Origin of the sequence: Empedobacter falsenii, assembly GCF_013488205.1 — a bacterium.
GTDB classification, from domain to species: Bacteria; Bacteroidota; Bacteroidia; order Flavobacteriales; family Weeksellaceae; genus Empedobacter; species Empedobacter falsenii_C.
In genome coordinates this window covers 2708358-2823700 of record NZ_CP040908.1, presented here as the reverse complement: position 1 = coordinate 2823700, position 115343 = coordinate 2708358, and the positions used below count along the sequence as shown (strand labels likewise).

Sequence of the window (115343 nt, the reverse complement as noted above, 5' to 3'; positions counted from 1 at the left end):
GTATTTCCTGGGTCTTTTGATCCAATTACTTTAGGACATTTAGATATTATAGAGCGTGCAGTTCCTTTATTTGACAAGATTATTGTTGCCATTGGAACAAATTCATCGAAGAATTATATGTTTTCTTTGGAGCAACGAATTAAGTTTATTGAAGATTCTGTTGCGAAATTCGAAAATGTAGAAGTAATGGCTTACAAAGGTCTGACTGTCGATTTTTGTGATGAGGTAAATGCACAATTTATTTTACGTGGACTTCGTAATCCAGCCGATTTCGAATTTGAGAAAGCGATTGCGCACACAAACCGAGCAATTACAAATCATAATATCGAAACAATCTTTTTATTGACATCTTCTGGGAAAGCTTACATCAGTTCAAGTATTGTTCGTGATGTCATGCGAAACGGGGGAAAATATGAGATATTAGTTCCAGATGTTGTGAGGATTTAAGAAGATTTTTTCTATTAAATATTGAGAGAGTAGATAATTTATCTACTCTTTTTTTGTGCTATAAAATTTGAAAAGCAATATATTTACAACAATTAACACAAAATAAATATGAAGAAATTAATTTTACTATTAATTGCGTTCGTATTTAGTACGCTTACTTTTGGTCAAGAAAGGCCGATTGCTAAAAAAGTAGAGCAAGCTAAATTAACGAGTCGTAGTTTCAAATCGTATGATGTATTCAGCGATGTAATTCAACAAAAAGGGAATCAATTTGCAGACTTTGCAAAAGGAGTTTCTGTTTTTAATTTAGAAAAAGCAGAATTAACTAAATTATATCAATCAAAACCAACTTCTTTAACATTAGATGTTCCGTTTGAAGGGCGTCAAATTAGTTTAGAATTAGTAAAGAATGATGCATTGTTTACGGATAATTTTAAAGCAGTCGATCAAAATAATAAATTAATTAATTACAAACCAGGATTGTATTATCAAGGAATTATCCAAGGAGATAAAACGTCTGTTGTTGCAATTTCTATTTTTGAAGATCAAGTGATTGGTGTTGCTTCATCTACTGCTCTAGGAGATGTGGTTATTGGTAAATTACAAAATTCTGAAGAATATGTAACGTATTCTTCATATAATGTAGAAGCAAAAAGTAACGTAAAGTGTGCTGTAGATCAATTAGAAGAAAATAAAAATTATAAACCTAATTATGATCCAAAAATCTTAAAAAAGACAACGAATGAAATGACTGAAAAATGTGTTCGTGTTTATTATGAGATTGCATATGCTCCATATAAGCAAAATGGTTTAGATGAAACAAAAACACTGAATTGGTTAACAGCTATTCATAATAATATTGCGACACTTTATACAAATGATTACATCAGAACTTCTTTATCTAAAGTGATGATTTGGAAAGAGCAAGATCCATATACGGGTAATTATAGTGCTCAGTTAAACAAATTTAGAACAACGAGAACAGAATTTGATGGAGATTTAGCGCATTTGGTTAATTATCCATCTACAACTTCTGTTGCTTATCTAAATTCAATGTGTAATAATGAATATCATTTTGCTTATTCAGGAATTAACATGACTTATAATAATGTGCCTGTTTATTCTTGGACAATTATGGCGATGACACATGAAATGGGGCACGCATTAGGTTCACCTCATACACATGCATGTTCATGGAATGGAGATAATACTGCAATAGATGGTTGTGCTCCAACTTATGATCCTAGTTTAGCAGAAGGAACTTGTCCTACAGGACCAATACCTTACGCTGATAAAGGTACAATTATGAGTTATTGTCATTTAGTAGGTGGAGTAGGTATTAACTTTTCTAATGGTTTCGGAGAACAACCAGGGAATTTAATTCGTGCTACTGTTGATGGTAAAATTTGTTTAAGTACAGATTGTAGTATGACTTGTCCACAAACGATAAAATCTGTAACAGGTTCTCTTGAAGGACAAAATATTACATATACGTTAAATGATGATGTAGGAACTGTTTGGATTTATAAGTTTCAGAAAATTGGTGATACAGAAGCTCAATGGAAAGAAACGACATCAAAAATATTAAAGTTTGAAAATTTAGATCGAAATGCATACTACAGAATTGAAGTAGCAAATAAATGTACAGCAACATCTAATTCTTCTTCTGTAACATCAATTATTGAAATTCCTGGAGATTATTGTAATGGAGATATTTATTATGATTCTGGTGGAGCAAATGGAAACTACTCGCCTAATGAGAATTTTATAAAAGTATTTAAACCTCTTGTTGCGGGCGAAAAAGTGTCAATCACTTTTACAGAGTTTGATGTAGAACCTGCTGATGAAAATGGAGTTTATGATTATATGAATGTATATAATGGAACATCTAGTAATGCTTCAAAATTATTTGAAAATGGAAAAGAATTAAACGGAAATAAAATTCCTGGACCATTCGTTTCTACAGATGACTCTGGAGCAATTACTATTCGTTTTAGATCAGATGGTGGATTAGAGTTAAAAGGATGGGCAGCACAAATTAATTGTAATTCTTTAGGATTAGAAGATTTAAATAAAGTTGAGTTTAATATTTACCCTAATCCTACTGCTGATTTTGTTACACTGTCAAGCAAAGAAAAAATTGTTAGCTATCAAGTTTTTGATATGTCAGGTAGATTGTTAGTAGAAACAAATAAGATAGATAAAAAAGAATCAAAAATAGATTTATCTAAATATCCAAAAGGAGTATATTTATTAAATATAAAAACAGATAAAAAATCTTATTCGCAAAAAGTGACTAAGAAATAAGCTGTACTAATTTTTTTAAGTTTTAAGAGGTTGTTAATTTATTAACAACCTCTTTTTATAAATCTAGACTTAATTGATCTGGTAATAATTTAAATGTCATTCTGTGATAAGGAGTAGCTCCAAATTCTTTTATTGCTAAACGATGAGCTTTTGTTGGATAACCTTTGTTTTTTTTCCAATCGTACATGGGGAATTCTTCGTGTATTCTTTCCATATATTCATCACGATACGTTTTTGCTAAAATAGATGCTGCCGCAATATTCATATATTTTGAATCACCTTTTATAATACATTCGTGTGGGACATCATGGTATTTATTAAAACGATTTCCATCAACAACAATCAAATCTTTCGGACAATCTAATTGATCAATAGCTCGATGCATAGCCAAAAAACTAGCGTTTAAGATATTTATTTCGTCAATTTCATTTGGCCAAACAATTCCAATTGCCCAATATTTAGCATTTTCTTCTATAAATGTTCTCAACGAATTTCTTTTCTTTTCAGATAATTGTTTTGAATCATTAATAATATCATTTTCAAAATCTCTTCCTAAAATAACTGCTGCTGCTACAACAGGACCGCTCAAACAACCCCTTCCTGCTTCATCACAACCTATTTCATATTCGTGATTTGATAAAACTTTATACAATTTTTTATTTTTTTAACAAAGTTATCAAAATTTAGCATAAAAAAGTTTTGTAAATGTTAGAGAAATCTTAAGTTTATGAAAGTTTTAAAAATGTTTTAACAGATGAGGAGAAATTTAAAAAACTTGTTTGTATTAGGAGGACTTCTTTTAGGAGCTTCTTTATATGCGCAAGAAAAGACAGTTACAGGAACTGTAACAGACTCTGATGGACTTCCAGTAGCTGATGCTGTTGTAAAAACAACATCAGGAAAAGAAGCTTACACTGACGAAAATGGGGTGTTTAGTATTGAAGCTAAACAAGGAGATTTAGTAACAGTAGAAGCAATGGGATTACCAACTCAAACTTTTTCAGTTGGTGCAGGTTCAGAATATAAAGTAACTCTTAAGCCTTCTGAAACGGTAGAGTTAGAAGGGGCTGTAGTAACAGCATTAGGAATTACTCGTGATAAAAGATCATTAGGATATGCATCTCAAGAGGTAAAAGGAGATGTTATTCAAGCAGGTAGAGGAAGTAATGCATTACAATCTTTATCAGGGAACGTAGCTGGAGCTCAGATTACAGCACCTTCTTCTTTAGGAGGATCTACTCGTATTACTTTAAGAGGTATTGGATCTATTACAGGAGAAAACAGGCCATTAATAGTTATTGATGGTATTCCATTAGCTAATAATAATGTTAATGATACAAATACTCAGCGTGGTGGCGGAGGTCGTGATTATGGTGATGGAGCTTTTGATATTAATCCAGATGATGTAGAGTCTATCAACGTTTTAAAAGGAGGACCTGCATCTGCTTTATACGGTTCTCGTGCTGTGAATGGAGTAATCATGATCAAGACAAAAACTGGAAAAAAAGGTAGAGAAGATATCGTTGTTAATACTGGTGTTGCTTTTGAATCAATTAATCAAATTCCAAGTCTTCAAAATTTATATGGGGGTGGAGCTTCTGATACCTTTGAAACTGTAAATATTGGAGGTAAAGATTATCAAATTGTAGATTATGCTACAGATGAATCTTGGGGACCAAGATTTAACAATCAAGAAGTTTTACAATGGTATGCTTTTGATCCTGAGTTTGCTAGCGATTACATGAAAACAACGCCTTGGAGAGCTTCAAAAAATGACGCTAAATCATTCTTTAATACAGGTGTTGCTTATACTAATAGTGTATCCTTTGCAAAATCATATGAATCAACTAATTTTAGAGTTTCATTATCTAATGTCAATCAAACAGGTATTGTACCTAATTCTACATTAAAGAAAACAACAGCAGGTATTAACTTATCTAATAAATTTAGTGATGTATTTACTGTAACGACTAATTTAACTTATACAAGAACGGATGGTTTTAATAGACCAGAAGTAGGATACGGGGATAACTCAGTTGCTCAAAAAATGTTCCAATGGGGACAAAGACAGTTAGATTATAACAAGTTAAGAGATTATAAATTAGCTAATGGGAATCAGCGTTCTTGGAATAGAACATCTTGGGATGAAGGAACTCCTGCATATTCTGATAATCCATATTGGGTAGTGTATGAAAATACATCAAAAGATAAAAGAGATCGTTTTTATGGAAATGTAGAGTTTAAATATGACATCGCACCAGGACTTTATGCTGTTGCAAATGTAATGGGAGATACTTATGATATGCAAGTGTCTGAACGTGTTGCTGTAGGATCTCAAGCAATGTCAAAGTATTCTGAAGCGTACTATAAGTTTACTGAGATGAACTATGAAGGACGTATACATTTTGATAAAAAATGGGGAGACTTCTCCTTAAATGCTTTTGCAGGGGTGAACAGAAGACACAAAACACAAAGTAGATTATCATCTTCTACAAATGGTGGATTAGTTGTTCCTAATTATTATTTTATTGGAAATAGTTTAGATAATCCAACAACATCGAGTTTTAGAGAAACTTCAGAAGTGAACTCTATATATGGTATGATCTCTTTGGGATATAAGAATATGTTATTCTTAGAGGCAACGGGCCGTAATGACTGGTTTTCTTCATTACCTATAATAAATAATAGTTATTTTTATCCATCTGTCACAGGGAGTTTTGTATTCTCTGAAGTATTTAAACCAAGTTGGTTAAATTTTGGTAAATTAAGAGCAGGTGTTTCGCAAGTTTCATCTGATTTAACTCCATATCAAACAGGGGATGTATTAGGTTCAAGTATAAACTTTAATGGAACGCCTACATTTATTCAGTCAAATACTAAGATGAATCCGTTATTAAAACCTGAGATTAAAGATACATGGGAAGTTGGTTTAGAAGCATCTATGTTTAATAATCGTTTCGGTTTTGATGTGACTTATTATAATGAGAAACGTACAGATTTATTAGTGCCAGTTCAGCACTCTTGGTCTACAGGAAATGGATATAAGTGGTTGAATGCAGGAGAGATGAGTAACGAAGGTGTTGAAGCATTAGTAAATATTGTTCCATTAAGAAATCAAGATTTTGAATGGAAAGTAACGTGGAATTTTGCTAAAAACAACAATAAAGTAGGTAAAGTTTCTGATGAAATGGATTCATACAATTTATCAACTGCACCATTTAGTGTTCAATTATGGGCTATATCAGGTCAGAAATATGGACAGCTTATGGGTAGAGATTTTGTTTATGATGATAATGGAAATAAAGTTGTTGATGCAAATGGATTTTATGAAAAATCAGCAGTAACAAACTTAGGATCAATTATTCCAGATTATAACATGGGTATCCGAAATACATTTACATACAAAGGGGTTTCTTTATCTGCATTAATTGATATTCAAAAAGGAGGTAAATTCTTCTCTACTTCACATATGTGGGGAATGTACTCTGGAATGTTAGAAGAAACAGCAGCTAATGGAGTTCGTGAGAATGGAGTTGTTGCAGATGGTGTAATGTGGGATGAAGGAACAAAATCATATGTTAAAAACACAACTGAAGTTTCTGCTTACGATTATTATAAAGCATATTATAATGGTGTAGATAGCCGAAATGTTTTTGATGCAGACTACATCAAATTACGTGAAGTAACTTTATCGTATACTTTCCCTAAAAAATGGGCAGGGCCTTTTGCTAACGTTACTGTATCTGCATTTGGTAGAAACTTAGCTACATGGGGATTAGATAAAAAAGGATTTGATCCTGAAATGGCTTCTTATGGTTCTGGAAATATACAAGGAATTGAAGGAGGGTCTTTACCATCTACAAGAACTTATGGTATGAATCTTAAGTTACAATTCTAAAAATTAAATTATTATGAAAATCAATAAAACAATTATATTATCAGCATTACTAGGAAGTGCTTTATTATCTTCTTGCGATAATGGATTTGAAGAAATGAATATTAGTCCTAATGCACCCGAAAATGCGCCTACATATACAATCTTTCCAATTGCAACTAAAATATTTGTTGATGAAATGAGAGATGGATGGGTGTCTGGACGTATGTTATTGCCTTGGGTACAATATTCAGCACAGAGAAACTATACAGAAGAGGATAAATACGCTTATCGTACGACAACAGGAGATCAAGCATGGAACGCAAGTTATCGATCTTTATCTAACTTAAAAAAGGTAATAAGTATTTGTACAGACCCTGTTTTAGGACCACAACAAGCTGCTTACGGAGATGTAGATACTCAAATTGCTGTAGCGAGAATTATGATGGCTTACGAATTCTTGGATTTGACAAATTATTTCGGTGATGTTCCATATTGGTCATTAAGTGGTGCAAAGAATCCAGATTTTCAAGCTTTACAAATTGATACATATGCTCAACCTAAATATGTTAAGCAAGAAGTTATCTTTAAAAATTTGTTACAAGAGCTAAAAGAAGCTGAAGCGCAATTGGATATTACTGAAAAGAATGTATTTACAAGTCCTGAAAATAAAATTGGTGACCAAATTTACTTTGGAGAAGCATCTAAATGGAAAAAATTTGCCAACTCTTTACGTTTAAGAATTGCTAACCAAATTAAAGATGTATATCCTGAAGCGAAAGCTGAAATGCAAGATGCTATTGCAAAAGGTGTTTTTACCTCAAATGAAGACAATGCTTTGCAACATTATGGAACATCTGCTGTAGAAGGTTCTCCATTTTGGAGCGAATTTTTTGTAGGAAATAGAAATGACTTCTATGTGAATAATCAGTTAATTAGATTATTAAAAGGACAATCTGGTAATTATGGAGTTGATCCACGTTTACAAAAATATGCTGCACCTTTAGGAACATCAAAAGCTAACGCTGGTTCAGGTAACTATGTAGAAACGGATGATATTACAAAATATCAAGGAATTCCTTATGGATTACCTTCTGATCGTTTATCATCAAATAATCAGGTATCTAAAGTATCTCCATTTTCAAAAACTATTTTCTCTGCAGATTATGCTGAGGTTTTAATGGAATACTCAGAAGTAGAATTCTTGTTATCAGAAGCTAATGGTTGGAACCAAACTAATTATGTGAATGGTGTGATAGCATCTATGCAAAAATGGGGAGTAGATCAAGCTAAAATTGATGCTTATGTAGCTGCATTACCAGCTGCAAATAAAGAAAATGTAATTACTCAAAAGTATATTGCTTTGTATATGCAGCCTCAAACTGCTTGGGTAGAATATAGACGTACAGGATATCCTAATGGTAATATTTTATTATTACCTGGTCAAACTGGATATGAAATAGATGGTACTCCATACGTATTCACTCCATTAGTAGCAGGTATGACTGATATTCCGTATAGAATTTCATATCCATTAGGTGAACAAACTCTTAATACTACAAATTGGAATGAAGCAGTTTCAGCTTATGGTGGAAAGGATCCAATTAATGGAAAATTATGGTGGATGACTAAATAATATAATATCCATTTTCTTTATAAAAGCAGCAAAATTATTTTTGCTGCTTTTTTTATTTTATTGATTTTTAATGAAATAAATTGTATATTGGATAGTAAATATTATGAGTATGTTAAAAATTAAAATATTTTGTTTTTTTGCTTCTTTTTGTTTAGGTGTCAATGCACAACAAAATTTATTAACAGATGGAGTTGATAGAGCTTTAAATGAAAGAATATCCCATCAAATAAGTAATATTCAAAATGAAATTGCTTTAAGAAATAAAGGTGAAGTGATAACTCAATATGAAGGTAGCCAGTATTATAATCCAAATTTTGAGGATATAGAAATAAAAGGTTTTAATTTAGACTTTTCTAAACTTAGATACAATGCTTATTCAGATGAAATGGAATTTGAAAAAGATGGACAGATTTTTAATTTAACAAAAGTTCCTGAATTGATGATTTATTTTCCTTTAACTCAATATCAATTTCTTAAATATCCAACTAAAAATGGAAAAATTGAAGGGTATTTAGAAGTTTTAGTTTATGATAAAGAAAAATATTCTTTATATAAAAGGAATAAAAAGATTATTACTCACGGAGAATTTAAAAATAATGCAAATAAAGCAAATACAAAATTCTCATTGGTGAATGACAGTGACTTATATTTAATTAGACATAAAGAAGATAAGTTTTATGTTTTTCCTACAAATGAAAAACAACTAAATAAGATTTTTAATAATCCAAATTTAGTAGAATTTGTAATTAAAAATAATTTAAATTTAAGTTTTGAAAAAGATAAGATAAAACTTGTAGATTACTTGAACAAGCTTTAAGATTTATATCAAAAACAAAATAGCAAGCCAATTGGCTTGCTATTTTGTTTAATATATTGATAATTCTTAATTCGAATAATTAGGAGCCTCTTTTGTAATGACAACATCATGTGGGTGAGATTCGTGTAAACCAGCACCTGTGATACGTACAAATTTTCCGTTTTCAATTAAATCTTGAATTGTTGGAGTTCCGCAATATCCCATTCCAGCACGTAATCCACCACATAATTGGTAAACAACTTCTGCAATAGAACCTTTGTGAGGAACACGACCTTCGATTCCTTCTGGAACTAATTTTTTCGCATCAGCTTGGAAATAACGATCTTTAGAACCGCGTTTCATTGCAGCTAAAGAACCCATTCCTTGATATGCTTTGAATTTACGACCTTGGAAAATAATTTCTTCTCCTGGCGCTTCATCTGTTCCAGCAAATAAACTTCCTAACATCACCAAGTTTGCACCAGCAGCAACTGCTTTTACAATATCACCTGATAATTTGATTCCACCATCTCCAATAATCGAAACGTTTCTTGTTTTAGCATAAGAATGTACATCATGAATAGCAGAAAGCTGAGGTACACCAACACCAGCTACAACACGAGTTGTACAGATAGACCCTGGTCCAACACCAACTTTTAAAGCATTTGCTCCAGCATCAATCAAAGCTTTTGCAGCTTCTGCAGTTACAATATTTCCTCCAACAATATCTAATTCTGGGAAAGCATTTCTAACTTCAGCAACTTTACTAATAACTCCAGCTGAATGTCCGTGAGCAGAATCTAACGCTACGATATCAACACCTTTGTTTACTAAAGCTTGAACACGTTCTAATGTATCAGCACCAACTCCTACACCTGCTCCAACACGTAAGCGACCTTTTGTGTCTTTACATGCGTTAGGGAATTCTGTTAAGTTGTCAATATCTTTAATCGTGATTAATCCAATTAATTTATTGTTTTCGTCAACGATTGGTAATTTTTCGATACGGTAACGAGAAAGAATTTCTTTTGCTTTCTTAAGGTCAGTATCAATATCAGAAGTGATGATATTTTCTTTTGTCATCACATCTTCTACCAATTGATCGAAGTTTTCTTGGTAACGAATATCACGATTTGTAATAATTCCAACCAATGTTCTATCCTCTTCAACAACAGGTAAACCAGAGATTTTATATTTCTCCATTAAGTTTACTGCGTCTTGTAACTTGTGATGACGAGATAAAGTAATTGGATCAGAAATCATTCCGTTTTCCGAACGTTTTACCATATCAATTTCATTCGCTTGTTCTTCGATCGACATATTTTTGTGAACGAAAGATAAACCTCCTTCACGCGCTAATGCAATAGCTAATCTTGCTTCGGATACAGTATCCATTGCTGCAGAAACTATCGGAATGTTAAGGGTGATATTGTCTGTGAATCTTGTTTGTAGAGATACTTGGTTCGGTAATATCTCTGAGTAGGCAGGCACTAATAACACATCGTCAAAAGTGAAGCCCGTTTGTAGAATTTTGTCTGTTAAAGGCATTGCTTTTTGCATTGCAAATTTAGATGAAAAAAGTTTAGAATCAAAACTATTTGAGAAAATGTATCTTAATTTTGAAGGATTTGATGTTTTGTTAATATGTAAATGAATCGATTAGAAAATTTAAAATTAATTTTAAAATATTCGATAAATCTATATTGTTTAGATGAGATTCTAATCAGAATTTAATCATTTCAATCCTAAGCTATATCAATTTTTTATCTTATTTTCGCAAGATAGTTTATTAAAACAAAATGGATATAAATTTCAAAAAGTGGAACAACATCTTGGGTGTTGCGATGTTCTTGATAGCGACAATATTGTATTTGGCGTCGATGGAGCGTTACCTGAGTTTGTGGGATTGTGGTGAGTACATTGTATCATCAGCAAAATTGGGAATTACGCATGCACCAGGGGCAGCTTTGTTCCAAATAATGGGAGCAGTTTGGTCTGGTTTAGCTTTTGGTGACGGAAGCAAATACGCCATATTAATCAACAGTACATCTGCCTTGTATAGTGCAGGAACAATTATGTTTTTGTTTTGGACAATTACATATTTTGCTCGAAAAATGTTTGCAAAAACGCAAGATCCAATGAATGTTGATGCGATTGAACTAAATGCTTCTCAAAAAATTATAACATTAGGAAGTGGATTAGTTGGAGCTGCAATTTTTATGTTTAGCGACACATTCTGGTTTTCTGCGGTAGAAGGAGAAGTTTACGCAATGGCATCTTTCTTTACTGCGCTATTATTTTGGCTGATTACAAGATGGGATCAAGTAGCAGATACACCTAGAGGAAACAAATGGTTAGTAATTATTTCGTTGGTGATTGGTTTATCGATTGGTGTTCACTTAATGGCAATGCTAGCAATTCCAGCAGTTTGTTTTGTATATTATGCTCGAAAATATAGATTTACAATCAAAAGTTTCTTAATCGCAAATGTAATTACGTTGATTATTTTAGCTTTTGTATTCAAAATAATTTTCCCAGTTGTGATGACATTCTTTGGAAGAACAGAGATTTATGTAGTAAATAATTTGGGAATGCCTTTTAATTCAGGAACAATTATCGCCGCTATCATTTTAATTGCAGTTTTCTATTTTGCGATTAAATTAACTCAGAAATATGGTTCAGCATTATTGAATACAATTTCGTGGTGTGTGATTTTTATGTTGATTGGTTTCTCATGTTGGTTAGTTATTCCGATTCGTGCAAACGCAAATCCTCATATGAATTTGAATGATCCTGATACAGCTTTGGGTGTTTTAGATTATTTTAATCGCGAACAATATGGTTCTTGGCCTGTGATGTACGGACCAGTTTTTACGGCTCATATTGCAAGTGATGGAATCAAACGTGATACTAACGGAGCGCCAGAAAGTACAGTTCGTAGTTCTGAATATATCAAGGATCAACGTACAGGAAAATATTTGAAAGTTTCGGATCGTTTAGATTATACATACGAAGATAAATATGTAAAGTTTTTCCCTAAAATGTTTAGTCCAGATCCAGGTGTAATGGAGAATTATGCGGCAGTTTATGCTTTTCCAAAATTCTCTTTGAATGCACAATATGCTGGTGATAAAGAAGCGCAACAAATGTACGCTCAATTGGTAGAAAAGCGTCAAAATAGACAATTAAAAGTTGCAGAACTTAAGAAATATGGTGAGATTTTAGATATCGAACCACCTACATTTGGTGAACAATTTAATTACTTTATTGATTACCAAATCAACTATATGTTTATTCGTTACTTTATGTGGAATTTCTCTGGTCGTCAAAATGATTTAGAAGGTAATTTTGAGATTACAAAAGGTAATTGGATTTCAGGAATTCCATTTATTGATAATCCACGTTTAGGAGATCAATCAAAATTACCAGATGAATATAGAAATGATGGAACAAATGTATATTTCATGTTACCATTATTCTTAGGTTTAATCGGGTTATTTACACAATTAAACAGAAATTTTGTTAACTGGTGGTCATTGTTGTCATTGTTTATTTTAACAAGTGTCGGAATCATCTTTTACACATCTGTAAAACCTTTCGAGCCTCGTGAACGTGATTATGCATTGGTAAGTTGTTTCTATGCATTTGCGATTTGGGCAGGATTGGGTGTACAAGGAGTTTATTTATTACTTCAGAAATTGATGAAGCAAGAATTGAAACCATCTTTAGCAATTGGAACGACAGTTATTTTAGCTGGTATTCCAATTTTAATGGGAGCTCAAAACTGGGATGATCACGATCGTTCAGAGCGTTCTGTAGCTTATTCTTTAGCTTACAATTATCTGAATCCGCTCGATAAAAACGCTATTCTTTTTGTCTATGGAGACAATGATACTTATCCACTTTGGGGATTACAAGAAACCGAAAATTTCCGTGATGATGTAAAAATTGCGAATTTAACGTTGGCTGCTTCTCCATGGAATTTAGAACAATTGTTACGTAGAACGTACAATGCAGCGCCTCTTCCAAGTGATTTGAAACCGAAAGATTATCAATCTGGAACTAACGATCAAATTTTTGTTGTTGGAGGTTCTATTAAAAATATTTTTGATCAATTGAATAGTTTCATCAAACCAGGATCTAATCAAACATTAGAAACGTTAAGTCAAATGCCAATTGAACAAGTTGCTCAATATTTATCTGATCCTGAAATTGATCCAAATCAAGTGATGTCAGTTTATAAAAGTTTAAAACCTTTACAAAAATATTTAACGACAGACAGTATGACCGCTAAAGAAGCGATGGATTTTATTTTAAATAATAAATCTCCAGAAAAACAAGCTTTAGCAGATTATTTTGGTTATTCAATTGGACAAGCAAATTATTTACCTGTTTCTAAAATTGTAGTTCCAGTAAATAAAGCAAACGCTCTAAAATACGGAATTGTAAGTGCAAAAGATGCCGATAAAATGGTTGATTCAATCACAATTAATATAAAAGCGTCAAGTTTGTTCAAAAACAATTTATTGTTGTTGTCAATGATGGCGAAATACAATTGGGATCGTCCTATTTACTTTAGTGGAGGAGGAATTTCTGATCCAGAAAATACATTCTACATGAATGATTATTTATTGAATGCTGGAATGAGTTATAAATTAGTTCCTATTTATACGCCTTTTGGTAAAGGAGGAATTATTGGTGCTTCTGATAATGACATGTTATTAAGAACATTCAATTCGTATAAATGGTCTGGATATAATAACCCTGATGCTTCATTTAGTTTGACAGAGCGTAATTATACATCTTCTTATAGAAATACTGCTGTTCGTTTGGCAGATGATTTATTGAATGCTGGACGCAAAAAAGAAGCGATTGCAGTTTTAGACAAAGTGATGTTAGAAATTCCTGCTTTAGCGAAATACGATATTGGTTATGGAGTGAGTAGAATTGCCGGAATTTATTTGAAAGCTGGTGAGGATAAAAAAGCACAAGAATTGTTTGCACATGTTCGTAAAGAAGCGAATGCAAAAATTGCTTTCTTCGAGTCGTTACCTTCAGGAAAAGGATATTCAATTGGTTCAGATTTAGCCGCGGCTAAAAATGATTTGATGATGTCAATCTACAATGAAGCTTCCGCTTTAGGTGAAAGAGGTGACAAAGAAAAAGCATTGAAAGTTTTTGAATCTGCTTATAATCCTGTTTTGAAGAAATTCGAAACCTTATATAAAGAAGTTGTTGCAGACGGAAAAGTTGATGCAGCTGATCAAGCAAAAATCATGAATCAGTTTAATTATTTAGACGAAATGATTGGTGTAGCAGCAGAAATTGATACCAATTATGCGAAACAACAACAGAATATTTTATACAAAATGGTCGGACAATAAGTCAAATCAATAAAAACAGAAAAGCTCCAAAAATTATTTTGGAGCTTTTTTTGTATAATAAAGTTTTGAATATTAAGTAATTGTTAATTTTAATATGTTTTATCATTATTGATTTTTAGAGTTTGGCACAAAAATTGAAATTATACAAATAAGTTTAACAAAATTGTAAATATTTTAAAACATTATAAAAATGAAAAAAGTATTATTAACAGCTGCTTTAGCAGTAGCAGGTATGGTAGGAGTTTCAGCACAAACGTCAGGAGTAGAAGGTACAGTACACGTGGGTATTCCAGTAGGTAATGCATCAGATGTTTCTTCTTTTAACCTTGGAGTAGACTTAGCTTACTTACATCCTATTGCAAATAATTTCAAATTAGGAGCGAAAGTCGGGTATGACCATTTTATTGCTAAAAGTGATTTTAAAGATTTAGGAGGAGAAGATTTTGGGTTTATTCCATTAGCAGCAACTGCAAAATACGAATTCAGTAACAATTTATTTATTGGTGGAGATTTAGGTTATGCAATTGCTACGAAAAGTGATATGGACGGAGGTTTATTCTGGCAACCAAAATTTGGTTATTCAGGAGCTAACTTTGATGTATATGCTGGATATAAAGGAATTGCTACAAGTAATAACTATGGATTTGATAAAAAGTTTAATGCAGATGCAGTTTCTTTAGGATTTGCTTATAAATTCTAATAACAAGAACAACTTATACTTGATACAAGCTACATCGAAAGATGTAGCTTTTTTTTATTAATATGCTTTTATGAATGTTAAAATTAAATGATTAATATATTTAATATGAGTTAATTAATATTTGTAGTACTCTTTTTTAACATTATTTGGCACAAGACTTGAAATTATGCATACATCATAATTAGAACTATAAAATTTAAAAGATGAAAAAAATATTTTTTATTGCTGCTGCAATGTTAGGAGTTGTAAGTTTGAGCGCACAAGAAAAAACAACATCGTCACAATTTGGTATAAAATCAAGTGTAAATATGTCTTCATTTAACGGGAAAGACGTGAACAATAATGATTATAAGGTTGGTTTTGGAGCTGGTTTGTATGGACATTTTCCAATTACAGAACAGTTTGCAGTTCAGCCAGAGGTTAATTTTACACGAATGGGGGGACGAGAAAAAACTGACGTAACAGAAGTTGGAAACACGACGGTCAAAAATTACAATAAAACGACTTTAGATTATATTCAAGTTCCAGTAATGCTTCAATTTTATCCTGCTGGAAGTCGCTTTAATATAGAGGCTGGACCTCAATTTGGATACAATGTATATGCGAGTAATAAAACGCAAGTTAGTACTTATGTAAACAACACGGTGTACAATACGGAAGAAAAAACTGACATTAAAGATAATGTAAAAGATTTTGATTTCGGTGTTAACTTTGGTTTGGGATATAATGTAACAGATAATATCAATGTTGGAGCGAGATACTATATGGGATTAACTAAAATAGGAGATAATAACAACAACAATGTAGAAGTTGGTGATGTAAAAAATCATTCGTTTTCTGTAGGAGTTGGATATTCGTTCTAATCGAGAATATTTAAGTATAAATAAAAAGGATTCTGAGTTTTTCAGAATCCTTTTTTATGTTTTTATAATATTTAGCATTAATCTTTCAATGCAATTTTTTTGATCGATTGTGTCAAAATTATTTTATTAATAATGAATAAAATAATCACGATGATTAATCCAAAACCGATCACTTCCCAAACGTGAGAAGTTTCTGTTGCCATAAATTTTCCGACTTTTTCTTTGATAATATCCAAAACAAAATAAACCAATGGAATCGAAATGAGATAACTGATTAACATAAATATAATCGAAAATTTAAGATACGGACGAGTCAGTTGGTTGATGTTGTAACCAATCAAAAATAAATCTTTCGTTTTATGCTTGTTCTTTTCAATCATCAATTGAAAATTGATAATCATCAACCAAATCGCTGCAAAAACAATGATTAAACCAATAAATAAAACCAACGAAAAAGCTAATTTCAGATAATACGTCAATTCATTATTTTTCAATTCATCTTTGTTGATATCATAATTTTGTTGCTCAAAATAAGTCGAAGCATTTTCATCTCCTTGAGATTTCGTTTCAACAACAATTCGTGAAGGTTCTGTATTTTTTTGAGGTGCATAAGTTTGATTTGCCCATTCCAAAAAGTTTTCAGGAACTAAAATCGTATTAATTTTTGTTGTAAAATCGACAATTCTTGCTTGATATACTTTCTGATTTTCTCCTTTTCCTAAAATCAATTGAAAAGGAATTTTAGTAAATAATCCTTCCGAAACTTGTGGTAAACCTTGACTTGTTGCAAAACCGAAATTGTACAAATTCAAATAACTTTTCGGAATAATAATCGGAATAAAATCTTGTCCTTCTTGCCATTTCCAATCTGACTCTTTTACATCAATGAAATCTTCTGGAACAGATTCGAAAAATAAATCAGTTGAAAAACCACGAATTCCAGCAACTCCACCAACTTGTAATTTTACAGGAAATTGACTGCTTTTGAATGTTCCGACTTTTGCAACAAAATTCTGTGATTTCAAATCATTAATTTCATCTTCACTAAAACTTGGTTTTTCACCAGTCAACGTTTGTAAAGACGATATTTTTTTGTTTAAGACCACATAATTTGCTTTCCAAACTGAACTATCTTCTCCAAAATTTTTGGCATAATCCAAATAAATTGTTCCAGCCAAAATCAAGATGAAAAATCCGATAATAGAGAAAAAACAAAAGGTTGTAATTCGCAAGAAACTTAGGTTTTTACGAACCAATTTTTCAATTAAATTTTTAGAGTTGAATGACATTTGCAAGGCGTTTATCGTGAATTTCGTGTAAGCTTGTAAAGATGATTCCAGCGTTATTTTTTGCAGCTTCTTTGGTAACTAAATCAATCAGAAGTTGTTGATTTATTTCATCTAAATGACTAAAAGGTTCGTCCAAAAGTAGAAAATCAAATGGTTGACAAAGTGCGCGAATCACAGCAATTCGTTGACGTTGACCATAAGAAAGATGAATCGCTTTTTGATGTAAATGACTTTTTAAACCAACTTTTTCAATCCATTCAATAATTTGATTTTCGGATTGATGTTGTGTTAATACATTTTTTAATTGGATATTTTCCATCAAAGTTAATTCTTCAAACAAATGCAAACCTTGAAAAACATACGCAATTTTTTCGCGTCTAATTTTTGTCCAATCATTCAAAGAATAATTCTTAATATTTTGTCCATCAAACAAAACTTCTCCGTCATAATCTTTTCTATCACCGTACAAAATATTAATCAACGTCGATTTTCCAACACCAGAATGTGCAACGATTTGATAAATATTTCCGCTTGAAAAAGTGTATGTATTTTTCCAAATTTCAGATTGTTCGAACCCAAATTCTTTCAAAGGATGCGGAACAAGTTGACTGATTTTAATTTCCATTTTGTTGTGCAGCTTGATTGAAAAATAGTGAATAAGCTTGGTCCAAAAGTAAGAAAATCACTTCCAAACTATTTTTATCCGTCTTTTTCATATGTATTTTTCCTGTTTTTGTGTATTCATTCGAAACGCGGTAATCGATGTGATCAAAATAAGATAAAACCGTTTGCATTTCTTTCGTGTTTCCGAACGGAATTTGTTGATAAATATATTTTTGAACTTCTTTTGGATATTGATCAAAATTTAGATTCACGTAACCAAACATTGGATTTGAAGCGTTTGTAGCGTATCCTGTTGTGACAAAATTTGAAGAACTTACCATGTTGTTTAAATATTGATTCATGATCGATTGATTATTTGTGATGTACATCAAATTGTTTTTGTACGTCATATAAATCTTCATATTTGTCGAAAGTGGCAGCATGTAATAAGATCCAATTTTCTGAATATTTTCTTGATGGGCTTTAATAAATTCGTTGAAGAAAAGATCGTTTTTCATTTTTCCACCCAAAACAAATTGCGGATAAACAACTTGCTTAATAAAAGCTTCTTTCTTACCAAAAAAATCATTTGGATTGAATGCTTTTCCGATCTCAAAATCATAAACACTAAACAAAGCTTCGCCTTCAAAACTTTGTTCTAATTTGTTCAAATCAATTTCATATTGTTCTAAAAAAGTAGTCAAGAAATTTTGATTTTCGAACACATAACGCGTGTTGGCAGGATAAATACCAAGTCCAATATTCATGTAACTTTGTGCAGGAAAATATTTAAAAAAATCAGTATTGATTTTTGATTTCCACATCGGATGTTTTTGCAATTCAACTTTTGTAATCGCATCTGGATGAAATTTCTGTGTAAAACTAATTCCGTCCGAAGTAAATGAAATAAAATTAACCCAAGAACTTTTTGTAAAATCAAGATTTTTCTTTTCAGAACTTTCGTGTTTTGAGAAGTTTTTCAAAAAGTTTCCAGTGTACCAAATGTTGATATCCTGCGAGTTTTTAACAAAATCTCCAAAACTATTATTTTCCTTCGCAAGTGAATGTTTATCGTTGATAATTTTCGTAAAATAATCTTGAATTGCTTTTTCTCCAACACCAAATTCAGAAACAATCAATAAAAATTGAGATTTATTCCAAGCCATAAACGGTTTATTGAATCCAGAAATCGTCGTAAAACCATCTTTCTTTTCAAACGAAATATTTTTTTTGTATAAACCTTTGTAAATGGTTGATAAATGTTTTTCAAACTGATCTTTGTCGCGCATATTTGTAATCAACGCAACCATATTTTTTCCATTAATTTTTTGCCCAAAAAGGTAAATAGGACTGATAATATCTACGCCTGCTGAGGTCGGATTGTTTTTGATATCATTTAATAATTGATCAAAAGTCGGATCTTGATTTTTAAGTTCGCCTTCGGCTAATTGATAAATTTTGTATTGTTCTAATTTCTGAAAATTACCTTTTTCTGCAATTGATTTTGGATTTATCAACGCAACAAAATCTGCATCTGTTGGAATCAAAACCGTATAATCTTCGTTTTTGGAACAACTTGCAAAAAGCAAAATAATGAATAGAATCGAGTAATATTTGAAGCCTTTTTTCATCGAAAAAATATCTTTAAAAATTGTTGTTAATTATTTGGTTAATGCTGAATTAAATCTGAAAACATCTGATTTTTATTCAAGAATTGTTAAATCTATAATATCGGGATAAATTTAAGCAATTATTAATATGATTTTCGTTTCTATAACAATAAAAATATGTAAAAATTTCTTATATTCGCACTCCTTGATTTAGAAGAAATAAGAAAGAATTCGATGGCAAAAAAGTTTAGAGAATATAAGCACTTAGACTTGGTACAAGTCTCAAAAGAAACGTTAGAAGATTGGAAACAAAATAATGTTTTCGAGAAAAGTATTTCTACGCGCGATGGAAATCCATCTTTTGTGTTCTATGAAGGTCCTCCTTCTGCAAACGGAAAGCCAGGGATTCACCACGTTTTAGCACGTTCTATCAAAGATATATTTTGTCGTTACCAAACCTTGAAAGGAAAACAAGTTTTTCGTAAAGCGGGTTGGGATACGCACGGTTTACCAGTAGAGTTGGGAACTGAGAAAGAATTAGGAATTACTAAAGAAGATATTGGAACTAAAATTTCAATTGAAGAATATAACGAAGCGTGTAAACGTACAGTAATGCGTTACACAGATTTGTGGAATGATTTGACTGAAAAAATGGGTTATTGGGTGGATATGGAAGATCCATATATCACATATAAACCAAAATATATGGAGTCTGTTTGGTGGTTGTTGAAACAAATCTATAACAAAGATTTGTTGTACAAAGGTTATACAATTCAACCATATTCTCCGAAAGCTGGTACAGGTTTATCTTCACACGAGTTAAATCAACCAGGAACTTATCAAGATGTTACGGATACAACGATTGTTGCTCAATTTAAAGTAAAGAAAGATTCTACGACTCTATTCAATAATTTTGATGGAGATGTGTATTTCTTAGCTTGGACAACGACACCTTGGACGTTGCCATCAAATACAGCGTTAACAGTTGGTCCAACTATCGATTATGTTGTAGTTGAAACATTCAATCAATATACATTCGAGCCAATTCGCGTAATTTTAGGAAAACCATTGGTTGCTAAACAATTCGGTAAACCATATTTCTTAGCAGAAACAGAAGAAGATTTCAAAGTTTATGCGGCAGGAAATAAGACAATTCCTTACAAAATTGTTGGAGAATACAAAGGTGCTGATTTAGTTGGAACGCGTTATGAGCAATTATTACCTTGGGCGTTGCCTTACGAAAATGTAGAGAATGCTTTCCAAGTAATTCCTGGAGATTTCGTAACAACAGAAGATGGTACAGGTATCGTACACACTGCGCCTACTTTTGGTGCGGATGATGCGCGTGTTGCAAAAGATGCAGGTGTTCCTCCAATGTTGGTATTAGATACGCATGGAAATCCTGTTCCTTTAGTAGATTTACAAGGTCGTTTTGTGGCTGACTTACCAGAAGGTTACGGAGGTAAATATGTGAAAAATGAATATTACGATGATGGAACTGCTCCTGAAAAATCGGTTGATGTAGAAATCGCGATTTTATTGAAAGAGGAGAATAAAGCGTTCAAAGTAGAGAAATATAAACACAGTTATCCACATTGTTGGAGAACCGACAAACCGATTTTATATTATCCATTAGATTCTTGGTTCATCAAAGTAACGGATGTAAAAGACCGTATGGTTGAATTGAATAAAGAAATCAATTGGAAACCTAAAGCAACTGGTGAAGGACGTTTCGGAAACTGGTTAGAAAATGCGAACGATTGGAACTTATCTCGTTCTCGTTATTGGGGAATTCCATTGCCAATTTGGAGAACTGAAGAAGGGGACGAAGTAACTGTAATTGGTTCTGTAGAAGAATTAGTTGCTGAAATTGAAAAATCAATTGCGGCAGGCGTAATGACTTCTAATCCTTTCCAAAATTTCGAAGTTGGAAATATGACAGAAGAAAACTATGATTTGATCGACTTACACAAAAATGTAGTAGATGAAATTACATTAGTTTCTGCATCTGGAAAACCGATGAAAAGAGAAGCTGATTTGATTGACGTTTGGTTTGATTCTGGAGCAATGCCTTATGCGCAAGTTCACTATCCATTCGAAAATAAAGAATTGATTGATAACGGAACAATGTATCCAGCTGATTTTATTGCAGAAGGTGTCGATCAAACACGTGGTTGGTTCTATACATTACATGCAATCGGTACATTAGTTTTTGATTCGAAAGCGTACAAAAATGTAATGTCAAACGGATTGGTTTTAGACAAAAACGGACAAAAAATGTCTAAACGTCTAGGAAACGCAGTCGATCCATTTGATACATTGGCAACTTATGGTCCTGATGCAACGCGTTGGTACATGATTGCGAATGCGCAACCTTGGGAAAACTTGAAATTTGATATTGCTGGAGTTGACGAAGTTCGTCGTAAATTCTTCGGAACATTATACAATACCTATTCATTCTTCGCTTTATATGCGAATGTAGACGGATTTACATTTGAGGAAGAAGAAATTCCTGTAAATGAAAGAGCTGAATTGGATCAATGGATTATTTCTGAATTGAATACATTAACGAAAAAAGTTGATGCATTTTTAACTGATTATGAACCAACAAAAGCAGCTCGTGCAATTCAAGAATTTGTGATTGATAATTTATCAAACTGGCACGTTCGTTTATCAAGAAGACGTTTCTGGAGAGGTGATTATTCGAAAGATAAAATTGCAGCTTACCAAACATTGTACAAAGTTTTAGAAACTGTTTCAATTTTAGGTTCGCCAATCGCACCATTCTTCATGGATCGTTTATACAAAGATTTGAACGCAGCTACAGGTAAAAATGCAGCAGAATCTGTGCATTTAGCAGATTTCCCAGTTGCAGACGAATCATTGATTAAAGCCGAATTAGAAGAGCAAACACATTTAGCACAAACGGCAACAAGTATGATTTTATCACTACGTAAGTTGAGTGATAATAAAGTACGTCAACCATTACAAAAAGTAATGATTCCTGTGTTGAATGATACGATGAAAGCTAATTTGGAAGCTGTATCAGAATTATTGAAACAAGAAGTTAACGTTAAAGAAATTCAACTTTTAACAAACGAAGAAGCATCAAATCTTTTAGTGAAATCTATCAAACCTAATTTCAAGACTTTAGGTCCGAAATATGGAAAAGAAATGAAGGCTATTTCGGCTGCTACAGCAGAATTGACGAATGAAGAAATTGTTAAATTAGAGCAATCAGGTAAAATAGATTTGTTAATTGACAACAAAACATTAACTTTAGATTTAGAAGATTTTGAAATTGCTACAAAAGACATCCCAGGATGGACTGTAGCGTCTAATTCTACATTGACAGTAGCACTTGATTTACAATTAACTGAAGAGTTAATTAATGAAGGTGTTGCACGTGAATTGGTAAACAGAATTCAAAATCTACGTAAAGAAACCGGACTAGAAGTAACCGACAAAATTATACTTAACTTAAAAAATGATGAATCAATCGTAAATGCAGTCGAGCAAAACAAAGATTACATTTGTTCTGAGACATTAGCAGAAGATCTTGTTTTACAAGACCAAGTTGCAAATGGGTCAGAGGTTGAAATTAATGGATTGATGACGCAAATTGCGATTACTAAATTGTAAGCGTATGGCAACAACAGATGAAAAAGTAAGGTACTCTGATGCAGAGTTGGAAGAGTTTAGAGCAATAATTCAAGAGAAATTAGATCAAGCGATAAAAGATTACGAATTATTGAAAGAAGCTTACACAAACGATAGTAACAATGGTACTGACGATACGTCTCCAACGTTCAAAGCGTTTGAGGAAGGTTCTGAAACCATGTCGAAAGAACAAAATGCACAATTAGCAGCACGCCAAGATAAATTTATCCGTGACCTGAAAAATGCATTGTTACGTATTTCGAACAAAACATACGGTATTTGCCGTGTAACAGGAAAATTAATTAACAAAGATCGTTTGAAATTAGTTCCGCATGCTACATTAAGCATCGAAGCTAAAAATATGCAACGTTAATCAAGTATTTTGAAAAAAGTAGTACTCATTACCATTTTGGTTTTAATCATAGACCAAATCTCAAAATTTTACGTGAAAACACACTTTTTTTTAGGTGAAGACGTAGATGTTTTGGGTTGGTTTAAAATAGCATTTGTAGAAAATCCTGGAATGGCATATGGAATGCATTTCGGAGGAGAAACAGGTAAAATCGTTTTATCACTTCTACGAATTGCTCTAATCGGAATGATTATCTACTATATTAATGCATGGTCGAAAAAACTAAATAATAATTTCTTTATCATTCCGATTGCGCTTGTTTTGGCAGGTGCTATAGGGAATGTGCTTGATGGAATTTTTTATGGCGTTATTTTCGATAAAGGAACTACTTACAATGAAATGTTTCAGGATTGGGTAGGGTATCAAGGTGTCGCACAAGCAAACTTTGCTGGTTATTCTGGTTGGTTTACGGGCTGTGTCGTAGATATGCTTTATTTCCCAATTGTGGAGTTTGATTGGCCTTCTTGGATTCCAATTATAGGTGGACAACATTATAAGTTCTTTCAGCCTGTATTTAATATCGCAGATTCGGCTATTTTTATTGGAGGACTTACTTTGTTCCTTTTCCGTAAAAAAGCCTTTACAACCGAAAATGGTGTAAGATTAAGATTTTAAAAAGATAATCCCTCAGTTCAAACACTGAGGGATTTTTTATTATATTTATTTGAACAAGAATTGATTTTTATGAATAGTTGGTTTAATCTTTTAACTGAAATGAAAGTTGTGACAAGAATGATTTGTTTAAATATGTCACGATTTATCATATCAAAAGTTGTTCTTATGATAAGAGCTTTATAGGTAAAAGTATTTCTTTAGATAATATAATATCAATCATTAATAAAGATTCTATTAATATTCAATATGATATTTTGGAAATATTTGTAGTAATAAAGGAAGATGATATAAGTGATTTAATCGTAACATATAATCCTTTCGAATTATTTGAGAATTCCTACGTTTATAAAGTAATTTCTAATATTAATGAAGAACTGAAGAATCAGTTTATCATCAATTCAGAAAAAGTCAAATGATTATGAAATTGAAAAAATATTTACCATTTGTGATTTTTATTATTGCTGTATTAGCGTTAATACAAATTAGATATAGACATGTAGGAAAAAAAGAATTCGAATTTTTTTATTCAACGTCAATAAATTCAAAACAAAAATCTATATCTGCAGGAACAGGAGGTACGAGAATAACTTTAGTTGATAATAGAAGATTTATTTTTTAACCTTATACAAACAAAGGGATTACTTTTGATCATATATTAAAAGAAGGAGATGTAATAATAAAAAAAGAATATTCAGATTCTCTTATTTTAATAAAAAATGAAGGAGAATTTATTTTTAAATTTCGAAAATTTTAATAACTTGTTCTGGACATATTATTAAATAATAAAAACTAAACTTTCCTTCATCAAAATATTTTTTAGATGATTATAATATTTTACATCGAAGGAGACGGAGCATACGTATAATCATCATCTTTTTTGTAAATCAACTTCGAATTTAGATCTTGTAATTCTGTAATTTTTCCATTCTTCTTGATGATTTTTAATTTTGAAACTTCATTCGTTTTCCGATTTTTCAGTTCAAGAATATTATTTACTATTTTAACATCATAATTATCAGCTTGCATTAATATAGATCTAGCGATAATATCTCCATTTTCATCAGGTACGATTTTCGATTTATACTCTGTTTCTTCAGGGTAACTATTTGTTCTTATAAAAGCAGAATAATCATTGACTTGTAAAATTATTTCATAAGGAGATTCGGCTGGTAATAATGTGTCTTTTTCTAGTTTCCAAATAAAGTATTCGTTGTTAAAAGTTGGTTGATATAACTTAGCTTTCGGAGGTTCTGGAAGAGATGGAACTTTCTTTATTTTAGGAGGTGCTAAAGTTGTTTTCTTTTTATTTTGCCCAAAGGAAATATTAGAAATAACAATGAATATTAGAAATAATAATTTGGTAGTTTTCATAAGAGTTGATTTATATGAAATTACAAAAAAACTATTTATAATAAAAAAACTCCTTTCAATTTCTTGAAAGGAGTTCTGTTGTGGTCCCTACTGGATTCGAACCAGTGACCCCCTGCTTGTAAGGCAGGTGCTCTGAACCAACTGAGCTAAGAGACCTTTTAGAATTTTATTTGAAAGACTTTCTATTGTCTTTATGTGGTCCCTACTGGATTCGAACCAGTGACCCCCTGCTTGTAAGGCAGGTGCTCTGAACCAACTGAGCTAAGAGACCTTATTTAGAATTTTATTTGAAAGACTTTCATTGTCTTTATGTGGTCCCTACTGGATTCGAACCAGTGACCCCCTGCTTGTAAGGCAGGTGCTCTGAACCAACTGAGCTAAGAGACCTATTTAGAATTTTATTTAAAAGACTTTCTAATGTCTTTATGTGGTCCCTACTGGATTCGAACCAGTGACCCCCTGCTTGTAAGGCAGGTGCTCTGAACCAACTGAGCTAAGAGACCTTCGTAATTGGATTGCAAATATAGGGCTGTTTTTGAATAATCCAAATAGTTAAAATGAAAAAAATTAAATAAAATTTAATGTTAGGGCTTAACTCTTTTCATTTCAAAGAAATAATTTTTCAGATTTTAAAAAGAAATATTCGTCTTTTTCTTTTTCTCTTCAATTTTAACCCCTTTAAACAGGTAAATAATCCCAATAAATGAGATAGAAATGGTGATGATAGAGAAAATAAATGCCGCACTTGTGGCTAAAGTTTCATCAAAATTGAATCGATGTGCAGCGTACATAAACACAGCTTCTCTAATCCCAAATCCACTAAACGAGATAATCGATAAGATCCCTGAAACTAAAAAGATCAATAAATATATACTGAAATTATCTGGATGAATATTCAATCCTTCTAAAACAAAATACAACATACCGACTTGTATCAATTGCAATACAATTGAATAAATCATCGAGTTATAAAATGTGCGTCTATGAATAGGGAAAATCATTCCTAAAATAAATGGAACAGCTATAAAACCAACCAAAGAAAGGATTAATGAACCATATTGTACCCAAGGATAATCAGTCAGATTTGATAAAAATATTAGGAAGATGATGATGAGTAACATTGCACAAAGACCGATAATTTTGTCAAGAAAAACCGCCTGCGAAATTTCTTTTAGACTGATTTTATAGTTTTTATTCAACACATAAACTTTGTATGCATCACCGCCAATTCCGCCTGGAACAAAGGTGTTGTAAAACATTCCTAAGAAATACAAACGTGCATTTGATTTGTATGATAAATCGAGGTTAATATCTCTGAAATAATAATCTAATCGGAAAACAGACAAGGCTTGCGAAAGAACATAAAGGATAACAGCAATAAAAATATACGCCCAATTTGCATTTTTGTAATGACTGAAAATATCAAAAATATGTAGTTTAACAAAGAAGATATAATAGATTAACGCAATACTAATCGTTAATTTAATTCCTGTTATAATATATTTTTTAGTTTTTGGATTCAATTGAAATCTTTTGATAATTAACGCACAAATTTAGAGAATCTTCTAATAACCATTCAAAAAATTATTTATCTACCAATATTTGCCTGATATTATGTAGTTTTGCGGATAAATTAATCGAATCATGCAATCAAAAGTTATTGTAATTACAGGCTCTTCTTCGGGGGTAGGATTGACTTTGGCAAATTATTTTTACGATAAAGGACATCAAGTTTATGGTTTATCAAGAACAGCTAAAGGTCAAGAAAAATTTAAACATATTGCAACAGATGTTTCGGATAAAGAAAATGTAAAACGTAGTTTTCAGCAGATTTTTTCGGAAACGAACAATCAAATTGATGTGTTGATTAACAATGCTGGAATTGGAATGTTAGGTGCTGTGGAAGATGCTTCGAAAGCTGATATCGAGAAATTATTGGACGTTAATGTGTACGGGCCTATTTATACAATGCAGGAGGTTTTACCTACAATGCGTGCGCAAAAAAACGGTTATATCCTGAATGTTTCTTCGATTGCGAGTAACAATGGTTTACCGTTTAGAGGTTATTATTCAGCTTCTAAAGCGATGATTGATCGTTTGGTTGAATCGGCTCGTTTAGAAAATCGTCATACAGGAGTGGAAATTGCAACATTGAATTTTGGAGATATCAAAACCAATATTGCAGAAGGTCGTGTGAAAACTTTTGTTTCAAAATTTTATCAAAAAAGATACGATGCAATGGTTGCCGATATCGATCACGAAGTGCAAGATGGTACACCAACAGAAGATTTGATTCCGATTATCGAAAATATTTTGGCTCAGAAGAATTTGAAACCACATTATTATATTGGAAAATCGATGCAGAAATTTTCTGTAACCTTGAAAAATATTTTACCTCAAAAAATGTTCGAAAATATTATTGCAAAATATTCAAAATTAGATTAATCCATGGAAGAAATTATTTGGCATTACAAATCTTTTGATGATTTAACGTCGAAAGAGCTATATAAAATAGTGCAATTGCGCAACGAAGTTTTTGTAATAGAGCAGGATTGTATTTATCAAGATTGCGATGATAAAGATTTGGTTTGTGGACATCTTTGGGCAACGATTGGTGATGAGGTTACGGCATATTCTCGAATTGTACCAAAAGGAATTTCGTATGAAAATGAACCTTCAATTGGTCGCGTAATTTCGAATCAAAAGTTTCGCCGTTATGGATTAGGAAAACAATTGATGAAAAATTCGGTTCAAGTCATCGAAAATCAATTTAAAACATCTGAAATCAGAATTTCAGCTCAATCTTATTTGAAAGAGTTTTATTCTTCATTTGGTTTCAAACAAGTTTCGGAAGAATATTTAGAAGACGATATCCCGCATATCGAAATGTTGAGAAAATGAAATTCTTAAAATACTTTTTCATTACGCTGTTTTCGGCTTTCATTGCATTGGTTTTGGTTGATGTTTATTATTCAAATCAACTCAAAAAAATGGCTTTGTTTAGCGGAGAAGTACAAGAATGGAATCAAATAAGAGAAGGAAAAACGAATGTTGAATTGGCTATTTTTGGTTCTTCTCGAGCATTTATTCAAATTAATCCGAATATTTTAGAAAAAGATTTAAAACTGACCACGCATAATTTTGGATTAAACGGGAGTAAATTTAAAATGCAATTGTATCGTTTCAATTTGTATTTGAATCATAATCCAAAACCGAAAGTTGTTGTTTGGAATTTAGATACTTTTTCGTTTTCACACATTGATGAAGTTTTTCAACCAAATCAATATGCGCCATTTATGTTGTGGAATTTTAAACTTTATGCTGCATTAAAAGAATATAAAGACACGAAATTGGTTGATTTTATTGTACCGCTTTATCGTTACAGAGATCAAACGTATTGGAAAGATCAAATTGTAAGGGCTAAGAAAGAAAAATTGCATAAAGATGGACTTTTTCGTGATGATGGTTTCAAATCATATAACCGAAAATGGAATGTTGATTGGGAAAAAATGAAAAAGAAAAACTCCGATTTTGATTTTTCAGATTATGCTTTATTAGAAGAATTAATTGCGAAATGTGAGCAAGAAAATATTCAGTTAGTTTTTACAATTGCACCCGAATTTTATAAAGGTCAAGATTATATGTTGAATCGAGATGAAGTGATTAATCGTTATCAAACAACATTACAAAAATATCACCTTCCGTTATTAGATTATTCGAGCGATTCGATTAGTTTTGATCAAAAATATTTCTACAACACAACGCACATGAATTATAAAGGTGCGGATACCTTTACAAAAGAATTAGCGAAAGATTTGAAAAAATATATAAAATAAAAAATCTCGTAAACCAAATGGTTTACGAGATTTTTAGTTATTGTTGAAGCGATTTGTATTCACTTAAAACTTCATCTTTTGAAAACTCTTTGTTGTAAACTTTCAATTCATCGAAGCTAACATTTTCTAATGAAATTTGCTTTAATGGAAACGTCAACGTTTTTACTTTATGAAATGAAATCTCTTTTCCTTTTTTATCTTTGTAAGGCAAAATGATTTCTTCTGTTTCCATTTTTTTAACCAGTTTTCCATTTACATACAAGCTTGTATTTTCTTTATTCCCTGTGATTGTAATAAAATTCCAGTCATTTAAATTCAAATGATCAGTCATCTGATAAGAATAACCATCACGCTTATATCCGACAGAATTTTTATTCAGTTCAAAGGTTGCGTTTTTTGATTTGAATAAAACATTTGCATTCTCTGCGTTAGATTTCAACCAAAAAGAAATGGTGTAGCTATTTCCAATCTCTTCTAACGGAAGATTTAATGTTGTTGTGCTATTCAATGAATTGTTAATAATTCCTTTTGCAAAAGAAGAATTATTTGAAGTGACTTTTTCATTGAAAAAACCGGAAATATCTTCTACAGAATTTTCAAACGGAAGATGAATAATTTGGCGAGTTTCTTCTCCAAAATATCCCCTTAAATTAATTCCTGGAGCTTCTGCAACGTTTATTTTTTTCTGATTAAAATCGAATAAAGCTGGATTATTATCACTTGCAGTCCACATTTTTTCAGCCAAAACTTGTATCGCAGGAAAAGCTCTGTTGTGTACATCTTTTTCAGAAATTCCATTGCCAGCAATATCATTCCAAATCCCAAACATTCCGCCTACAACAGTTGGGTCTCCTTTCTCAAATGTTATATTACCAATATTACGCGGCTCCCAATTGTTATAAATATTGTTGACATTTAGATAATCGTAATAATATCCAGCTGCAGGAACAATATAGAACCAACCGTCAGGAGTAGATATTTGTTTGTAACCCAATTTTTTCATTTCAACAGGATCTGCATATCCGTTGTACCACATATTTAGTGTGACATTTTTCGAGGTTACAGGAGTTTTTCCTTGCGCATGCGTAAGCGCTCCCCAAGCACGTACATCTTTTCCATTTTTCTGAACAGCTTTTATAAGAAAATCCGTAAATTTTCTGAACGACTCAGCTTCTTTTTTATCATATTCATCTGTTCCAATATGAACTTCTTTTCCTATAAATAAAGGATCTTGTCCTTTTGTGTATTCATCAAAAATAGCTTGAACAACTTCGTAAGTTTTTGGATTAGCTAAATCCAAATGATCTTTTCCATATTTATCACTTCCGATTTCAGGAATTACTTTTGTAATGGACAAAGAATGTGCAGGAACATCGATTTCAGGAATAATCTTAATTCCATATCGAAAAGCTTTTTTCTGTAAATCTTTAAATTCTTGTTTAGTATAATGACCATCTGCTGAAGTTAAACCTGAATATGTTTCATTTTCTAAGCGAAAACCCGAAGGTGTTTTATCCCAATCGAAATCGAAATATTTGTGAAATGCATTGTCATTTAAATGAATTTGAAAGTTGGATATTTTATAATAAGACAATATTTCGACGTAATCATTTAAAAAATCAATGGTAAAAAACTTTCGTCCAACATCCAAGATTAATCCACGTTCCGAATAAGTAGGATAATCTCTAATTTCTCCTTTCAGAATACTGTTTTTAGTTTTGGATTGATCTAATAATTGCAAAATTGTACGAGTTGCAAATACATTTCCAGTATAAGTTGGCGCAGAAAGCTGAACGAAATCTCCAATTTCCATTGCGTATCCCTCGTTTCCTAATGTTGTGTCTTTATGCTTAGAGATATAAATATCTCCTTTTGAAACTTTTTTTGTCGAAGTAATTTCTAATTTGTAACCGAACTGTTTTTGGAGATCTTCTTGTAATAATTTAGCAACTTCCAAATTTTCAGAATTGACATTTTCAATCACAATTTTTGAAGAAGAAGTTAAATTAAATTCTCCTTTTTCTCCGTGCCATTCACGCAAAGATGGAATTACAAAAGGTTTTGAATTGATACCTGTGTTTGTATATTTTCCGTTTATTTTTAAATTTTTTACAGGGATTTCTGTTGTGGCTTTATCTGATTTTCGAGTTATTTTGAATAATAAATTAATTGATTTAGAAATTAAAGGTTGATTTATTTTTCCATTCAAATCAATGATTGTTTGATTGTCAGAACCAATTAATTCAAAATTATACTTGTTCTGTTTCGGTAAAGAAAGGGTTTTACCATCAATTTTTATATTTGATTGAAGTTGAGATTGTAATTGAACAACTTCTATGCTATCAATTTTTGTTTGTGCGAAGATGGTTTGATGAGAGGAAAAAAGTAGGAGAGTAAGGGAGAGTTTTTTTGAAATTGTGGTAAAATGATTCATTTTTAATTTATTAAATAATCTACGATAGACCATTATTGTGTTAATTATTTAATAAAAATAGGAATCTATTTTGAATATAGCTTAAATCTTTTGCAGTTCTTTCTCTTTTTTTTGTGTTAAATAAACGCCTGATAAAATCATTCCGAATCCAAATAAATGGATCCATGAGATTTTTTCACCGACTAAAAATCCCCAAAAAACAGAAACTACGGGCATTAAATAAGTCACCATTGAGGCGAACATCGAACCTGTAGATTGTATCAATCGGTAGAATAATATCATCGCTAAGGCAGTTCCTAAAAGTCCTAAAATAGCGACAAAACCTAAACTTTTTAATTGTTGTTCTGTTCCTTCAAATACATCAAAAAATCCTGAAATAATTAAAATTAGAACTGAAGGTAATAACCAAATTGTAAACAAAGCTGATGATAATTGAAATGAAGGAACGTCGTTTAAATAGCGTGTTAAGATTAAACTGTTTAGACCGTAAAGAGCAGTTGCTAATACAATTAATAAACAATGTAAAAGACTATTTTCCCCAGAAAAACCATCGCCACCAATTAATAAAACAGCTCCGATAAATCCGATTATTGCTCCTAAAACTTGATTTTTAGTTCCTTTAATATTGAAAAATAAAGCACCAAAAAGTAAAATAAATAATGGGACTAAAGAATCTAAAATCCCAGCCATTGAACTTGAAACATGTGTTTGCGCCATTGGGAATAAAAACATTGGAATGAAATTTCCGCAGAAACCAGCCAATGCGACATATTTTAATTTGTTTTTCGGAATTTTAAATAGACTTGGAATTCCCCAAATAGCCAAAATTCCTCCAGCAATTGTTAGTCGTAATGCTCCAACTTGATACGGCGTGTATGCAACCAATCCTTGCTTGATGAGAATAAACGAGCTTCCCCAAGTTAGCGCCAAAACGCCAAGGATGATCCAATGTTTTAGTTCGATTTTCATTTTTCTAAGTTTGCGCAAAGATGCACATTTCAGATGATTTTATTGAGCTGTTATTTACAAAAACAATCTGTTGTATGGTCATTTACCATTCCGGTCGCCTGCATATGTGCATAAATAGTGGTTGAACCAAAGAATTTGAAGCCACGTTTTTTCAAATCTTTTGCAATTTGATCTGAAATTTCGGTTGTGGCAGGAACTTCTTTTATCGAATTCCAATTGTTGATAATTGGTTTGTTATCAACGTATTTCCAGATGAAATCGGAGAAAGAACCGAATTCTTTCTGAATTTCTATAAATAATTTTGCATTATTAATTGCTGCCGAAATTTTTCCTCGATGACGAATAATTCCTTCATTTTGTACCAATTCATCAATTTTAGTTTCATTAAATTTGGCTACTTTTTCTACATCAAAATCAGCAAAGGCTTTTCTGAAATTTTCTCGCTTTTTAAGAATTGTAAACCAACTTAATCCTGCTTGAAAAGATTCGAGAATCAAAAATTCGAATAAAATTTTATCATCTTTCACAGGTTTTCCCCATTCATTATCGTGATAATCGATATAATCTTGGTCTTTATTTACCCAAGCGCAACGTGTTTTTTCCATGGTTTTTTATTGTAATTTCTAAATATTTTTATAAGCCTCTTCAACCGAATAAACGGGTAATTGACATGTATAATTTTCGCAAATATGAATGGATGTTTTATTTTGGATGAATCGATTTTGAGTGATTTCTAAATTTTCAGTTTTTGAAGCAACAAAAATTGCATTCGGAACATAACATTGTTGAATTTGCTTCGAAAATTTTAATGCATTTTCGCCAACGATTACAATTTCTTTGAATGGATAAGCGAAATTTAGATACAACTGAATCCAATTTGCAAAACCAGTTGGATAATCGTGAATTTTTTCTTCGATATTGGTTAACATTTGTTTCGCTTGTTCAATGTATTTTTCTTGATTGAGAATCTTCCCTAGTTTGAATAAATTATTTGCCATAACAGAATTTGAAGATGAAATAACATTGTCATAAATCTCAAATGTTTCATTAACCAAAGGCGTGTCATAATGTGATTTGTACGCAAACATTTTATTCTTGTGATTATAAAATTGATTGAAAACTTCTTCTGTTAAGGTTTGAGCAGTTTCTAAATAATGCATTTCTGAAGTAATTTCATAAAGCTTGATTAATGCTTCAATTATTAACGCATAATCATCCAAAAATCCTGGAATTGTTGTTTGATTATCCTTATAATTTCTGAACAAGATTTCACCATTCCATTGATTTTCTAAAATAAAATTGGTTGCATTTTTTGCTAAATCAAGATATTCATCATTTTCAAACGTAATAAATGCGTCGCACAAACCTTTTATGGTTAAAGCATTCCAAGAAGTTAAAACTTTTTCGTCGCGATGAGGTTTTATACGTTGTTTACGAATTGGATTAAGAATTTTTTTCCATTCATTAACTTTGGTTTGAAGTTCTGTTGTTGTGATATTCTGTTTCGATGCAAAATCTTCGTCATCTGTCAATCGCATCAAAATATTATTACCATGTTCCCATTCTCCAAATTCATCAACATTATAATAGTGTTGAAATAAGTTGAAATCATCTTTCAATATTGTTTTCAATTCATCCGATTTCCAAACATAATATTTTCCTTCTTCGCCTTCAGAGTCGGCATCAATAGCAGAATAAAAAACATTTTCAGTCGAAAGCATTTCATCTTTCAACCAATTAATCGTTTCTTCGACAACTGTTTTATATTCCTTTTCTTCATAAATTTTATATGCATTCGAATAAAGCGAAAGCAATTGTCCGTTATCGTAAAGCATTTTTTCGAAATGTGGAACTTTCCAATACGGATCAACAGAATAGCGAGAAAAACCACCTTTTAGTTGATCGTAAATTCCACCAAAAGCCATTCTATCTAATGTAATTTTGGTTTGAATTAAACAATTTTCATTCTTCGTTTGTACGCCATATCGTAAAATAGCTTCCCAAGCATTTGGTAACATAAATTTCGGTGCACGATTAAATCCGCCCCATTCATCATCAAATTGTTGTTGCCAAAATTCAAATGTTTCATCAATTTTATGTGTTGAAAAAGTTGAAGAAGATTTCAATTCGATTGTTTCCATTTTATTCAGACCATCCGCAATAGAGTTGACATATTCCATTGTTTTAGTTTGATTGTGATGGTATAAATGATTGATGTTTTCTAATAATTCAATCCATTGAACTTTCGGGAAATATGTTCCGCCATAAAAAGGACGACCATCAGGTAAGGCAAAAACATTCAGCGGCCAACCACCAGATTGATGAATTAATTGCGAGACATTCATGTACAAAGCGTCTAAATCAGGACGTTCTTCACGATCAATTTTAATGCAAACAAAATTCTCATTCATCACTTTTGCAACTTCATCGTCTTCAAAAGACTGATGTTCCATCACATGACACCAGTGACAAGCAGAATATCCAATTGAAATAAGCAAAGGTTTGTTGACTTTTTTTGCATGATTCAAAACTTCGTCACTCCAACTTTGCCACCAAACAGGATTGTTTTCGTGTTGTTTCAAATACGGACTTGTCGCTGATTTTAGATTATTTTGTTGAAAATTCATGATTCTTGTTTAGAAATTTAAAGTTCGTACAATTTTTGTGGATGAAAAATTATATTTTCGATAAAAATTAAAACACATGAACATTTACGAATACATTTCTATTGGCGCATATATGGCTCTGATGATTGGAATCGGGATTTATTCCTACCAAAAATCAACAAGTAATTCCGAAGATTTTTTGATTGGAGGAAGGAAGATGGGAGCGGCTGTAACGGCGCTTTCTGCTGGTGCTGCTGATATGAGTGGTTGGTTGTTGATGGGCGTTCCAGGAGCAATGTATTTTACAGGTTTGTCGAGTGCTTGGATTGCAATTGGATTGACAACAGGATGTTTTTTGAACTATATTTTTGTCGCACCGCGATTACGAATTTATACAGAAATCGCTCAAAATTCGATTACTTTACCCGTATTTTTTGAAAATCGTTTCAAAGATAAATCACGTTTATTGCGAATTGTTTCTTCAATATTAATCTTAGTATTTTTTACATTATACACTTCTGCAGGAATGGTTTCTGGAGGTAAATTATTTGAATCAGCTTTTGGATTAGATTATATGACAGGACTTTGGATGACAAGTTTTGTAGTTGTATTATACACTTTTTTAGGAGGTTTTTTAGCGGTAAGTTTAACTGATTTCGTACAAGGAACGATTATGGTTTTGGCTTTGGTTATTGTTCCAATAGTAGCAATTTCTGAAATTGGTGGAGTAGGAGAAACATTTTCATTGATTAATGATAAAGGTGATAAGTATTTAGATTTATTCAAAGGAACTACAACGGTTAGTATTTTGTCGTTGATGGCTTGGGGCTTGGGGTATTGTGGACAACCGCATATTTTAGTACGTTTTATGGCGATTGGTAATCCGAAAGATTTAGCGAAAGCAAGAAATATTGGGATTACTTGGATGATTTTTACAGTTGGTGGAGCTCTTTTAGTTGGTTTAGTTGGAATCGCATATTTAATGAAATATGACCAAACAACAATGTTGACATTCGATAATTCTAAAACAGAAGCTGAGACCATTTTCATTTACTTTTCACGTGTTTTGTTTCATCCATTGGTTGGAGGTTTCTTATTATCAGCAATTTTAGCAGCAGTAATGAGTACTATTTCTTCACAATTATTAGTGACATCAAGTTCGTTAACAGAAGATATTTACAAAGCATTTTTGAACAAAAAAGCAACATCAAAACAGTTATTAACAGCAAGTCGTTTATCGGTTTTGATTGTGGCAGTTATTGCAGTTTTATTATCCTTAACGCCAAAAGATTCTATTCTAAATCTAGTTGGAAACGCTTGGGCAGGATTTGGATCGGCATTTGGACCAGTTATTGTTTTTTCACTTTTTTGGAAAAAAACTTCTTGGCAAGGAGCTTTAGCGGGAATGTTAACAGGTGGAATTGTTGTCTTATCATGGGTTTATGCAAATCATGATTACAAAGATTGGTATGAAATGATTCCAGGATTTATTTCTTCGGTTATCGCAATTTATGTCGTTTCTTTATTGACTCAAAAACCGAATCAAGAGATTGATAAAGAATTTGATGAAATGAAAGCTGTTATGAAAGAGAATTAATTAATCCAATAATAATAAAAAATAGGTAGGCATTTGTCTACCTTTTTTATTGCTGAAAATTATGAATTTATTATTCAGAATTTTAATCTCAAGACTTCAACAATTGTTGATAAGTTTCACTTATAGAGAATAAGGTCAAAAGAGAGATTTGTTTGTATATTTGTAAAGTTTGATTAAAAAATTAGTCAAAATTAAATCAATTTATACGAAAAGATGAACGATATTATTCAATTACTGCCAGATCATGTAGCCAATCAAATTGCCGCAGGAGAAGTTGTACAACGACCAGCTTCTGTCATAAAAGAATTGATTGAAAATGCGGTGGATTCTGGTGCAACTTCTATTCAGGTGATTGTAAAAGATGCTGGAAGAAGCTTGATTCAAGTGATTGACAATGGTTCGGGAATGAGTGTGACAGATGTTCGAATGGCTTTTGAACGTCACGCGACTTCAAAAATCAGAAAGACAGAGGATATTTATAATATTCATACAAAAGGTTTTCGTGGAGAGGCTTTGGCATCGATTGCTGCAGTTGCGCAAGTAGAAACGAAAACGCGTCGAGAAGATGATGAGGTTGGTTCGCAATTGGTGATTGAAGGCGGAGAAGTTCGCAACCAAGATCCTGTTGTTTGTCCAGTCGGAACGTCTATTTCGGTCAAAAATCTTTTCTATAATGTGCCTGCTCGTCGTAATTTTTTAAAATCAAATCAGGTTGAATTTCGTCATATTCAAGATGAGTTTCAACGTGTTTCGATGGCGCACGAAAACATTAGTTTCTTTTTACATCACAATGATGCAGAGGTTTATCATCTGAAATCTGGGAATTTGAAGCAACGAATTGCTCAAATTTTTGGGAAGAAATTAAGTTCGCAAATTATTTCGGTTGAAGAAGATACAGAAATTGTAAAAGTAAAAGGTTTTGTAGGAAAACCAGATGCTGCAAAAAAATCGCGTGGAGAGCAATTTTTCTTTGTGAATAATCGCTTTATTCGTAGTGGATATTTGCACAATGCAATCGTAGACGCTTTCGAGAGTTTGTTGCCAACGGGTTATAGTCCTTCTTATTTTTTATATTTAGAAATTGATCCTTCAAAAATTGATATAAACATTCATCCGACCAAAACGGAGATAAAATTTGAGGATGAAGCATTGATTTTTACGATTCTTAGAGCTGCTGTAAAACACGCTTTGGGACAATTTAATGTAATTCCTTCGTTAGATTTTGAACAAGATCCAAACTGGGCTTTTATTCCGTCTGCGACAGAAGATACAGAAATTAAAATGCCTGAAATTACGGTAGATTCTAGCTTTAATCCTTTTGAGCATCAACAAACAAGAGCGCCAAAACCGTCTGATATTCGTGCGAATATGGATTTTTATAAAGATGCTGTTGAGTTAGAAATCGAAAATAATCATGCGCATCAATTATTTGAATCTGAAGATTTTCATGATAGTTTTGAAGTCATTCAATGGATGAATCAATATTTGGTAGTGGAATATCGTGGCGAATTGTTAATCATAGATCAACATCGTGCTCATCAAAAAATATTATTCGAAAAATTTATACATTCAAATAATGGAAGTGCTTTGGTACAACAAATGCTTTTCCCGATAGAGTTGGAACTTTCGCCAAATGATCGTCAGAAATTAATCAATGTAGAGCATCAATTGTTGAGTTTTGGTTTTGATATTTCGTTGGACGAAGAAGCCATACAGATTAATGCGATTCCTGTTGATGTGCAACAAGAGGATGTTGTGTCTGTTTTTATGGATTTTATCGAGGAATTAGAATACCAAGAATCAATTGAATTAGAAAATACGTTTGCAAAAATTTTAGCAAAAAATGCGGCTGTTAAAAAAGGAGTTTCATTAAAATCTGAACAAATGCAAACTTTGGTCGAAGAATTGCTAAGACTACCAAATCCGAATTATACGCCATACGGACGCCCAATTTTTGTGCAGATGAATACGGCTGATATCAAAAAAACATTACAATAAACGAATGAGACAATCTATACCACCGATTACAAAGAATTTACTTATTATAAACGGTTTGTTCTTTTTAGCGACTTTTGTTTTTAGTACAAAAGGAATCGATTTGAGAGTGATTTTAGGTGCTTTTTATCCAGAATCTCCCAACTTCAAATTTTGGCAAATTTTGACGCATATGTTTATGCATGCCGATTTTTCGCATATTTTGTTTAATATGTTTGCATTGTGGATGTTTGGTTCTGTGGTTGAACAAACTTTTGGACCAAAAAAATTCTTGATACTTTATTTGTTAGCTGGTTTAGGAGGTTTTATATTGTTTAATGCGGTTAATTATTTTCAAATAGAGCACTTAAAAGATGTATTAAATTCACAATCGTTTCCTATATCAAAAATACTTCAATATTCTGTTAGAGGTTTAGACGGATCTTATTTTAGTAATGGTTTAATTGATAGTAATATTAATGCTAAAGAATTACAAGGTTATTACTTGAGTAATATGGTTGGTGCTTCTGGAGCTATTTATGGTTTATTGTTAGCATTCGCGGTTTTATATCCAGATGAAAAATTAATGTTAATCTTTTTTCCAGTGCCGATAAAAGCGAAATATTTTATTCCAATTATGGTATTAATTGAGTTTTATATGGGATATCAAAACATTGGAAATGTAGCTCACTTTGCACATTTAGGAGGTGGATTGATTGGCTTCTTGTTAACAAGACATTGGAAAAAGAATTTATATAGATGGAATTAAAAAATGGCAAATAATATCTTAGACGATTTAAAATTAAAATATTCATCAGGAAATAGTGCAACAAAGTTGATTTACATTAACGTTGTGGTGTTTTTTACATTGTTAATTATTGATTTTGTTCTTCGAACGATAGTAAATTCTACGATTACAACAACAGGTTTGTTTGCTTTGTCATCTTTCGATGATTTGATTGTAAGACCTTGGCAAATCCTAACATATTCTTGGTTACATGGCAATCTTTTTCATTTGATAATGAATATGGTTTTGTTGTATTTTGTTGGACAAATGTTTTTGCAACAATTTCAAAACCGAAATTTAGTTACATTCTATATTTTTGGAGGGATCGCTGGCGGAATTTTCTTTTTATTGTTTCAGAACGTTTTCAATTATTCACATTTATTAGTTGGTGCTTCGGCAGCGGTTTACGCAGTTTTTTTTGCTATGATTTCGTATAATCCGAAAATGCCTGTTCGTTTGTTGTTGATTCCAACTTCATTTCCATTGTTGTATGTTGGTTATGTATTTATCGCATTCGATGTGTATAATATTATTGCCAATCAAAATGCGGGCGGAAGTATTTCTCATTTGGGAGGTGCTATTTTTGGTTATCTTTATATGAAACAATTTGAGAGAGGAAATGATTTTTTAGGTAATTTTATTTTCAGAATAGAGGAATTATTTAAGAAAAAAGAGAAATCAACTTTCAAAACATATAAAAATACTTCTTCAACTTCTTCGCGATCAAATGTTCCGAAAGATGATTACGATTTTAATCATCAAAAAGTTGAAAAACAAAAGAAAATTGATGTAATTTTAGATAAGATTTCTCGTTCAGGTTACGAGAGTTTGTCTAAAGAAGAAAAAGACTTTCTGTTTAGAGAAGGTAGATAAAATGAGTATAATCAGTAAGTTTAAACTAAATTATTTCAATCGTTTAGTACTAACAATTAATATCGTTTTTTTGTTGGTGGCTTATTGTGTCTATTTAAATAAAATTTTTACGCCTACAGAAATCCCATATTTTAACTTTATTTCGATTGGTTTTCCGATATTATTTGCATTCGGAGCAATGTTTTTACTGTATTGGTTACTGTTTAGCTGGCGACACTTTTTGTTAATTTTAATTCTTTCAGCCGGATTGTTTTACCCGATTTATCTTTCATATCCAATTGTACAATTCAATAAAGTTGAAGATAAAAAAGCTGATTTATCTGTATTGACATATAATGTACATGGTTTTAAAGAAGAAGGAACAAAAGAGCTTTTGATTAAGAATAAAGCTGATATTATGTTGCTTCAAGAAGCGTATGAAGGTCAGCAGAAAAGTCTAAAAAATAAAGAATTTAAGAATTATTATTCAGAATTTTATGGTTTATTGACAATTTATAGTAAATATCCTATTATTCAAACCAAAAAAATAACGCCTGATGATAATGATGAATTGAATGGTCTTGCCGCATATGCGGATATCGATTTAGGGAATGATACGATTCGTATAATTAATGTTTATCTTGAACCAATGTATATTGATAAAGCGATGGTAAAAGAAATTATTCAATCAGATGATTCGAGAAATGCAGAAATTTCTAGTCGAAAAGTTGAATTGAAATTGGTGCAAGGTATGCAAAAACATCAAAAACAGTTAGAAGCAATTATTCCGTATATCACATCTTCGCGCTATCCAGTTATTTTGGGAACGGATCTTAATTCGACTCCAGTTTCTTACGAATATGAGAAGTTGAAAAAATATCTTCACGACTCTTATATAGAAGTTGGAAAAGGAAATGCGACAACTTTTCATGGATTTAAATTTCCAATTAGAATTGATTATTTATTTCATTCTAAAGAGTTTAACTCTGTTGAGGCGCATGTTATTCGAAAAAAATTCTCTGATCATTATCCAGTAGCTGTAAAATATAAAATTTCAGAATAATTTTTTCCTATATTTATTCAATAATCAATCAAAATGAATCAGAAAGAAAGCTTTATTCAAGAGATACAAAGTCGTTATTCTTATAAAAACGATAAAATAATTTTAGGCAAAGCCAAGCTAGATGGCGAAATTGTAGAAGAAGCTGAAATCTCAGTAGCATTAAAAACAATGAATCGTCACGGGTTGATTGGCGGAGCAACTGGTACAGGGAAAACAAAATCTTTGCAGATTATCGCCGAGCAACTTTCTCTGAAAGGTGTTCCTACATTATTGATGGATATTAAAGGAGATTTATCTGGAATTGGAGCTGCTGCAAATTCGGAAGATAAAAATGCACAAGAAAGAATGGAATCGCTTAATTTGCCTTTTGATCCGCAAGCTTCTCCTGTCGAATTTTTGTCTATTTCTGATGAGCCAGGAGCAAGACTTCGTGCGACTGTAAGTGATTTTGGTCCAATCTTATTCAGTAAAATTTTAGAACTGAATGAAACACAAGAAAGCATTATTTCAATTATATTCAAATATTGTCAAGATCGTAATTTACCTTTGATTGATTTGGAGGATATTCGACGTGTTTTGCAATATGTGACAGATTCTGATGAAGGAAAATCTGAATTAAATTCGAATTATGGAACAATTGCGCCAGCTTCTTTGGGAGCTATTTTGCGTAAGATTGTTGCATTAGAACAACAAGGAGCAACAAAGTTTTTTGGAGAACCAAGTTTTGATGTTCAAGATTTATTGAAAATGAAAGACGGAAAAGGAATTGTAAATATTATTCGTTTAATTGATATTCAAAATCAGCCTAATTTATTTTCAACTTTTATGTTGAGTTTATTGAATAAAATTTATTCTCAATTCCCTGAATCTGGAGATTCTGATAAACCGAAATTGGTGATTTTTATCGATGAAGCTCATTTGATTTTTAAAGAAGCTACAAAAGCTTTATTGAATCAAATTGAAACAATGGTAAAATTAATTCGATCAAAAGGTGTGGGGTTATATTTTGTAACGCAAGTTCCTGGTGATGTTCCTGATGCGGTTTTGAGTCAATTAGGTCTAAAAGTTCAACACGCATTAAGAGGTTTTACAGCCAAAGATCGTAAAGAAATTACAAAAGCGATAGAAAATTATCCGACAACAACCTATTATAAAGCGGATGAGGTCATCACGCAATTAGGAATAGGAGAGGCTTTTGTGACAGCTTTAGACGAAAAAGGGATTCCAACTCCTTTGTCATATACGTATATGCGAGCGCCGAATTCGAGAATGGATATTTTGACTTCAAATGAAATCGATATGATTACCTCAAATTCAGATTTAGTGACAAAATATGCAACAGATATTGATCGTGAATCTGCAAATGAAATTTTATCGAAAAAATTAGAACAACAAAAAAATATAGAGAAACCTGCTGCTAAAGCAACTTCAACAAGAAGTGTTCCTAAGGAAAAAGATTGGACAGATAATCCTGTTGTGCGTGATGTAAGTCGTACTGCAACTCGAAAATTGATGGATTTTGGAATGAAAATGTTAACTAATTTTTTAAAAGGAAAAAAATAAGCACGTGTACGCGATTTTAGATATAGAAGCGACTGGCGGAAAAGTAGGGGAAGAGTCAATCATAGAGATTGCAGTGTATAAATATGATGGAAAAGAAATTGTCGATCAGTTTATATCATTAGTCAATCCTGAAAAAAAGATTGACCAATATGTACAAAGATTAACGCATATTTCGGATAAGATGGTGCTGACAGCGCCTAAATTTCACGAAGTAGCAAAACGTATAGTTGAGATTACAGACGATTGTATTTTAGTTGGACATAATGTAATGTTTGATTATAGAATGTTAAAACAAGAATTCGATCGTTTGGGATATAATTACGAAAAAGAATGGATTGATACGTTCGAATATAGCGAAAAATTAATTCCAGGATTACCTTCATATTCTTTGGGGAAATTATGCGAATCGCTTGGAATTGTAGTCACAGATAGACATAGAGCTTCTGGAGATGCAAGAGCGACAATTTCTTTATTCAAATTATTGTTAGATAAAGATTCGGAGAAAATAATTACGAAGAAAACAGGTTTGAAACAACCTAAAAAAGCACATTCTAAATATCAGAAACTTCTTGAAGGTTTACCTAATTCTATCGGGGTTTATTATTTATATAATAGTCGAAAACAACTTATTTATATTAGTCGAAGCAATAATATTGCGCGATCTATTAATCAAATTTTTACATCAAAAACTCTAAAAGCAAATAAACTTAAGCGTTATACTCGTTCTATAAAATTCGAAGAAACCGGAAGTGGTTTTCTTGCAGCAATTAAAGAAAATAATGAGATTTTGAATAATCAACCAATGTATAACGTAAAGTTGGTTGAGAATAAAGTTTATCCTTTTGGATTGTATTATTTGGAGTCTAAACGTGGTTATTCGAGATTAGAAATAGGGAAAGTTAGAAAGACACAACCTGTTTTGAAATTTAAAACTAAAGAACGTGCAAAAGAGGTTTTAGAGAAAATTGTTCATGATTATAATCTTTGTCAGCAAGTAAATGCGGGAATTAAATCTGATGAATCTTGTTTTCAATATAAAGTAAATAAATGCAATGGAGCTTGTGTGAAAGAGGAATCTAAAGAAGTTTATAATGAGCGAATTCAAAGTTTTATTAAAACAACTGAATATCCTTCCGAAACTTTTTTGATTATTGATAAAGGACGAAAAGGAATTGAAAAATCATTTTATTTAGTTGAGAATGGAGAATTTAAAGGATATGGTTATTACGAATATCATCATCAAATAAAAACGCTAGAGAAGATTCATAATATCTTAATTCCGATTAAAGAAACGGAAGAAATAAAAAATATGCTCAAATACTTTTTGTATAAAGTTTCTTCTAATTCTAATCAAATCGTTATTATTGAATAATTAATTCGATTAATATTCTTTAAAAGAAGAAAATATAAATATAAAATAATAAAAAAGCTCAGTTAATATTAACTGAGCTTTTTTTGTATGATTAAATTTTAGACTATTTAATTTCTTTGAAAATTACACGTCTGTTTTCTAAGTTTTTCCAAGCAGGACAGTTTGTAACAGGATTACATTCTGGCCATTTTAAATCAGATTTACCTTTTCCTACAGACGACAATTTAGTTGTGTCAACACCTTTGTTAGCTAAGTAACGAACAACAGAAGCAGCACGTCTTTCAGATAATTTTTGGTTATAATCAACACCACCAGCAGCATCTGTATGACCTTCCACTACGAATTTGAAATCTGGATTTGCTAATAGTACCTCAGAAGCATGATTTAATTTTTCATAAGATTGTTCTCTAATGCGATCAGAGTTGTAATCGAATTCGATACCCTCTAAGTATGCATTAATTGTCGTTGCAACATCTTCACCAGAAATTCTAATTACTTTTTCAGGACAACCACCATTTGTTGGAGGTCCAGGAATTGTAGGACATTTATCTTCACTATCAGGAATACCGTCTCCGTCAGAATCTAAAGAACATCCTGATCCATCGACACGAATTCCTTCTGGAGTCCCAAGACATTTATCCCATTGATCACAAACACCATCACGATCTTCGTCAATGCATTCGAAAGGAGTTTGTTCTACAGGAGCTTTGTATGCTATAGGAGAAACCCATTGTAATGCATCTTTATGTTTACCAATTTTATAATGTAATCCCAAAGAAAGAGTAATCATATTATCATCACGACCTTCTTCAACATCTGCTGCTGTCCAATACCCAATTACTGGTTTTCCTGATCCATCAAACTCTTCGTCACCAGACATTACGTACATCCCACGTAATTCAAGATCTAATTTGTCACTTAATTTATAACGTAAACCAGCTCCTACTTGAGCGTATACTGATTTGTCAGATAATTTTTGATCAGTAACTAAACCGTAATCATTACCTGATCCATAATAATGTTGTCTATAAGCTTTGTAGCCTAATATACCAAAACCTCCATATAAATGCATAGCCCATTTAAATTCAGTTCTATTATCTACTCTTCTTAATAGATTAGATGCGTTAATATCAGCTAAAACAGAGATTCCATTATATTTTGTTTTTCCATGCGCTTTTCCTTGATAAGCATTTCCCCAAGGGGTATTGTCGTATATAGTTCCTTTTTGCCTTGATTGTCCCAATTGGTATTGTAAACTTAAGCCGAAAGCATGAGAAATTTGTTTATTGACTTGAAATTGTAAATCATATCCAGGAGTAAAGTATCCTCCCATAAATGATACTAAATCAGAATTTTGCATAGCATTAGTACCAGCGAAAACAGATAATGACCAATCGTTAAATTCTTTTTTACTGTTGTTGAATGGTTTTTCATCGTACTTGGTCTGTGCACTAGCACATGCCACAGCACCTAAGATTAATAAAGATAAAAGTTTTTTCATAGGTTAGAATTATTTTTATAACTAATATAAAGCATATCTTAATATAATTTTACAAAACTAATGAATTAATAGTTAATATCTTAATAAAAATATAAACTTTTGATAAAATCTCTAGAATAGTTCTGAGGATGAGGAATTTTTAAATAATTACAATTGATTAAAAGTTTATTATAGAATAATATATCAATATCTATTAAACGGTCAACGTAATTCTCATTTTCTTTTGGTTTAGAATAGATTCTACCCATTTTTTGTTCGATATCTTTAATTTTTTTCAAAACCTCAAATGGAGAATAACTTGTATTGATTTCTATTTTCTGATTTAAGAATAAATGCTCTGTAGTAAATCCTTCAGCTTTATTTTCAAGAATATTTGATTCTTTTTTTATTTCACCTACCTCTTTGTTTATAAGGTTTTTAGCGATTTCTAAATTATTTTTTTTGTCACCTAAGTTTGTACCGAGTAACAAAATGACTATATTTTGCGACATATAGAGCAAAAGTAATAATAAATTAAAAATGAAAAACTTTTTCGGGAGAGTATTCTCAACAATCATAGGAAATCTATTAACGATTAGTGTATTTGTCATACTGCTTTTCGTTTTGATATTTGTTTCAGCATTATCTGCTCCAACAAAAAGTGTAAAAGACGGTTCTGTTTTAGAAATTTCGTTAGAAGATCCAATTATGGAAAGTGATATGGATCGTTCGGTTTCTATTTTTGATATGTCAGAAAGTCCAAATGTTTTTTTACAAGATATTATTCATTCAATTGAAGAAGCGAAGAATGATGATAAAATAAAAGGAATTAGTCTGAAATTGGATAAATTTTCTGGTGGAGCTACGCAAGCGACTGAAATTCGTAATGCACTAGAAGATTTTAAGAAATCTGGAAAATTTGTGTATTCATATTCTAATTCAGGAAGTCAGCTGTCATATTATATAAGTAGTGTGTCTGATAAAATTTATCAAAATCCTTTGGGAGGAACTTTATTACAGGGTTTAAGTTCTAATATTATGTTCTTCAAGAATGCAGGAGATAAATATGGTGTAGATTTTCAGGTGATTCGTCACGGACAATTTAAGAGTGCTGTAGAGCCTTATATGAGAACAAATATGTCTGATGAGAATCGATTACAATTGTCAGAATTATTGAATGATGTGTGGGGTAATGTTTCAAACTCGATTACAAAATCGCGTAAAATTTCTCCTGAACAATTCACTACAGTAACAGATAGTTTGTATGCTTTCATCCCAGAAACAGGAAAAGAAAATAAGATTTATGATGTATTGGCGCAAGAAAATGAATATCAAAAAATGTTATTCACAAAACTTGGTCTGAAAGAAGAAAAATCAAAAACTGATTTTGAAGTTCTTGAAAAACATACCATAAAAGTAGAAGATTATTTTGAAACCTTATCAGATAAATCTGAAAAAGATAAAATTGCAGTCTTATATGCATCTGGAACAATTACTGAAGGGGATGGTTTTGATGGTATTCAATCGAAGACTTATGTGGATGCGATTCGCAAAATCAGTCAAAACGATAAAATCAAAGCTTTAGTTTTACGTGTAAATTCTCCTGGAGGTAGCGCAAATGCATCAGAAGAAATTTTATATGAATTGATGCAATTGAAAACAAAAATGCCAATCGTAGTTTCTTTTGGTGATGTTGCAGCATCTGGTGGATATTACATTGCACAAGCTTCTGACAAAATTTATGCTCAACCAAATACAATTACTGGTTCGATTGGAGTTTTCGGAATGATCCCAAATGCGCAAAAATTATTCAATAATTTCGGATTAGATTTTGATGAAGTAAAAACGAATGCAAATGCAGATCAGTTAAAATCTTTGACAACACCATTATCACCAACAGCAAAAAATACGATGCAAAAATCAATCGTATTGATTTATGGGAAATTCGTAAATCACGTTGCAACAAATAGAAAATTAACATACGAGCAAGTTGATAAAATAGGAGAAGGACGTGTTTGGTCTGGAACTCGTGCAAAACAAATTGGTCTAGTAGATGATTTTGGAAGTTTAGATACAGCGATAAAAGAAGCCGCTAAATTGGCTAAAATTGAAAAATATTCAACAGAAAATTATCCAAAAAGAAAAGATTCTTTTGAAGAATTTATGGATAATCTTCAAGGAAAAAATACTGAGGCAGCAATTGCAAAAGAATTAGGTTCGGACGGAATCCGAATTTACAAAGAAATAAAGATGATGAATGAGCAAAAAGGTGTTCAAGTTAGGCTACCTTACGATATTCAAATTCAATAAAAATCATAAAAAAGGGTTAAAATATTTTTAACCCTTTTTTATTGTTAAAATCTTACTATTTTAGTAAAAATATTTAGATGATTAAAAAATTAAAATCTCTTTTATAATCATCTAAATTTATTATACTTTTGTACATTCATTTTTAATAATACTGAGACATAATCAACGATGGGATTATTTGATTTTTTCACGCAAGAAATTGCGATTGACTTGGGGACTGCTAACACTTTAATTATCCACAATAATAAAGTTGTAGTAGATAGTCCATCTATCGTCGCTATACATAGAAGAACAAATAAAGTTATTGCTGTTGGAGAACAAGCAAAACACATGCAAGGTAAAACGCATGATGATATAAAAACAATTCGTCCTTTGAAAGACGGAGTAATTGCAGATTTTGAAGCTTCAGAATTCATGTTGACAGAGTTCATCAAGAAAATTCCTGGAATTCAAGGAAAATTATTTTCACCTTCATTGCGAATGGTGATTTGTATTCCTTCTGGAATTACAGAAGTTGAAAAACGTGCCGTAAAAGATTCTTGTGCACGTGTTAATGCTAAAGATGTTCGTCTTATTTACGAACCAATGGCTGCTGCGATAGGAGTTGGAATTGATATCACTCAACCTAAGGGTAACATGATTATTGATATAGGTGGTGGTACAACTGAAATTGCTGTTGTTGCATTAGGTGGTATTGTTTGTGACAAATCTGTGAAAATTGCAGGTGATGTTTTTACAAATGATATTGCATATTACTTAAGAACCCATCATAATTTATATATCGGAGAAAGAACTGCCGAGCGTGTTAAAATTGAAGTTGGAGCTGCTGTAGAAGAATTAGAGCATGCACCAGATGATATGCCAGTACAAGGACGTGATTTGATTACAGGAAAACCAAAAGAAATTACTGTAAACTACCGCGAAATTGCACGTGCATTAGATAAATCAATTTTACGCATCGAAGATGGTGTAATGGAAACGTTATCTCAAACACCTCCAGAATTAGCTGCTGATATCTACAACACTGGTATCTATATGGCTGGTGGTGGAGCTATGTTGAGAGGTTTAGATCAACGTATTTCTAAAAAAACAGGTTTACCAGTTTTCTTGGCTGATGATCCTTTACGTGCTGTTGTTCGTGGAACAGGTATTGCACTTAAAAATATTGATAAATTCACTTTCTTAATGAAATAGAAGAGTAAAGAGCAATGCAATATATTCTGAATGCCATTAGAAGAAATGGAATGCTATTAATTTTTGTCTTTTTAGAGTTAATTGCGTTGTTTCTTGTCTTTAAGAAAAATATTTATCACGAAACTATTCTTGCCTCTGCAAGCACTTCGTTTACAGGTTATGTGGATGATAAAATTGCAAAGGTGACAAACTTTATTAATTTACCGAGTACCAATAAAGATTTGATGGACGAAAATGCCTTTTTGCGTGAGCAATTGGTGCATTTAGGGATTAAAGATGCGAAAACTAAAAAGTTTTACAAATCGGATACCTTAGGTTATCATCAAACGTATTCTTTTGTACCTGCTGAGATTGTAAACAACTCGATTATCAAAACGCAAAACCTTTTGACGATTGATAAAGGAACAAATGACGGAATAGAAAAAGGTGACGGAATTATTACAAATAATGGTGTAATTGGTATTGTAACTTTTGCAGGAAAAAATTATTCTCGTGCAATTTCGTTGTTAAACAAGGATATCAATATCAATGCGCGTATCAAAGGAAATCAATATTTCGGGACAGTGAAATGGGATGGAAAAGATCCTCGTTTTGTCCAGTTATATGAAATTCCGAAATACATCGAAGTGAAAAAAGGTGATATCATCGAAACAGATGGTAAATCGCCAGTTTTCCCAGAAGGAATTATTATAGGTAAAGTTGTAAGCAAAGGAATTGACGAAACAGGAGAAATGAAAGTTCAAGTAAGATTGAAACAAGATTTTGCCAATTTAGCACAAGCTTATGTGGTTACAAACCTTAATAAAGTTGAAATTCAACAAGTAGAAAAATCAGATACAATAACAAGTCCAAAGAATGTTCAATAAAGATTTTTTAATCAATATTATCAAGATTATCGTTTTAGCTTTGCTACAAGTTTTTGTGTTCAATCACATCAACTTTTTAGGAAGCTATCAACCATATATCTATATTGTATTTGTATTATTTTATCCGCCTTATCAAAATAAATATGCCTTATTAATCTTATCATTTATGTTAGGATTAATGATTGATATTTTCGAATATACAGGTGGAATTCATGCTTTCGCATTAACACTTATCGCATTTCTTAGAAATCCAATTATCAAACTTTTGGCAGGAAAACAAGATTACGAAATGGAATTTTTCTCTTTCAATTCGTTTAGTTTTGCGCAATGGTTATTTTATTTAATTATTCTAATTCTTGCACATCATATTATTTTATTACTTCTTGAGAATTTTAAACCATCAGGAATTGGACCTTTGATGCTAAAAGCATTAATCAATTCGGGAATAACTTTTGTGTTTGTCTTTATTTATAAAATTTTATTTAAAAATAAAGTTGGAGTATGAAAAAGTTGATGGTTGTTTATGCACTCATCCTGTTTATAGTGTTTCTATTTATAGGACGTTTAGCGTATTTGCAATTATTTACAGATCGTTATACGTTAAATGCATTTAATACGTCGATCAAGCAAGAAATCATTTATCCCAATCGTGGTGATATTCTTGATCGAAACGGAAAATTGTTGGTGAGTAATACCTATTCGTACGAATTAGATGTTATTCCAGGAAAATTAATTGACAGTTATGGAGAATATATGAATGGTTTTGATAAGCCTAAATTCTCTAAAATGATTGGAATTTCTACACAACAATTTGATTCTATTTTAGATAAAATTGTAACTGCAAAAGATTACAAAAAATTATCTCCATATCCTTTTTTAAAGAATATTTCGCGCGAGAATTTTGCTCGTATGCAAGAGCAATTGTATTTGTATCCAGCGTTTAGTATCATCAAACGTCCTGAACGTAAGTACATGGTAAATTCTGCAGGAAATATACTAGGCTATATAAATGAGGCCAATCAATCCTATATCAAAACAGATTCTACCTATTATCAACCTGGAGATTTAGTAGGAATTGCCGGAGTTGAGAAATCGTATGAAAAAGATTTGCGTGGAGTAAAAGGTGTAAAAAACTGGATTGTAGATCGAACAATGAACGTTGTTGGTCCATATAAAAATGGAGATTATGATAGACCTGTAAAAAGTGGAAAAACAGTTCATTTGACAATTGATTATAGATTGCAAGAATTAGCAGAACAAATGCTTCAAAATAAGCGTGGGGCAATTGTCGCACTTGATCCTAATAATGGTGAAATTTTGGCTTTAGCATCTGCACCTACAATTAATCCAAATGATTATTTGAATACAAAGTTGAGAAGTGCATTAATCAACGATTCTATTGCTCGTCCAACTTATGATAGAGCCTTACAAGGAACTTATCCTCCTGGTTCTACATTCAAAATGGTAACGGCTTTGGCTGGTTTACAAATGGGAACGATGACAGAAAAGACAACGTATGTTTGTAAACATGGTTTCCGTTATGGACGTATGCATATTGGTTGTCACTGTGGAATGTATTATACACCACAAGGTCTAGAACATGCGATTGGAAAATCGTGTAATAACTTTTTCTCAGAGGCTTACCGAGATATTGTTCGTAAAGATCCAAACGATTATAGTGTAGGAATTAACGAATGGGCTTCCATTTTGAATAGTTTCGGATTAGGAAAATTTATGGGAACAGATTTACCTGTTGGTAGCAAAGGTCTTATTCCGACAGCTGAGTTTTACGACAATCGTTTTGGAGAAGGTGTTTGGAATCCTTACCGTATTATTTTTAATGGTATGGGACAAGGAGATATTAATACAACTCCGCTACAAATGGCTAATTATACAGCAATTATTGCTAATAAAGGATTTTTCTATACACCGCATATTGTACATAGTATTGATGGAAAACCATTGACAGATTCTACCTATATGGTGAAAAAAAATACATTGGTTGATCCAAAACATTTTGACATCATTCAACGCGGAATGCGTAATGTATTTACAATGGGTACAGCTCGTAGTTTTGATACAAGTTCTTTTGTACAATTTGGTAAAACCGGAACTTCTCAAAATTCTCATGGACAAGATCACTCATTATTTGTATTGTTTGCTCCAGCAGATAAACCAAAAATTGCGATTGCTGCAATTGTAGAGAATGGTTCTTGGGGTACAACTTATGCTGGACCAATGGCGAGTTTGATTGCTGAATTGTATGTAACAGATACAATAAAACGTCCTGCGTTAGTGCAACGTATGAAAAATGGTAATCTACAAGGCGAATATCGTCGTCAATGGATAGATTATCTAAAAAGAAAAGGATTATACGTAGAACCAGTAAAAAAGGATTCGATCGGAAGTAAAATAGATAGTTTAAAATTAAAAAAAGATTCAACAAAACTAAAACATGAGCCAAAGCAGATTACTAAAAGGAATTGATTGGACCGTACTGATCCTAGGGTTTCTGATAGTAACTTTCGGGATTATGAATGTGTATAGTGTCAATCCAGATTTAGGTGTAAAACAGCTAATTTGGTTTGGACTTGGGGTGGTGATGATATTGATTTTGATAATTGCGAGTGGAAACAACCGTAATTTTTTCGAAATTTATAGTCCTGTCTTTTATATCATTTCCCTCGTTTTACTCGTCGGAGTTTTGATTGTTGGAAAGGAAATTAATGGTGCAAAAGCGTGGTATCGTTTTGGTCCTCTGAGTTTGCAACCAGCCGAATTTGCTAAGATTGGTACAGCTTTGTTGATTGCTAATTTTATCAATCATTCAAATGCAAATCTAAAAGACTTAGGTTTTATAGGAAAAATATTGTTGATTATCGCAATACCAGTAGTTTTAATTCTTTTACAACCCGATTTAGGATCAGTAATTATTTTCTGTTCATTAAGTATTGCTTTGTACAGAGAAGGACTTAATCCGTGGATAATTTTAGCGCCAATCATATTATTAATCATTTTCTTGATTTCGATTGTACAAATTCCTTTTTATGTTTTATTAGTTTTTGGATTTATAATTCTGACAATTGCGTTATTAATCTTAGCTTTCAATTATAATCAGAATGTAGTTGATGCAATGCATGGTGTTTTAATCGGCTTATCAATTTTCTTTTTATTATTGATTGGAATTTGTTATTTGGTTGAAGATTTATCTGAGGAAACACGCGAATCTTTCGGACATTTATTTCCAATGCGTTCCTTATTTTTCTCAGAACCAATATTTTTTAATACAACTTTCTTTGGATTGATAGGATTCTTTATATCAATTATTCCAGTTTTAATTTTAAAATTAACCGAACAAAAAGAAATTAATGATTCGCCATTCAAAACACAATCTGGATTAGCTGCAAATGTTCTGAATTTTAGTATTATTGCGTCTATTGTGTTGTTATTATTTGCAAGCACGGTTAGTTTTATTTCTCCGATCATTTTTGAGAAATTACCCAAACACCAAAAAGAGCGTGTGATGGTTTTGTACGAAGGAGAAGCAAAGTATCGTGATACTTCGGGATATAATTTATTGTATGCGAAAACAGCGATTGGTTCGGGCGAATTATATGGAAAAGGTTACAATCAAGGAACTATTAAAAAAGGAAGATTTGTACCAGAACAACAAACCGATTACATTTTTACAGCAGTTGGAGAGGAGTGGGGTTTCATAGGAAGTACAGCTTTGGTAATTGTCTACGCAATTTTTGTTGGACGATTATTTTTCTTAGCCGAACATCAAAAAAATAGATTTGCACGATTTTATGGATATGCAGTCGCCTCTATTTTATTTTTCCATTTCTTTATCAATATTGCAATGGTAATTGGGCTTTTCCCAACAGTTGGTATTCCGCTACCATTCTTTAGTTATGGAGGAAGTTCGTTGTGGGGATTCACTATTCTGATCGGAATTTTCCTAATCATTCATTACAAGAACAGTCAAGGATTTATTTAGAAAATAATTCAATAAAATAAAAAAGCTACATTGAAAATCAATGTAGCTTTTTCGTTATTATTTCGATACTTCTAACTCAGAAATATGATGAACTTTCTTAATTAATTTGTTGTCTTTATCAACCAAAATTAGAGTAGGAGTAGACTCTATTCCAAACTCAGCTGCGATTGGTGAATCCCATCTCAAAAGATCAGTATAATTGTACCAAGGTAAATCTTTTGTAGCGCTATTAAACGCTGTTTGATCGTAGTCTAAAGAAATGGCAACAATTTCTCCTCCTTTTGATTTAAAGTTCTTATAAAACTCTTTAATATGCGGGATTTCTTGTTGACAAGCAGGACACCAAGAAGCCCAGAAAACAATTAATTTTTGATCTGCTTTGATATCATACAACGATTTTTTTCCGTTAATAGGTTGAGGAAAAGTGATATTTGGAACTTTACTTCCTGCTTGCATAGAAGCGCTTTGTCCTACTTTCTTTTTCAATTGATCTGTTACGTTAGAAGTCAAACCTTTTACTTTATCTACGTATTTTTTATGAAAATTTGCATATTCTTTTTCAGGAACAAAGTTTAAGATAGTTGTCAATACATTTTGACCTCTTGTTGTTTTGATATCTGTTTTAACCAAAATTTCGTCTGTAGCAGCAATTAAATTTCCTTCTACATCTTGATTGTTAGCAACAGCTAATTTTCCATTAATATAAGCAAAAACTAAATCATTAAAGATTCCAGATTGCTCCAATCGTACATCATCTTTTACAAAATGATTTACAATTTCATTTAGGGTTTCAGTATCTTTATTTGTTTGAGCTTTTTGTTTCAAATCATTCAACTCATTAATATAGGTAATTAATGGTGAGAAATTTTCGTTACGTTTCAACTCTTTTATTCGTTTATCTTCTTTTACCATTGCTGTATAAAACTCGTCAGTCGGTTTATACATTTGCATTAAATAAGGAAAAACTTGGTTCTGAATTTCATTTAATGGTTGAAGAGCTAAAACTTTATTGTATTCTTTTTGTGTATTTCCCTCTAAAATTTCAAGCTTAGAAGACATTTCTTGTCCACTTACCGTTTTGAATTTTAGATTTTTGTTATCTGTTAATAACGAAAGATTTTCTCCAGTTGGTAAATCAATACGTACAAAACCATTGTATGCTTTCGGAACTTTTACAGAGAAATTTCCATTGTTGTCAGTAATCGCATTGTTGATTAATTTCATTTCGGCATTCTCGAAAATCTTAACCAAAACAGGTTTGTTAGCATAATTTTCTATTTGTCCAGAAACGTTAAACTGTCCAAAAACAGAACTTCCTAAAACAACAAGCGGTAGTATAAATTTATTTTTCATAGTTTGTTTGATATAATAAAAAAACCTCAATCAATTGATTGAGGTTTAAAAGTATGAATTTATTTTTTAATAATTTGTCTTTGTCTGTAGGAAAAATAGCCTGCAATTGTTACAGCTGTAACAATTAAAATAGGTGCGTAATCATCAATAGGTGTTGGACCGTTGCCACCTATTCCGTCATTTTCTCTAGCATAAGGAGTTGGTGGGGCTACGTCTGTATTAATTGTTTCATTTGCTCCACTTGTATTGCTAGCAAATAATAAATTTGAAGCAAAAAGTGTTGAAATTATAAGTAACTTGATTATATTCATAATATCTATTGTTAGGTTAGGCTTAATCAACTAAAACTTTTAAACTTTTTGTACTTCCATCATTATAAATAACTTTAATGACATACATACCTTTAGTAGGGAAAGTCAAGTTAGCGTCTGTTTGAGTACTAACTTTTGATTGTGATCCAATTTTAGCACCAGCTAAATTATATATTTCGAAGTCAACTGATGTCTTCGACTTTTCAAATCTTAGTTTATATGAATTAGTATTATATTTATATACTATAGTAGCTTGTGATTTACTTAAATCATCTGTGGCTAATTTATTTGGAGTCTCTTTCCAAAAGAAAGTGAATCTATCAGATAAGTCTTTATCAAAATAAAATTTAATTTCTGTAGAAGAATCAATTTCAGTATATGTTTTGTTTAATTTATCATAAACATAAAACGAGCTCCCATCACTTAAATTTTGAATATTATTTTCGAATATATTATTTTCTTTCAAATTAAATTTTAACTTAATTTCTTTGTCTTTTGAAAGGTCATATAAGTTTAAATGCAATGGTTTAGCTATGTAATCTGTATTAAAAGTATTAACTAATGTTTCTGCATTATAAATAATATCACCATTAGTATCTTCTTCATATAAAGACATTTTAGAGCCGTATCCTTTATTAAAATTAGCACCAGTTTCAAAGTCATTACTTGTAGATAAATATGCTAATTCAGATAGAATATTATCATCTTGATCAACTAATGCAATTTCTAATTGATAGAACTGATTAGAAGATTTAGATAAACTACCACTTGTTGCTGATGCTGATTGATTAAATGTTTTGATATTAGTATCTAAATTAACATTTATGTTTACTAATTTATCATCAGTAGGATTAAATTTTAGTCTAAACATTTCAAATGGTCTAACTAAAACAGCTTCAGCACTACCAGCCCAAACATTATTTGTATAAGTAGCACTTAGATATTGAGTTTGTCCTGTACTATTATTAGAAGAACCTCCATTATTAGTCCAATTATGGGTATAACCTGGAGCTAATTTTATGACCTCAAAATTCTTAGTAGATGAACCACTATTAAAAGTTAACCAATTTGAGACAACTGATAAATCAATATTTGATGTAAATGGATTTCCAAATCTAAACATATTTTTTCCAAATGTTTTAGATGTAAAATCACCATCATTTGTACCTAAATAAGTCCAATACAACTCGTTATATTTATTCGTTAGATTTTTCCAATCAGAGTAAGGTAAAGTAGGAAAAGCAGTATCTGTAGAATTAGGAATAACAGTTGTTAAATTAGAAAAAGTAGCTTTTTCTGGAGCTGGTACACCTCTATAAGTAACCTTTTTATTTCCATCAAAAAAAGTATTTAAACCTGTGTTAGAAATAATATTTAATAAGTAATAGCTACCAGGTTTTAAGGTAGTTCCAGTTACAACAGCATCATTTACAATGTTATGATTATTCCAAATAAATAATGTCATCCAACTACGTTGATTACATAATTGATCAACTTGACAATTTCCTCTAAAATTTGTACCAATAAATGAATTACTAATAGTTTCTACATTTCCTTGATAAGGAATAGACATAGGATATTGTTGAATAGAAGCCGAATTCACTGACTTCTTTTGCATTGTTAATTTGCCTTTAGTAGACGAATTGCTACCATTGATAATAACTTGTCCATAATTATTAAGGGCAGACCAATAGTTTATAAACTCATCTCCTGTAGAACTTGAAGAAGGATTATTGAAATTACCTTGAATTTGAATATTCCCTTGATTACGGACTATGGTATCTGCAGTAACTATTGGTTTATCAGCATTTAAAGTAACATTCCCTCCGTTATAAAACAATGTATTAGCGTTAACTTTAACAATAGCTTTATTACCTATATAAGTATCTTGCGCAGAAGCGCTATATATCGCACCAAGTACGAATAAAGCAAGTAGATTCTTTTTCATAAATTATGTTATTTTGGTAGGTTTTTATTAAAATTAAAAAATAATTTCATTACAAATATAAAAATATTTATTAATAAGTTACTATACAATAGATTATATTATAACTTTTTCTGGTAAATCTTTAATGTTATACATTAAATCAGTAAAGATTTCTTCCGTAACTGCTCGCAATCCTCGAGCTCCTAAACCCAGTTCATTGGCACGGTCTACAATTCTATTTAGGGTTTCGTCCGTCACTACAAGCTCTTTTCCGTCTAGGGCAAAAAGTTTTGTATATTGTTTCATTAGAGAGTTTTTTGGTTCTGTCAAAATAGCTCTCATCGCTTCTTTATCTAATGCTTTAAGATACGTAATAATTGGTAAACGTCCAATTAATTCTGGAATGATACCAAAGTTTTTCAAATCTTGTGCATTTACTTCATCCAAAAGATTTTCGATTTCTTTGTGATCCTCATTCTTGAAACCAATTACGTGTTTCTTCAAACGATCTGCAATGTGTTTTTCTATTCCAGAAAAAGCTCCACCAGCCACAAACAAAATATCTTTTGTATTAACTTCTATAAATTTTTGATCAGGATGCTTACGTCCTCCTTTTGGTGGCACGTTAACAATAGTTCCTTCCAAAATTTTAAGCAAAGCTTGTTGTACACCTTCTCCAGAAACGTCACGTGTAATAGATGGATTGTCACTTTTACGTGCAATTTTATCTACTTCATCAATAAATACGATTCCTTTTTCGGCAAGCTCTACATTATAATCAGCAGATTGTAAAAGACGCGTCAAAATACTTTCTACATCTTCTCCTACATATCCAGCTTCTGTAAGTACAGTTGCATCAACGATTGCAAATGGAACATTCAATAATTTAGCAATTGTTTTTGCTAATAATGTTTTTCCACTTCCTGTTTCTCCAACTAAAATAACGTTAGATTTATCAATCTCTACATCATTTTCTTTGTCTAATAATATTCTTTTGTAATGATTGTATACCGCAACCGACAATATTTTTTTTGCCTGGTCTTGACCAATCACGTAATCATCTAAAAACTCTTTAATTTCTTTCGGAGATTTTAGCGTTAATGGTTTTATTAAATTGTTATTTTCGTTAAATTTCGATTCTTCTAAAACTATACCATGAGCTTGTTCTATGCAATTATCACAAATATTACCGTCGATTCCAGACACTAAAATATTTACTTCGTTTCTGCTTTTTCCGCAAAAAGAGCACTTATTTTCTTCCAATTTTCTATACTTAATTAAGATGCAAAGGTATTTATTTTCTTTTAGATAGAAAATATTTATTTGTTAATTTCTATCAGTATAAATTATGGTAAAATAAAGGATGAAATTATCTTATTTTAGATTATTGTTTTTTATGCTTCATTCTTATTGTTTTACAAATTTTTAAGTATTTGTAAATGAAAAAAGGATACTCAAATTTTTGAGTATCCTTTTTTTGTATTTGTATTGAATTTAAAATTATTTACGAGGTAATAAAACTTCGTCAATCATTCCATATTCTTTTGCTTCTTGTGAAGTCATCCAGTAATCACGTTCACCATCTTTTTCGATTTGCTCGAAAGTTTGACCAGAATGAGTTGCAAGAATATCGTATAATTCTTTTTTCAATTTCAAGATTTCCTTTAATGTAATTTCCATATCAGTAGCTTGTCCTTGAGCACCTCCTAAAGGTTGGTGAATCATCACGCGAGAATGTTTAAGAGCCGAACGTTTTCCTGCTGCACCTGCACATAATAAAACTGCTCCCATAGAAGCTGCCATTCCTGTACAAATTGTTGCAACGTCTGGTTTTACTAACTGCATTGTATCGTAAATTCCTAATCCAGCATAAACACCACCACCTGGTGAGTTAACATAAATCTGAATGTCTTTTGTCGCATCCACACTTTCTAAGAACAATAATTGCGCTTGAATAATATTGGCAATTTGATCATCGATTCCTGTTCCTAAAAAGATGATTCTGTCCATCATCAAACGAGAGAAAACGTCCATTTGTGCAACGTTCAATTTTCTTTCTTCAACGATGTAAGGCGTTGTATTTTGGATGTAGCTATCCATATGTAAAGAGCTAATTCCTTTGTCTAACAGCGCATATTTTTTAAATTCTTCTCCTACGTTTTTCATTATTAAATTTAGATTTTAAATGAAAGGTATAAAGAATTTTTTAGAAGTGATTAAGCTTCTGCTAATTCTTTATTTTTTTCTGTAATAATGTCAACAAACTCGTCAAATGTTACTTCTTTCTCGTTCAATTTTACATTGTTTTTGAAGATGTCTAACATTTTGTCTGTAAACACTTGGTATGATAAACGGTTGTATTCTTCTTGATTCTGTAAAGCAGACATTGCAATTTGTTGTAATGTTTCTTCTGGAATTGAAGTTTGACCGTACATTTTTAATTGATCTTTGATTGCAGCAAAAGCAGCTTCTTTTACTTCCTCAGCATTTACTTCTACATTGTTAACTTCAGCAATTTTAGCTTCGATTAATTGGTAACGTAAACCTTTGTCCATTTTTACCAATTCTTCTTTCGCTTGCTCTTCAGAAGTTACATTTTCGTTAGAAGTGATTAACCATTTTGTTAAAAATTCTGTTGGTAAATCAAATTGAACTGTATCTAATAATTTAGCTACAACATCATTGATAATTTGTTTGTCAGATTCTTTGTTGTACATGTTTTCTGACTCTTCTTTGATTTTGTTACGGAAAGCTTCTTCTGAATCTACAGCTCCTTCTCCATAAACTTTATCAAATAATTCTTGGTTAACTTCTGCTTTTTCAGCTTTGTTAATTTCTTTGATTGTATAAGTAACGTTAGTTCCTTCTTCAGAAACTTCTGTATTCAATTGTTGTGCAGCTTCTTCAGCAGTGTCAAAAATATCGTTAGAATTTACTTCTACAACATCACCAGCTTTTTTACCGATAAATGCAGAAGCATCTTTCAATTCTTCTAAACGGATAAATGTTGGTTTAGCTTCTTGTCCTTCTACAGCAGCTTCTACTTTCAATACAGCTTCAGCTTCAGCTTCAGTTAAAGATTTTAATGATCCAAAACGAGCAGCGAAATTATCTACATATTTTTGGATTTCGTCGTCAGCAACTTTTACTTTGTAGCTGTCAACTTCTACTTTAGATAAATCAACATCAAATTCTGGAGCTAATCCTAATTCGAAATCAAATGATAATTGATCAGCATCCCAATCAACATCTTTCATTACTGGAACTGGATTTCCTAAGATTGATAATTTTTCTGTGTTGATGTATTCAGATACACTTTTTTGTAAAATTTCGTTAACTGTATCAAAAACAACAGCTTGTTCGTATTGTTTTTTTACAAAACTCATTGGAACTTGTCCTTTACGGAAACCTTTGATGTTAGCTGTTTTTCTGTATTGGTTCAATACGTCAACTACTTTTTCTTGATAATCTGCCTTATCAACAGTTACAGTTAATACTGCGTTTAATTTGTCTGTTGTATTTTTAGTAATATTCATCTACCTTAAATTTGGAGTGCAAATGTATAAATTATTAATGATTTTTAATAGTAAAAAGTAATATTACAATCAATTCATTCACTATAAATTAACAATTCGGATCGAATCTTATCAAATACTTGAGATTTTGATTTTAGATGGAATGATTGAATTGATTATTTACTATTTTTCTGAGGTGATATTTTCAACAATTAAGCCATTTGATTTTTACTGACACAATGACATAAAAAAATCCAGAACATTCGTTCTGGATTTTTAATATTTCGAAAATTTAATTTCTTATAATTCTCCGTAATTTGCGTAAGATTCGTCAAAAACAAAATCTTCCATAAACTTAGTTGTGTAATTACCCGCGATAAAATCTGGGTTGTCCATCAACTGTAAGTGGAAAGGAATTGTAGTTTTGATACCTTCGATATAAAATTCTCCTAACGCACGTTTCATTTTTGCAATTGCTTCTTCACGCGTTTGTGCAGTAACAATGATTTTTGCAATCATAGAATCGTAGTTCGGTGGAATAGAATATCCAGCATAACAATGTGTATCTACACGAACACCATTACCACCAGGAATATTAATATTTGTAATTTTACCTGGAGAAGGGCGGAAGTCGTTGTAAGGATCTTCTGCATTGATACGACATTCAATAGAGTGTCCGTTTGGATAATAATTTTGACCAGAGATAGGTTCACCATTCGCTAACATAATTTGTTCGCGAATTAAATCGAAACCTGTTACTTGCTCAGTAATTGGATGCTCTACTTGGATACGAGTATTCATTTCCATAAAGTAAAAATCTCCATGTTTATCTACTAAGAACTCAATTGTTCCAACACCTTCGTAACCGATATATTCACAAGCTTTGATGGCTGCATCTCCCATACGCTCACGTAATTCGTCTGTCATGATTGGAGATGGAGTTTCCTCTGCTAATTTTTGATTACGACGTTGAATAGAACAATCACGCTCTGATAAGTGACAAGCTTTACCATTTTGGTCAGATGCAACTTGAAACTCAATATGACGTGGTTCTTCGATCAATTTTTCCATATACATAGCGTCGTTACCAAAAGCTGCTGCAGCTTCGGCACGAGCAGAATCCCATGCGTGTAATAAATCTTCTTCTTTCCAAATCGCACGCATACCTTTACCACCACCACCGGCAGTAGCTTTTATCATTACAGGGTATTTAATTTCGCGAGCAATTTCTAAAGCTTCTTCATAACTTTCTAATAAACCATCAGATCCTGGTACAACAGGAACTCCAGCTTCTTTCATTGTTGCTTTTGCGTTTGCTTTATCTCCCATACGGTCAATATTGTCAGCAGAAGCTCCAATAAATTTGATTCCGTTAGAAGCACAAATTTTAGAGAAATTAGAATTTTCTGCTAAGAATCCGTATCCTGGGTGAATAGCATCAGCGTCAGTAATTTCTGCTGCTGCAATGATATTAGAGATTTTAAGGTATGAATCTTTACTTGGAGCAGGACCAATACACACAGCTTCGTCTGCGAAACGTACGTGTAAAGATGTCTCGTCAGCTTTAGAGTAAACAGCAACCGTTTTGATTCCCATTTCTTTTGCAGTACGTATAATACGCATTGCAATTTCTCCTCTATTAGCGATTAATATCTTCTTAAACATAATTTTTTAGATATAATTGATTAAGCTGGATCAACTAAGAATAATGGTTGATCGTACTCAACTGGACTAGCGTCGTCCACTAAGATTTTTACAATTTTTCCAGAAACTTCTGATTCGATTTCGTTGAATAATTTCATTGCTTCAACAATACATAAAACTTTACCTGGAGCAATAGCATCACCTACATTAATAAAAGGTTCTTTACCTGGTCCTGCAGAACGGTAGAAAGTACCAATCATAGGAGATTTAACTGTAATTAAATTACTGTTTTCTTCTTCTGTTGATGTAGTAGAGTTATTTGCTGGTGCAGCTGCTGCTTGAGGTGCTGCAACTTGTGCTACAGGAGCTTGTGGTACATAAATTTGTTGAGATGCAACTTGTGCAGGTACGCTTGCTAAAGTTTTGATTTTGATTTCGATGTCATCTTGTTTGATGCTCACTTCAGCAACTTCTGCTTTTGATACGAATCTAATTAAATTTTGAATGTCTTTAATGTCCATATAATGCGGTTTTTTATTTGACCTTTTATGTTTGTTTTCTATAAAACGACTTCAAAGGTATTGAAAAAAAAATAAAAAAAGCTGTTTCTTTTTAGAAACAGCTTCAAAATCTTTCGAAGATTATATTATTCAGTAACTTCTTGTACTTTTTCTAATACTACTTTTCCTTTGTAGTATAATTTTCCGTCAGACCAGTGAGCTCTGTGGTATAAGTGTGCTTCACCTGTTGTTTTATCGATTGCTAATTGTGGAGCTTCGATTTTGTAGTGTGTTCTACGTTTATCTCTTCTTGTTGACGACTGTCTTCTCTTAGGATGTGCCATATCTAACTACTTTTTTTTCTTTATTTCTATAATTTATTTTAATAATAAAAACCAATTAAGGTTTCAAATCTTTCAATTTTGCCCAACGAGGATCAATGTCGTTATTATCGTCATCGTCATCATTGTTGTCTTCATCATTATGCTCGTCTTCTGCATCTTCGTCTAATTCGTAAATGCTGTATTGGTCTAACAATTCAATCATTTCAGAATCGCTTTTGCCATTCAAGACATCGGGATGAATTCGTTTTGTTGGTACTGATAGCATTGCCAATTCATAAAGAACTTGTGCAACATTGATTTGGTATTCTTCTCTTGGAATTACCCACATCTCAAAATCAGTATCGTCAAACTCGTCGCCAAATTTAACAATTAATTCTGCATTATTCGAAATTTCTTGCTGAAACAATTCTCCAGTCAAATCACAAGGAACTGTAATGTCTCCTTTTAAGCTGATTTCTAACTCAAGCATTGTCGATTTTTTATCTAAAATAATTGTTGCAATTAAATTAGGATTGTCAAAATCTTGCTCAATTTCAAATAAATCAAAGAACGATTGTGATAATTCGAATGTAAAATCACTCTTACCAAAAGGCAAGCTTGTAAATACAATATTATAATTTTTTAACTTGTTCATACCACAAAAAGGTGTGCAAAGATAATCTAATTTATTTAAAATTAATAGCTCTTTGCAACTTATTTTAAATTTTTATTCTTTATTATCGCCTTTTTCTAATTTTAGAGGAATATGTTGCAATACATTTTTTGTTAGCTCTTGGTATTCGTTTCGATTTTTATATAATTCGATCGCTGAAAAAATAGCTTCCTTAAATGATTCTTCGTTTGCAATTCCTTTTCCTGCAATGTCGTAAGCCACACCATGATCTGGCGAAGTTCGTACAAATTTTAATCCAGCTGTATAATTAACTCCTTCATCAAAACTAATTGTTTTGAAAGCAACCAATCCTTGATCGTGATACATGGCCAAAACAGCATCAAAAGCGTCTAAATTACTTGGATTGAAAAAACTATCTGCCGAATAAGGTCCAAAAACTAATTGATTTTCGTTAATGCAACGCTCGATAACAGGCGAAATAATTTCTTTTTCTTCTGATCCTAACAGACCATTATCGCCTGCATGAGGATTAAGCCCAAGAACAGCAATTTTAGGCTTGCTGATAGCGTAATCTTCAATCAAACTTTTATGAATTTGTTGAATTTTTGCATAAACAGATTTTGAATTAATTTGTTTTGCAACTTCGCTAATCGGGATATGTTGCGTGACTAAACCAACTCTCAATTTCTCTGAAACTAAGAACATCAAAGGTTTTCCTCCCCAAACTTCTCCTAAATATTCGGTATGACCTGGGAAATGAAATTCTTCGGACTGAATGTTATCTTTATTAATTGGAGCCGTTACCAAAACATCTGTAAAACCATCTGAAACAGATTTTGCAGCCGCTTTTAATGATTGATAAGCGTGTTCACCAGCTTCTTTGGTTACTTTACCATAGTGTACATCAATTTGATCTTTCCAAAGATTAACCACATTGATCTTTCCGTCTACAATTTGATTTGCATCTTGAATACCTTGAAAATTGATTCGGTCAAATTTTAAACGATCTTTTTGATACGATAATAATTTGGTTGAACCGAAAATAACAGGTGTAAAAAACTCAGTTATTTCTTTTTCTTGTAAGGTTTTTAAGATAACCTCAATTCCGATTCCGTTATAATCACCAATCGAAATGGCAACTCTAATTTTTCTATCTTTTTCAGACATAATTTTAGTTTAATATGATTGGCTGGACGGTTTGTATTTTTTGAAAAACTTCTTGTAAATCAAATCTACAATTAAACCTCCAATCCATGATGAAAAGAATAAAACTGGACAGATCGCAATTTCGTACCAAGTTGGGTGATAAGGCGTGATAAGAACGTCGCCTAAAGCAACGATTAACACAATAAAACCTACAAACATCGTGTAAGCTTGTTTAGCTCTTCTTACGATAAGTGCTGTTATGACACCTCCAACTAAAGCTGCAATTCCACTAATTGCTAGCATTGATCCAAAAAATTGAACTTCGAATTTTTTCCCTTCTTGGTGCGAAAAATATTTGATGATGTGTCTCCATTCCGGAAAAACTTTGTCGTCCCATCCTAATCTATCCGCGTTGTATATAAGACCAAATTGTATGATAGCATAGATAACAGCTAATCCTACTATTACAGCAATTGTGTTTCTTAATACAGTTTTGTCTTTTAGCATAATATTTTATTAGTCTGCAATGGCGATTACAGAAATTTCAACATTTACGTCGCGTGGTAAACGAGCAACTTCTACACATTCGCGTGCAGGATAATTTTCATCATTAAAATAAGAAGCATAAACTTCGTTAACTGCATTGAAATCATTTAAATCCTTAACGAAAATTGTTGTTTTTACAACTTGGTCAATTGTTGTTCCGCCCGCTTCTAAAATTGCAATTACATTTTTCATCACTTGATGAACTTCATCTTGAATACCTGTTGTAACCAATTCATTTTTTTCTACATTAAAAGGAATTTGTCCTGATGTGTAAATAAATCCGTTGTATTTTACACCTTGTGAATAAGGTCCAATTGCTTGAGGTGCTTTTTCTGTATGAACGATTTGTTTTTTCATATTAATATTTTTTTAGTAATTAAGTCTTGATCTATCGTTGTATTTTAAATCTTGTAAGATTGATGCTTTGATTCCGATAAAGAAATCATAACTTTTATATGTTCCCATTGGTGTCCAGTTGAATGATAAGGTAAAGCTTCGTAAATCTCTTTCAAAACCAAAACGTACATAAGTAATTTCACTTTTGATGAAATCGTAAGTTGCATTTGCTGAAATTGCCCAATATGGTGTTGGCGAAATTTTACCATTCATTGCAATAGAGCCTGTGCTACTTCCTTTTCGTTCTGTTCCTTTGCTATAATTATAACTTAAATTAGCTGTTAAACTCCAAGGAATAGCAAATTGAGCATAATTGTCGCTGTCATAATAGAAATTTTCATCACGAACTGTTCCACGCTTTTTATAGTTCTTGGCATCGAAACGTTTTCCACCAAATGTACTATTGTCAAAAGTATAACCAGTTCCTAATGTCATATTCGAAATACGAAGATTTCCTAAGCCAAGTTCATCAATGTATTGAGCAACTTCACTTCCTTCAGCATTAATGTAACGTTGAATTTTATATGGATTAACAGTTGATGAGAATTGTACATTAACTTTTCTATCAAACAAAGATGTCATTCCATTAATACTAATTGGAGAAAGTTTAAATTCATCCGCAGAGAAATTATAAGATGAACTCAAACGTAAATATTCAAAAATCTTCACTTTTTTGAAACCTTTCGGATCATTTGAATCTTTGATTTTCATCTCCAAGTTATTCGAAAGCCCAAAGTTTAATGAATTTGTTAAACCAGGAATTGATACACCATATAACATGTTTTGATATTGGTTGTACCAAACTTCTTCTTGATTTTGGTTTTGATACGCTTTATAATATCCCCAAGATTGACTTTGGAAATCTGGTGTATAACTATAACCAATAGATGGTGTAATTACGTGCTGAATTCCTAAAATCTTAGCATCTTTATTTGGATTAAGATATAATCCATAAATATTTGTTGAAACAGAAGCATTGAAATTAAATGTTCGATAAGAATTGAATCCTTTCAATGTTGTGTCTTCTACTTTTCCGTTAACAGAATTGTAATTTTTAATCAAACGATTATCACCCCAAACTTCATTATAGTCAGAAGAAAGTGTTAATGGGAAATAATTAGCAAGTGTAATACCTGTTTGCAAACCAATTTTGTGATTGGCTCCCATTCGCATTTGATCTTTCCACATTTTGTCTGTAAAAATATCTTTGTCGTTGGTGTTAACTTCATTTCCTGCTTGCATACTATACGTTAAACCAAGATTTTGAATTAAACCTTCTTTTGGCATATTTTTCTTTGCAAAAGGGAAAATACGAGACATTGTCAAATTGAAACGAGGAAATGCAATGTTAATATCTCCAGTATTATAGTTTTGAGAGTGCGACATACTCAATTGAGCTGTTAGAGGTGCATTCTCAAAGTTTTTTGTTAAGTTGATAGACGAGTTGACGTTGTTTGTAAAAACTTGTCCAGTATTGATGTATTGATTTCGTACAGATTCACGGTAATATTTCGAACTCGAAAAGTTAACATTGGCATTGAATAACCAATATGGATTTGCTTTTGGGTCTTGGCTATGCGACCACATTACACCAAACATATTTTGTTTAGAAAACGCATTAGAACCTTCTGTAAGACCTTTGATACCAGTTAAGCGATTTTCTACATTGGCTGCAAGTCGTCCATTGTATTTATAACGTTTTTTATAGGTAGACTCGGCTCTAGCAGCCCAACTACCTTTTGTATAAACATCCCCCGAAAGTTTTAAATCAAAATTATCTCCAAATGGAACATAAAATCCTAAATCTTCGATAAAGAAACCAAGATTTGTACGTTCACCTGGGCGAGGCATCAAAATACCTGCGGCACGTTTTGCACCCATCGCTGGTATGTAACCAAATGGTAATGCTAAGGGTGTCGGTACGTCATAAATCCACATATTGATAGGTCCGGTAATCAATGTTTTCTTACCATTTTTATCAATCATTTTTCCTTCTTTGGCACGAAGAAAATAATCTGGTCGAGTATCTTTTCCTTCTTTAAAATAAGTATCCGTTGTAAAATCGGCACGTTTTAATAACATTACCGAATCATTGACACGTTTCGCTTTATCAGCAATGATGATTCCATCTTCTTGCGTCATGCGAATGTTATACGCAATTCCAACTTTCGTTTTGAAATTTACTTTGAAAGCATCTTGCAAAATTTCTTGTTGACCTTGTGTAAACTTAGTTTTTTCAATAATATTCCCAATAGAATCGCGCTTACCTTCGGCATATACATCACCTGTATCCCAATTTAGTTCGATATAATCTGCATCAATAGTCATATCGCCGTAAACTACATGTGCCTTACGCAAAAGGTAAGTCATACGTTTTTTACGATTATGTATTTCGTCCTCGGAATTGTGCTCTACCACAAACTCTAATTTCTCTTTTACAGGGATAATAGTATCTAATTTTACTGAATCAGAAACTATCTTAGAGTGATCTTTATCGTTATTATTTTGCTTAACTTGTCCAAAAGAAACGGTGCAAACCATAACTGGACTAAAAAATAAAATCGATTTAATTGCCTTTGTAAACAAATTGAAAAACTTATTTTTTATAAATTGCGTCAAAATTAATCAAAAAAACAAACCTATAGTATGAGTTTAAAAATGATTAACATACAAAAGTATTTATTTTTTGCGATGATGATGGTATTTTCTACATTTTCATTTGCACAAAAAAAGCAAAATTTTGTAATTGTTATTGATGCTGGTCATGGTGGACATGATGCTGGAGCAAGGGGAGTCGCTGATTATGAAAAGAATATCACGTTAGATGTTTCGAAAAGATTGGCGGAATTAATTAAGAAAAATCACAAAGATGTTAAAGTTGTTTTAACACGTGACACAGATATTTTTTTAGAATTATGGGAACGTACACGAATTTCAAATGATAATCATGCGAATTTATTTGTCTCGATTCACTGTAATTCGGCTGATAACAAAAGCGCAACAGGAACAGAAACATTTGTAATGGGATTGAAAAGATCTAACGAAACAGATGAGGTTTCTAAACGTGAAAACTCGGTTGTGTTTTTAGAGAAAGATCAAGAACGTTACGAAAAATTTAATCCAAATGATCCAGAAGCAGTTATCGCTTTCGAGATTATGAATGCAGCTTACAAAGAGCAATCTATTCGTTTTGCAGATTTGGTAGAAAAAGGTTTCGTGAATCGTGATTTCAGAAAAAGTAGAGGTGTTAAACAAGCAAATTTTCACGTATTGAGAGGAAATGCTTCGCCTTCAGTTTTGGTTGAGTTAGGTTTTATTTCGAATTATGATGAAGGAACTTTTTTAGCATCAGACGAAGGAAAAGATAAAACGACGACTACAATTTATGAAGCTTTTAAACAATTCAAAAAAGAATATGATCGTAGAAGTGGAGTAGAGGACGAGGACGAAAAACCTAAACCAGTTAAAAAAGTTGAAAAACCTGTAGAAGGAAAAAAATTGAAGGTAAGGGTAATGGAATCTAAAATGAAATTCTCTTCAACTTCACCTCAATTAAGAGGTTTAACAGATTTAGATGTGATTCAGGAAGGTGATAATTACGTCTATTATTACGGGGAAACAGATTTGCAATCTCGTGCAGATGATTTGTTGCAAACGGTAAAACGTAAAGGATTTTCTGGTGCTAAAATTGTGGAATTTGAAACGAATAAAAAATTAAAAGGCGGTAAAAATTATCGTGTTCAGTTTATGACATCAAATAAAAAATATAAAGACAAAGACGAAAAGTTTAATGGATTGACAAATGTGTTGCGAGTAAAAGAAGGTGGACTTCAGAAATATTATTATGGTTCTGATAAAACAATGGAATCTGCTCAAAAAACATTGAAACAAGTACAAGACAAAGGTTTTAGAAACGCCTTTATCGTTACATTTAATGGCGAAGAACCAATGTAAACGTAATATAAAATGTTTCTTTACAAATTAAATTTTATTTTTGCATAAAATCATAACAAGTGAAGTTATCTAAAGAATTAAAAATAGGAGTTGTTACCATCTTAACCTTAGTAGGTTTTTTCATGCTATTCAATTTCTTAAAAGGTCAAAATATTTTTTCATCAGGACGTTTGTTTACAGTAAAATACGAAAATGTAAGCGGATTAGCTCCTTCTAAACCTGTTTCTGTAAACGGTTTGAGAGTTGGTCAGGTGAAAGAAATTAAAATTATAGATACTGCAAAACCTATCTATTTTGAAGTCGTGATTTCTGTCGAAAAAGATATTCAATTTTCGAAAAAAACAATTGCAGAAATTTACGAACCAGGAATTATGTCTGGACCAGAAGTTAGACTTTTATTAGACTATGGACCAGATGTAGCAAAAGATGGTGATTATTTACAAGGTCGTATTGCAGGCGGAATGTTAGATGGTTTGACGAAACAATTAACACCAACTCAAGCAAAATTAGATAGTGTTTTATTAAGTTTTAATCAAACATTAGGAAGCGTAAATAACGTATTAGATCCGTCAACTCAACAAGATATTAAAGCAATGTTGAGAAACTTGAATCATACAATTGATTCGTTCGACAAAACAGCGCAATCGTTGACTGCAACATCAAATAGTGCAAATAATTTGATCAAAACAAACGAGAAAACATTGAACACTACGCTTAATAATGCAAGTGCTACAATGGCTTCTGCAAAAGCTACGGTTGACAAATTTGGAAAAACTGCGGATAAATTAAATGCGTTAGAATTAGATCAAGTGATTAAGAATTTCGAAAATGCATCTAAAAACTTAAATACATTGTTAGAAGATATGAACAATGGAAAAGGTTCTTTAGGAAAATTAGCAAAAGACGAAACACTTGCTAACGAGCTTGAAGCAACAATCAAAAATATGAATGAATTGGTAACTGACTTAAAGAAAAACCCAAGTCGTTATGTTAATATTTCTGTTTTTGGTAAAAAGCAACCAGTTCAGCCATAAGATCAAAACTAAAATTAAATACTCAAAACTCACAAAAAGACTAATAAAAAATGATGAAGTACATTCCAAATGTAATCTTTCTTCTAATTATGATAGGAAGTATTTGGTTCTTTGCACAAAACGTAAAGAAGCTTATACGTAACATCAAATTAGGAAAAGAAATCGATCGTTTCGATCATCCTGCGGAAAGGTGGAAAACGATGGCTCGTGTAGCTTTAGGACAAGGTAAAATGACTGTTCGTCCTCTTGCTGGTATTCTACATATCTTTGTTTATGTAGGATTTGTTTTAATCAATATCGAAGTATTAGAAATTATCATCGATGGTGTATTCGGAACACACCGTATTCTAAGTTTCTTAGGAGGTTTCTATAACGGAATGATTGGATTTTTCGAAATTTTAGCCTTTTTGGTGATGGTTTCGTGTATCATTTTCTTCTGTAGAAGAAACTTTGTGAAAGTTGGGCGTTTCTGGAAACCAGAAATGAAAGGCTGGGCAAAAGACGATGCTAATTATATCCTAATTATGGAGGTTGCATTTATGTTGGCTTTGTTTACAATGAACGGTGCAGATCAAGTGTTACAAAAAATGGGTGCAACTCATTATATCGAAACAGGATCTTTTCCAATTTCATCTTGGTTAACAGCGCCAATTATTAGTCAATTTAATGACATTACATTTATTACAATTATAGAAAGAGCAGCTTGGTGGTTTCACATTATTGGAATTTTCTTTTTCTTAAATTATTTATATTATTCAAAACATTTACACATCATTTTGGCTTTTCCAAACACATGGTTTTCTAAGTTAGAACCAAAAGGAGAATTCAATAATTTACAATCTGTAACAGATGAGGTAAAAATGATGATGGATCCAAATGCAGATCCTTACGCAGTACCTGCCGAACCACAGGGAGAGCCAGAAACATTTGGAGCAAAAGATATTTTTGATTTAAATAGAGTACAATTACTTAATGCCTACACATGTACGGAGTGTGGACGTTGTACATCTGAATGTCCAGCTAATACAACAGGAAAAAAATTATCTCCTCGTAAAATTATGATGGATACTCGTGATCGTTTAGAAGAAGTAAGTAAAAACATCGATACAAACGGAAGTTTTGTAGATGATGGTAAAACGCTTTTAAATGATTATATTACACCAGAGGAATTGTGGGCTTGTAACACATGTAATGCTTGTACACAAGCTTGTCCAGTAAATATCGATCCATTATCAATTATTGTTGATTTACGTCGTTATTTGGTAATGGAACAATCTGCTGCGCCAAATGAGTTGAACATGATGATGACAAACATCGAAAACAATGGAGCACCTTGGCAATTTAACACAGCAGATAGATTGAATTGGGCAAACGATTAAAATTGTAAAATACAATTACTCATTCTCAAAGAACTATTAATTTTTATACATAACACACAAACACAACACACATGGAAAATTTCTTAGAGGAAAAAATTGAAAACGGAGAAAGAGTAAGTCCTATTTTACCAGAAAATGTTAAGAATTATTTAATTGACATTGATGGAACAATTTGCGATGATATTCCTAACGAAGAACCAGAACGTATGCTAACAGCGGAGTTATATCCTGATGCTTTAGAAACGTTAAACAAATGGTACGACGAAGGACATATTATCACATTTTTTACATCACGTACAGAAGAACATCGTGAGTACACAGAAATTTGGTTGAAAAAACATGGTTTCAAATATCATGGACTTTTAATGGGAAAACCTCGTGGAGGAAATTATCATTGGGTAGACAACCATTTAGTAAAAGCGACACGATACAATGGTAAATTTACAGATTTGGTAGAAAAAAATGTTTCGATTCAAGTTTTTGATGATGGAAAACATTAAACCAAATCCATTCAAATAACACAAAGACTACAAAAAAATATGTCAAATATTACAGTTAAAACAATGGCTCAATATATGGCCGAAGGCAAACAACCAGAAGTTTTGTTTTGGGTTGGATGTGCTGGAAGTTTTGATGATAGAGCTAAAAAAATAACACGTGCATTCGTTAAGATTTTAAATAATATTGGCGTAGAATTCGCCGTTTTAGGAACAGAAGAATCGTGTACAGGTGATCCTGCGAAACGTGCCGGAAACGAATTTGTTTTCCAAATGCAAGCCATGATGAACATCGAAGTTCTGAATGCTTACGAAGTGAAAAAAATAGTTACAACTTGTCCACATTGTTTCAATACCTTAAAAAATGAATACCCGAGTTTAGGTGGAGAGTATGAAGTTTTGCATCATTCTCAATATTTACAACAGTTAATCAACGAAGGTAAATTGAAATTAGAAGGCTCTGAAACGTTCAAAGGAAGACGAATCACTTTCCACGATCCTTGTTATTTAGGACGCGGTAACGATGTGTATGAAGCGCCTCGCGAATTAATCGAAAAATTAGATGCCGAGTTAGTCGAAATGAAACGTTGCAAAACACGTGGATTATGTTGTGGTGCTGGTGGAGCGCAGATGTTCAAAGAACCAGAAAAAGGAAACAAAGACGTCAATATCGAGCGTACAGAAGAGGCTTTAGAGAAAGAGCCACACATTATCGCAACAGGTTGTCCATTTTGTAATACAATGATGACTGACGGTGTAAAACACTTCGAAAAAGAATCAACGGTTATGGTAAAAGACTTAGCTGAGTTGATTATGGAAGCGAAAGATTTATAATCGAATTTTTAAAAAAATAATACTGATAAAAGCCATCTCGTTGAGATGGCTTTTTCATTTTAACTCAAAACATACAACTCATTACTCACTACTCAAAATTTCCGTATCTTTGAAACACAAATTTTAAATAAAGAGAAAATGAATTTAGCAGACGATTCAAGAATTTGGATTTTTCAAGCCAATCGTAAATTCTCAACAGAAGAAAAGCAAGCTATTACAGCTAAACTAAATACTTTTATAGCAGATTGGAATGCGCATGGTGCTGAACTTTTAGCTGATTTTGATTTACCTTACGATCAATTTATTGTAGTTGGTGTAGACGAAAATCAAGCAACAGCAAGTGGTTGTTCTATCGATAAATTAACGAAAATCGTACGTGAAATTGATGCAGATTATTCGTTTGATTTATTGAATAGAATGTTAGTTTCGTATGAAAATGAGAAAGAAGTTTTTATTGAAAAATTACCAACATTCAAACAAAAAGTAAAAGAAGGAGAAATCAAAAATGTAAAAGTTTTCAATAATGGAATTTCTTCTTTGAATGATTTTAAAAATAATTGGTTGTTACCAATCGAAGAAAGTTGGGCAAAAACATTATTAAATTAAACGTTTAAAATCCATAAAATATTAAAGCCGAGTTTCGAAATAAGCTCGGCTTTATTTTTGATAAAATATTGTTGAAAAAATACTATTTTTACGTAATAATAAATTAAAAATACTATGAAAAACAAAGGATGTCTTATTGGTGGAGTGATTCTTTTACTTCTTGCAGGAATCGTTTTCTGGGGAATTGGAGTTTCGAATACGATCAAAACAACAGACCAAGGTGTGCAAAAACAATGGTCGAATGTAGAAAATACATATCAAAAACGTTCAGATTTAGTTCCAAATTTAGTGAACACGGTTAAAGGTGCAGCGAATATGGAAAAAGAAACGTTAACAGCTGTAATTGATGCACGTGCAAAAGCGACTTCTAATCAAATTAAAATTGATGATCCAAGTCAATTAACAGATGCAAATATTGCGAAATTTCAACAAGCGCAAGATCAATTAGGATCTACATTAAGCCGTTTATTGGTTTCTGTTGAAAAATATCCAGATATTAAATTCAATCAAAATTTTACTTCTTTACAAGCAGAATTATCTTCTATCGAACAAGAAGTTTTATTTGAAAGAAAAAAATACAACGATGCTGCAGAGAAATTTAACAACATGATTGTAACTTTCCCTAACAGCTTAATCGCTGGTTTTACAGGTGCTACGAAAAAAGGTTATTTCAAAGCTGCTGCAGGATCTGAAAATGCTCCTAAAGTAGAATTCTAATCATTATGGGAAAAAAGAAACATAAATTTCTTTCTTCAAAAGATGAAAAAAAAATAATCGAAGCTATTCAGAAAGCCGAGAAAAATACAAGTGGGGAAATTCGAATTCATATTGAATTCGAATCTTCTCTCAATCATTTTGACAAAGCTTTAGAAGTTTTCGAGCAATTGGAAATGCATAAAACCAAAGATAGAAATGGTGTATTGTTTCATGTTTCGCCAACTGATCACAATTTTACAATTGTTGGAGACGAAGGAATTGACAATGTAACGCCAGACGATTTTTGGGACGATATAAAAGCAGATGTTGTCAAGCATTTCAAAAAAGAACATTATGTAAAAGGGCTTTGCAAAGGAATTAAGAAAACCGGCAAAGCACTTAAGAAATATTTTCCTCATCAAGAGGATGATACAAACGAATTACCAGATGAAATTAGCTACAGTTAAATACTTTTTTCTAACTTTTTTTCTTTCCATTTTAACTGTTTTTGGGCAAACACCTGATGAATTGGTTAATATGAAACATCCGCCTAAAAAGCTTGTGCAAGATTATGCACATGTTTTTGATGCAATGCAATTGGATGAATTAGAACGAAAATTGGTAGCCTATGATGATTCAACTTCTACGCAAATTTTGGTGTTAACAGTTGAATCTTTGGATGGTTATCCGTTAGAAATGTTTGCAAATGATATTGGTGAAAAATGGAAAGTTGGTACACAAGGAAAAGATAATGGAGTGGTAATTGTTTTGAGTGAACAAGATCGTAAGATTACGATTAGAACAGGTTATTCGGCTCAGATTTATCTACCACCAAGTGTCAACAAATCTATTATTGACAATGTTATTATTCCGTATTTCAAACAAGGCGATTACGCTGGCGGAATAAATGCTGGAGTCAATTCTATTTTTCAAGCTTTTGCAGGGAAATACAAACAAGACAAACCTAAATCTCAAGAACCAGAAATGGATTGGTTTGCATTGATTTTTGCCATAGGATTTTTCATTTTTATCTTCATTATTATTTCGAAAGGTAGAGGAGGTAATAATGGCGGAAATGGAGGTAGACGAAGAAGCTTGTTAGACGATATTATCATCATGAACACAGGAAGTTCTGTTTTCGGTGGCGGAGGTTTCGGCTCAGGAGGAAGTTCTTGGGGTGGATCATCTGGTGGAGGTGGCGGCTTTGGTGGCTTCGGAGGCGGAAGCTTCGGAGGCGGTGGCGCTTCTGGTAGTTGGTAATAGTTTTTATATGAATAAAAAAATACTTATTCTTTTAGTTGTAATTATAGCGTTCTTAAATATCTTTTTTTATTTCGGGAAATTATATTTTAATTTAAAGTATCCATTGTATGGTAATAGTAGTTTTAGTTCTAGTATAATTGTGTTTTTTTCTATATTAACAAGTATTGTTTTAGCATTTGTCTATAGAAAGATACCTATTGCATTTAGGTTTTTAATTTTTATATTATGTTTTTGTTTTATTTATTCTGTCTCGATTATATTTTTCAAGGACTTTTATATTAATGTAGATAAAGCTTTGGCAATAAATTATCCAATTAAGAATGCGAGTAAATATTATGATCACAATGATCCGATAATAAAATTAGAAGCTAATAATGGTAAGATTTATTATTATTTTCAAAAAACTTCGTTAGGAGATATTGAGATACCGAATAATGAAGTTGAAAATATAAGACTTAAAAAAAGTATTTTTGATTCTGAAGTATTATACTATTATATTAAATAAAACCAAAAATCCGAACGAAACCGTTCGGATTTTTTTAGGACTGAACATTATTCGTTAAATTCGTTTTCTAAATCAGTTTATGGAACTTCTAAATCATATTTACACCAATCAACGCAGTAATACAAACGATACGTCGGATGCGAGATCAGAATATCAGCGCGATTATGATCGTATTATTTTTTCGTCTGCCTTTCGTCGTTTACAGAACAAAACGCAAGTTTTTCCTTTGCCAGGAAGTGTTTTTGTTCATAATCGATTGACGCATTCGTTGGAAGTTTCGTCTGTTGGGCGTTCGATGGGAAATTTGGTTGGAAAGTTTATTTCCGAAAATTATAAATTAACAAAAGAGTCGCAAGAATTTTATAAATATAGCATTCACGATGTGATTTCGGCGGCGTGTTTGTGTCACGATATTGGAAATCCAGCTTTTGGACATTCGGGCGAAGATGCAATTGCCTCTTATTTTGATCGTCACGAAACAGATTTGAAACAATATTTTACTGAAGCCGAATGGGCTGATTTAATCAATTTTGAAGGAAATGCGAATGCAATCCGAATTTTAACACAACAACAAAATGGAAAATCGGAAGGAGGTTTGCGTTTGACATATTCTACGTTGGCTGCGATAGCAAAATATCCGTGCGAATCGGTTGCAAAAGATAAAAGTCAATTGCATCGAAAGAAGTTTGGATTTTTTCAGGCACAAAAAGATGCGTTCCGAACAATTGCTGAAAAAACGAATATGATTTTGGAACAAGATTCGCCAATTATTTACAAGCGACATCCGTTTGTATGGTTGGTAGAAGCGGCTGACGATATTTGTTATTCGATTATAGACGTTGAAGATTCGCAACGTTTAGGAATTATTGACCATGATAAATGCCGAAAATTATTTTTGAATTTAGTAGAATCTTTAGATCCTTCACAAATTGATAAAACAAAAAATACATTAAAATCTATTTCAGATAAAAATGATCGAATAGCGTATTTACGTGCCAAATCAATTAATTTATTGACGCAAAAATCGGTTGAAGTTTACCAAAATAATTTTGATCAGATTGTAAAAGGTGAATTTAAAACGGCGCTATTAGATGTCATTAAAAATGAAACGGAACAAGTAACGAAACGAGTTTTGGACGAAATTCAACGTTTCTCTATTGAAAACATTTACAACCATCGTTCTGTTCTCGAAATAGAAAATGCAGGTTATAATGTAATGTCTGAATTACTTTCGCAATTTATTCCACCAATTTTGAAAGATGAAAAAGAACGCAAAACGTTTGAGAAAAAAGCGTTGCGTTTAGTTCCTGCTCAGTTTTTGTATGAAAAAGGAACAAAGTATCAAAAAGTTATGGGAATTTTGGATTATGTTTCGGGAATGACTGATAATTACGCAACAGAATTGTATCGCCGTATCAAAGGAATTGAAATTGGAATGACGATCTAGTTACGAAATTAGAAATACGAGGTGGGAATTTTGTTATATTTTAAATAACTAATTTCAAGTTTCGTAAAACGAACTTCTAATTTCGAATAACGAATAACTAAATAACATCACACAATAATGAAAAATGTAACAATACGAGAAGCAAGAAAAGAAGATTGCCCTCGAATTTTAGAGTTAATTCACGAATTAGCTTTATACGAAAAAGCGCCAGAAGAAGTAACGGTAACCTTAGAAGAAATGGAAGAATGTGGTTTTGGAGATAAACCAGTTTGGGGCTCTTTGGTCGCAGAAGTGGACGGAAATGTAGAAGGAATTGCGTTGCATTACGACCGTTATTCAACTTGGAAAGGACGAAGATTATATTTGGAAGATTTAATTGTAACCGAAAAAATGCGCGGTTCTGGAATTGGAAAATTATTGTTAGATGAATTAATTGTTTACGGAAAAGCAAATAATTACCACGGAATGGTTTGGCAAGTGTTGGATTGGAATGAGCCTGCAATTAATTTCTACAAAAAATACAATGCTGATTTTGATCCAGAATGGATTAATGTTTCAGTGAATTTTTAACCAATAAAAAAGACTCAAATCATATGATTTGAGTCTTTTTTATTTTGCTTACCGCTATTTCATAAATCCTTCATACCATTTCCACAAAATAATACCTGTACAAACAGAAACATTTAAAGAGTGTTTTGTTCCAGATTGTGGAATTTCGATACACGTATCACATTGATCAATGATTGATTGTTGTACACCATCAACCTCATTTCCCATCACAATTGCATATTTCTGAGATTGGTCAACTTCAAATTCATTCAACAAAACAGAACCTTCTGTTTGTTCAATCGTTACAATTTGGTAACCATCTTCTTTTAGTTTTGTAACCAATTCATTCGAATCTTTTACATATTCCCAATCAACAGAATTTTCTGCACCAATTGCCGTTTTATGAATTTCTTTATGTGGCGGAGTTGCTGTAATTCCACACAAATAAATTTTATCAATTAAAAATGCATCCGAAGTTCTAAAAACCGCACCAACATTGTGCATACTTCTTACATTATCCAACACCACAACAATCGGATGTTTTTCAATAGCTTTATATTCTTCCGCAGAAACGCGACCTAATTCGTCTAATTTTAGTTTTCTCATCACTTCGTTTTTAACTAACTTAGCTGTTCAAAATTTATAATAATTTGACAAAAGTAGTAAAGAATAAGGAAACTCCTCTAATGAAACAATATAACACGATTAAGGCGAAATATCCTGATGCGATGTTGTTGTTCCGTGTGGGAGATTTTTACGAAACATTTGGAGAAGATGCTGTGCGAGCTTCTCGCATTTTAGATATAGTTTTAACGAAACGCGCCAACGGCTCTGATAATAGTGCTTTGGCAGGTTTTCCTCATCATAGTTTGAATACTTATTTGCCAAAATTGGTGAAAGCTGGTTTGCGTGTTGCAATTTGCGATCAGCTCGAAGATCCAAAGATGGTAAAAGGTATCGTAAAACGAGGTGTTACAGAATTGGTTACGCCTGGTGTTGCATTGCAAGATGAGGTTTTGTCGTCAAAATCGAATAACTTTTTGATGGCTGTTCATCAAGGTGATAAAGCTTTTGGAATAGCTTTGTTAGATGTTTCGACTGGAGAATTTTTAGTTTCTGAAGGACAAGAAGATCAAGTGGCAAAAATTATTCAATCGTTTCGTCCAAGTGAAGTGATTTACCAGAAACGTGTCAAATATAATTTTTCTGATGTCAAAAGTAAATTTTTGTTGGATGATTGGGCTTTTCAATATGATTTTGCAATTGATAAATTAACCAATCTTTTCAAAACTAAGAATCTTAAAGGTTTTGGAATCGAGGATTTAAAAGATGGAATTATTTCTGCTGGTGCTATTTTAGCTTACTTGGACGATACGCATCATTTCGAAATTCAGCACTTAACATCTATTCAGCGTCTTAATCAAGATAGTTTTGTTTGGATGGATCCATTTACGATTCGCAATCTCGAATTGGTTTATTCTCCACACCCAAAAGGTGTTACGTTATTAAATGTTTTAGATGATACCAAAACTCCGATGGGTGCTCGTTTATTGAATCGTTGGATGGTGATGGTATTGAAAGATTTGAAATCAATTCAACGTCGTCAAAATATTGTCGAATATTTCTACAAATTTGGAGATTTACGTTACGATCTACGCGAAAAATTAGGTCAATTAACCGATTTAGAACGTTTGGCTGGAAAAGTTTCGACAGGAAAAATTACACCTCGTCAATTACAACAATTAGCACAAAGTCTTAAAATTTCGGAAGAAATAAAAGAAGTTGCTGAACAATCAAATATCAAACAAGTTTCGGATTTATTTTCTCGAATCGAACCAATTGATCATTTAACGCAAAAGATTTTTGATACACTTTCTGACGAACCTCCGCATCAAATTGTAAAAGGAAATGTGATTAGAGAAGGTGTTTCAGAAGAGTTGGATCGATTACGAAAAATTCAGTTTTCTGGGAAAGATTATTTGGATCAAATGTGTCAACGTGAAACAGAACGAACTGGAATTTCGTCCTTGAAAATTGCGTTCAATAATGTGTTTGGTTATTATATTGAAGTTCGAAATACGCACAAAGATAAAGTGCCAGAAGAATGGATTCGTAAGCAAACTTTGGTGAATGCAGAGCGTTATATTACCGAAGAATTAAAAGAGTACGAAACACAAATTCTTGGTGCAGAAGAAAAAATTCTTGCAATAGAAAATCAATTATTTATTGAATTGTTACAAGAAATTATCACTAAACTTTTACCGATTCAACAAACGGCAAAAGCAATTGCTTTTTTGGATGTTTTGTCAACTTTTGCAGAAATAGCAGAGAAAAATAATTATACTAAACCGTCTCTTAATGATGGTTTTGAACTAAATATAAAAGAAGGTCGTCATGCTGTGATTGAGCAACAATTACCAATTGGTGAACAATATGTGTCGAATAATGTTGAGTTAAATTCAGATCATCAACAAATTATTATGATTACTGGACCAAATATGTCTGGTAAATCGGCACTTTTACGTCAAACTGCTTTGATTGTTTTGATGGCGCAAATAGGAAGTTTTGTTCCAGCACAAGCAGCAGATTTAGGAATTATTGACAAAGTTTTTACTCGAGTTGGTGCTTCAGATAATATTTCGTCAGGCGAATCGACGTTTATGGTCGAAATGAATGAAACGGCAAGTATTTTAAATAACATTTCGGAACGAAGTTTGATTTTGTTGGATGAAATTGGTCGAGGGACTTCTACGTACGATGGTATTTCAATTGCTTGGGCAATTGCAGAATTCCTACATCAAAGTGCTTTGAAACCAAAAACATTGTTTGCTACACATTATCATGAATTGAATGAAATGTCAAAATCGATGGAACGTATCAAAAACTTTAATGTCAGTATCAAAGAAACAAAAGATACAATATTATTTTTGAGAAAATTAGTTCCAGGAGGAAGTGAGCACAGTTTTGGTATACATGTTGCTAAAATGGCTGGGATGCCGAAACGAGTGGTGGACAGAGCGAATGATGTGTTGAAAGTTTTGGAAGCGACGAAAACAGATGAAGGAATCTCGAATAAAACGGAGAAAATAACGCAAGATAATATGCAATTAAGTTTCTTTCAGTTAGATGATCCAATTTTAGAATCGATTCGAGAAGAAATTATGAACACAGATATTAATACTTTAACACCTGTTGAAGCATTGATGAAATTGAATGAAATCAAAAAGAAACTCGGTAAATAAACTTAAAAATATGAAGAAAATAATTTTAACAGCTGCAGGAGCTTTAGTCTTAGCTTCTTGTGCTACAAATCCAGTTACAGGACGTAAATCGTTGTCATTAGTATCGAACGCTGATTTATTTCCGACAGCTTATAATCAGTATTCTCAAGTTCTTAAACAAGGTAAAGTGATTACTGGTACTGCTGATGCAAAAATGGTGCAAACAGTAGGGGAACGTCTAAAATATGCCGCTGAAAAATATTATCAAGAAAAAGGAATATCTTCTCAATTACAAGGTTATCAATGGCAATTTACGTTGTTGAATGCAAACGAAGTAAATGCGTGGTGTATGCCTGGAGGTAAAGTTGCAGTTTATTCAGGTATTTTGCCTGTTACCAAAGATGCAACGGGATTGGCTGTTGTTTTAGGTCACGAAATTGGTCACGCTTTGGCTGGTCATAGTGCGGAGCAAGCTTCTCAGCAAATGGCAGCACAAGGTTTAGGACAAATTGTAGGTGGATCTATTGGAAATGCAGAATATGCAAAAGTTTTTGAACAATTATATCCTGTAGGTGCACAAGTTGGTTTACTAAACTATTCTCGTAAAATGGAATTAGATGCTGATGTTACAGGATTGTATTTAATGGCGATGGCTGGTTATGACCCTTCTCAAGCAATTCCTTTTTGGGAACGTATGGCTGCGAAAAGTGGAAATGCTGGAGTTTCAGAATTTTTGAGTACTCACCCTTCTGATGCTACGCGTATGGCTAAAATAAAGGAAGCCTTACCAACTGCTTTAGCATATTACAATGCAAGTCCGTATAAAGGAAAATAGAATAGTTTTTATTCATTTATAAAATATAAGCGAGTTAATTTGATAAATTGATTCGCTTTTTTTATATTTAGTATTCAAAACCACAATTAAAATTAAAATGATTAACAATTTTAGAATCAATTCGTTTTCTGAATATAAGAAAGCGTATAAAAAAAGTGTCGAGGAGCCTGAAAAATTTTGGGATAAAATTGCTGGAAACTTCGTTTGGCAAAAGAAATGGGACAAAACACTTGAATATAATTTTGAACAAGCAGATTTTAAATGGTTTCAAGGTGGACAACTAAATATTACCGAAAATGTTTTGGATCGTCATTTAGAAAAAAATGGAAACAAAACCGCTTTAATTTGGGAACCAAATAATCCTTTAGAAGAATCTCGAATTATTACATATCGTCAATTGCATTCAAAAGTTTGTCAATTTGCGAATGTCTTAAAAAATAATGGTGTACAAAAAGGAGATCGTGTGTGTATTTATATGCCAATGATTCCAGAATTAGCCATTGCAATGTTAGCTTGCGCGCGTATTGGTGCGGTGCATTCTATTGTTTTTGCAGGATTTTCTTCTGCTGCTATAGCCTCTCGTATCAACGATGCGCAATGTAAGGTTTTGGTGACAGCAAACGAAGTTTTTCGTGGAACGAAATCAATTAACTTAAAATCAATTTGTGATGAAGCCTTAAAAGATTGTGCTTCTATTCAGTCGTGTATTGTTTATCGTCGTGCTATAGAGCCTACTTCTATGGTTGGTGGACGAGATAAATTTTGGATTGATGAAATGCATAAGGTAGACGATAATTGTCCTGCGGAAATTATGGATGCCGAAGATCCTTTGTTTATTTTGTATACTTCTGGTTCTACGGGAAAACCAAAAGGAATGGTGCATACATGCGGTGGATATATGGTAGAAACGGCTTATTCGTTCGATAATATTTTTCAAATGGAGCACAACGATATTTATTGGTGTACAGCAGATATCGGTTGGATTACGGGACATAGTTACATTATTTATGGACCTTTGGCTTGTGGAGCAACTTCGGTAATGTTCGAAGGAATTCCAAGTTTTCCTGATTTTGGACGTTTTTGGGAAATTGTCGAAAAATTAAAAGTGACACATTTCTATACAGCTCCAACAGCAATTCGTTCGTTAGCTCGTGAATCGTTAGATTATGTCGAGAAATATGATTTATCAAGTCTTAAAGTTTTAGGATCAGTTGGTGAACCAATTAACGAAGAAGCTTGGCACTGGTTTAATGATTATATTGGAAAAGGAAATTGTCCAATTGTAGATACATGGTGGCAAACCGAAACAGGTTCGATTTTGATTTCGCCATTAGCAGGAATTACGCCGCTTCGTCCAACGTTTGCAACATTGCCACTTCCTGGAATTCAGCCAGTTTTAATGGATGAACAAGGAAAAGAAGTAGAAGCAGTAAATGAGAAAGCAGAAGGACGTTTAGCAATTAAATTTCCTTGGCCATCTATGGCTCGTACTATTTATGGTGATCATAAACGTTATGTAGAAACTTATTTTTCAACATTTCCAGGATATTATTTTACAGGAGATGGAGCTTATCGCGATGTAATGGAAAATTATCGAATTACAGGACGTGTAGATGATGTGGTGATTGTTTCTGGACATAATTTAGGAACTGCACCAATAGAAAATGCAATAAATGAACACGAAGCTGTAGCAGAAAGCGCAGTTGTTGGTTATCCTCATGATATCAAAGGAAATGCATTATATGCTTTCGTGATTTTACAAGATGGAGTACAAGGTTCACCAGAACTTGAAGCAGAAATAAAAAATGGAGTTTCTAAATTAATTGGAGCAATTGCAAAACCAGATAAAATACAGTTTGTTTCAGGTTTACCAAAAACGCGAAGTGGAAAAATTATGCGCCGTATTTTGAGAAAAATTGCAAGTAACGAAACTGATTTTGGCGATACTTCAACATTATTAGATCCAGATGTTGTAACTGTTATTCAGAAAGGAAAAGTTTAAAGTAAGGCTGAGGTTAAGATTTAGCCTAAGTTTATCAAAATAATTTTCAAAACAAAAAGCATTACCCAAAAAGTAATGCTTTTTTGGTTTGATTATTTTGGATAAATTTTCTTATCTAAATTTCCTTTATATAGCCGAGATTCAATGCATTTTTTGTAATTTTGTAGACTTTTTAAAGGTATGATAAAAATTTCACCAGTTTTAGAATCGTATTTAGATCATCATGTGGATCAAGAACCTGAAATCTTGAGCCGTTTACGTGTTGAAACTTATCAATGTACAACGCAGCCACACATGATTTCGGGCGAATATCAAGGTCGTTTGTTAAGCATTTTGTCGAAGATTTTAGCGCCTAAAACTATTTTAGAGTTAGGAACTTTCACAGGTTACGCAACATTGTGTTTGGCAGAAGGTTTGACTGCTGATGGAAAAATCATTACGATGGATAAAAATGATGAGTTAGAATATCTTTGCAGAAAGTATTTTGATGAATCAGAATTTGCTTCAAAAATTGATTTCAGAATCAATGATGCGCGCAAAGAATTGAATACAATTGAAAAAGATTCTGTAGATTTAGCTTTTATTGATGCCGATAAAGAGAGTTATCCTTATTATTTCGAGAAGGTATTGGAACTTCTTCGTCCCGGAGGAGCAATGTTGGTTGACAATGTGTTGTGGTACGGAAAAGTGATGATGGAGGAGGAAGATAAGAAAGATCCTTCGACAAAAATCTTGAAAGAATTTAATGAGATGGTAACGAAAGATGAACGTGTCGAATCGATCATTTTACCAATTCGTGATGGAATTACATTAATTCGAAAAAAATAATGAAGTACGCCATTTGTCAAGTAAGTGTTGCGCCATTGCGCTCCGAAGCAAGAGATTCATCAGAAATGGTGAGTCAGGTTTTGTTTGGAGAAAAGTTGATTATTTTAGAAGAATTAGAAAAATGGACGAAAGTTCAGTTAGCTTTTGATGGTTATGAAGGTTGGCTTGATCCAAAACAAATTGTAGAAATTTCGGAAGAAGAATATAATAAAGATTCAATCGAGAAATTTGCTATCAATCCGTACAATCATGCGATGGAAAGTGGCTTGCCAATGACTTTGACAATTGGAGCTGAGGTTCGTGCTTTGAATGAAAGTAAAATCAAAATTGGTCCAAAATGTTTTGAATATTTTGGGGTATATACTTCTGGTAAAAAATCAAAAGATCAATTGGTCGAAATAGCAAAAGCCTATCTAAATGTGCCTTATTTATGGGGCGGAAAATCTTCTTTTGGAATTGATTGTTCTGGTTTAACGCAACAAGTGTACAAAATAGGAGGTTACAAAATTCCGAGAGATGCTTATCAACAAGCGGAAATGGGCGAAGTTTTGAGTTTTGTAGAAGAAGCAGAACCTGGAGATTTAGCTTTTTTTGATAATGCAGAAGGTCGAATTATTCATGTCGGAATTATGTGTGGAAATGGAAAGATTTTACATGCACACGGAAAAGTTCGCATTGATCCAATTGATACAAATGGAATTTTCAATACCGATTCTCAAAAATATTCGCATAAATTGCGATGCATTCGAAAATTAATTCCTTAATAATAGAGTAAAAATCATTTCATTCGAAATGATTTTTTTGTTTTAATTGAAATCAAATCTAAATAGGACATAATCAGTGATTAAACTATTTTTTAATTGGATTTAGCTGTAACTTTATTAAACACTAATCGATTGAAATAATGTCTATAAAAATTCCTGAAAATTTAAAAGGGTTATCTGATTCTGAAGTTAAAAAAGCTCAAGAACAATACGGAAATAATGCGATAAAAAGTGATCAAAATTCTGCTTGGTACAGCTTATTGTTTGATATTCTAAAAGAACCAATGACGTTAATTTTGATTGCTGTATCAATTATTTATGTGTTGGTTGGTGATTTGGGCGAAGCTGCATTTATGTTTGTGGCGATTGTTGCGGTGACAGGAATTTCTTTTTACCAAGATTCTCGTAATCAAAAAGCTCTGCAAGAGTTGGAAAAGTTGAACGAACCTTTGAGTTCTGTTATCCGTAATGGACGATTAGTTGAGATTCCAACACACGAAATTACAATTGGTGATTTGTGTGTGACGGAAGAAGGAAAAATGATCAATGCGGATGGGAATATTGTTCATAGTAATGATTTTTCGGTGAACGAATCTGCTTTAACAGGCGAAAGTATGTCGGTTTTTAAAGATACAGATCATCCAGAAATTTACAGTGGAACCTTGACGGTTTCTGGATTGGCTATTTTTGAAGTGACGGCTATTGGAGCAGAAACAAAATTAGGGAAAATAGGAACCTCAATTTTATCTATAAAAGAAGAGAAGTCGCCTTTGCAATTGCAGATAGAAAAATTTGTGAAAGGAATGGCAATCATTGGAATCATTGTTTTTGTAATGGTTTGCGGATTCAATTATTTTCAAACAAGAGACATTGTAAGCAGTTTATTAAACGGTTTGACTTTGGCAATGTCTATTTTACCTGAAGAAATTCCAGTTGCATTTACCACATTTATGGCATTGGGTTCATGGAAATTATTACGCGAAGGAATTATTGTAAAAAAGAGTAGCGTTGTCGAAACTTTAGGAAGTACAACTGTTATTTGTAGTGATAAAACAGGAACAATTACAGAAAATTCGATGAAATTGAAAGCTATTTATGATGCAAAAACGTCTTCTGTTTTTGATGAAAATCAATTCAAAAATGTCGAAATTTATGAGATTATACAATATGCGATGTGGAGTAGTGAACCTGTTCCGTTCGATCCTATGGAAAAAACGTTGCACCGAGTTTACGAACAAACGCAGCTTGATGAACGTAATCAATATCAAATGTTTTTCGAATATCCTTTATCTGGGAAGCCTCCCATGATGACACATTGTTTTAAAAATAAAGATAATCAACGAATAATTGCGGCAAAAGGTGCTCCAGAAGCAATTCTGAATGTTTCAAACTTATCTGAAGAAGTAATAAATCAATTAAAAAAAGTAATTGATGATTTTGGATTAAAAGGTTTTCGACTTTTAGGTGTTGCGAAATCTAATTTTGAAGAGGATAATTTTCCAAAACATCAACAAGATTTACCCTTCGAATTTTTAGGATTCGTCGTTTTTTATGATCCTCCAAAAAAAGGAATTAATACTGTGTTTCAACAGATTTATGATGCGGGAATAAAAGTAAAAGTGATTACGGGTGATAATGCTGAAACAACAAAAAGTATTGCAGAACAGGCTGGAATTTTACATGCAGAAAATAGTATTACAGGAAGTGAAATTGCTCAACTTTCGGAGAAAGATCTGTTACAAACGGCTCATGATAAAGTGTTGTTTGCTCGTATGTTTCCTGAAGCGAAATTGGCTGTTGTAAAAGCGTTGAAAGAAGATGGAGAAGTAGTGGCAATGTTGGGTGATGGGGTTAATGATGGACCAGCCTTGAAAGCGGCTCATATTGGAGTGGCGATGGGTGAAAAGGGAACAGAAATAGCGAAACAAGCTGCTCAATTGATTTTGACGAATGATGATTTAGGTAAATTAGTAGTCGGAATCGCTGCTGGAAGACGTATTTATACGAATCTCAAAAAAGCTGTTCAATATATTATTTCTATTCATATTCCGATTATTTTAATTGTTTCGTTGCCATTATTTTTAGGTTGGGCTTTTCCACAAATTTTTACGCCAGTTCACGTTATTTTCTTAGAATTGGTAATGGGACCAACATGTTCTATTGTGTATGAAAATGAACCATTGGAAAAAGATTCGATGAAAAGAAAACCTCGTCCGATGACCGAAACTTTCTTGAATTGGAAAGAGCTTTCAACAAGTATTATTCAAGGAATTATAATTACATTAGGATTGTTGTTTGTATATCAATATACTTATCAACTTGGAGGAAATGAAGAGAAAACACGTGCAATGGTTTTTACAACGTTAATTTTCTCGAATGTTTGGTTGAGTTTAACTAATCGCTCATTTTATTATAGTTTGTGGTCAAGTTTCCGAAACAAAAATAATTTAATGGTCTATGTCACAGTTTTGACATTAGTAATACTTTTTGCCATATTGTATATACAGCCAATTTCATTGTTTTTTAAAGTAACTTCATTAAATCTAAATGAATTAGGAATCGCGATGCTTGTAGCAATGCTTTCTGTACTTTGGTTCGAAGTGTATAAATGTATAAAACGTAGAAGAAAAATTGAATAAATAGTGATATTTAGGTTTATTGATTCGTTATAACGAATCAATAAACTCAACTGTTTTAGCCAAAGTTGGCGTTTTATTTTCTTTGTAAGGTGTATGTTTTGCATCAGGAACAAGATAACTTTCTTTTCTTCCTTTTACATTGTTGATAATTTTATTTACTTGCTCAATCGAACCATATTCATCATCAATTCCTTGAATAACCAAAGTTGGACATTCGATATTTTTTAATTCTTCTCGAATATCAAAATCAATAAAATCTGGGCGTAACCAAGTTTCTGTCCACATCTCAAAAACTTTCTGCGTTTTATCGCCATGATATTTTGTCAAACGTTCTTTCAAATTAGTTTCTGCATATGCAATTTTAGCATCTCTGATTCCTTGCAATGAAATTTCTTCCACAATAATGTGCGAACCAACGACAATGATTCCTTTTAAATTTTGATGATATTTTGAAGCGTAAAGCAACGTTATCGAGCCACCATCGCTATGTCCAAATAAAATAATGTCTTTGAAGTTGAAATGTTGAACCAAATCATTTAGAAAATCTGCTTCATCATGCATATAGGTTAATTCGCGATGATTAATTGTAAAAGGCGACGATTTTCCATAACCTTTTCTATCGTAGATAAATAAATTACAATTCGTTTTTTCGGCAACTTCTTTCGGGAAATCTCTCCAAAGTTGCGTAGAACCTAAAGAATCGTGTAAGAAAATAAGAGTTGGTCTTTCTGGATTTATTTCGTGGTGATAATAATGAATATTGGCGTTGTTGATTTCTAAACTGTTTTGGCTCTCCATTTTTGTTGTGATTTTTTCGAAAGCTAAAGATAACAAAAATGCCTCGATTTTATTTATTCGAGGCATTTGTTTATTTTGGTTTTAGAATTATTATTTGATGAAATCTGTAATAATTTCTAAGGTTTTCGCTTTTGCAGTTTCCAAATCGTCATTCAATAAAATGATATCAAAGTCTTTTGCTTTTTCCATTTCAATTCCCGCTTTGTCCAAACGTTGTTTCAATTTGTCTTCGCTTTCTGTGTTGCGAGAAATCAAACGTTCTTTCAAAATTTCTAAAGATGGAGGATTTACAAACACTGTTAAACATTGATCTCCGTACAACTTTTTGATATTCAATGCACCAATAACATCAATGTCAAAAATAACAGAATTTCCTTCTGATGTAATGCGATCAACTTCCGATTTTAAAGTTCCGTAAAAATTATCGCGGTAAACTTCTTCGTGTTCTACGAATTCGTCGTTTGCAATTTTTGCCTTAAATTCTTCTGGTGTTAAGAAATAATAGTCTTCTCCGTGAGCCTCACCTTCGCGTTTATCTCTAGTTGTACAAGAAATAGAAAATTTGATATTTTCCAATTGTTCTAAAGCGTAACGAACTAAAGTTGTTTTTCCTGCGCCTGATGGAGCTGAAAAGACGATTAATTTTCCTTTTTTCATTATAAAATGTTTAACGATTGTTCTTTAATTTTTTCTAATTCATCTTTCATTTGAACGACAATTTTTTGCATTTCAGAATGATTTGACTTTGAACCTAATGTATTAATTTCACGACCAATTTCTTGCGAAATAAACCCTAGTTTTTTACCATTTGATTCAGTTCCAGCTAATTCTTTCAAGAAATATTCGCAATGGTTTTTTAGACGAACTTTTTCTTCAGTAATGTCCAATTTTTCCAAATAGAAAATTAATTCTTGCTCAAAACGATTTTGATCAATATCAACTTTTACTTCTTCTAAACGTTTATTGAAACGTTCTTTGATTGTCTCAATTCGTTCTTTTTCAAAAGGCACAACTTGTGTTAAAAGCTCCAAAATATTATTCAAGTTTAAAGTCAAATATTTCTCTAAAACTTTTCCTTCGTCTAATCTAAATTGATTTAAAGCGTCAATAGCGTTAATAATTGTTGCACGAATTTGATTCCATTCGTCTTCACCCAAATCGTCTTGCGTGTACGAAATAACGTCTGGAAGGCGCATTACTACAGGTAACAATTCACCATCAGTCACATTTGGCGTGATTGATTTGAATTCTGCCATATAACTTTTGATTAATTCAGCATTTATATTTTGATTTCTTGCAGCAGGATTTAACTCTACCAACATCGAAAAATCAACTTTTCCACGTTGAACTTTTTCTGAAATAAGGTTTCTGATTTCTAATTCTTTTTCACGATAAAAAGAAGGAATTCTCGTGTTTAAATCCAGTGTTTTACTGTTTAAAGAACGGATTTCTATCGTTACTTTTTTCTCAGGTAATTCCAATACGGCTTTACCGTAACCTGTCATAGATGCTATCATAATTGTAAAATTATGCGAACAAAATTACAATAAATTAACGTAATGCGAACTGAATTATCATCTTTAATCATTTTAAAGTTTAACATTTTGCTAAAATTTTGATGAACTTAAAACATTTATCTTTAACAAAAAACAAACTAAAAATAACTATGACAAATCAAGAATTGTACAAAGGAATTGCAGAAGATGGATTGAGTTTACCTTCTACAATGGGAATTTTTCCTTCGTCGAAAGATTTTGTATTCTCGAGAGAATCAATCGAGAAAAGTTTGAAATTAACTAATTATTTTCAATTAATTAATTTTGATCTTATCGAAATTGATAAAGACGAAAATGGAGCGGTGAAGCAAGAATATCAACTTGTAGTGTCTTATTTGGAGGAAGAATTTGATGTGAATTTGTATGTTGTGGATGCGAGAAGTAACGATTATTCTGAATTTGGTTTTGGAAATATGATTTCGGATGAAGAAATGGAAATTGCAACGCAACAAGATTTTTATTTGGAATCTGTGATGTATTTCGGAAATGACGCGTTGGATAGTTTTCATTTGCAACTAAAAATTATGCAAGCCATTGTCGAGAATCCGTCTATTGTTGTCGATTTTATGCCTTATCGTTTGCTTTCTGGTAAATGGGCGAAAGTGACAGCAGAGTCAGAAATTCCGCCTGCGCCTTCGTATTTATATGTGATTCATGGCGTTTATGATGAGGACGAAGATGGCGATCGCGTGTATTGGATGCATACGCATGGTTTGCATCGTTGCGGTTCTGTGGAATTGGAAATGTTGAACATCAAAGATGGAGTAGAGCAGATGAATTCGGCTTTGGATATGATTGTAAATGCGTTTATTAAACCAGATTTTCGTTCGCCAGAAAATGAAGAATTTAATATTGGTTATGATGGTTTGGATATTACATTTTGTTGGAAACGTTGGGAAGATGTGGTGAAAGATTATCCTGCAACAATTCCGGGAGGTTACAATGAGCGTCAGCCAGAAAACGAAAATTACGAACCTTGTGGCGTTTTGTTAGGGGTTCAAGAAGGACATACATTAACGCCAGAAGTTTATGCGGCAACAATTGCAGATAATCCGATTTTCTTTATCAGCGATCAGGAAACGGAACGAATGTCAGCCTTGGCTTATCAACGTTTTGAATCTTATAAAAAAGCATTTAACACGTATTTTAATCCAGAAGCAGATGAAGAAAATTATTATCGATTTTTAATCAAATTAGGATTTGATGTTGATCATGAAATGAATAAGGAACATATTTGGTTTGATGTGTACGGAATCAATGAAAACAACGAAATTTTTGGTGTTTGCTTGAATCGTCCTTATGCTGTAGAAGGTTTGAATGAAGGAGATGAAGGTCTTTATCCGCAAGAAATGATTACCGATTGGTTAATTTACACGCCGACAAACACCATCACTCCTGATAATATTTACACTATTGATTAATCAACGCGCCATTTTTCCAAACATACGTTGGTTGTAATTGCCCTTGATAATAGATAATATTACGATAATCGAAGGTAGAGAAGCTTATAAAATCGGCTTTTTTACCTTTTTCTATTGTGCCACGATCAGCTAAATTCAATGCTTTTGCTGCACGAAAAGTAATTGCTGCTAAAACTTCTGCCATTGATAATTTCTCGAAAGTAGCCAAAATAGAAGCTTGTGTCAAAAGATTTCCCATCGGAGCCGAACCAGGATTCCAATCTGAAGCAATCGAAACGCAACAACCAGCATCTAACAATTTTCGAGCAGGTGCATATTGCATTCCCAAACCGATAGAAGCACCAGGTAAAACTGTTGCCACAACATCAGAATTGGCAAGATTTTTCACTTCTTCTTCTCCTGAAAATTCTAAATGATCTGCACTCAATGCGTTATATTTTGTTGCTAAATAACTTCCTCCAGCTGTAAATTGATCGGCGTGAATGGTAATTTCAAATCCTTGATTTTTTGCTTCATTCAAGAAATAATCGCCTTCTTCAACAGAAAAAGCAGATTGTTCCACAAAAATATCCACACGATTTGCTAAATTATCAGCTTTCAATTTTGGAAAGACTTCTTTCACCAAAAGTTCTAAATATTCTTTGTTCGAACCTTCAAAATCTTTTGGTTTCATATGCGCACCTAAAAAAGTTGGAATTAAATCAATTTCACTTTCTTGATTCGCCATATTTATCGCTTCCAACATTTTAATTTCGCCTTCAACAGAAAGTGCATAACCCGATTTAACCTCAGCAGTTGTGATTCCTTGTTTGGCTAATTGCGCAATATGTTTTAGCGTAATATCTTTCAGTTCGTCAACTGTTTTCTTACGTGTTTCTGTTACAGTAGACCAAATTCCACCACCACTTTCGGCAATTTCTAAATAAGTTTTTCCGTCCAAACGCATAGCAAAATCTTTGGCGCGATTTCCTCCAAAACAAACGTGCGTATGCGAATCAACAAGTCCAGGAAGAAGAATTTGTTCCGTTTTAATTTGTTCAATTTCGATGGTTGGATGTTGTTGAGAAAGTGTTTCGAAATTTCCAATTTCTACAATTGTTTCATCATCAATAATAATTCCTCCATCTTCGAGAACTTCGATTTGGTTTTCGTGAAGTGCTCCTTTTAAAGGTAGATTGGCAAGTGTTATAATTTGTCTGAAAGGACCGATTAATTTCATTTTTGTTGTTTTATAACACAAGTTTACGAAATTTAAGGGAGATTGTGTTCGAATTTCGAAACTCGATTACCGAATTTCGAAGTTTTTACTTTTTCTTCAAATAAGTTGGGTCGTTTGGGTATTTAATTAGTCGTTCCTTAACAAAACCCACTATTTAATTTATTTTTAAAAACAGGATTAGAAAACAGCATAATTTGTATCTTATAAAATAAGATAATAATTTTCTGTTTCAGTAGTTCCATCATTTTCTTCATGTTCCAAGCGGTTGCAGCTAGTAATGCATTGATTTGTGGTCCCGTTTCTCCCATGAAGTAATTTTTTGCCAGCCTAAAATCGGTTTTTAAATGTCCGATGATAGGTTCTATTGCCGCTCTGGTTCTAAATTTTTTGCGCTTTGTCTGCTTTTGATAAGCAGTGTCTTTTTTTCTTGGAGTGCTTGGGATGGAGATTTTCACGCCCTTTATTTCTGATTTTCCTCTGCCACCTCTATCGTAAACGAGTTCTTTTGGGAGCTTTTGACCACCGGTTTCCATCTGTTCCAAAAGTGGTTCTATGGTGTGACCATCGTAAGGAGTTTGCAAAAATGCTTTAATCCCGAGAATGATTTTCTTGCCTTTGTTGGCGGTGGTTATCAAACCTACCTTATTCCCAAATTCATACTGGCTATGCGCTTTTCCTTTGGCAATACATCGGGTAAAAGGCTTGTGAATGCTGTAAATTTTATCGGCATCGTTTCTTTTTTGTGTGACAACCTTGGTGTACAATGTCATTAAATCTTTATAAAATTCTTGCTGTTCTGCATTAAAATTCCGTTGCAATTCACGAATCAGTCTCATGGCGATGGTTTTGAGCTGTCTTTGAGATTTCCTTGCCGCTTTTGCCCGCTTGGGATGTTTTCCGTTGTAGGTGTTGCGCACCATTTGTTTGCTGACTTTTGTGTAGCGTTGTCTTTGTTTTATGCCTTCATTTCCGGCTATTTTGTTGCAATAATCGATCACTTTTTTGCACAATTTTGCATCGGTAGGAAAAGAGGTATTATTCTCCTGAACGGTAGTATCGGACAAAACAAAATTTGAGGTGTTCGTCTTGGCATCGTGCATTCTTACGCTGTAGGCAAAGATTTTTTCGATGCCTTTTTCGCCAATTCTTTTTCGGAAATGAACAAAATTACTCGGGTCACAAGGAAATTCGTGTTCAAAGAAAACCCTGCCACAAAAATGCTGCATATAAGGATTCATGATCCAGGCTTTTTCCAACGTCTCATCGCCCAAATTATACAAATGTTTCAGTAGCAAACAACCCACCATAAACCGAATCGGATGGCTCGGATTGCCCACTTTGGAATACAAGGACGAAAATTCTTTCTCAAAATAATTCCAATCTATTTTTTCTGAAAGTAGAACAAGTTCATGCTCGTGGTCAATAAAATCCACCAACATTGGGCGGAATAATTCTGGCTTCTTTTCTGGATTTTTCCCCAACATATTTGCAAGGTTTTAAAGCTCTAAGATACAAATTCTTGCAATAAAAAACAAACTTTTTAAACCCAAAATACTAATAATCAGTAAATTATAAGTAGTTTAAGGAGAGACTAATTACTTTGACTAATGTAATAATTGTAAAAATAACGAAGATTAATATCACGATTGCGCTAAGAATGATGCGGTTATTTTGTTCGTTGTTGAACCCAAGGTAAAGCTCGAAAGCTGCCCAAACAATCATTAAAATTTGTGGTAATAGTGCGCCGAAAATATTTTTTGTCATTTTATTCTTCTATTGAGCTGTAAAAATAAGAAAAATAAAAAACCTGCTTATTATAAGCAGGTTGAAAATATTATTGAGATACTAATTTTGTTTCATTAAGAATTGGTTCTCTTTTCAGAATGTAAGTTGCCACTTCTATAGTTTCTTCTTTTTCTTCGAAAATTGGAGCTTCTTGCATAAATGCAGTTGCTGGCGCTTCTTCTACTTTTGGTGGCGTGTTATCAAATTTGTAATTAAATCCGATTCCAAGTGTTTGTTTTGCTTGCGTTTTTTTTATTTGATCTTCGTCATACAATAAGTTTATTGTAACCTGAGCAGAGATAAATTTGTTAACTTTTAAATCTAGAATACCATCATAGGCTAAATCCATATTCCCAAATTTGTTTAAATAATCTGCATAAATTCCTAAACGGTTATCGTATGTGATTCCATCCATAATTTGGATTTTGTATCGAGCACCTAAATAAGCACCAAATTCAAGTAATGTGTTATCTCCATCGTTTTTAAGACCAAAGTTTCCTTTTTTCTGTAGGTCTTTATCCATTACAAAAGTCATTCTAGGCGTGAATGGATGAATATTAATTTGGAAATTTTCGTTTGGTTTGTAATCAACACCCAATCCTAAACTCAAATATCCAGGAGCTAAAATATTTGATATTTTAACTCTCGGATCTGGAACATAGTTGTAACCAGCAGAGAATTGAGTACGAAAAATCATTGCAGATGCTAAAAACCAATTATTTTTAATTTTGTAACCATAAGAAGAATAAAATTCTAACATATCATTAGTTTTGCGAGTATCATCTTTATTGGCTTGTATACCATATGCCATTACAACTCTATTATCCCAAATATGTTTATCACGAGTAAAATTGAATTCATAGTCTAATGATCCATTAAGCGCAAAAGAATTAATTCCTCCTGCAATCCAATTGCTGTACGCATTTTGAGAAAATAAAAGTGAATTATTTCCTGATCTGAACCAGCCAAGTTGACGTCCATCAAATTTTTGATCTTTTAAATAACGTTTGCTATCAGTAGACACTTTACCATCTTTAACAGATTGAGCAAAACTTGTAGCACTTCCTACAATTGCTAATGCAAATAAATTTTTTTTCATATATATTTAGTTGATTTATAAAGGTTTATTCCAAAAATATGGATTCTGATTTAATATACGTTGATTTTTCGTCAATTGTATTTTTATCAAAAACTTGATCATAGTTTTGCTTCTCCAGTTTTATTCTAGGTAATTTGACTGGAGAAATGCCAGATGTATCGAAATATGGGAGAATTTCCTTCTTTCGACGTTTCTTCTTATCTTTTTTCTTAGTACTGTCTATTTTATACGTTAAGCCAATCCCAAGAGCTTGTTTAAACTGTGTTTGCGCAACTTGATCTTCATCGTAAATCAAATTAATGGTTAATTGAGTAGACATAAAATTATTAATTTTCATGTCTAATAATCCAGCATATACAATATCGAGGTTATAAAATTTGTTCGAATAATTAGAGAAAATTCCAATATTATTATCGTAAGTGACATTATCAAAAAGTTTTAGCTTATAACGTCCACCTAAATATGCACCAACTTCGAAAAGAAACGTGTCGCCATCATTTCGCAAACCATAGGTTCCTTTCTTTTGCAAATCTTTGTCTGCAACAATTGTTGTTCTTGATGTTAAAGGTTGAAAACTGACAGAAAAATTAGAATTTGGTGTATAATTCGCACCGATTCCAATTGTTACATATGCAGGCGCAAACAAATTTGATAGTTTTGTTTTTGGAGTTGTTCCGTAATTGTAACCAGCAGAAAACTGTGAACGAATATTAAGTGATGAGGTTAGATACCACTTTTCTTTTATCAAATATCCATAAGAAGTTGTGATATTTAGATTGTCAGCAGTCTTACGCGTTCCATTGGTTTTATTGTCTAAAAAACCATATTCAAAAATAAAACGATTGTCCCAAAAGTGTTTCTTTTTTCGGAAATTAAATTCGTAATCAGCTTTAGCATTTAGTGAAACCGAATTTTCACCTCCTGCCATCCAATTGGAAAAGGTATTTTGATTAACGGTTAAAGTATTTGCACCATAAATTTCCCAACCCGATTTTCGTCCTGTAGTATCCACTTTGGATTTCAGATATTTTCGACCATCAATAATTAGATTTCCACTAGTATCTAAAAATTGAGCCGAACTAAAAAGTGATAGGACTAAAAATATAATTGAGAAAATTAGTCTCATTTTAAAAAAAAATATCTTTGTTTAAAATTGAAAAATTCCAAACAAAGATATCTAATTTATTTTGTAAGGCTAAAAACCTTTCTTAATTATTTTGCCAACCTTTTAACCATTTTACCAATGTATCCACCCATTCTTGACGATCATTCAAACAAGGGATATATGTAAATTGTTCACCACCAGCTTTTAAGAATTCTTCTCGACCTTCCATCGAAATTTCTTCCAAAGTCTCCAAACAATCCGAAACAAAGGCAGGGGTGCAAACCGCTAAATTCTTAACGCCTTGTGCAGGAAATTCTTCTAACATGTGGTCTGTATAAGGTTTAATCCAAGGGTCACGACCTAAACGAGACTGAAAAGAAGTGGTATATTTATCTTCTGGTAATTGCAAATATTCGGTTACCAAACGTGTCGTTTCAAAACATTGATTACGATAAGTTTCAATAGGTAATTTGCTCACTTTTGCAGCACGAAGTGCTTTATTATCGTGACGTTCTGGAATTCCGTGATAAGAAAACAATAATTTATCAAAATTCTCAGGTAATTTTTCTTTGATTGATTCAGCTAAAACTTTGATATAATCTGGATGATTGTAAAAAGCTTTCAAGAAATTAATTTTCGTGTCTTTGTAGCTTTTTTTCTGGATTTCAAGCACTTTATCTGCAACAGTTTCTGTAGAAGACATCGTGTATTGAGGGTATAAAGGAACAACCAAAATGTCGCGAACTCCTTTGTCATAAAGCTCTTGTAAACCAGCTTCTATCGAAGGATTTTTGTAACGCATTGCCAAAACAACTGGAATATCCATTTGTTTTTGTACCATATCTCTCAAAATTTTAGAGTAAACAATCAAAGGAGAACCTTCTTTTGTCCAAATTTTTCGGTAAGCTTCAGCAGATTTTTCGGGTCTTTTTGGTAAAATAAATAATTCAACAATAGTTTTACGAATAATCCAAGGAGAATCTAAAACTTTCTTATCCATTAAAAATTCGCGTAAATAAGTTCTTACGTCTTCAACATTGGTAGAATCGGGCGAACCTAAATTCACTAATAATATTCCTTTGCTCATAATTCTTTTTATCTAAAAAAATATTGCGTTCTTTGTAGGTGTAAAAGTACGGAGGATAATTTAATTTGTCCTTCGTAATATCATCATTATAATTTATATCATCATTTTATGTCAGATTTATTAAATCCTGATAAAGAATTTTATCCAGACGACGATCTAAATCACGAAAATACTGTTCGTCCGCAAAGTTTTGATGATTTTGCTGGACAAGCTCATATTCTCGAGAATCTAGAAGTTTTCGTAAAAGCTTCTAAACTTCGTGGCGAAGCATTAGATCACGTTTTGTTGCATGGACCTCCAGGTTTAGGAAAAACTACATTGGCGAATATTATTGCGAATGAATTAGGCGTTGGAATCAAAATTACCTCTGGACCAGTTCTCGATAAACCAAGTGATTTAGCTGGTTTGTTGACGAATTTGGAAGAAAATGATGTGCTTTTTATTGATGAAATCCATCGTATGTCTCCTGTTATTGAGGAATATTTGTATTCGGCAATGGAAGATTTTAAAATTGATATTATGATCGAATCTGGACCAAATGCGCGTTCGGTTCAAATTGGTCTGAATCCTTTTACATTAATTGGCGCAACAACACGTTCTGGTTTATTAACTGCGCCACTTCGTGCTCGTTTTGGAATTAATTTCCGTTTCGAATATTATAATGTCGAATTATTAAGTACGATTGTTGAGCGATCTTCTCGTATTTTAGATACACCAATTGACGAAAGAGCAGCGATAGAAATTGCAGGTCGTAGTCGTGGAACTCCCCGTATTGCAAATGCATTATTGAGAAGAACACGAGATTTTGCTCAAATAAAAGGAAATGGAAAAATTGATTTATCAATTGCTGAATTTTCTCTAAAAGCCTTGAAAGTTGATGATAATGGTTTAGATGAAATGGATAACAGAATTTTATCAACTATCATAGAAAAATTTAAAGGTGGACCAGTCGGAATTACAACTTTAGCAACAGCAGTAGGAGAAAATGGCGGAACATTGGAAGAAGTTTACGAACCATATTTGATTCAAGAAGGTTATTTAATGCGTACTGCTCGTGGACGTGTAGCAACAGAAAAAGCTTTCAAACATATTGGCGTAAAATATCGTGGAGAAAATTCACCTCAAACCGATTTGTTTGATTTGTAATTTTGTTCTAAGTTCTAAGTTCTAAGTTCTAAGTTCTAAGTTCTAAGTTCTAAGTTCGTTGTCATTCCGACGTTAGGAGAAATCTAAGATTCTTCATTTCACTAATGTTTCATTCAGAATGACAAGTAACTGAGTTCAACAATATTTATTTAGAAATGATTGAAATCCGTACATTAAAAAACATTCCTTATACAGATATTGTAAATGTCTTTAATCTGTCTTTTTCAGATTATTTTGTTCCTGTAAAATTAACTTTGGAACAATTTGAAGCTAAATTAGAGAATGAAAATATTCGTTTAGATTATTCTGTTGGTGCTTTTTCTGATGATAAATTAATAGGTTTAATTCTTCATTTTTATAATGATTCGAATAAAACAAAAAAAGTTTATAACGGAGGTACAGGTGTAATAAAAGAATATAGAGGTCAGAATTTAACTATAAAAATGTATGAATTTATTCTTTCAATTTTGAAAGAAGATAAAATAGATTTTATTGAATTAGAAGCTTTAGTAGAAAATACACAAGCAATAAAATCTTATGAAAAAGTAGGGTTTGAAAAAGTAAGACAATTAAAATGTTTTAGTGGAGAAATTAAATCATCATTGAAAAACGATAATATTTTAATCAAACCTTTAAGTTTATATAATTGGAATAAAAATCAATCTTTTTGGGATATTGAGCCTACGTGGCAAAATTCAAGTTTTGTATTAGATAAAATTTTAAAAACAAATATTTCATATGGAGCTTTTATTGAAAATGATTTAGTTGGTTATATTATTTTTAATCCGATAACCAAAAGAATTCAACAAATTTCTGTAGATAAAAATTATAGAAGAAAAGGAATTGGAACAAGTTTGATTTTTGAAATTCAAAAACAATTCAATGAATCAATTTCAATAATTAATGTAGATGATAAATCGAAAGAAACAATCAGTTTTCTTGAAAATATTGGATTGAAAAATACAACGAATCAATTTGATTTTAAACTTAGATTAAAATAAATGCTCCTTCAAACAGAAGAACATATCAAAATAAAATGGTCCCATCGCATCAAAGAAAAAGCTGAAGCGTTGGGATTTATTTCTTGCGGTATAGCCAAAGCTGATTTTTTAGAAGAAGAAGCACCTCGTTTAGAAGCTTGGTTGAAGAATGATTTTCATGGCGAAATGCTGTATATGGAAAATCATTTCGATATGCGATTGGATCCTCGAATTTTGGTAGAAGGAGCAAAATCTGTGATTTCGTTGGCGTATAACTATTACCAAAATTTAGATCGAAATCCAGATTCTTATAAGGTTGCGATGTATGCGCAAGGCGAAGATTATCACTTTGTCGTGAAGGAAAAAGTGCGCGAATTATTAGATTTTATTCAAGAAGAAATAGGAGAGGTGAGTGGACGAGCTTTTACAGATTCAGCTCCAATTCTGGAACATGCTTGGGCAAAAAAAACTGGAATTGGTTGGGTTGGAAAAAATTCGTTGACATTATCTAAACAAAAAGGTTCGTTTTTCTTTTTGTCCGAATTAATTATTGATTTGGATTTAGCCTATGATTCTCCAATCGAAACGGATCATTGTGGAAAGTGTACGCGTTGCATTGATGCTTGTCCAACTGAGGCAATTTTACCCAATAAAACAGTGAATGGAAGTCAATGTATTTCATATTTTACAATTGAATTGAAAGATCAAATTCCGACCGAAATGAAAGGGAAATTTGATGATTGGATTTTTGGTTGTGATGTTTGTCAAGAAGTTTGTCCATGGAATCGTTTTTCGTTGCCAACGAAAGAAACTCGTTTTGTTGGTCATGAGAAAATTAATCAATTCTCAAAAAAAGATTGGGAAGAAATTACGGAAGATGTTTTTCGAGAAATTTTTAAGAAATCGCCTGTCAAACGTACAAAATATGATGGTTTGAAAAGAAATATCGATTTTGTAAAATCACTATAATTCGTGAAAATTTTTGGTTTAGATTTTGTTAGCTTTACTTCAAGAAAATCGAATCAAAAAATGAAAAAAAGTTTATTCATTCTTACTACTTTTTTAAGCTATTTTGCGCAAGCTCAATTTGGGATTGTCCAAGATAAAGATGGTTTTGTAAATGTGAGAGATGAAAAAAGTACTTCATCTAAAATTGTTGCTAAAGTCAATTCAAATTCTATCTATCCAATTGATTCTGATGAAGAAAATTCGAAATGGTATTTGGTCGAATATCAACCTGAAAAAGCTGGTTATGTTTACCATGATCGAATCAAAAAATTAGAAGATTTTGAATCGATTTCACCAACTTCGACAAATGATTCTAAAATAGAATTTTCGGTTGCAGATTATATTATTCAGCTCGAAACGCAAACATTTAATTCAAAAAAGCATAAAATTTTCAAGGAAGGTGATTTTGTTTATGCGATTGATGAAAAAGATTTTCTTGGTTCGGACGGAATGATTCCTCAAACAGAATTCAAATCGTTTAAAATATCATTCAAAGGAAAAGAGATTATCATTCCAAAAGAATATTTTACCAATTTATATAACGCAAATTTATCCGCTACAAAACTTACTTACAATAAAGAGTTAAATCAATATTATTTGTTTGGGACATATAGCGATGGAGCTGGAGTTTATGATGCGCTTTGGGTGTTGGATAATGGGAAAATTGTAAAACATATTGCTCAAATTAATGCTTATGCTTAGTCGTTTTTTTTCAATTTTAGGATGCTTTTTGCTATTTACTTCGATAATGTTTGCTCAAAAAGTAACGACTTCCAAATTTGGAGATATTTCGTACGAAATGACACAAAAACAAGTTGCAGCTTTAACGCCAAATAAATTAGCTCTTTATGATGTAAATAATCCTGAAATGCCTGAACAGGACATTGAGTTGAATGGAATTAAATATCATATTTCGTATTATAGAAATTTGAAAACGAAACAATTCGAAGTCTATATGGTTTCGTCTGTTAGCGCTCAACTTTCGACTTTATCAGGAATAAAAATTGGAAGTTCGTTGGATGATTTATGGAAAGCGTACAAAAAATATGATATTTCGGTGCAAGATATTTTTGAAGATGACGAAACAAAATCGGTCAGAGCTTTTGCAATAAATGATCTTGATAATGGATGTACATTAGATTTTTATTTAAAAAATAATAAAGTCGTAAAAATGGTTTTGTCAAATGAATCGGGTTTTTTAAATAACAATATTTATGAAAACTAAAATAGCTTTAGTAGGATTTTTCTTACTTTCAATAGTTGGATTTGGTCAGATTTCTACAACACGAATGAATGAGTTGAAAATTGGAATGCGTCCGTCCGAAGTATTAAAATTGTTAGGTAAAAAACCTGCTGCAATTGTTGATGAAGGAGAAACGAAAATAACTTTAAAAGGAATTGATTACACAATCGAAATAAGAAGTGGTTATTTGAGCAAAACAGAAAATGACACCTATTTAAGTTCTATTTCGACAACAAGTAAAAACATTAAAACCTTATCTGGAATTGGTATTGGCAGTACGTTGGAGGATTTATGGAAAGCTTATTCGTCGAAATACAATGTGTTGTTGGATAAATCGAATAATAATTACAGAGAATTTAGAATTGACGATAGAGAAAATGGTGTAATATTGACTTTTTCTTTGAAAAATGAAATTGTAACAACAATAGGATTGAGTTCTTATAATCCAGAAGAATGTACACTTTAAAATAATGAATAAAACCTAAATACATAAAAATGAAAAAAATGTTTTTTATAGCTGCATTTATAGCTGGAATAGCTTTGCAAGCGCAAGTTTCTACAACTCGTATCAATGACGTAAAACTTGGAATGAAATTGTCTGAATTAGAAAAATTGACTGGACAAAAATTCAAATTGAAATTAAATGAATATGGTTATCCAGAAGATGATTTGACAATTGTTTCGAAAGGTGTAACGTATAAAGTTGGTTTAACGTCGAACGGAGATGGAAATGGTTCTAATAATTTGACTGTTTATAGCGTAAAATCGACAGATTCGAGCCTTAAAACATTGTCTGGAATTAAAGTTGGTTCTTCATTAGATGAATTATTATCAAAATACAAAAACTTGAATATCTCTATTTATGATGGTTATGATGATAAAACGGATAAAAGAACAAAGGCTTTTCGTTATTTTAATGTAGAAGATCAAGATGCAGGTTCAATATTACAATTCAAATTGGTAAATGATAAAGTAGCTTCTTTTGACGTGATGTATAACGAAGGTTGTTAAAATGAATAAACAAAAAATTCCAACTCTTAGAGTTGGAATTTTTTGTTTAAAATTATTTCTTAATCACTTTTTTCGTGATGATTTTTCCATCTTTTAGGTGAATAGATAAAATATACATTCCAGCTGGATAATTTTTCAAATTAACTTCCGAACCTAATTCAATTCCAAGTAAACGACCATTAAAATCATATAAATTGACATAATCAAAATTCTTCGCATTAATTTTTACCTTATCTGTTGTTGGATTTGGAAAAACTTCTACAAGCGTTTGTTGATAATTGTAATCGTTCGCAGATAATTCAGCCCAAGTATTTTCGGCTTTATCTCCGCCCCAAATTAATGTTGCTAAATACGGATTATCAATAAAAGGATTTCGACTTCCTTGTGTTTCGGCAATAATTTCGTTTCGAACTTTCTCAAATTCAGATACTTTATCCTGCACATTCCATTTCAAAAACATATCTGGCATTCCATCATTATTGGTTGTTGTCGTATTGTTGTACGCAACCAATTGCGGATCGGTTTCCAACCCATAATGTACATACATATACATAATAATTCGCGCCACATCTCCCGTCCATTCATCACCAGGATAAAAACCTCCATTGATCAATTTAGCTTGTCCTGTCACATCCTGTGCCCATTTTTCACGATAAGCATTGTTACTTCTAGTCGAATTTAATTGTCTATCAACTGCACGTAAATTGTGCGCATCTGTACCTGTTCCTGGATTATTAGTCGTTAAAACAGGATTTGCTAATGATTTTGGAAAAACATGTTCGCGTTCCCATTTTCCATTTGCATTTCCACCAGTATTGTTTTTGTTGTTTACATCGCGCGTGCGTTGTTCAGCATAAACAGTAGAATTATCAGTAAAACCATAGATCAATAAAACGCGACCTTTCGAATCTAAATCTAAGTCGGATTTATCTAAAATATTCCAAACTCCAGGCGAATAACTAACTGCATGATGCGTAGCATTGATTAAATCGTGTAATTCTTCCTTTATCGTTTTTCCATTTTGTTTAAAATCAATCCCTTCATAATAGTCGGGTTGCTGCGCAAAAGCGGCAAAAGGAAATAAAAGAAGTAAAAATTTTTGCATAATTATTTATAAATATTTGACAAAAGTAAGTATTTATAAGTAGTTAAACCGGAATATTTAGATTAGAAATCGTTAAACTTTTACTGAAATTGTTTAATGTATTGTTTAGGCGTTAAGCCATATTTCTTCTTAAATGCTGATATAAAATGTGATGGATTTTCGTAACCAATTTCAAACGAAATATCTTTTACCATTTGTTGATTTTCTTCTAGTTTATGCAACGCAAATTCCAGTTTTTTATCCAACAAATAACCATAAACAGTTGTTCCATAAAGTTCTTTGAAACCTTCTTTCAGATGATATTCAGAAATGGAAAATTTTTCGCAAAGTTGTTTGATAGTTGGCGGATTTTTAAAATCAGCTAATAAATAATCTTTGATTTCTTTGATTCGTTTTCCTTCATTTTCATCATTCAAGAAAGGACAATGCTCAGTTTGACTTTCGATTTCAGAAAAATAAAGCGTGAACAATTCGTACATTTTTCCAATCAAAAATAAATTTTGAAATTGTGGAGAAAGTTTCATTTGTTCAATTTGATTCAAAACTAATTTTATCGCTGGACCAATTTCGCGTTCAATATAAAATTTTTCTTGCGTCATGCTCGAAATCAAATTATTCTGAATTTGATATTCTGCAAACAATTGATGTAATTTCTGAATAGACAAAACCACAATATAAACCTTACTTTCGGCATTTATATTTAGCGATAATGGAATGTCTAATGTCGGATAATAGAACAAAAAACTTTTTCCTTCGTTCAAATTGATTTTATAAATACCATTATTAAAATTAAATGTCAACGAACCTTTTGTACAAAAATAGAATTGTATATAACGCTTGTCAATTCCTTTCAGAATCGTGTCTGTAGAAGCTGTAAAGTTGTCTATTTGAGCGATAAATACGTCTGTTGACAATTTATACTCGTTAATTTTACTTTTATGGGTATTTTTTAAATCCATTTCGAATGATGAGGTTTGTCATATAAAAAACGTGATAATTGTCAACTTCGCTTTTTATAATGGTTTACATACAAATATAAACCTTTAATTTATAATTATTCTAAAAAAGCAAACTTTAATTTTTAGCGTTATTTTTTCTTTTTAAAGTTATTTTTCGAAGACTTTTGAAACTACTTTTGTATCAGTATTTGAAGAAATGGCAATTAGAGGTAATAAAACGGAAGAAAATTTTTACGTAATCGGAATCAGTTATGAAAAAGCTGACGCCATTACACGTGGTAAATTTACTTTTTTCCCGGAACAAGTTGAAATGTTTACACAAGATTCTAAAACGAATGGTTTAGAAAACTTTTTTATTGTATCAACTTGTAATCGTACTGAATTTTATGGTTTTGCAGAAAACGAAGATCAAATCGTAGAGCAATATTGTAAATATACAGAAGGTAATGCAGATGAATTCCGTCAATTTATGATGGTAAAAGAAGGAGAAGAAGCGATTACACATTTATTCCGTGTTTCGTCGGGATTAGAAAGTCAGATTTTAGGTGATTTTGATATCATCGGACAAATCAAAATTTGGTTTTCTCGTTTCAAAAAACAAGGCGCATCAAATGCTTTTTTAGAGCGTTTGGTAAATACTGCGATCCAAATTAGTAAAAAAGTGAAGAACGAAACTTTCTTAAGTAACGGTTCTGCTTCGGTTGCATATTCTGCGGTTAATTTTATTCAAGCAACGCAAGGAAACTTGGTCGACAAAAATATTTTGTTGTACGGAATTGGTAAAATTGGTCGTAATACATGCGCTAATTTGGTCAAACATTATCCAAATACAAACATTACGTTAATCAATCGTACAAAAGAAAAGGCAGAAGTTCTTGGTTTGAAATACGATATTACCGTAAAAGATCACAGCGAGTTAAAAGAAGAATTACAAAAAACAGATATTCTAATTGTTGCAACGGGAGCAAGTAATTACACGATTACAGAAGAAATGATTCCGTTCGATAAGGAAATGACGATTATTGATATGTCAGTTCCAGAAAATGTAATTCATACATTGGCTGCTCGCGAATCTATTCAATTGGTAAATGTGGACGGATTGTCTAAAATGGTAGATGATACGATTGCGCAACGTCGCAATGCAATTCCAGAAGCTTTGGCAATTATAGAGGAGCATTCTACAGAGTTTTACGAATGGTTAGAAACCAGAGAATTGGTTCCTGCTATTCAATCTTTCAAAGATAGATTAGACTTTTTTCAGAGTTTTGCTTTAAATAATTTGAAAAAAGATAATGTAAACATTGACGAAAATGAAACGATTTTAACTGAAAAAGTAATTCAGAAAATTACAAATCAGTTTGCTTCTTATTTGATTGAAAATAAAGAAAATGCAGACGAAACAATTCAGTTAATCGAAAAAATGTTTCATTTAAAACAAGCTTAATACAATCATGAAAACAATAAAAATTGGTACACGTCAAAGTCCGTTAGCGCTTTGGCAAGCCAATAAAGTTGCTTCTATTCTTGAGGCAAAAGGTCATCCAACAGAAATCGTTCCGATTACTTCTGAAGGTGATGCAAATCTAAAACAACCCATTTATTCATTAGGTTTAACAGGTGTTTTTACGCGTTCATTGGACATTGCTTTGTTGAATGATCAAGTGGATATTGCGGTTCATTCGTTGAAAGATGTACCAACTGTTTTACCAGAAACATTAGAGTTGATTGCATATCCAGAGCGTGCAAGTTCTGCGGATATTTTGGTGTACAAATCGGAAGATATTTTCGAGAAAGAACACCGAATTATTGCAACAGGATCTTTGCGTCGTAAAGCATTTTGGAATCATAAATATCCAAATGATACGATTGTAGATTTACGAGGAAATGTGCAATTACGTCTGAAAAAGTTGCAAGATAATGCAGATTGGGACGGAGCTGTATTTGCTTTTGCAGGTTTGGATCGTTCAGAAATTTTAGATGAATTGGCAGAAAAAGGTCTTCATTATAAAGTGATTGATTGGATGATTGCTGCGCCATCACAAGGGATTTTGGGAATTGTTGCCAAAGAAGGTTTTGATTTGAGTGATATTAATAATCCGCAATGTGAACTTTTTGCAACAGTAGAACGTCAATTCTTGAATGTTTTAGAAGGAGGTTGTACAGCGCCAATTGGTGCGTTAGTTGAAAAAATTGATGAAGAAAATTACTCGTTCAAAGGAGCAATTTTATCAATTGATGGACAAGAGATGATTTCAATCGAAAGACAATTCAAAGCAGATGAATATTTGACGAAAGGTCGCGAATTTGCTGAAGAATGTATTGCGCAAGGTGCTGCAAAAATGATTGAAGAAATTAAAAAAGAAATCGGAACGAAATAGTGCGAACGAAGATTTTATTCACGAAGTTAATTTCTCCTGAATTACTTGAAAAAGAATTTGGAACTGATGTTGAGGTGGTTTGTAAACCAACTTTACAAATCGAATTGACTTCGAAAAATGAAATTTCTGCACAGATTGATGAATCCGTTCATCAATTTATTGTGACGAGTCAAAATACAGTAAATGCCATTCAAGGATTGGAATTGAATGGTCATTTTTTTGTTGTTGGAAAAAAAACGGCAGAAAAACTAAAAGCGCAAAACAGAAAGGTTGTGTTGATTGAAGATTATGCAGAAGATTTAGCTCCGAAATTGATTTCAGGAAATTATTCTCCGAAATGGAATTTCTTGTGCGGTTCTTCGCGCCGAGATTTGTTGGTGAATGAATTGTCAAAAGCAAATCAAGAAGTCAATCAAATCATTACATATCAATCAGAACAGGTTGTTTATCAATTAAATGAAACTTTTGATGCGTATGCTTTTTTTAGTCCGTTATCATTCAAAGCATTTCATCAACAAAATGAAATTTCGGAAAGTTCGCGTATTTTTACAATCGGAAATACAACAACTTCTGCGATACAAGAAGTTTATCCAAATCATGAAATTATAACTGCGCAAACACCATTGGTGGAAGTGGTTATCGAAAATATAAAAAAATACATCAATGATAAAAAATGATTTGCTTTTAAAAGCATTGAGAGGTGAGGAGGTAGAGCGTCCGCCAGTGTGGATGATGCGTCAAGCAGGACGTTATTTACCAGAATTTATCGAATTGAGAGATAAATATGATTTCTTTACACGTTGTCAAACGCCAGAATTAGCGGCTGAAATTACAGTTCAACCAATTCGTCGTTTTCCGTTGGATGCAGCCATTATCTTTTCGGATATTTTGGTTGTACCACAAGCAATGGGAATGAATTTCGAGATGAAACCTGGTGTTGGTCCGTGGTTAGAGAATCCTATTCGTACAGCTCAAGATGTAGAAAAAGTTTATATTCCTGATGTTGAAGAAGAGTTAGGTTACGTTTATGCAGCGATGGATATCACAAAGAAAGAATTGGATAATAATATTCCGTTGATTGGTTTTGCAGGATCGCCTTGGACATTGTTGTGTTATGCAGTGGAAGGTCGTGGTTCTAAATCTTTTGATCAAGCGAAAGGTTTTTGTTTTCAAAATCCAGTTGCTGCGCATCAATTGTTAGAAAAAATCACTCAAACTACGATTCAATATTTGTTGAAAAAAGTGGAACATGGTGCAAATGTGATTCAGATTTTTGATTCTTGGGGTGGAATGTTATCGCCAAAAGATTATGACGAATTTTCTTGGAAATACATCGAGCAAATTGTAAATGAAGTTTCTAAAGTAGTTCCTGTAACAGTTTTTGCAAAAGGTTGTTGGTTTGCTTTAGAGAAAATGGCCGATTCTAAAGCTTCTGCTTTGGGTGTTGATTGGACAATTACGCCGCAATTAGCGCGTGAGTTTACAGGTTTCAAAAAGACGTTACAAGGTAATTTTGATCCTTCTCGTTTGTTATCGCCACCAGAAACTATTCAGCAAATGGTAAAAGAAATGATTGACGATTTTGGTCCTTATAAATACATTGCCAATCTAGGTCACGGAATTTTACCAAATATTCCAGTTGAAAATGCACAAGCTTTTATAGAAGCTGTTGTAAATTATAAGAGAGATTAAGAAACTCGATATAACAAGAAACCTTCCGTAATGGAAGGTTTTTTTATTGAATATATAATTTAAATTTTACGATATTATTTAGATCTTTTGTATAATAAGCGATCCAATAATAATTATTCTCTTTACTTAAAATTCTATATTGATATATTTCTCCTTTTCTACTAAATGATTTTTTCATTGAATTATTGCTTTCTAAAAACTCTAGATTAAAATCATTATTTTTTATCCAATATAATTTTAGTTTAGAAAAAGATTCATCAATAAAATATTCAATCCAATTATTATCTTCAATTTTTACAATTGTTTTATTTCCTTCGTAGTCAAAATAATATAATTCAGAAGCTGACTTTACTAAATTATAATCTTTATCATTGATTGTTGATTTAGGCAAATTTTCTAAAGTAATCCAGTTTTCATTATTTTTTTCAGAGAATTTCTTTATTATATCAGTGTATTCTTTACATTTTTTTTGAAATCTATAAAAAATAGCTTCTTCTTCAGCTTGAATTTCATCTTTTGAAAAATCTTTAAAATATTTAATTAAACTAACATCTTGATTAACTAAATTAATTCTATCTAAATCATTAAGATTTTTATTTTCGGAAAGGATATTACAAAGATTATGAATTAGTATATCTCTTTTTTCATCAATATTTTGTGAAAAAGAAATTGAACAAATTATAAATAGAATATAAGTTAGGTAATATTTCATTTTTGGTTTTTTATAATTAATAAAATAAGAATAATTAAAATATCTGAAATAAAATAGTGTTTATTTTGCAAAATTTTTTGAGAGTTTATCGCTGAAAATAATTCCAATAAATGAAAGTAGAATAATAATTGAACTCGAAATTAAATCAGAAGTTAGTCCATCTTGAAAAGAATCTTTTACACTAAAATACTTAATTGTTGTATTGATAAAAATAGGTAATTGAAAAATCAATAAAATAATCGAAACGATTATTATCGAAATCTGCGCATATTTTTGAATAGGAATTGTAAGATTTTCAATTCTTGTATCTTCAAAATATTTTTCGATTCTAAGAAATCTAATCATAATTTCTGTTTTATAAATGAAAGTATAATAAATCAAAAACAGTACAATGAATAGAATTATAAGCGTGATGTAAGGAAATAAAACGATATTTTGACTTTTTATTTCTTCAGGAAATATTACATCAAAGTTCATTAACAGATTGATTTGCTCGGGAAAAAATGTTATAAAAGTTTCTATAATAAAGAAAAAACCAATCAATTTGATTATGATTGCAAATAGATTTTTAATCGTCATTTTGTTTCGTGTTAATTATTATAAATGTAATAAAAATACATTCTAATCTCCATTTTAACAGAAAATTAAAAGAAATCAATTTTATATTCGATAGTTTTAGTATATTTTAGTAGAAATATTAATATCATAAGTAAACTACATAAAAGAATAAGATGAAAAAGGGTATATTTTTGATGTCAGTTTTGGGTGTTCTTTTCTTTGTTCAGTCATGCGAAACGAAGAAAGAAAATGCTGACTCAACAACTAAAGAAGTTGTAAAACAAGATACAGTGCAAGCTGCTGCAGAGCCTGTTGGAAATCCTACAGATGTTAAAGCTGACCCAGGAACTTTCCAAATTAAACCTTTGAAATATGGTTACGATGAATTGAACGAATACATTGATGCAAAAACAATGGAAGTTCATTTCTCTAAACATTATTTAGGATACATCAACAAATTGAATACAGCGCTGAAAGAAGCAAATATCAAATCGAATGATATTGTAGACATTTTGAAAAAAATGGATATGAATAATGCTGCTTTACGCAACAATGCTGGTGGATATTACAATCACATGTTATATTTCGATATTATGTCTCCAACGCCGCAGAAAGCGCCTACAGGAGATCTTAAAGCTAAGATTGATGCAACATTTGGTTCTACAGAAGAATTGATGAAACAATTGGACGAAGCAGGTTCTAAACGTTTTGGTTCTGGTTGGGCTTGGTTAGTTGTGAAAGAAGACGGAAGTTTGGCAGTTACAAGTACAGCAAATCAAGATAATCCATTGATGCCAGGAGCAGAGGTTGCAGGAACGCCAATTTTAGGAATTGATGTTTGGGAACATGCTTATTATTTAAAATACCAAAACAAACGCGATGATTATTTGAAAGCGTTTAACAATGTTTTGGATTGGAAACAAGTTGAAGATAATTACAAGAAAGCGAAATAGACTTTCGAGTAACGACATAAAAAAAGCTTCTCAAATTTTTGAGAAGCTTTTTTGTTTTATATGAATAATTTTAATTCTTAATCAACGATTGTGTTTCTGTTGTTCCATCTTCATTAAAAACGCGAACAATGTATTTTCCTTTTTTCAAACTTTGTACATTAAAGTTTGCTTTTTGGCTTCCGTCTAATTTTTTATTCATTACTTCATTTCCAATAATCGAATATATCGACACCGAACTTGCTTTCGATGGATTATCAAATTTTATTGTAAACGTAGAACTCGCAGGATTTGGATAAATACTAACAGAGCCTTTGTCCTGATCAAATCTCGACTGAGCTGATGCAGATGTTATGGTGAATAAAAATATAGTTATAAATAGTATAAAGTGTTTCATATGCTTGTAATCCTAACAAATATAAAAATAAATAATTATAAAACAAACATTTCAAATTATATACCAAACAAAAAAGTGATGCTAAATTTTAGCATCACTTTAAGATATATAATAAAAATTATAAACTTATTATAAGCTGTAACGGATAAATCCAGTTACTTTCAAGTCAGCGTTAACAGCTTTAACGACATCTTGAACAGAAGTTTTTCCGTCTTTGATTGACGCTTGGTGAACTAATGTATTCTCTTTGAAGAATTTTTGTAATTTACCTTGAGCGATGTTTTCAATCATGTTTTCTGGTTTACCTTCTGCAACTAAAGTTTCTCTAGCGATAGATAATTCAGTATCAATTACAGATTGAGCAACAGAAGTTTCATCTAATGCTACTGGGTTCATAGCAGCAACTTGCATAGCAACGTCACGAGCTACTTCAGAAGCACCTTCTACGTTAGCAGATAAAGAAACTACAGCACCAATTTTGTTACCAGCGTGGATGTAAGAATTAACGATAGCACCTTCGATAGCTTGGAAAGTACCAATTTCGATTTTTTCTCCAATAACACCTGTTTGCTCAGTTAATTTTTCACCAACTGTAATTCCTGCGAATGGTAAAGCTAATAATTCTTCTTTAGAGTTAACTGTTAAAGCTAAATCAGCGATTTCATTAGCCATAGCAACGAAAGCTTCATTTTTAGCAACGAAGTCAGTCTCACAGTTCAAAGCGATAACGATACCTTTAGTTTGGTCAGCGTTAACTTTAGCGATAACTGCACCTTCTGTAGAATCACGGTCAGCTCTTTTAGCAGCTACTTTTTGTCCTTGTTTACGTAAAACTTCTACAGCTTTATCGAAATCTCCACCAGCTTCTTCTAAAGCTTTTTTAGAGTCCATCATTCCCGCACCAGTTGCGTTTCTTAATTTACTTACCTCAGCGGCTGTTGCTTTGTAGCTCATAGTAATATTTTTATTTTGTTTCTTAATATTTTAAATAAAAGTAGCTCGTACACCACAAAGTGGTGTAGGAGCTACAAGGTATATTATATCGATGAATTGATCATCAAGTTAATGTTAAGCTTCTTTTGTTTCAGCTCCTTCTTCTTTACCTTCTTTTGCTTTTTCTTTTTCTGCTTTACGTGTAGATAAACCAGCTTTGATAGAATCAGCTACTGTAGATAAGATGATATCGATAGATTTAGAAGCATCATCATTTGCAGGGATTGGGAAATCTACTTGACGTGGGTCAGTATTTGTATCAACCATTGCAAAGATTGGAATACCCAATTTTTGAGCTTCAGCTACAGCGATGTGCTCACGTA

Annotated in this window: 102 protein-coding genes and 4 tRNA genes (2 of these 106 cut by a window edge); 59 read left to right on the top strand and 47 right to left on the bottom strand. The window is 32.1% G+C overall.

The genetic code is table 11. The features are described 5' to 3' along the window. Both coaD and FH779_RS13200 read left to right on the top strand, forming a co-directional pair. Positions 1 to 447: the 3' portion of a pantetheine-phosphate adenylyltransferase gene (gene coaD / locus FH779_RS13205; RefSeq protein WP_038331887.1), read on the top strand. Its footprint begins 15 nt before the window's first position; only the last 447 of its 462 coding nucleotides appear in the window; its start codon lies off the left edge, out of view; the stop codon is at positions 445 to 447. 108 nt (positions 448 to 555) lie between these two features. Beyond that, positions 556 to 2754, top strand: a complete 2199-nt coding sequence (locus tag FH779_RS13200) for a T9SS type A sorting domain-containing protein (protein ID WP_180905040.1) — start codon at positions 556 to 558, stop codon at positions 2752 to 2754. A 55-nt stretch (positions 2755 to 2809) separates the two neighbouring features. Here the strand turns inward: FH779_RS13200 and FH779_RS13195 are convergent, their stop codons facing one another. Further along, entirely contained in the window at positions 2810 to 3406 is a 597-nt protein-coding gene (locus FH779_RS13195; protein ID WP_180905039.1) for a ribonuclease HII, read from the bottom strand. Between the two features lie 102 nt (positions 3407 to 3508). Between FH779_RS13195 and FH779_RS13190 the strand changes: the two genes are divergently transcribed. From FH779_RS13190 to FH779_RS13180, 3 genes are all read left to right on the top strand, one after another. Beyond that, positions 3509 to 6652, top strand: coding sequence for a SusC/RagA family TonB-linked outer membrane protein (locus FH779_RS13190; protein WP_180905038.1), 3144 nt, complete (start codon positions 3509 to 3511; stop codon positions 6650 to 6652). 13 nt (positions 6653 to 6665) lie between these two features. Further along, on the top strand, positions 6666 to 8264 hold the full coding sequence (locus FH779_RS13185; RefSeq protein WP_180905037.1) for a SusD/RagB family nutrient-binding outer membrane lipoprotein: 1599 nt from the start codon (positions 6666 to 6668) through the stop codon (positions 8262 to 8264). Positions 8265 to 8373: 109 nt separating this feature from the next. After that, on the top strand, positions 8374 to 9081 hold the full coding sequence (locus FH779_RS13180) for a hypothetical protein (RefSeq protein ID WP_180905036.1): 708 nt from the start codon (positions 8374 to 8376) through the stop codon (positions 9079 to 9081). Positions 9082 to 9147: 66 nt separating this feature from the next. Here the strand turns inward: FH779_RS13180 and guaB are convergent, their stop codons facing one another. Further along, positions 9148 to 10608 (bottom strand): IMP dehydrogenase, encoded by a 1461-nt coding sequence (gene guaB / locus FH779_RS13175; protein WP_125348658.1) that lies wholly within the window; start codon positions 10606 to 10608, stop codon positions 9148 to 9150. Positions 10609 to 10859: 251 nt separating this feature from the next. Here guaB and FH779_RS13170 point away from each other — a divergent pair, with 251 nt between their 5' ends. The 3 genes from FH779_RS13170 (at position 10860) to FH779_RS13160 (ending at position 16007) form a co-directional block, all read left to right on the top strand. Beyond that, positions 10860 to 14444 (top strand): glycosyltransferase family 117 protein, encoded by a 3585-nt coding sequence (locus tag FH779_RS13170; RefSeq protein WP_180905035.1) that lies wholly within the window; start codon positions 10860 to 10862, stop codon positions 14442 to 14444. Between the two features lie 190 nt (positions 14445 to 14634). Further along, positions 14635 to 15144, top strand: coding sequence for a hypothetical protein (locus FH779_RS13165; RefSeq protein WP_180905034.1), 510 nt, complete (start codon positions 14635 to 14637; stop codon positions 15142 to 15144). Between the two features lie 203 nt (positions 15145 to 15347). Further along, positions 15348 to 16007, top strand: coding sequence for a porin family protein (locus tag FH779_RS13160; RefSeq protein WP_180905033.1), 660 nt, complete (start codon positions 15348 to 15350; stop codon positions 16005 to 16007). Between the two features lie 77 nt (positions 16008 to 16084). Here the strand turns inward: FH779_RS13160 and FH779_RS13155 are convergent, their stop codons facing one another. From FH779_RS13155 to FH779_RS13145, 3 genes are read right to left on the bottom strand one after another with little or no spacing between them, the layout of a single operon-like run. Then, a complete protein-coding gene (locus FH779_RS13155; protein ID WP_180905032.1) occupies positions 16085 to 17296 on the bottom strand; it encodes an FtsX-like permease family protein in 1212 nt (403 codons plus the stop codon). Next, complete coding sequence (locus tag FH779_RS13150) at positions 17280 to 17921, bottom strand: ATP-binding cassette domain-containing protein (protein ID WP_125348666.1); 642 nt, start codon at positions 17919 to 17921, stop codon at positions 17280 to 17282. The genes FH779_RS13155 and FH779_RS13150 overlap by 17 nt, the downstream gene beginning before the upstream one ends. Next, positions 17911 to 19530 (bottom strand): DUF4836 family protein, encoded by a 1620-nt coding sequence (locus tag FH779_RS13145; protein ID WP_180905031.1) that lies wholly within the window; start codon positions 19528 to 19530, stop codon positions 17911 to 17913. The genes FH779_RS13150 and FH779_RS13145 overlap by 11 nt, the downstream gene beginning before the upstream one ends. A gap of 213 nt (positions 19531 to 19743) precedes the next feature. Here FH779_RS13145 and ileS point away from each other — a divergent pair, with 213 nt between their 5' ends. The 5 genes from ileS to FH779_RS13120 all read left to right on the top strand — a co-directional run bounded on the left by ileS (position 19744) and on the right by FH779_RS13120 (position 24815). Next, positions 19744 to 23151 carry an isoleucine--tRNA ligase gene (ileS, locus tag FH779_RS13140; protein WP_180905030.1) on the top strand — a complete coding sequence of 1136 codons (3408 nt, stop codon included), beginning with the start codon at positions 19744 to 19746 and terminating at the stop codon, positions 23149 to 23151. A 4-nt stretch (positions 23152 to 23155) separates the two neighbouring features. Continuing rightward, positions 23156 to 23542: a TraR/DksA family transcriptional regulator gene (locus tag FH779_RS13135; RefSeq protein ID WP_115001530.1), complete on the top strand. Its 387-nt coding sequence runs from the start codon at positions 23156 to 23158 to the stop codon at positions 23540 to 23542. 9 nt (positions 23543 to 23551) lie between these two features. After that, on the top strand, positions 23552 to 24196 hold the full coding sequence (locus FH779_RS13130; protein ID WP_038331916.1) for a lipoprotein signal peptidase: 645 nt from the start codon (positions 23552 to 23554) through the stop codon (positions 24194 to 24196). Positions 24197 to 24318: 122 nt separating this feature from the next. Beyond that, positions 24319 to 24612 carry a hypothetical protein gene (locus tag FH779_RS13125; RefSeq protein ID WP_180905029.1) on the top strand — a complete coding sequence of 98 codons (294 nt, stop codon included), beginning with the start codon at positions 24319 to 24321 and terminating at the stop codon, positions 24610 to 24612. Between the two features lie 2 nt (positions 24613 to 24614). Next, positions 24615 to 24815 carry a hypothetical protein gene (locus tag FH779_RS13120; RefSeq protein WP_180905028.1) on the top strand — a complete coding sequence of 67 codons (201 nt, stop codon included), beginning with the start codon at positions 24615 to 24617 and terminating at the stop codon, positions 24813 to 24815. A 215-nt stretch (positions 24816 to 25030) separates the two neighbouring features. On the opposite strand, the gene FH779_RS13115 is transcribed toward FH779_RS13120, so the two are convergent. From FH779_RS13115 to FH779_RS13090, 6 genes are all read right to left on the bottom strand, one after another. Beyond that, entirely contained in the window at positions 25031 to 25567 is a 537-nt protein-coding gene (locus FH779_RS13115; RefSeq protein WP_180905027.1) for a hypothetical protein, read from the bottom strand. A gap of 81 nt (positions 25568 to 25648) precedes the next feature. Continuing rightward, positions 25649 to 25723, bottom strand: a tRNA-Val gene (locus FH779_RS13110). A 40-nt stretch (positions 25724 to 25763) separates the two neighbouring features. Next, positions 25764 to 25838, bottom strand: a tRNA-Val gene (locus FH779_RS13105). Positions 25839 to 25879: 41 nt separating this feature from the next. Next, positions 25880 to 25954 (bottom strand) — tRNA-Val (locus FH779_RS13100). A gap of 41 nt (positions 25955 to 25995) precedes the next feature. Further along, positions 25996 to 26070 (bottom strand) — tRNA-Val (locus FH779_RS13095). Positions 26071 to 26196: 126 nt separating this feature from the next. Continuing rightward, entirely contained in the window at positions 26197 to 27090 is an 894-nt protein-coding gene (locus FH779_RS13090; RefSeq protein WP_180905026.1) for a lysylphosphatidylglycerol synthase transmembrane domain-containing protein, read from the bottom strand. A gap of 121 nt (positions 27091 to 27211) precedes the next feature. On the opposite strand from FH779_RS13090, the gene FH779_RS13085 reads away from it, so the two are divergent. Genes FH779_RS13085 through FH779_RS13075 form a run of 3 tightly spaced genes read left to right on the top strand, consistent with a single transcriptional unit; the run spans position 27212 to position 29403 of the window. Continuing rightward, positions 27212 to 28012, top strand: coding sequence for an SDR family NAD(P)-dependent oxidoreductase (locus tag FH779_RS13085; protein WP_180905025.1), 801 nt, complete (start codon positions 27212 to 27214; stop codon positions 28010 to 28012). 3 nt (positions 28013 to 28015) lie between these two features. After that, entirely contained in the window at positions 28016 to 28468 is a 453-nt protein-coding gene (locus FH779_RS13080; protein WP_180905024.1) for a GNAT family N-acetyltransferase, read from the top strand. After that, on the top strand, positions 28465 to 29403 hold the full coding sequence (locus tag FH779_RS13075) for a hypothetical protein (protein ID WP_180905023.1): 939 nt from the start codon (positions 28465 to 28467) through the stop codon (positions 29401 to 29403). The genes FH779_RS13080 and FH779_RS13075 overlap by 4 nt, the downstream gene beginning before the upstream one ends. 37 nt (positions 29404 to 29440) lie before the next feature. Here the strand turns inward: FH779_RS13075 and FH779_RS13070 are convergent, their stop codons facing one another. The 4 genes from FH779_RS13070 to FH779_RS13055 form a co-directional block, all read right to left on the bottom strand. Further along, positions 29441 to 31837 (bottom strand): family 20 glycosylhydrolase, encoded by a 2397-nt coding sequence (locus tag FH779_RS13070; protein ID WP_180905022.1) that lies wholly within the window; start codon positions 31835 to 31837, stop codon positions 29441 to 29443. Positions 31838 to 31918: 81 nt separating this feature from the next. Beyond that, positions 31919 to 32806 (bottom strand): DMT family transporter, encoded by an 888-nt coding sequence (locus FH779_RS13065; RefSeq protein WP_180905021.1) that lies wholly within the window; start codon positions 32804 to 32806, stop codon positions 31919 to 31921. Between the two features lie 50 nt (positions 32807 to 32856). After that, entirely contained in the window at positions 32857 to 33411 is a 555-nt protein-coding gene (locus FH779_RS13060; protein WP_180905020.1) for a DNA-3-methyladenine glycosylase I, read from the bottom strand. Between the two features lie 18 nt (positions 33412 to 33429). After that, positions 33430 to 35433 (bottom strand): thioredoxin domain-containing protein, encoded by a 2004-nt coding sequence (locus tag FH779_RS13055; RefSeq protein ID WP_180905019.1) that lies wholly within the window; start codon positions 35431 to 35433, stop codon positions 33430 to 33432. Between the two features lie 76 nt (positions 35434 to 35509). Between FH779_RS13055 and putP the strand changes: the two genes are divergently transcribed. The 7 genes from putP (at position 35510) to FH779_RS13020 (ending at position 44620) form a co-directional block, all read left to right on the top strand. Continuing rightward, entirely contained in the window at positions 35510 to 37009 is a 1500-nt protein-coding gene (gene putP / locus FH779_RS13050) for a sodium/proline symporter PutP (RefSeq protein WP_180905018.1), read from the top strand. Between the two features lie 213 nt (positions 37010 to 37222). Beyond that, complete coding sequence (gene mutL, locus FH779_RS13045; RefSeq protein WP_180905017.1) at positions 37223 to 39007, top strand: DNA mismatch repair endonuclease MutL; 1785 nt, start codon at positions 37223 to 37225, stop codon at positions 39005 to 39007. Positions 39008 to 39011: 4 nt separating this feature from the next. Beyond that, a complete protein-coding gene (locus FH779_RS13040; protein ID WP_180905016.1) occupies positions 39012 to 39752 on the top strand; it encodes a rhomboid family intramembrane serine protease in 741 nt (246 codons plus the stop codon). 3 nt (positions 39753 to 39755) lie between these two features. Beyond that, positions 39756 to 40643, top strand: a complete 888-nt coding sequence (locus FH779_RS13035) for a rhomboid family intramembrane serine protease (protein WP_180905015.1) — start codon at positions 39756 to 39758, stop codon at positions 40641 to 40643. Position 40644: 1 nt separating this feature from the next. Continuing rightward, the gene (locus FH779_RS13030; protein WP_180905014.1) at positions 40645 to 41685 is read left to right on the top strand and encodes an endonuclease/exonuclease/phosphatase family protein; all 1041 of its coding nucleotides are present in this window, start codon (positions 40645 to 40647) and stop codon (positions 41683 to 41685) included. A 33-nt stretch (positions 41686 to 41718) separates the two neighbouring features. Beyond that, positions 41719 to 43248 carry a helicase HerA-like domain-containing protein gene (locus FH779_RS13025; protein ID WP_180905013.1) on the top strand — a complete coding sequence of 510 codons (1530 nt, stop codon included), beginning with the start codon at positions 41719 to 41721 and terminating at the stop codon, positions 43246 to 43248. Positions 43249 to 43252: 4 nt separating this feature from the next. After that, positions 43253 to 44620 carry an exonuclease domain-containing protein gene (locus FH779_RS13020; RefSeq protein WP_180905012.1) on the top strand — a complete coding sequence of 456 codons (1368 nt, stop codon included), beginning with the start codon at positions 43253 to 43255 and terminating at the stop codon, positions 44618 to 44620. A gap of 103 nt (positions 44621 to 44723) precedes the next feature. Here the strand turns inward: FH779_RS13020 and FH779_RS13015 are convergent, their stop codons facing one another. Both FH779_RS13015 and folK read right to left on the bottom strand, forming a co-directional pair. Continuing rightward, positions 44724 to 46121 carry an OmpA family protein gene (locus tag FH779_RS13015; RefSeq protein WP_180905011.1) on the bottom strand — a complete coding sequence of 466 codons (1398 nt, stop codon included), beginning with the start codon at positions 46119 to 46121 and terminating at the stop codon, positions 44724 to 44726. Between the two features lie 80 nt (positions 46122 to 46201). Further along, positions 46202 to 46612 (bottom strand): 2-amino-4-hydroxy-6-hydroxymethyldihydropteridine diphosphokinase, encoded by a 411-nt coding sequence (gene folK, locus FH779_RS13010; RefSeq protein WP_180905010.1) that lies wholly within the window; start codon positions 46610 to 46612, stop codon positions 46202 to 46204. A gap of 28 nt (positions 46613 to 46640) precedes the next feature. On the opposite strand from folK, the gene sppA reads away from it, so the two are divergent. From sppA to rodA, 6 genes are all read left to right on the top strand, one after another. Next, positions 46641 to 48410 (top strand): signal peptide peptidase SppA, encoded by a 1770-nt coding sequence (gene sppA / locus FH779_RS13005; protein WP_180905009.1) that lies wholly within the window; start codon positions 46641 to 46643, stop codon positions 48408 to 48410. Between the two features lie 168 nt (positions 48411 to 48578). Then, complete coding sequence (locus tag FH779_RS13000; RefSeq protein ID WP_038331974.1) at positions 48579 to 49604, top strand: rod shape-determining protein; 1026 nt, start codon at positions 48579 to 48581, stop codon at positions 49602 to 49604. 14 nt (positions 49605 to 49618) lie between these two features. Further along, the gene (mreC, locus tag FH779_RS12995; RefSeq protein ID WP_038331976.1) at positions 49619 to 50470 is read left to right on the top strand and encodes a rod shape-determining protein MreC; all 852 of its coding nucleotides are present in this window, start codon (positions 49619 to 49621) and stop codon (positions 50468 to 50470) included. Then, positions 50460 to 50975 (top strand): rod shape-determining protein MreD, encoded by a 516-nt coding sequence (mreD, locus tag FH779_RS12990; protein ID WP_125348710.1) that lies wholly within the window; start codon positions 50460 to 50462, stop codon positions 50973 to 50975. The genes mreC and mreD overlap by 11 nt, the downstream gene beginning before the upstream one ends. Further along, entirely contained in the window at positions 50972 to 52957 is a 1986-nt protein-coding gene (locus FH779_RS12985; protein ID WP_180905008.1) for a peptidoglycan D,D-transpeptidase FtsI family protein, read from the top strand. Before mreD ends, FH779_RS12985 begins: the two co-directional genes overlap by 4 nt. 46 nt (positions 52958 to 53003) lie before the next feature. After that, positions 53004 to 54470 carry a rod shape-determining protein RodA gene (rodA, locus tag FH779_RS12980; RefSeq protein ID WP_394368124.1) on the top strand — a complete coding sequence of 489 codons (1467 nt, stop codon included), beginning with the start codon at positions 53004 to 53006 and terminating at the stop codon, positions 54468 to 54470. Positions 54471 to 54527: 57 nt separating this feature from the next. On the opposite strand, the gene FH779_RS12975 is transcribed toward rodA, so the two are convergent. The 14 genes from FH779_RS12975 to FH779_RS12910 all read right to left on the bottom strand — a co-directional run bounded on the left by FH779_RS12975 (position 54528) and on the right by FH779_RS12910 (position 69384). Next, entirely contained in the window at positions 54528 to 55823 is a 1296-nt protein-coding gene (locus FH779_RS12975; RefSeq protein ID WP_180905006.1) for a TlpA family protein disulfide reductase, read from the bottom strand. Positions 55824 to 55882: 59 nt separating this feature from the next. Continuing rightward, a complete protein-coding gene (locus FH779_RS12970; RefSeq protein WP_180905005.1) occupies positions 55883 to 56134 on the bottom strand; it encodes a hypothetical protein in 252 nt (83 codons plus the stop codon). Positions 56135 to 56156: 22 nt separating this feature from the next. After that, on the bottom strand, positions 56157 to 58082 hold the full coding sequence (locus tag FH779_RS12965; RefSeq protein ID WP_180905004.1) for a T9SS type A sorting domain-containing protein: 1926 nt from the start codon (positions 58080 to 58082) through the stop codon (positions 56157 to 56159). Between the two features lie 93 nt (positions 58083 to 58175). Then, positions 58176 to 59324 (bottom strand): ATP-dependent Clp protease ATP-binding subunit ClpX, encoded by a 1149-nt coding sequence (gene clpX / locus FH779_RS12960; RefSeq protein WP_180905003.1) that lies wholly within the window; start codon positions 59322 to 59324, stop codon positions 58176 to 58178. Positions 59325 to 59561: 237 nt separating this feature from the next. After that, positions 59562 to 60227: an ATP-dependent Clp endopeptidase proteolytic subunit ClpP gene (gene clpP, locus FH779_RS12955; protein ID WP_180905002.1), complete on the bottom strand. Its 666-nt coding sequence runs from the start codon at positions 60225 to 60227 to the stop codon at positions 59562 to 59564. Positions 60228 to 60277: 50 nt separating this feature from the next. After that, entirely contained in the window at positions 60278 to 61597 is a 1320-nt protein-coding gene (locus FH779_RS12950; RefSeq protein WP_180905001.1) for a trigger factor, read from the bottom strand. 279 nt (positions 61598 to 61876) lie between these two features. Next, positions 61877 to 63241 (bottom strand): acetyl-CoA carboxylase biotin carboxylase subunit, encoded by a 1365-nt coding sequence (gene accC, locus FH779_RS12945; RefSeq protein ID WP_180905000.1) that lies wholly within the window; start codon positions 63239 to 63241, stop codon positions 61877 to 61879. A 20-nt stretch (positions 63242 to 63261) separates the two neighbouring features. Then, complete coding sequence (gene accB / locus FH779_RS12940; protein ID WP_180904999.1) at positions 63262 to 63741, bottom strand: acetyl-CoA carboxylase biotin carboxyl carrier protein; 480 nt, start codon at positions 63739 to 63741, stop codon at positions 63262 to 63264. Between the two features lie 125 nt (positions 63742 to 63866). Further along, on the bottom strand, positions 63867 to 64064 hold the full coding sequence (gene rpmF, locus FH779_RS12935; protein WP_019975824.1) for a 50S ribosomal protein L32: 198 nt from the start codon (positions 64062 to 64064) through the stop codon (positions 63867 to 63869). A 55-nt stretch (positions 64065 to 64119) separates the two neighbouring features. Further along, complete coding sequence (locus FH779_RS12930) at positions 64120 to 64698, bottom strand: YceD family protein (protein WP_180904998.1); 579 nt, start codon at positions 64696 to 64698, stop codon at positions 64120 to 64122. A gap of 72 nt (positions 64699 to 64770) precedes the next feature. Next, a complete protein-coding gene (gene pdxA / locus FH779_RS12925; RefSeq protein WP_180904997.1) occupies positions 64771 to 65844 on the bottom strand; it encodes a 4-hydroxythreonine-4-phosphate dehydrogenase PdxA in 1074 nt (357 codons plus the stop codon). 9 nt (positions 65845 to 65853) lie between these two features. Next, complete coding sequence (locus tag FH779_RS12920) at positions 65854 to 66330, bottom strand: hypothetical protein (RefSeq protein WP_180904996.1); 477 nt, start codon at positions 66328 to 66330, stop codon at positions 65854 to 65856. A gap of 9 nt (positions 66331 to 66339) precedes the next feature. Then, positions 66340 to 66726, bottom strand: a complete 387-nt coding sequence (locus FH779_RS12915; protein WP_125348731.1) for a RidA family protein — start codon at positions 66724 to 66726, stop codon at positions 66340 to 66342. Positions 66727 to 66738: 12 nt separating this feature from the next. After that, the gene (locus FH779_RS12910) at positions 66739 to 69384 is read right to left on the bottom strand and encodes a putative LPS assembly protein LptD (protein ID WP_244957961.1); all 2646 of its coding nucleotides are present in this window, start codon (positions 69382 to 69384) and stop codon (positions 66739 to 66741) included. A 39-nt stretch (positions 69385 to 69423) separates the two neighbouring features. On the opposite strand from FH779_RS12910, the gene FH779_RS12905 reads away from it, so the two are divergent. From FH779_RS12905 to FH779_RS12855, 11 genes are all read left to right on the top strand, one after another. Beyond that, positions 69424 to 70719 carry an N-acetylmuramoyl-L-alanine amidase family protein gene (locus FH779_RS12905; RefSeq protein ID WP_244957960.1) on the top strand — a complete coding sequence of 432 codons (1296 nt, stop codon included), beginning with the start codon at positions 69424 to 69426 and terminating at the stop codon, positions 70717 to 70719. A gap of 59 nt (positions 70720 to 70778) precedes the next feature. Continuing rightward, complete coding sequence (locus FH779_RS12900) at positions 70779 to 71753, top strand: MlaD family protein (RefSeq protein ID WP_038332017.1); 975 nt, start codon at positions 70779 to 70781, stop codon at positions 71751 to 71753. A 53-nt stretch (positions 71754 to 71806) separates the two neighbouring features. Further along, on the top strand, positions 71807 to 73132 hold the full coding sequence (locus FH779_RS12895; protein ID WP_180906857.1) for a (Fe-S)-binding protein: 1326 nt from the start codon (positions 71807 to 71809) through the stop codon (positions 73130 to 73132). 71 nt (positions 73133 to 73203) lie between these two features. After that, the gene (locus FH779_RS12890) at positions 73204 to 73632 is read left to right on the top strand and encodes an LNS2 domain-containing protein (RefSeq protein WP_125348737.1); all 429 of its coding nucleotides are present in this window, start codon (positions 73204 to 73206) and stop codon (positions 73630 to 73632) included. 39 nt (positions 73633 to 73671) lie between these two features. Further along, positions 73672 to 74463, top strand: a complete 792-nt coding sequence (locus tag FH779_RS12885) for a (Fe-S)-binding protein (RefSeq protein ID WP_115001475.1) — start codon at positions 73672 to 73674, stop codon at positions 74461 to 74463. A 138-nt stretch (positions 74464 to 74601) separates the two neighbouring features. After that, complete coding sequence (locus FH779_RS12880) at positions 74602 to 75069, top strand: ABC transporter ATPase (protein ID WP_115001473.1); 468 nt, start codon at positions 74602 to 74604, stop codon at positions 75067 to 75069. A gap of 114 nt (positions 75070 to 75183) precedes the next feature. Beyond that, entirely contained in the window at positions 75184 to 75786 is a 603-nt protein-coding gene (locus FH779_RS12875; RefSeq protein WP_180904995.1) for a LemA family protein, read from the top strand. A 5-nt stretch (positions 75787 to 75791) separates the two neighbouring features. Then, complete coding sequence (locus tag FH779_RS12870) at positions 75792 to 76232, top strand: TPM domain-containing protein (RefSeq protein WP_180904994.1); 441 nt, start codon at positions 75792 to 75794, stop codon at positions 76230 to 76232. Next, positions 76213 to 77025 (top strand): TPM domain-containing protein, encoded by an 813-nt coding sequence (locus FH779_RS12865; protein WP_180904993.1) that lies wholly within the window; start codon positions 76213 to 76215, stop codon positions 77023 to 77025. The genes FH779_RS12870 and FH779_RS12865 overlap by 20 nt, the downstream gene beginning before the upstream one ends. 587 nt (positions 77026 to 77612) lie before the next feature. After that, complete coding sequence (locus FH779_RS12860; RefSeq protein ID WP_180904992.1) at positions 77613 to 78980, top strand: deoxyguanosinetriphosphate triphosphohydrolase; 1368 nt, start codon at positions 77613 to 77615, stop codon at positions 78978 to 78980. A gap of 117 nt (positions 78981 to 79097) precedes the next feature. Then, on the top strand, positions 79098 to 79550 hold the full coding sequence (locus FH779_RS12855; RefSeq protein ID WP_180904991.1) for a GNAT family N-acetyltransferase: 453 nt from the start codon (positions 79098 to 79100) through the stop codon (positions 79548 to 79550). Positions 79551 to 79604: 54 nt separating this feature from the next. Here FH779_RS12855 and FH779_RS12850 read toward each other — a convergent pair whose 3' ends face one another. After that, the gene (locus tag FH779_RS12850; protein WP_180904990.1) at positions 79605 to 80135 is read right to left on the bottom strand and encodes an RNA methyltransferase; all 531 of its coding nucleotides are present in this window, start codon (positions 80133 to 80135) and stop codon (positions 79605 to 79607) included. An 80-nt stretch (positions 80136 to 80215) separates the two neighbouring features. Here FH779_RS12850 and mutS point away from each other — a divergent pair, with 80 nt between their 5' ends. The 6 genes from mutS (at position 80216) to FH779_RS12820 (ending at position 89818) form a co-directional block, all read left to right on the top strand. Continuing rightward, positions 80216 to 82771, top strand: a complete 2556-nt coding sequence (gene mutS, locus FH779_RS12845) for a DNA mismatch repair protein MutS (RefSeq protein WP_180904989.1) — start codon at positions 80216 to 80218, stop codon at positions 82769 to 82771. 10 nt (positions 82772 to 82781) lie between these two features. Next, the gene (locus FH779_RS12840; protein ID WP_180904988.1) at positions 82782 to 83585 is read left to right on the top strand and encodes a M48 family metallopeptidase; all 804 of its coding nucleotides are present in this window, start codon (positions 82782 to 82784) and stop codon (positions 83583 to 83585) included. 97 nt (positions 83586 to 83682) lie between these two features. Continuing rightward, positions 83683 to 85587, top strand: a complete 1905-nt coding sequence (gene acs, locus FH779_RS12835) for an acetate--CoA ligase (RefSeq protein ID WP_180904987.1) — start codon at positions 83683 to 83685, stop codon at positions 85585 to 85587. A 180-nt stretch (positions 85588 to 85767) separates the two neighbouring features. Continuing rightward, entirely contained in the window at positions 85768 to 86415 is a 648-nt protein-coding gene (locus FH779_RS12830) for an O-methyltransferase (protein ID WP_180904986.1), read from the top strand. Continuing rightward, positions 86415 to 87179 carry a C40 family peptidase gene (locus FH779_RS12825; RefSeq protein ID WP_180904985.1) on the top strand — a complete coding sequence of 255 codons (765 nt, stop codon included), beginning with the start codon at positions 86415 to 86417 and terminating at the stop codon, positions 87177 to 87179. Before FH779_RS12830 ends, FH779_RS12825 begins: the two co-directional genes overlap by 1 nt. A gap of 140 nt (positions 87180 to 87319) precedes the next feature. Further along, positions 87320 to 89818, top strand: a complete 2499-nt coding sequence (locus FH779_RS12820) for a cation-translocating P-type ATPase (RefSeq protein WP_180904984.1) — start codon at positions 87320 to 87322, stop codon at positions 89816 to 89818. Between the two features lie 27 nt (positions 89819 to 89845). On the opposite strand, the gene FH779_RS12815 is transcribed toward FH779_RS12820, so the two are convergent. The 3 genes from FH779_RS12815 to FH779_RS12805 all read right to left on the bottom strand — a co-directional run bounded on the left by FH779_RS12815 (position 89846) and on the right by FH779_RS12805 (position 92133). Beyond that, positions 89846 to 90616, bottom strand: coding sequence for an alpha/beta fold hydrolase (locus FH779_RS12815; protein ID WP_180904983.1), 771 nt, complete (start codon positions 90614 to 90616; stop codon positions 89846 to 89848). A gap of 90 nt (positions 90617 to 90706) precedes the next feature. Further along, complete coding sequence (gene gmk, locus FH779_RS12810) at positions 90707 to 91273, bottom strand: guanylate kinase (protein ID WP_135834340.1); 567 nt, start codon at positions 91271 to 91273, stop codon at positions 90707 to 90709. Further along, on the bottom strand, positions 91273 to 92133 hold the full coding sequence (locus tag FH779_RS12805; protein ID WP_244957959.1) for a YicC/YloC family endoribonuclease: 861 nt from the start codon (positions 92131 to 92133) through the stop codon (positions 91273 to 91275). The genes gmk and FH779_RS12805 overlap by 1 nt, the downstream gene beginning before the upstream one ends. 149 nt (positions 92134 to 92282) lie before the next feature. Between FH779_RS12805 and FH779_RS12800 the strand changes: the two genes are divergently transcribed. Beyond that, positions 92283 to 93593, top strand: a complete 1311-nt coding sequence (locus FH779_RS12800) for a DUF4026 domain-containing protein (protein WP_180904982.1) — start codon at positions 92283 to 92285, stop codon at positions 93591 to 93593. On the opposite strand, the gene hutI is transcribed toward FH779_RS12800, so the two are convergent. The 5 genes from hutI to hemH all read right to left on the bottom strand — a co-directional run bounded on the left by hutI (position 93583) and on the right by hemH (position 99888). Further along, positions 93583 to 94812, bottom strand: a complete 1230-nt coding sequence (hutI, locus tag FH779_RS12795; protein ID WP_180904981.1) for an imidazolonepropionase — start codon at positions 94810 to 94812, stop codon at positions 93583 to 93585. The genes FH779_RS12800 and hutI overlap by 11 nt on opposite strands. Positions 94813 to 94949: 137 nt before the next feature. Then, positions 94950 to 96296 carry an IS5 family transposase gene (locus FH779_RS12790; protein WP_180904470.1) on the bottom strand — a complete coding sequence of 449 codons (1347 nt, stop codon included), beginning with the start codon at positions 96294 to 96296 and terminating at the stop codon, positions 94950 to 94952. A 350-nt stretch (positions 96297 to 96646) separates the two neighbouring features. Then, positions 96647 to 97696, bottom strand: a complete 1050-nt coding sequence (locus FH779_RS12785; RefSeq protein WP_180904980.1) for a DUF3078 domain-containing protein — start codon at positions 97694 to 97696, stop codon at positions 96647 to 96649. A 25-nt stretch (positions 97697 to 97721) separates the two neighbouring features. After that, entirely contained in the window at positions 97722 to 98822 is a 1101-nt protein-coding gene (locus tag FH779_RS12780; RefSeq protein WP_180904979.1) for a DUF3078 domain-containing protein, read from the bottom strand. A gap of 82 nt (positions 98823 to 98904) precedes the next feature. Continuing rightward, positions 98905 to 99888 carry a ferrochelatase gene (gene hemH, locus FH779_RS12775; RefSeq protein ID WP_180904978.1) on the bottom strand — a complete coding sequence of 328 codons (984 nt, stop codon included), beginning with the start codon at positions 99886 to 99888 and terminating at the stop codon, positions 98905 to 98907. Between the two features lie 108 nt (positions 99889 to 99996). Between hemH and ruvB the strand changes: the two genes are divergently transcribed. The 7 genes from ruvB (at position 99997) to FH779_RS12740 (ending at position 105276) form a co-directional block, all read left to right on the top strand. Then, complete coding sequence (gene ruvB / locus FH779_RS12770) at positions 99997 to 101034, top strand: Holliday junction branch migration DNA helicase RuvB (RefSeq protein ID WP_038332085.1); 1038 nt, start codon at positions 99997 to 99999, stop codon at positions 101032 to 101034. 155 nt (positions 101035 to 101189) lie between these two features. Continuing rightward, on the top strand, positions 101190 to 102035 hold the full coding sequence (locus tag FH779_RS12765; protein ID WP_180904977.1) for a GNAT family N-acetyltransferase: 846 nt from the start codon (positions 101190 to 101192) through the stop codon (positions 102033 to 102035). Then, entirely contained in the window at positions 102036 to 102983 is a 948-nt protein-coding gene (gene queG / locus FH779_RS12760) for a tRNA epoxyqueuosine(34) reductase QueG (RefSeq protein WP_180904976.1), read from the top strand. 60 nt (positions 102984 to 103043) lie between these two features. Beyond that, a complete protein-coding gene (locus FH779_RS12755) occupies positions 103044 to 103724 on the top strand; it encodes an SH3 domain-containing protein (protein ID WP_180904975.1) in 681 nt (226 codons plus the stop codon). 46 nt (positions 103725 to 103770) lie between these two features. Further along, on the top strand, positions 103771 to 104247 hold the full coding sequence (locus FH779_RS12750; RefSeq protein WP_115001438.1) for a hypothetical protein: 477 nt from the start codon (positions 103771 to 103773) through the stop codon (positions 104245 to 104247). Then, the gene (locus tag FH779_RS12745; protein WP_115001436.1) at positions 104237 to 104731 is read left to right on the top strand and encodes a hypothetical protein; all 495 of its coding nucleotides are present in this window, start codon (positions 104237 to 104239) and stop codon (positions 104729 to 104731) included. The genes FH779_RS12750 and FH779_RS12745 overlap by 11 nt, the downstream gene beginning before the upstream one ends. A gap of 29 nt (positions 104732 to 104760) precedes the next feature. Continuing rightward, positions 104761 to 105276, top strand: coding sequence for a hypothetical protein (locus FH779_RS12740; RefSeq protein ID WP_180904974.1), 516 nt, complete (start codon positions 104761 to 104763; stop codon positions 105274 to 105276). Positions 105277 to 105328: 52 nt separating this feature from the next. On the opposite strand, the gene FH779_RS12735 is transcribed toward FH779_RS12740, so the two are convergent. Both FH779_RS12735 and FH779_RS12730 read right to left on the bottom strand, forming a co-directional pair. Continuing rightward, on the bottom strand, positions 105329 to 106381 hold the full coding sequence (locus FH779_RS12735; protein WP_180904973.1) for an endonuclease: 1053 nt from the start codon (positions 106379 to 106381) through the stop codon (positions 105329 to 105331). An 80-nt stretch (positions 106382 to 106461) separates the two neighbouring features. Further along, entirely contained in the window at positions 106462 to 107340 is an 879-nt protein-coding gene (locus tag FH779_RS12730; RefSeq protein ID WP_180904972.1) for a helix-turn-helix domain-containing protein, read from the bottom strand. 196 nt (positions 107341 to 107536) lie between these two features. On the opposite strand from FH779_RS12730, the gene hemA reads away from it, so the two are divergent. From hemA to hemE, 4 genes are read left to right on the top strand one after another with little or no spacing between them, the layout of a single operon-like run. Further along, positions 107537 to 108784, top strand: coding sequence for a glutamyl-tRNA reductase (gene hemA / locus FH779_RS12725; protein WP_180904971.1), 1248 nt, complete (start codon positions 107537 to 107539; stop codon positions 108782 to 108784). A 7-nt stretch (positions 108785 to 108791) separates the two neighbouring features. Further along, entirely contained in the window at positions 108792 to 109718 is a 927-nt protein-coding gene (gene hemC / locus FH779_RS12720; RefSeq protein WP_180904970.1) for a hydroxymethylbilane synthase, read from the top strand. Next, entirely contained in the window at positions 109718 to 110395 is a 678-nt protein-coding gene (locus tag FH779_RS12715; protein ID WP_180904969.1) for a uroporphyrinogen-III synthase, read from the top strand. Before hemC ends, FH779_RS12715 begins: the two co-directional genes overlap by 1 nt. After that, positions 110382 to 111410: a uroporphyrinogen decarboxylase gene (hemE, locus tag FH779_RS12710; RefSeq protein WP_038332112.1), complete on the top strand. Its 1029-nt coding sequence runs from the start codon at positions 110382 to 110384 to the stop codon at positions 111408 to 111410. Before FH779_RS12715 ends, hemE begins: the two co-directional genes overlap by 14 nt. Before the next feature lie 43 nt (positions 111411 to 111453). On the opposite strand, the gene FH779_RS12705 is transcribed toward hemE, so the two are convergent. Both FH779_RS12705 and FH779_RS12700 read right to left on the bottom strand, forming a co-directional pair. Further along, positions 111454 to 112122 (bottom strand): hypothetical protein, encoded by a 669-nt coding sequence (locus tag FH779_RS12705; RefSeq protein ID WP_115001420.1) that lies wholly within the window; start codon positions 112120 to 112122, stop codon positions 111454 to 111456. A gap of 60 nt (positions 112123 to 112182) precedes the next feature. After that, on the bottom strand, positions 112183 to 112467 hold the full coding sequence (locus FH779_RS12700; RefSeq protein WP_147280018.1) for a hypothetical protein: 285 nt from the start codon (positions 112465 to 112467) through the stop codon (positions 112183 to 112185). Between the two features lie 386 nt (positions 112468 to 112853). Here FH779_RS12700 and FH779_RS12695 point away from each other — a divergent pair, with 386 nt between their 5' ends. Continuing rightward, positions 112854 to 113633: a superoxide dismutase gene (locus FH779_RS12695; RefSeq protein WP_244957958.1), complete on the top strand. Its 780-nt coding sequence runs from the start codon at positions 112854 to 112856 to the stop codon at positions 113631 to 113633. A gap of 70 nt (positions 113634 to 113703) precedes the next feature. Here the strand turns inward: FH779_RS12695 and FH779_RS12690 are convergent, their stop codons facing one another. The 3 genes from FH779_RS12690 to rpsB all read right to left on the bottom strand — a co-directional run. Continuing rightward, entirely contained in the window at positions 113704 to 114027 is a 324-nt protein-coding gene (locus FH779_RS12690) for a T9SS type A sorting domain-containing protein (RefSeq protein ID WP_115001418.1), read from the bottom strand. A 129-nt stretch (positions 114028 to 114156) separates the two neighbouring features. Beyond that, positions 114157 to 114981, bottom strand: coding sequence for a translation elongation factor Ts (gene tsf / locus FH779_RS12685; RefSeq protein ID WP_038334478.1), 825 nt, complete (start codon positions 114979 to 114981; stop codon positions 114157 to 114159). 114 nt (positions 114982 to 115095) lie between these two features. Next, positions 115096 to 115343, bottom strand: partial view of a 30S ribosomal protein S2 gene (gene rpsB / locus FH779_RS12680; RefSeq protein ID WP_038334479.1) — the final stretch only. It continues 499 nt past the right edge of the window; the window shows 248 of its 747 coding nt (coding positions 500–747); the start codon falls outside the window, past its right edge; its stop codon occupies positions 115096 to 115098.

Excerpts from the sequence above, each read along its gene's own strand:
- FH779_RS12805 (WP_244957959.1), bottom strand. The coding sequence starts at position 92,133 with ATGATAGCATCTATGACAGGTTACGGTAAAGCCGTATTGGAATTACCT.
- FH779_RS13000 (WP_038331974.1), top strand. The coding sequence starts at position 48,579 with ATGGGATTATTTGATTTTTTCACGCAAGAAATTGCGATTGACTTGGGG.
- FH779_RS12895 (WP_180906857.1), top strand. The coding sequence starts at position 71,807 with ATGAAGTACATTCCAAATGTAATCTTTCTTCTAATTATGATAGGAAGT.
- FH779_RS13080 (WP_180905024.1), top strand. The coding sequence starts at position 28,016 with ATGGAAGAAATTATTTGGCATTACAAATCTTTTGATGATTTAACGTCG.
- FH779_RS12950 (WP_180905001.1), bottom strand. The coding sequence starts at position 61,597 with ATGAATATTACTAAAAATACAACAGACAAATTAAACGCAGTATTAACT.
- accC (WP_180905000.1), bottom strand. The coding sequence starts at position 63,241 with ATGTTTAAGAAGATATTAATCGCTAATAGAGGAGAAATTGCAATGCGT.
- FH779_RS13150 (WP_125348666.1), bottom strand. The coding sequence starts at position 17,921 with ATGGAAATTAAAATCAGTCAACTTGTTCCGCATCCTTTGAAAGAATTT.
- FH779_RS13070 (WP_180905022.1), bottom strand. The coding sequence starts at position 31,837 with ATGAATCATTTTACCACAATTTCAAAAAAACTCTCCCTTACTCTCCTA.
- FH779_RS13135 (WP_115001530.1), top strand. The coding sequence starts at position 23,156 with ATGGCAACAACAGATGAAAAAGTAAGGTACTCTGATGCAGAGTTGGAA.
- FH779_RS12705 (WP_115001420.1), bottom strand. The coding sequence starts at position 112,122 with ATGAAATATTACCTAACTTATATTCTATTTATAATTTGTTCAATTTCT.
- FH779_RS12850 (WP_180904990.1), bottom strand. The coding sequence starts at position 80,135 with ATGAGAAAACTAAAATTAGACGAATTAGGTCGCGTTTCTGCGGAAGAA.
- hemE (WP_038332112.1), top strand. The coding sequence starts at position 110,382 with ATGATAAAAAATGATTTGCTTTTAAAAGCATTGAGAGGTGAGGAGGTA.
- guaB (WP_125348658.1), bottom strand. The coding sequence starts at position 10,608 with ATGCCTTTAACAGACAAAATTCTACAAACGGGCTTCACTTTTGACGAT.
- queG (WP_180904976.1), top strand. The coding sequence starts at position 102,036 with ATGCTCCTTCAAACAGAAGAACATATCAAAATAAAATGGTCCCATCGC.
- mreD (WP_125348710.1), top strand. The coding sequence starts at position 50,460 with ATGTTCAATAAAGATTTTTTAATCAATATTATCAAGATTATCGTTTTA.
- tsf (WP_038334478.1), bottom strand. The coding sequence starts at position 114,981 with ATGAGCTACAAAGCAACAGCCGCTGAGGTAAGTAAATTAAGAAACGCA.
- FH779_RS13155 (WP_180905032.1), bottom strand. The coding sequence starts at position 17,296 with ATGTCATTCAACTCTAAAAATTTAATTGAAAAATTGGTTCGTAAAAAC.
- FH779_RS13035 (WP_180905015.1), top strand. The coding sequence starts at position 39,756 with ATGGCAAATAATATCTTAGACGATTTAAAATTAAAATATTCATCAGGA.
- FH779_RS13185 (WP_180905037.1), top strand. The coding sequence starts at position 6,666 with ATGAAAATCAATAAAACAATTATATTATCAGCATTACTAGGAAGTGCT.
- FH779_RS12820 (WP_180904984.1), top strand. The coding sequence starts at position 87,320 with ATGTCTATAAAAATTCCTGAAAATTTAAAAGGGTTATCTGATTCTGAA.
- FH779_RS12735 (WP_180904973.1), bottom strand. The coding sequence starts at position 106,381 with ATGCAAAAATTTTTACTTCTTTTATTTCCTTTTGCCGCTTTTGCGCAG.
- FH779_RS13060 (WP_180905020.1), bottom strand. The coding sequence starts at position 33,411 with ATGGAAAAAACACGTTGCGCTTGGGTAAATAAAGACCAAGATTATATC.
- FH779_RS12905 (WP_244957960.1), top strand. The coding sequence starts at position 69,424 with ATGATTAACATACAAAAGTATTTATTTTTTGCGATGATGATGGTATTT.
- clpP (WP_180905002.1), bottom strand. The coding sequence starts at position 60,227 with ATGAAAAACGTAGGAGAAGAATTTAAAAAATATGCGCTGTTAGACAAA.
- acs (WP_180904987.1), top strand. The coding sequence starts at position 83,683 with ATGATTAACAATTTTAGAATCAATTCGTTTTCTGAATATAAGAAAGCG.
- hemH (WP_180904978.1), bottom strand. The coding sequence starts at position 99,888 with ATGAGCAAAGGAATATTATTAGTGAATTTAGGTTCGCCCGATTCTACC.
- gmk (WP_135834340.1), bottom strand. The coding sequence starts at position 91,273 with ATGAAAAAAGGAAAATTAATCGTCTTTTCAGCTCCATCAGGCGCAGGA.
- FH779_RS13065 (WP_180905021.1), bottom strand. The coding sequence starts at position 32,806 with ATGAAAATCGAACTAAAACATTGGATCATCCTTGGCGTTTTGGCGCTA.
- mutL (WP_180905017.1), top strand. The coding sequence starts at position 37,223 with ATGAACGATATTATTCAATTACTGCCAGATCATGTAGCCAATCAAATT.
- hutI (WP_180904981.1), bottom strand. The coding sequence starts at position 94,812 with ATGAAATTAATCGGTCCTTTCAGACAAATTATAACACTTGCCAATCTA.
- FH779_RS13170 (WP_180905035.1), top strand. The coding sequence starts at position 10,860 with ATGGATATAAATTTCAAAAAGTGGAACAACATCTTGGGTGTTGCGATG.
- FH779_RS13160 (WP_180905033.1), top strand. The coding sequence starts at position 15,348 with ATGAAAAAAATATTTTTTATTGCTGCTGCAATGTTAGGAGTTGTAAGT.
- FH779_RS12985 (WP_180905008.1), top strand. The coding sequence starts at position 50,972 with ATGAAAAAGTTGATGGTTGTTTATGCACTCATCCTGTTTATAGTGTTT.
- FH779_RS12830 (WP_180904986.1), top strand. The coding sequence starts at position 85,768 with ATGATAAAAATTTCACCAGTTTTAGAATCGTATTTAGATCATCATGTG.
- rpmF (WP_019975824.1), bottom strand. The coding sequence starts at position 64,064 with ATGGCACATCCTAAGAGAAGACAGTCGTCAACAAGAAGAGATAAACGT.
- mreC (WP_038331976.1), top strand. The coding sequence starts at position 49,619 with ATGCAATATATTCTGAATGCCATTAGAAGAAATGGAATGCTATTAATT.
- folK (WP_180905010.1), bottom strand. The coding sequence starts at position 46,612 with ATGTCGCAAAATATAGTCATTTTGTTACTCGGTACAAACTTAGGTGAC.
- FH779_RS12745 (WP_115001436.1), top strand. The coding sequence starts at position 104,237 with ATGAAAACTAAAATAGCTTTAGTAGGATTTTTCTTACTTTCAATAGTT.
- FH779_RS12965 (WP_180905004.1), bottom strand. The coding sequence starts at position 58,082 with ATGAAAAAGAATCTACTTGCTTTATTCGTACTTGGTGCGATATATAGC.
- FH779_RS13075 (WP_180905023.1), top strand. The coding sequence starts at position 28,465 with ATGAAATTCTTAAAATACTTTTTCATTACGCTGTTTTCGGCTTTCATT.
- FH779_RS12700 (WP_147280018.1), bottom strand. The coding sequence starts at position 112,467 with ATGATTAGATTTCTTAGAATCGAAAAATATTTTGAAGATACAAGAATT.
- FH779_RS12695 (WP_244957958.1), top strand. The coding sequence starts at position 112,854 with ATGAAAAAGGGTATATTTTTGATGTCAGTTTTGGGTGTTCTTTTCTTT.
- FH779_RS12975 (WP_180905006.1), bottom strand. The coding sequence starts at position 55,823 with ATGAAAAATAAATTTATACTACCGCTTGTTGTTTTAGGAAGTTCTGTT.
- FH779_RS13040 (WP_180905016.1), top strand. The coding sequence starts at position 39,012 with ATGAGACAATCTATACCACCGATTACAAAGAATTTACTTATTATAAAC.
- FH779_RS12750 (WP_115001438.1), top strand. The coding sequence starts at position 103,771 with ATGTTTGCTCAAAAAGTAACGACTTCCAAATTTGGAGATATTTCGTAC.
- hemC (WP_180904970.1), top strand. The coding sequence starts at position 108,792 with ATGAAAACAATAAAAATTGGTACACGTCAAAGTCCGTTAGCGCTTTGG.
- FH779_RS13025 (WP_180905013.1), top strand. The coding sequence starts at position 41,719 with ATGAATCAGAAAGAAAGCTTTATTCAAGAGATACAAAGTCGTTATTCT.
- FH779_RS12885 (WP_115001475.1), top strand. The coding sequence starts at position 73,672 with ATGTCAAATATTACAGTTAAAACAATGGCTCAATATATGGCCGAAGGC.
- ruvB (WP_038332085.1), top strand. The coding sequence starts at position 99,997 with ATGTCAGATTTATTAAATCCTGATAAAGAATTTTATCCAGACGACGAT.
- FH779_RS12690 (WP_115001418.1), bottom strand. The coding sequence starts at position 114,027 with ATGAAACACTTTATACTATTTATAACTATATTTTTATTCACCATAACA.
- FH779_RS12790 (WP_180904470.1), bottom strand. The coding sequence starts at position 96,296 with ATGTTGGGGAAAAATCCAGAAAAGAAGCCAGAATTATTCCGCCCAATG.
- FH779_RS12730 (WP_180904972.1), bottom strand. The coding sequence starts at position 107,340 with ATGGATTTAAAAAATACCCATAAAAGTAAAATTAACGAGTATAAATTG.
- FH779_RS12825 (WP_180904985.1), top strand. The coding sequence starts at position 86,415 with ATGAAGTACGCCATTTGTCAAGTAAGTGTTGCGCCATTGCGCTCCGAA.
- sppA (WP_180905009.1), top strand. The coding sequence starts at position 46,641 with ATGAAAAACTTTTTCGGGAGAGTATTCTCAACAATCATAGGAAATCTA.
- FH779_RS12930 (WP_180904998.1), bottom strand. The coding sequence starts at position 64,698 with ATGAACAAGTTAAAAAATTATAATATTGTATTTACAAGCTTGCCTTTT.
- FH779_RS12860 (WP_180904992.1), top strand. The coding sequence starts at position 77,613 with ATGGAACTTCTAAATCATATTTACACCAATCAACGCAGTAATACAAAC.
- FH779_RS12915 (WP_125348731.1), bottom strand. The coding sequence starts at position 66,726 with ATGAAAAAACAAATCGTTCATACAGAAAAAGCACCTCAAGCAATTGGA.
- FH779_RS13085 (WP_180905025.1), top strand. The coding sequence starts at position 27,212 with ATGCAATCAAAAGTTATTGTAATTACAGGCTCTTCTTCGGGGGTAGGA.
- putP (WP_180905018.1), top strand. The coding sequence starts at position 35,510 with ATGAACATTTACGAATACATTTCTATTGGCGCATATATGGCTCTGATG.
- FH779_RS12920 (WP_180904996.1), bottom strand. The coding sequence starts at position 66,330 with ATGCTAAAAGACAAAACTGTATTAAGAAACACAATTGCTGTAATAGTA.
- FH779_RS13030 (WP_180905014.1), top strand. The coding sequence starts at position 40,645 with ATGAGTATAATCAGTAAGTTTAAACTAAATTATTTCAATCGTTTAGTA.
- FH779_RS13180 (WP_180905036.1), top strand. The coding sequence starts at position 8,374 with ATGTTAAAAATTAAAATATTTTGTTTTTTTGCTTCTTTTTGTTTAGGT.
- FH779_RS13190 (WP_180905038.1), top strand. The coding sequence starts at position 3,509 with ATGAGGAGAAATTTAAAAAACTTGTTTGTATTAGGAGGACTTCTTTTA.
- FH779_RS13145 (WP_180905031.1), bottom strand. The coding sequence starts at position 19,530 with ATGAAAAAAGGCTTCAAATATTACTCGATTCTATTCATTATTTTGCTT.
- FH779_RS12780 (WP_180904979.1), bottom strand. The coding sequence starts at position 98,822 with ATGAGACTAATTTTCTCAATTATATTTTTAGTCCTATCACTTTTTAGT.
- FH779_RS12755 (WP_180904975.1), top strand. The coding sequence starts at position 103,044 with ATGAAAAAAAGTTTATTCATTCTTACTACTTTTTTAAGCTATTTTGCG.
- rodA (WP_394368124.1), top strand. The coding sequence starts at position 53,004 with ATGAATGTGTATAGTGTCAATCCAGATTTAGGTGTAAAACAGCTAATT.
- mutS (WP_180904989.1), top strand. The coding sequence starts at position 80,216 with ATGAAACAATATAACACGATTAAGGCGAAATATCCTGATGCGATGTTG.
- FH779_RS12800 (WP_180904982.1), top strand. The coding sequence starts at position 92,283 with ATGACAAATCAAGAATTGTACAAAGGAATTGCAGAAGATGGATTGAGT.
- FH779_RS12765 (WP_180904977.1), top strand. The coding sequence starts at position 101,190 with ATGATTGAAATCCGTACATTAAAAAACATTCCTTATACAGATATTGTA.
- FH779_RS12875 (WP_180904995.1), top strand. The coding sequence starts at position 75,184 with ATGAAAAACAAAGGATGTCTTATTGGTGGAGTGATTCTTTTACTTCTT.
- ileS (WP_180905030.1), top strand. The coding sequence starts at position 19,744 with ATGGCAAAAAAGTTTAGAGAATATAAGCACTTAGACTTGGTACAAGTC.
- FH779_RS12855 (WP_180904991.1), top strand. The coding sequence starts at position 79,098 with ATGAAAAATGTAACAATACGAGAAGCAAGAAAAGAAGATTGCCCTCGA.
- FH779_RS12970 (WP_180905005.1), bottom strand. The coding sequence starts at position 56,134 with ATGAATATAATCAAGTTACTTATAATTTCAACACTTTTTGCTTCAAAT.
- FH779_RS13200 (WP_180905040.1), top strand. The coding sequence starts at position 556 with ATGAAGAAATTAATTTTACTATTAATTGCGTTCGTATTTAGTACGCTT.
- FH779_RS13165 (WP_180905034.1), top strand. The coding sequence starts at position 14,635 with ATGAAAAAAGTATTATTAACAGCTGCTTTAGCAGTAGCAGGTATGGTA.
- accB (WP_180904999.1), bottom strand. The coding sequence starts at position 63,741 with ATGGACATTAAAGACATTCAAAATTTAATTAGATTCGTATCAAAAGCA.
- FH779_RS13120 (WP_180905028.1), top strand. The coding sequence starts at position 24,615 with ATGAAATTGAAAAAATATTTACCATTTGTGATTTTTATTATTGCTGTA.
- FH779_RS13055 (WP_180905019.1), bottom strand. The coding sequence starts at position 35,433 with ATGAATTTTCAACAAAATAATCTAAAATCAGCGACAAGTCCGTATTTG.
- hemA (WP_180904971.1), top strand. The coding sequence starts at position 107,537 with ATGGCAATTAGAGGTAATAAAACGGAAGAAAATTTTTACGTAATCGGA.
- FH779_RS12890 (WP_125348737.1), top strand. The coding sequence starts at position 73,204 with ATGGAAAATTTCTTAGAGGAAAAAATTGAAAACGGAGAAAGAGTAAGT.
- FH779_RS13015 (WP_180905011.1), bottom strand. The coding sequence starts at position 46,121 with ATGAAAAAACTTTTATCTTTATTAATCTTAGGTGCTGTGGCATGTGCT.
- FH779_RS12785 (WP_180904980.1), bottom strand. The coding sequence starts at position 97,696 with ATGAAAAAAAATTTATTTGCATTAGCAATTGTAGGAAGTGCTACAAGT.
- FH779_RS12865 (WP_180904993.1), top strand. The coding sequence starts at position 76,213 with ATGAAATTAGCTACAGTTAAATACTTTTTTCTAACTTTTTTTCTTTCC.
- FH779_RS12870 (WP_180904994.1), top strand. The coding sequence starts at position 75,792 with ATGGGAAAAAAGAAACATAAATTTCTTTCTTCAAAAGATGAAAAAAAA.
- FH779_RS12815 (WP_180904983.1), bottom strand. The coding sequence starts at position 90,616 with ATGGAGAGCCAAAACAGTTTAGAAATCAACAACGCCAATATTCATTAT.
- FH779_RS12740 (WP_180904974.1), top strand. The coding sequence starts at position 104,761 with ATGAAAAAAATGTTTTTTATAGCTGCATTTATAGCTGGAATAGCTTTG.
- pdxA (WP_180904997.1), bottom strand. The coding sequence starts at position 65,844 with ATGTCTGAAAAAGATAGAAAAATTAGAGTTGCCATTTCGATTGGTGAT.
- FH779_RS12840 (WP_180904988.1), top strand. The coding sequence starts at position 82,782 with ATGAAGAAAATAATTTTAACAGCTGCAGGAGCTTTAGTCTTAGCTTCT.
- FH779_RS12880 (WP_115001473.1), top strand. The coding sequence starts at position 74,602 with ATGAATTTAGCAGACGATTCAAGAATTTGGATTTTTCAAGCCAATCGT.
- FH779_RS13115 (WP_180905027.1), bottom strand. The coding sequence starts at position 25,567 with ATGAAAACTACCAAATTATTATTTCTAATATTCATTGTTATTTCTAAT.